The sequence below is a fragment of the Pseudomonas sp. DTU12.1 genome (assembly GCF_009873475.1).
Lineage (GTDB): Bacteria > Pseudomonadota > Gammaproteobacteria > Pseudomonadales > Pseudomonadaceae > Aquipseudomonas > Aquipseudomonas proteolytica.
In genome coordinates, this window is record NZ_CP045254.1 from 2,227,991 (window position 1) to 2,315,000 (window position 87,010).

75 protein-coding genes and 1 pseudogene are annotated in these 87,010 nt (G+C 61.9%); 30 read left to right on the forward strand and 46 right to left on the reverse strand.

Translation table 11 applies throughout. The annotated features are described in order from the left end of the window. Window positions 1–78: 78 nt before the first annotated feature. On the reverse strand, window positions 79–846 hold the full coding sequence (locus GDV60_RS09980; protein WP_159907009.1) for a class III extradiol ring-cleavage dioxygenase: 768 nt from the start codon (window positions 844–846) through the stop codon (window positions 79–81). A 103-nt stretch (window positions 847–949) separates the two neighbouring features. Here GDV60_RS09980 and GDV60_RS09985 point away from each other — a divergent pair, with 103 nt between their 5' ends. Beyond that, window positions 950–1,606: a thiopurine S-methyltransferase gene (locus GDV60_RS09985; protein WP_159907011.1), complete on the forward strand. Its 657-nt coding sequence runs from the start codon at window positions 950–952 to the stop codon at window positions 1,604–1,606. A 55-nt stretch (window positions 1,607–1,661) separates the two neighbouring features. Here GDV60_RS09985 and htpX read toward each other — a convergent pair whose 3' ends face one another. Both htpX and GDV60_RS09995 read right to left on the reverse strand, forming a co-directional pair. Next, complete coding sequence (gene htpX / locus GDV60_RS09990; RefSeq protein ID WP_159907013.1) at window positions 1,662–2,549, reverse strand: protease HtpX; 888 nt, start codon at window positions 2,547–2,549, stop codon at window positions 1,662–1,664. A gap of 313 nt (window positions 2,550–2,862) precedes the next feature. Beyond that, complete coding sequence (locus GDV60_RS09995; RefSeq protein ID WP_029298044.1) at window positions 2,863–4,074, reverse strand: pyridoxal phosphate-dependent aminotransferase; 1,212 nt, start codon at window positions 4,072–4,074, stop codon at window positions 2,863–2,865. A 203-nt stretch (window positions 4,075–4,277) separates the two neighbouring features. Here GDV60_RS09995 and msrB point away from each other — a divergent pair, with 203 nt between their 5' ends. The 3 genes from msrB to GDV60_RS10010 all read left to right on the forward strand — a co-directional run bounded on the left by msrB (window position 4,278) and on the right by GDV60_RS10010 (window position 5,789). Beyond that, a complete protein-coding gene (msrB, locus tag GDV60_RS10000; RefSeq protein WP_104911992.1) occupies window positions 4,278–4,679 on the forward strand; it encodes a peptide-methionine (R)-S-oxide reductase MsrB in 402 nt (133 codons plus the stop codon). Window positions 4,680–4,845: 166 nt separating this feature from the next. Next, window positions 4,846–5,331: a glutathione peroxidase gene (locus GDV60_RS10005; RefSeq protein ID WP_029298051.1), complete on the forward strand. Its 486-nt coding sequence runs from the start codon at window positions 4,846–4,848 to the stop codon at window positions 5,329–5,331. Beyond that, a complete protein-coding gene (locus GDV60_RS10010; RefSeq protein ID WP_104911994.1) occupies window positions 5,328–5,789 on the forward strand; it encodes a MarR family winged helix-turn-helix transcriptional regulator in 462 nt (153 codons plus the stop codon). Before GDV60_RS10005 ends, GDV60_RS10010 begins: the two co-directional genes overlap by 4 nt. Here the strand turns inward: GDV60_RS10010 and GDV60_RS10015 are convergent. Continuing rightward, window positions 5,773–8,097 (reverse strand): response regulator, encoded by a 2,325-nt coding sequence (locus GDV60_RS10015; protein WP_104911995.1) that lies wholly within the window; start codon window positions 8,095–8,097, stop codon window positions 5,773–5,775. The two genes, GDV60_RS10010 and GDV60_RS10015, sit on opposite strands and share 17 nt — an antisense overlap. A 165-nt stretch (window positions 8,098–8,262) precedes the next feature. On the opposite strand from GDV60_RS10015, the gene GDV60_RS10020 reads away from it, so the two are divergent. After that, on the forward strand, window positions 8,263–9,153 hold the full coding sequence (locus GDV60_RS10020; protein WP_029298058.1) for an ATP-binding protein: 891 nt from the start codon (window positions 8,263–8,265) through the stop codon (window positions 9,151–9,153). Beyond that, complete coding sequence (locus tag GDV60_RS10025; RefSeq protein WP_092235263.1) at window positions 9,150–9,632, forward strand: GAF domain-containing protein; 483 nt, start codon at window positions 9,150–9,152, stop codon at window positions 9,630–9,632. Before GDV60_RS10020 ends, GDV60_RS10025 begins: the two co-directional genes overlap by 4 nt. Window positions 9,633–9,734: 102 nt before the next feature. Here the strand turns inward: GDV60_RS10025 and GDV60_RS10030 are convergent, their stop codons facing one another. The 8 genes from GDV60_RS10030 to GDV60_RS10065 all read right to left on the reverse strand — a co-directional run bounded on the left by GDV60_RS10030 (window position 9,735) and on the right by GDV60_RS10065 (window position 18,701). Next, window positions 9,735–13,361: a transporter substrate-binding domain-containing protein gene (locus GDV60_RS10030; RefSeq protein ID WP_092235268.1), complete on the reverse strand. Its 3,627-nt coding sequence runs from the start codon at window positions 13,359–13,361 to the stop codon at window positions 9,735–9,737. Between the two features lie 8 nt (window positions 13,362–13,369). Then, on the reverse strand, window positions 13,370–13,996 hold the full coding sequence (locus GDV60_RS10035) for a response regulator transcription factor (protein WP_104911997.1): 627 nt from the start codon (window positions 13,994–13,996) through the stop codon (window positions 13,370–13,372). 353 nt (window positions 13,997–14,349) lie between these two features. Then, on the reverse strand, window positions 14,350–14,751 hold the full coding sequence (locus tag GDV60_RS10040) for a response regulator (RefSeq protein ID WP_029298066.1): 402 nt from the start codon (window positions 14,749–14,751) through the stop codon (window positions 14,350–14,352). 246 nt (window positions 14,752–14,997) lie between these two features. Further along, window positions 14,998–16,329: a deoxyguanosinetriphosphate triphosphohydrolase gene (locus GDV60_RS10045; RefSeq protein ID WP_070995463.1), complete on the reverse strand. Its 1,332-nt coding sequence runs from the start codon at window positions 16,327–16,329 to the stop codon at window positions 14,998–15,000. A 72-nt stretch (window positions 16,330–16,401) separates the two neighbouring features. Then, window positions 16,402–17,565 carry an EAL domain-containing protein gene (locus tag GDV60_RS10050; protein WP_133715854.1) on the reverse strand — a complete coding sequence of 388 codons (1,164 nt, stop codon included), beginning with the start codon at window positions 17,563–17,565 and terminating at the stop codon, window positions 16,402–16,404. A gap of 94 nt (window positions 17,566–17,659) precedes the next feature. Beyond that, window positions 17,660–18,001: a hypothetical protein gene (locus GDV60_RS10055; RefSeq protein ID WP_029298074.1), complete on the reverse strand. Its 342-nt coding sequence runs from the start codon at window positions 17,999–18,001 to the stop codon at window positions 17,660–17,662. Then, complete coding sequence (locus GDV60_RS10060) at window positions 17,998–18,384, reverse strand: phage holin family protein (RefSeq protein WP_029298076.1); 387 nt, start codon at window positions 18,382–18,384, stop codon at window positions 17,998–18,000. Before GDV60_RS10060 ends, GDV60_RS10055 begins: the two co-directional genes overlap by 4 nt. A gap of 2 nt (window positions 18,385–18,386) precedes the next feature. After that, window positions 18,387–18,701: a YqjD family protein gene (locus GDV60_RS10065; protein WP_029298079.1), complete on the reverse strand. Its 315-nt coding sequence runs from the start codon at window positions 18,699–18,701 to the stop codon at window positions 18,387–18,389. 354 nt (window positions 18,702–19,055) lie between these two features. Between GDV60_RS10065 and GDV60_RS10070 the strand changes: the two genes are divergently transcribed. Next, window positions 19,056–20,264, forward strand: a complete 1,209-nt coding sequence (locus tag GDV60_RS10070) for an ammonium transporter (RefSeq protein ID WP_159907015.1) — start codon at window positions 19,056–19,058, stop codon at window positions 20,262–20,264. On the opposite strand, the gene GDV60_RS10075 is transcribed toward GDV60_RS10070, so the two are convergent. Then, on the reverse strand, window positions 20,251–21,981 hold the full coding sequence (locus tag GDV60_RS10075; protein ID WP_029298083.1) for a monovalent cation:proton antiporter-2 (CPA2) family protein: 1,731 nt from the start codon (window positions 21,979–21,981) through the stop codon (window positions 20,251–20,253). The genes GDV60_RS10070 and GDV60_RS10075 overlap by 14 nt on opposite strands. 154 nt (window positions 21,982–22,135) lie before the next feature. On the opposite strand from GDV60_RS10075, the gene GDV60_RS10080 reads away from it, so the two are divergent. The 3 genes from GDV60_RS10080 (at window position 22,136) to GDV60_RS10090 (ending at window position 23,723) form a co-directional block, all read left to right on the forward strand. Next, window positions 22,136–22,372, forward strand: coding sequence for a glutaredoxin family protein (locus tag GDV60_RS10080; RefSeq protein WP_029298085.1), 237 nt, complete (start codon window positions 22,136–22,138; stop codon window positions 22,370–22,372). A gap of 74 nt (window positions 22,373–22,446) precedes the next feature. After that, entirely contained in the window at window positions 22,447–22,782 is a 336-nt protein-coding gene (locus GDV60_RS10085) for a hypothetical protein (protein WP_029298086.1), read from the forward strand. Window positions 22,783–22,832: 50 nt separating this feature from the next. Beyond that, window positions 22,833–23,723, forward strand: coding sequence for a pseudouridine synthase (locus GDV60_RS10090; RefSeq protein WP_092235281.1), 891 nt, complete (start codon window positions 22,833–22,835; stop codon window positions 23,721–23,723). A 68-nt stretch (window positions 23,724–23,791) separates the two neighbouring features. Here the strand turns inward: GDV60_RS10090 and GDV60_RS10095 are convergent, their stop codons facing one another. Continuing rightward, a complete protein-coding gene (locus tag GDV60_RS10095) occupies window positions 23,792–24,013 on the reverse strand; it encodes a YgdI/YgdR family lipoprotein (protein WP_029298091.1) in 222 nt (73 codons plus the stop codon). An 80-nt stretch (window positions 24,014–24,093) separates the two neighbouring features. Further along, window positions 24,094–24,696: a molybdenum cofactor guanylyltransferase MobA gene (gene mobA / locus GDV60_RS10100; RefSeq protein WP_029298093.1), complete on the reverse strand. Its 603-nt coding sequence runs from the start codon at window positions 24,694–24,696 to the stop codon at window positions 24,094–24,096. A 76-nt stretch (window positions 24,697–24,772) separates the two neighbouring features. On the opposite strand from mobA, the gene moaB reads away from it, so the two are divergent. From moaB to yegS, 3 genes and pseudogenes are all read left to right on the forward strand, one after another. After that, complete coding sequence (moaB, locus tag GDV60_RS10105; protein ID WP_029298095.1) at window positions 24,773–25,312, forward strand: molybdenum cofactor biosynthesis protein B; 540 nt, start codon at window positions 24,773–24,775, stop codon at window positions 25,310–25,312. Continuing rightward, window positions 25,296–26,522, forward strand: a complete 1,227-nt coding sequence (gene glp / locus GDV60_RS10110) for a gephyrin-like molybdotransferase Glp (RefSeq protein WP_092235283.1) — start codon at window positions 25,296–25,298, stop codon at window positions 26,520–26,522. The genes moaB and glp overlap by 17 nt, the downstream gene beginning before the upstream one ends. Before the next feature lie 87 nt (window positions 26,523–26,609). After that, window positions 26,610–27,534, forward strand: a pseudogene (gene yegS / locus GDV60_RS10115) (lipid kinase YegS); the annotation flags it as partial. Here the strand turns inward: yegS and GDV60_RS10120 are convergent. The 3 genes from GDV60_RS10120 to GDV60_RS10130 form a co-directional block, all read right to left on the reverse strand. After that, a complete protein-coding gene (locus tag GDV60_RS10120; protein WP_092237382.1) occupies window positions 27,496–28,155 on the reverse strand; it encodes a response regulator transcription factor in 660 nt (219 codons plus the stop codon). The pseudogene yegS and the gene GDV60_RS10120 overlap by 39 nt on opposite strands. Beyond that, entirely contained in the window at window positions 28,152–29,045 is an 894-nt protein-coding gene (locus GDV60_RS10125; RefSeq protein WP_029298101.1) for a sensor histidine kinase, read from the reverse strand. The genes GDV60_RS10120 and GDV60_RS10125 overlap by 4 nt, the downstream gene beginning before the upstream one ends. Window positions 29,046–29,380: 335 nt before the next feature. Continuing rightward, complete coding sequence (locus GDV60_RS10130; protein ID WP_104912002.1) at window positions 29,381–29,830, reverse strand: hypothetical protein; 450 nt, start codon at window positions 29,828–29,830, stop codon at window positions 29,381–29,383. 553 nt (window positions 29,831–30,383) lie between these two features. Between GDV60_RS10130 and GDV60_RS10135 the strand changes: the two genes are divergently transcribed. Both GDV60_RS10135 and GDV60_RS10140 read left to right on the forward strand, forming a co-directional pair. Then, window positions 30,384–31,319, forward strand: a complete 936-nt coding sequence (locus GDV60_RS10135; protein ID WP_029298105.1) for a chemotaxis protein CheV — start codon at window positions 30,384–30,386, stop codon at window positions 31,317–31,319. Between the two features lie 111 nt (window positions 31,320–31,430). Then, complete coding sequence (locus GDV60_RS10140) at window positions 31,431–32,237, forward strand: MOSC domain-containing protein (RefSeq protein WP_070995468.1); 807 nt, start codon at window positions 31,431–31,433, stop codon at window positions 32,235–32,237. A 63-nt stretch (window positions 32,238–32,300) separates the two neighbouring features. Here GDV60_RS10140 and GDV60_RS10145 read toward each other — a convergent pair whose 3' ends face one another. The 8 genes from GDV60_RS10145 to GDV60_RS10180 form a co-directional block, all read right to left on the reverse strand. Continuing rightward, on the reverse strand, window positions 32,301–32,585 hold the full coding sequence (locus tag GDV60_RS10145; RefSeq protein ID WP_029298108.1) for a pyrimidine/purine nucleoside phosphorylase: 285 nt from the start codon (window positions 32,583–32,585) through the stop codon (window positions 32,301–32,303). Between the two features lie 48 nt (window positions 32,586–32,633). Continuing rightward, entirely contained in the window at window positions 32,634–33,176 is a 543-nt protein-coding gene (locus GDV60_RS10150) for an exonuclease domain-containing protein (RefSeq protein WP_029298111.1), read from the reverse strand. A gap of 70 nt (window positions 33,177–33,246) precedes the next feature. Further along, the gene (locus GDV60_RS10155) at window positions 33,247–35,181 is read right to left on the reverse strand and encodes an acetyl/propionyl/methylcrotonyl-CoA carboxylase subunit alpha (RefSeq protein ID WP_159907017.1); all 1,935 of its coding nucleotides are present in this window, start codon (window positions 35,179–35,181) and stop codon (window positions 33,247–33,249) included. Window positions 35,182–35,572: 391 nt separating this feature from the next. Further along, window positions 35,573–36,355 (reverse strand): enoyl-CoA hydratase/isomerase family protein, encoded by a 783-nt coding sequence (locus tag GDV60_RS10160; protein ID WP_159907019.1) that lies wholly within the window; start codon window positions 36,353–36,355, stop codon window positions 35,573–35,575. Then, a complete protein-coding gene (atuD, locus tag GDV60_RS10165) occupies window positions 36,352–37,509 on the reverse strand; it encodes a citronellyl-CoA dehydrogenase (protein ID WP_133715863.1) in 1,158 nt (385 codons plus the stop codon). The genes GDV60_RS10160 and atuD overlap by 4 nt, the downstream gene beginning before the upstream one ends. A 20-nt stretch (window positions 37,510–37,529) precedes the next feature. Continuing rightward, window positions 37,530–39,146, reverse strand: coding sequence for a geranyl-CoA carboxylase subunit beta (gene atuC, locus GDV60_RS10170; protein ID WP_070995951.1), 1,617 nt, complete (start codon window positions 39,144–39,146; stop codon window positions 37,530–37,532). Between the two features lie 3 nt (window positions 39,147–39,149). Continuing rightward, window positions 39,150–40,022 carry an SDR family oxidoreductase gene (locus GDV60_RS10175; protein WP_159907021.1) on the reverse strand — a complete coding sequence of 291 codons (873 nt, stop codon included), beginning with the start codon at window positions 40,020–40,022 and terminating at the stop codon, window positions 39,150–39,152. A gap of 12 nt (window positions 40,023–40,034) precedes the next feature. Next, on the reverse strand, window positions 40,035–41,813 hold the full coding sequence (locus GDV60_RS10180) for an acyclic terpene utilization AtuA family protein (protein ID WP_159907023.1): 1,779 nt from the start codon (window positions 41,811–41,813) through the stop codon (window positions 40,035–40,037). 157 nt (window positions 41,814–41,970) lie between these two features. Between GDV60_RS10180 and GDV60_RS10185 the strand changes: the two genes are divergently transcribed. From GDV60_RS10185 to GDV60_RS10195, 3 genes are all read left to right on the forward strand, one after another. Further along, window positions 41,971–42,594, forward strand: a complete 624-nt coding sequence (locus GDV60_RS10185; RefSeq protein WP_070995948.1) for a TetR/AcrR family transcriptional regulator — start codon at window positions 41,971–41,973, stop codon at window positions 42,592–42,594. Between the two features lie 98 nt (window positions 42,595–42,692). Further along, window positions 42,693–43,490, forward strand: coding sequence for an ABC transporter substrate-binding protein (locus tag GDV60_RS10190; protein ID WP_092235307.1), 798 nt, complete (start codon window positions 42,693–42,695; stop codon window positions 43,488–43,490). An 81-nt stretch (window positions 43,491–43,571) separates the two neighbouring features. Then, window positions 43,572–44,585 carry a GNAT family N-acetyltransferase gene (locus tag GDV60_RS10195; RefSeq protein ID WP_092235309.1) on the forward strand — a complete coding sequence of 338 codons (1,014 nt, stop codon included), beginning with the start codon at window positions 43,572–43,574 and terminating at the stop codon, window positions 44,583–44,585. Between the two features lie 88 nt (window positions 44,586–44,673). On the opposite strand, the gene GDV60_RS10200 is transcribed toward GDV60_RS10195, so the two are convergent. After that, window positions 44,674–45,225, reverse strand: a complete 552-nt coding sequence (locus GDV60_RS10200) for an RNA polymerase factor sigma-70 (RefSeq protein ID WP_029298131.1) — start codon at window positions 45,223–45,225, stop codon at window positions 44,674–44,676. A gap of 311 nt (window positions 45,226–45,536) precedes the next feature. On the opposite strand from GDV60_RS10200, the gene GDV60_RS10205 reads away from it, so the two are divergent. Both GDV60_RS10205 and GDV60_RS10210 read left to right on the forward strand, forming a co-directional pair. Continuing rightward, window positions 45,537–46,295: a thioesterase II family protein gene (locus tag GDV60_RS10205; protein WP_104912009.1), complete on the forward strand. Its 759-nt coding sequence runs from the start codon at window positions 45,537–45,539 to the stop codon at window positions 46,293–46,295. A 70-nt stretch (window positions 46,296–46,365) separates the two neighbouring features. Continuing rightward, a complete protein-coding gene (locus GDV60_RS10210) occupies window positions 46,366–59,310 on the forward strand; it encodes a non-ribosomal peptide synthetase (protein ID WP_159907025.1) in 12,945 nt (4,314 codons plus the stop codon). A 165-nt stretch (window positions 59,311–59,475) separates the two neighbouring features. On the opposite strand, the gene dsbG is transcribed toward GDV60_RS10210, so the two are convergent. The 3 genes from dsbG to dsbD are packed head-to-tail and all read right to left on the reverse strand — an operon-like array spanning window position 59,476 to window position 62,812. Continuing rightward, window positions 59,476–60,237, reverse strand: coding sequence for a thiol:disulfide interchange protein DsbG (dsbG, locus tag GDV60_RS10215; RefSeq protein ID WP_159907027.1), 762 nt, complete (start codon window positions 60,235–60,237; stop codon window positions 59,476–59,478). Beyond that, window positions 60,213–61,082 (reverse strand): TlpA disulfide reductase family protein, encoded by an 870-nt coding sequence (locus GDV60_RS10220; protein WP_029298147.1) that lies wholly within the window; start codon window positions 61,080–61,082, stop codon window positions 60,213–60,215. The genes dsbG and GDV60_RS10220 overlap by 25 nt, the downstream gene beginning before the upstream one ends. After that, complete coding sequence (gene dsbD / locus GDV60_RS10225; RefSeq protein WP_029298149.1) at window positions 61,082–62,812, reverse strand: protein-disulfide reductase DsbD; 1,731 nt, start codon at window positions 62,810–62,812, stop codon at window positions 61,082–61,084. Before dsbD ends, GDV60_RS10220 begins: the two co-directional genes overlap by 1 nt. Before the next feature lie 171 nt (window positions 62,813–62,983). Between dsbD and GDV60_RS10230 the strand changes: the two genes are divergently transcribed. From GDV60_RS10230 to GDV60_RS10250, 5 genes are all read left to right on the forward strand, one after another. After that, window positions 62,984–63,664: a response regulator gene (locus GDV60_RS10230; protein WP_029298151.1), complete on the forward strand. Its 681-nt coding sequence runs from the start codon at window positions 62,984–62,986 to the stop codon at window positions 63,662–63,664. Beyond that, window positions 63,664–64,983 carry an ATP-binding protein gene (locus GDV60_RS10235; protein ID WP_159907029.1) on the forward strand — a complete coding sequence of 440 codons (1,320 nt, stop codon included), beginning with the start codon at window positions 63,664–63,666 and terminating at the stop codon, window positions 64,981–64,983. Before GDV60_RS10230 ends, GDV60_RS10235 begins: the two co-directional genes overlap by 1 nt. 123 nt (window positions 64,984–65,106) lie before the next feature. Beyond that, complete coding sequence (locus GDV60_RS10240; RefSeq protein ID WP_029298154.1) at window positions 65,107–65,880, forward strand: N-acetylmuramoyl-L-alanine amidase; 774 nt, start codon at window positions 65,107–65,109, stop codon at window positions 65,878–65,880. Window positions 65,881–66,035: 155 nt separating this feature from the next. Continuing rightward, entirely contained in the window at window positions 66,036–67,448 is a 1,413-nt protein-coding gene (locus GDV60_RS10245) for an aspartate aminotransferase family protein (protein ID WP_159907031.1), read from the forward strand. 79 nt (window positions 67,449–67,527) lie between these two features. After that, on the forward strand, window positions 67,528–67,752 hold the full coding sequence (locus GDV60_RS10250; RefSeq protein WP_029298158.1) for an MbtH family protein: 225 nt from the start codon (window positions 67,528–67,530) through the stop codon (window positions 67,750–67,752). A 1,061-nt stretch (window positions 67,753–68,813) separates the two neighbouring features. Here GDV60_RS10250 and GDV60_RS10255 read toward each other — a convergent pair. The 9 genes from GDV60_RS10255 to GDV60_RS10295 all read right to left on the reverse strand — a co-directional run bounded on the left by GDV60_RS10255 (window position 68,814) and on the right by GDV60_RS10295 (window position 75,700). Then, window positions 68,814–69,737, reverse strand: coding sequence for a metal ABC transporter solute-binding protein, Zn/Mn family (locus GDV60_RS10255; protein ID WP_029300630.1), 924 nt, complete (start codon window positions 69,735–69,737; stop codon window positions 68,814–68,816). Further along, window positions 69,737–70,636 (reverse strand): metal ABC transporter permease, encoded by a 900-nt coding sequence (locus tag GDV60_RS10260; RefSeq protein WP_029300631.1) that lies wholly within the window; start codon window positions 70,634–70,636, stop codon window positions 69,737–69,739. The genes GDV60_RS10255 and GDV60_RS10260 overlap by 1 nt, the downstream gene beginning before the upstream one ends. Further along, window positions 70,633–71,379 carry a metal ABC transporter ATP-binding protein gene (locus GDV60_RS10265; RefSeq protein ID WP_159907033.1) on the reverse strand — a complete coding sequence of 249 codons (747 nt, stop codon included), beginning with the start codon at window positions 71,377–71,379 and terminating at the stop codon, window positions 70,633–70,635. The genes GDV60_RS10260 and GDV60_RS10265 overlap by 4 nt, the downstream gene beginning before the upstream one ends. Continuing rightward, a complete protein-coding gene (locus GDV60_RS10270; protein ID WP_092235330.1) occupies window positions 71,376–72,296 on the reverse strand; it encodes a metal ABC transporter substrate-binding protein in 921 nt (306 codons plus the stop codon). The genes GDV60_RS10265 and GDV60_RS10270 overlap by 4 nt, the downstream gene beginning before the upstream one ends. 34 nt (window positions 72,297–72,330) lie before the next feature. Next, complete coding sequence (locus GDV60_RS10275; RefSeq protein WP_104912015.1) at window positions 72,331–72,906, reverse strand: DUF6162 family protein; 576 nt, start codon at window positions 72,904–72,906, stop codon at window positions 72,331–72,333. Then, window positions 72,903–73,232 (reverse strand): hypothetical protein, encoded by a 330-nt coding sequence (locus tag GDV60_RS10280; protein WP_159907035.1) that lies wholly within the window; start codon window positions 73,230–73,232, stop codon window positions 72,903–72,905. Before GDV60_RS10280 ends, GDV60_RS10275 begins: the two co-directional genes overlap by 4 nt. Beyond that, entirely contained in the window at window positions 73,229–73,768 is a 540-nt protein-coding gene (locus tag GDV60_RS10285; protein WP_029300641.1) for a hypothetical protein, read from the reverse strand. The genes GDV60_RS10280 and GDV60_RS10285 overlap by 4 nt, the downstream gene beginning before the upstream one ends. Next, window positions 73,768–74,976 (reverse strand): PepSY domain-containing protein, encoded by a 1,209-nt coding sequence (locus tag GDV60_RS10290; protein ID WP_159907037.1) that lies wholly within the window; start codon window positions 74,974–74,976, stop codon window positions 73,768–73,770. Before GDV60_RS10290 ends, GDV60_RS10285 begins: the two co-directional genes overlap by 1 nt. Before the next feature lie 268 nt (window positions 74,977–75,244). Further along, the gene (locus tag GDV60_RS10295; RefSeq protein WP_029300644.1) at window positions 75,245–75,700 is read right to left on the reverse strand and encodes a VOC family protein; all 456 of its coding nucleotides are present in this window, start codon (window positions 75,698–75,700) and stop codon (window positions 75,245–75,247) included. Window positions 75,701–75,894: 194 nt separating this feature from the next. On the opposite strand from GDV60_RS10295, the gene GDV60_RS10300 reads away from it, so the two are divergent. Beyond that, window positions 75,895–76,260, forward strand: a complete 366-nt coding sequence (locus tag GDV60_RS10300; RefSeq protein ID WP_029300646.1) for an antibiotic biosynthesis monooxygenase — start codon at window positions 75,895–75,897, stop codon at window positions 76,258–76,260. Here GDV60_RS10300 and GDV60_RS10305 read toward each other — a convergent pair. The 3 genes from GDV60_RS10305 to ssuD form a co-directional block, all read right to left on the reverse strand. Further along, the gene (locus tag GDV60_RS10305; protein ID WP_159907039.1) at window positions 76,249–77,352 is read right to left on the reverse strand and encodes a sigma-54-dependent Fis family transcriptional regulator; all 1,104 of its coding nucleotides are present in this window, start codon (window positions 77,350–77,352) and stop codon (window positions 76,249–76,251) included. The genes GDV60_RS10300 and GDV60_RS10305 overlap by 12 nt on opposite strands. Window positions 77,353–77,360: 8 nt before the next feature. Continuing rightward, complete coding sequence (locus tag GDV60_RS10310) at window positions 77,361–78,548, reverse strand: acyl-CoA dehydrogenase family protein (RefSeq protein ID WP_029300649.1); 1,188 nt, start codon at window positions 78,546–78,548, stop codon at window positions 77,361–77,363. 64 nt (window positions 78,549–78,612) lie between these two features. Continuing rightward, a complete protein-coding gene (ssuD, locus tag GDV60_RS10315; RefSeq protein ID WP_029300651.1) occupies window positions 78,613–79,758 on the reverse strand; it encodes an FMNH2-dependent alkanesulfonate monooxygenase in 1,146 nt (381 codons plus the stop codon). A 254-nt stretch (window positions 79,759–80,012) separates the two neighbouring features. On the opposite strand from ssuD, the gene GDV60_RS10320 reads away from it, so the two are divergent. The 3 genes from GDV60_RS10320 (at window position 80,013) to GDV60_RS10330 (ending at window position 83,511) form a co-directional block, all read left to right on the forward strand. Continuing rightward, entirely contained in the window at window positions 80,013–80,282 is a 270-nt protein-coding gene (locus GDV60_RS10320) for a hypothetical protein (protein ID WP_029300653.1), read from the forward strand. Window positions 80,283–80,504: 222 nt separating this feature from the next. After that, on the forward strand, window positions 80,505–81,665 hold the full coding sequence (locus GDV60_RS10325; protein WP_159907041.1) for a cysteine desulfurase family protein: 1,161 nt from the start codon (window positions 80,505–80,507) through the stop codon (window positions 81,663–81,665). Between the two features lie 37 nt (window positions 81,666–81,702). Continuing rightward, window positions 81,703–83,511 (forward strand): aminopeptidase P family protein, encoded by a 1,809-nt coding sequence (locus GDV60_RS10330; RefSeq protein WP_159907043.1) that lies wholly within the window; start codon window positions 81,703–81,705, stop codon window positions 83,509–83,511. A gap of 45 nt (window positions 83,512–83,556) precedes the next feature. On the opposite strand, the gene GDV60_RS10335 is transcribed toward GDV60_RS10330, so the two are convergent. Beyond that, entirely contained in the window at window positions 83,557–84,147 is a 591-nt protein-coding gene (locus GDV60_RS10335; RefSeq protein WP_159907045.1) for a 2-hydroxychromene-2-carboxylate isomerase, read from the reverse strand. Window positions 84,148–84,183: 36 nt separating this feature from the next. Then, on the reverse strand, window positions 84,184–84,915 hold the full coding sequence (locus tag GDV60_RS10340; RefSeq protein ID WP_092235356.1) for an SDR family oxidoreductase: 732 nt from the start codon (window positions 84,913–84,915) through the stop codon (window positions 84,184–84,186). Between the two features lie 90 nt (window positions 84,916–85,005). On the opposite strand from GDV60_RS10340, the gene GDV60_RS10345 reads away from it, so the two are divergent. Beyond that, window positions 85,006–85,566 (forward strand): TetR/AcrR family transcriptional regulator, encoded by a 561-nt coding sequence (locus GDV60_RS10345; RefSeq protein WP_070996203.1) that lies wholly within the window; start codon window positions 85,006–85,008, stop codon window positions 85,564–85,566. Window positions 85,567–85,570: 4 nt separating this feature from the next. On the opposite strand, the gene GDV60_RS10350 is transcribed toward GDV60_RS10345, so the two are convergent. After that, window positions 85,571–85,852 (reverse strand): hypothetical protein, encoded by a 282-nt coding sequence (locus GDV60_RS10350; protein ID WP_029300660.1) that lies wholly within the window; start codon window positions 85,850–85,852, stop codon window positions 85,571–85,573. Window positions 85,853–86,021: 169 nt separating this feature from the next. After that, window positions 86,022–86,909 carry a threonine/homoserine exporter RhtA gene (gene rhtA / locus GDV60_RS10355; protein WP_029300661.1) on the reverse strand — a complete coding sequence of 296 codons (888 nt, stop codon included), beginning with the start codon at window positions 86,907–86,909 and terminating at the stop codon, window positions 86,022–86,024. Window positions 86,910–87,010: the final 101 nt, after the last annotated feature.

The window sequence follows — 87,010 nt, forward strand, 5'->3', positions numbered from 1 at the left end:
CGCTATCTGCCTGGATCTAGGCGTTGCGGCAAAGTTGTGTAGATACCTATGATGGGGAAGGGGGGCAAGCCAGCGCTGTTAGTCAAATCGATAGATATCCATCCCCAAGGCGCCCAGGGTGAACCCCTGGTGCGCCACACTGAACTGCCCACCCGCGCCGCGTGCGAAGTACAACGGCAGCAAGTGCTCATCGCTGGGATGGCTGCGTACCGCATAAGGCGCTTGCTGGCGGTAGTCGTGCAACGCGGCCTCATCCTGTGTGGACAGTTTGTCGACCACCCAGTCGCGAAATTCCCGCGCCCAGGGCTCAATGCTTTCCGGGCCGGCGCGCCAGTCCAGCTCACCGAGGTTATGGGTAATGCTGCCGGAACCGATCAGTAGAACGCCTTCTGTGCGTAAGCTCGCGAGAGCCTGCCCGATCCGGGTTTGCAGCGCGGGCCCCATATGGCTGGGCAAGGACACCTGCACCACGGGGATATCGGCCGCCGGATACATCAACGACAGCGGCACCCAAGTGCCATGGTCAAATGGGCGCTGGTTGTCGAGGCGGGCCTGTAGGCCATCGGCGGCGAGCAACTCGACGATCTGCTGCGCGAGTGCCGGGTTGCCGAGCGCTGGATACTGCACCGCGAACAGTTCGCGGGGGAAGCCGCCGAAGTCGTGCCAGGTTTCTGGGGCGGGACTGCCACTGACCAGTAACTCATGGCTTTCCCAGTGCGCGGACATCACCACGATTGCCTTGGGCCGGGGCAGGGCGCCAGCCAGTCGCTCAAGGGCCGGCCCGCTGGCGCCGGGTTGCAGGGCCAGCATGGGCGAGCCGTGGGAAATAAACAGGCTGGGGAGCATGGGCGGGGTCCTCAAGGTTAAGATGGGACCATCTTCAATCAGATCATTGATCTAAATCTAATATAAGTTTTAGCGCTATTTGATCGAATTTTCAGGACTACTCATGGACTCCACCTTTTGGCATGACCGCTGGGCAAGCAATCAGATCGGTTTTCACCTGCCCGAGGTCAACCCCTACCTGCTGCGGCACTGGCCGGGCCTCGGGTTGGCCAATCAGGCACGGGTACTGGTGCCGCTGTGTGGCAAAAGCCTGGACCTGATGTGGCTGGTGCAGCAGGGGTATGGGGTGCTGGGTGTGGAGCTCTCGGAAAAGGCCGTCCAAGAGTTCTTCCAGGAGCATTGCCTGGTTGCGCAAGTCAGCCAGCGGGGAAGCTTCAAGGTTTATCAGGCGGGCGCTATCGAGTTGTGGTGCGGCGATTTTTTTGAGTTGAGGCGCGAGGATGCAGCGGGCTGCACGGCCCTCTATGACCGGGCGGCGCTGATTGCCTTGCCGCCGTTGATGCGCGAGCGTTATGCCGCGCATTTGCAGGTGATTACGCCGCAGGTGGGTAGTGGCCTGCTGATCAGCCTGGACTATCAGCAGGCCCAGAAAGCAGGCCCGCCATTTGCGGTCAGCGACGATGAGGTCCATAGGCTGCTGGGAGCGCACTGGCGGCTGAGCACCCTGGAGCAGCGGGATATCCTGGCCGAGAGTCCGAAGTTCGCCCAGGCTGGCGTCACGCGGCTGGAGGAGCGGGTTTACCAACTGGCGGGGTGTTAAACCTGCACCCACAAAAAAGGGGCGATTGAATCGCCCCTTTTTTACTTGCTGGCTGTCAGCCGCGACGACGCAGTGCGTCGATCCGCTCTTCCAGCGGCGGGTGGCTCATGAACATCCGTGCCAGGCCTTGCTTGACGCCGCCGTTGATGCCGAAGGCATTCAGGGTGTCAGGCATATTCACCGGCAGGCCCTGTTCGGAGCGCAGGCGTTGCAGGGCGCCGATCATGGCGGCAGTACCGGCCAGTTGGGCACCGGCTTCGTCGGCGCGGAATTCGCGTTTGCGCGAGAACCACATCACGATGGAGCTGGCGAGGAAGCCCAGTACCAGTTCGGCAAAGATGGTCGCCACGTAGTAGGCGATACCCTGGCCGCCTTCGTTCTTGAAAATCACCTTGTCGACAAAGTTGCCGATGATCCGCGCGAAGAACATCACAAAGGTGTTCACCACGCCCTGGACCAGTGCCAGGGTCACCATGTCGCCGTTGGCGACGTGGCCGATCTCGTGGGCCAGCACGGCCTTCACTTCGTCGGGCGAGAAACGCTCCAGCAAACCCTGGCTGACGGCAACAAGAGCATCGTTCTTGTTCCAGCCGGTGGCGAAGGCGTTGGCCTCGTAGGCCGGGAAGATCCCGACTTCCGGCATCTTGATCCCGGCTTCGCGGGACAGTTGCTCGACGGTCTGCAGCAGCCATTGCTCATGCCGGGTGCGCGGCTGGGTGATGATCTGGGTGCTGGTGCTCATCTTCGCCATCCACTTGGAGATGAACAGCGAGAAGATCGAGCCGGCAAAACCAAAGACGGCACAGAAAACCAGCAGCTGATTGAGGTTCAGATCAACCCCGTTGGCCGCCATGAACCCGTTGAAGCCGAAAAGGCTCAGGGTGATGCTGGCAATCAGCACGACCGCCAGGTTAGTGGCCAAGAACAGCAGGATGCGCATCATGGTTGTAGAATTCTCCTCATGCTTAATATGTCGCTTACTGCGGGGTATATAAGGTGCGGCACTGGGCTATTCAACCGGGCGACTATTTCAAACTGTGTCCTACAGCGTGAATGTAGAGCCTTGAAGGGAATTTCTGACTCTGGATGCAGCTGGAAATTCCCGTTCGGCAGCCTTTGGGCCCCGTGATTGTTGGGACGTACAGAGTAGAGGGGAAGCGGGGCAGGGCAGAAGGTGTTTCTACGCGAGGCGGGCACAGATGTGTTGCCAGATACTCGCTGTACGACCTGTAGCGGGTCGTACAGCGAAAGCACAGTTACTGGCGATAGGACTTCAGGAAGTTGCCGATGCGCCCGATGGCCATGTCCAAGTCATCCACGCGCGGCAGGGTCACTACGCGGAAGTGATCAGGCCACGGCCAGTTGAACGCCGTGCCCTGGACCACCAGCAGCTTTTCCGACAGCAGCAGGTCGAGGACGAACTTCTCGTCGTTGTGGATCGGGCACACTTTCGGGTCGATCCGTGGGAAGGCATACAGGGCGCCCATGGGTTTGACGCAACTGACGCCGGGAATGTCGTTGAGCAGCTCCCAGGTACGGTTGCGCTGCTCCAGCAGACGGCCAGCGGGCAGCACCAGGTCGTTGATGCTCTGGTAACCCCCCAGTGCCGTCTGGATCGCGTGTTGGCTCGGCACGTTGGCGCACAGGCGCATATTGGCCAGCATATCGATGCCTTCGATATAGCTCTGGGCATTGTGCTTGGGCCCGGAGATGGCGACCCAACCGGAGCGGAAGCCCGCCACCCGGTAGGACTTGGACAGGCCGTTGAAGGTCAGGCACAACAGGTCCGGGGCGAGCGAGGCCGTGCAGATGTGCACAGCGTCGTCATAGAGGATCTTGTCGTAGATCTCGTCGGAGAACACCACCAGGTTGTGCTGACGCGCCAGTTCCAGCATGCCCAGCAGGACTTCCTTGGAATACACCGCGCCGGTCGGGTTGTTGGGGTTGATGATGACCAGTGCCTTGGTGTTGGGCGTGATCTTGGCCTTGATGTCGGCCAGGTCCGGCCACCAGTTGGCTTGCTCGTCGCACAGGTAATGCACCGGATGGCCACCGGCCAGGGTCACGGCGGCCGTCCACAGCGGGTAGTCCGGCGCGGGCACCAGCACTTCGTCGCCATTGTTGAGCAAGGCTTGCATGGCCATCACGATCAGCTCGGAGACGCCATTGCCCAGGTAGATATCTTCGATACCCACCCCTTCCACCTGCTTTTGCTGGTAGTACTGCATCACCGCCTTGCGCGCGCTGAACAGACCTTTGGAGTCGCTGTAGCCTTGGGCGGTGGGCAGGTTGCGGATCACATCCTGGAGAATTTCATCCGGCGCTTCGAAACCAAAGGGCGCCGGGTTGCCAATGTTCAGCTTGAGGATGCGATGGCCTTCCTCTTCCAGGCGTTTGGCGTGCTTGAGCACTGGGCCGCGAATGTCGTAGCAGACGTTGGCGAGCTTGTTCGATTTGCTGACCTGCATGGCGATGTGATCCCGAAAATGAACGATCCAGACGATGTGAAGACTACCGTGCTGGGAATCCTGCGTGTGGCCTGACCCATAAATACGTTTGAATGCCGATAACGCGGGTGCCAGACTGGTGTTTTGAAGAGGCGCAATCATACGTGCCGCCTGATCCATGGAAAAGACACAGATCAGGCTTTTTCAGTTGTCGAGGTGTATTGATGGAAAAGTTGGATAAGACCCTGGATGAATGGCGGGAAATGCTCGATCCGGCGCAGTACCAGGTGTGCCGCCTCAAGGGCACCGAACGGCCGTTTTCCGGTAAGTACAACGCCACCACCACCGATGGTGTGTATCACTGTATTTGCTGCAATGAGCCGCTATTCGATTCCAAGACCAAGTTCGATGCCGGTTGTGGCTGGCCCAGTTTTTATGAGCCGATTGCCGACAGCGCGATGATCGAGATTCGCGATGTCAGCCACGGGATGATTCGCACCGAAGTGACCTGTGCCAAGTGCGATGCGCATTTGGGGCACGTGTTCCCTGATGGACCGCCGCCTACTGGCTTGCGTTACTGCATCAACTCGGTGTGCCTGGACCTGGTTCCCCGCGAAGATCGTTAACGGTGACGCGGGCTGCCTGGGTGAACGCGGCGTCTGGGCGTTTTTCGCGGGCAAGCCCGCTCCTACAAGGGGAGAATGTCGGGATATCGGTTTGGCTAATCATATTGTGTGCAATTGAATTGCTCGCTATGTTTATCTTGTCTTCTTTACTTCTTGAGGCCTTGTCATGAGCGACAACCTGCTGACCATTCCCTGCACCACCATCAAGGGCGAGCAAAAGACCCTGGCGGACTTCGCCGGTAAGGCGATCCTCGTGGTCAACACCGCCAGCAAGTGCGGGTTTACCCCCCAGTACAAAGGCCTTGAGCAGCTCTGGCAGCAGTACAAGGACCAGGGGTTGGTGGTGTTGGGGTTTCCGTGCAACCAGTTCGGCAAGCAGGAGCCGGGCAACGAGGGGGCGATTTCTGAATTCTGTGAGTTGAACTTCGGTGTCAGTTTCCCGCTGTTCAAGAAGGTCGATGTCAATGGGGGTGAGGCCCATCCGCTGTTTGTGCAGTTGAAGCAGCGTGCGCCAGGCCTGCTGGGTTCCAAGGGCATCAAGTGGAACTTCACCAAGTTCCTGATCGGCCGCGATGGCCAGGTGGTCAAGCGTTTTGCCCCGACCACCAAGCCCCAGGAACTGACCCAAGAGATCGAAGCGTTGCTTAAATGACAGACTTGCCTAGCGTATCCCTGGCCTTGGATGACCAGTTGTGCTTCAAGCTGTACGCCGCCTCCCGGGCGGTGACACGGGCTTATAAGCCGATGCTTGACCAGTTGGGCCTGACGTATCCGCAATACCTGGTCATGTTAGTGCTGTGGGAATGGCACGCCTGCGCGCCGCACCTGCCGACGGTCAAGGCGCTTGGGGAGCGCTTGTTGCTCGACTCCGGCACTTTGACGCCGCTGCTCAAGCGCCTGGAACAGCTGGCGCTGATCAAACGTCGCCGTAGCGCGGCCGATGAGCGTGAAGTGCACCTCAGTCTTAGCGAAGCAGGCCAGGCGCTGCGTGATCGCGTCCAGCCGCTGAAGGCCCGCCTGTTGTGTGACAGCGGCGTGGACCTGAGCCACGCCGACGCCCTGCGCCAGGGGCTGGACCAGCTGTTGCGGCAAATCAAAGCGTTGTCGTAGTCGGCACCCAGAGGTCGAGCAGGGCGTTGAGTTCTTCGCGGCGAAAGGGCTTGGCCAGGTAGTCGTTCATCCCGGCGGCCCTGCACCGTTCGCGCTCCTCGGCCAGGGCATTGGCGGTCAGTGCGACAATCGGCAGCTCTGGCCAGCGCCCGCTGCGGCGAATCTGCCGGCTTGCCTCGTAGCCGTCCATGACCGGCATGTTGCAGTCCATCAGCACCATATCGAAACGTTGTTCCTCCAACTGTTTCAACGCCTCGCCGCCGTGGGCGGCGACCACCACCTCGCAGCCAAGCTTGCTGAGCATGCCTTTGGCTACCAACTGATTGACCGGGTTGTCTTCCACCAACAGGATGCGCGCCCGGTGGGCGACCGGGCTGGTTTCCAATTGGGCCAGGTCGAGGACGATTTCACTGTCGGCGCGCAGGGTGCGGTGCAAAACCTGATACAACGCCGCGCGGCTCAGCGGGCGTGCCTGCTGTTGCAGGGGCGCCAGCGCGGCCACTTCCTCGCTGGGCATGAAGCTGCCGTAGGCGGTGACCAGCAGGATCGGTGCGCGGATGCTCGGGCGCAGGCGGAATAGGCATTCGGGGCAGTCGGTGATGAGGATGTCCGGTGCCAGGCCGCTCAAGTCATCGTCGATCGTATAGCTGTGCGGAGTCAGTCCCCAGTGCGGCAGCAGGGTCTGCAGCAGTTCCGCCAAGCCGCTGCTGGCCCCGGTAATGACTGCAACTTCGCCGCTCAACGGCCCGAACCGCACGGCCGGTGTGTGGGCGGGGAGTGGCAGTTCGGCACAGAACTGGCTGCCGAAGCCGGTTTCTGAACTGATGGTCAGCCGGCCTTGCATGGCCTCGCAAAGATTATGGGTCAGGGCCAGGCCCAGGCCAGTTCCGCCGAACTGTCGGGTAATACCAGCGCCCGCCTGGGTGAAGGGTTTGAAGATCCGCGCCTGGGCCTCCTGGGCAATGCCGATACCGGTGTCGCACACTTCTATGCGCACGCCATCGGGTTGCGCATTGAGTCGTACATCGACGCGGCCAAAGCGGGTGAACTTCAAGGCATTGGACAGCAGGTTACTGACAATCTGCCGGACCCGGGTCGGATCACCCACGACTTGGGCGGGAAACTGTGGGTCGATCAGGCAGGTCAATTCCACGCTGGGCGCAGCGTTTTGTGACAGCAGGTTGGCGGTGTCTTCCACCAGGGACCCGAGGTCGAAGGGGATGCTCTCCAGTTCCAGTTGCCCGGCATCGAACTTGGACAGGTCGAGAATATCGTTGAGCAGCTCAACCAGGACTTTGCCGGAGTCATGGGCAATCGACAGTTGTTGGCGTTGCTCGGCATTCAGCGCGCTGTCCAGGGATAGCGCGATCATGCCCAGCAAGCCATTGAGCGGGGTGCGGATCTCATGGCTCATGTTGGCGAGGAAGGCCGCCCGTGCCTGGGCCATGCCCAGGGCGGTCATTTTCGAGGCCTCCAGTTCTTCGTTGGATTGGCTCAGCCGCTGGTTGATCGCCTTGAGCTCGGTGGTACGCGCCGAAACAATGTCTTCCAACTGGCCAAGGTACTCGGTCAGGCGGTCTTCGGCGTGGCGTCGTTGCTGGATTTCGGTCTCCATATTCTCGAACTGTTGGTTGGCGACGTTGACCAGCACGCCGATCTCATCGTGTTCGTGCCCGGGCGGGCAATCCAGGCGGGCCTGGGGTGCACTGCCGGGGCTGCGTGTACTCAGTTCGTGGATGATGCGCACCAATGGCTGGGTCAGCATCACGTAGAACAGGCCCAGGAGGATGCCGGTCAGGATCAGGCTGCGGGCAAAGCCATTGAGCAGGGTGATCTCGGCGCGGCGTAGGAAATGGCTGCCAAATGCATAGGTATCGACGTTAAGACGCAGCACACCTAGAGATTCGCCGGGCATATGGGTAAGGTACAGGCGGTCTTCGAACTGGCGGTTGGCGCCGAACAGGAAGTCGCTGATGGGGCGGTAGCGGCTCTCCTTGCGCGGCCGATCAACATCAGCCAGCACCAGGCCATTGTTATCGACCAGTTGCGCCCGGGTAATTGCGGGGGAGTGCAGCAGGCCCAGGGTCAGTTCCTGGGCCAGTTCGGCGTCGATGTTGTAGGCGATGCGTGAGGCCGGGTTGTGACTGATCTCCAGCAACGCATGTATTTCACGGTTGATGGAAGCATCTTCGCTGGCATAATCAATGCCGATTTGGATCAGGCTGAGCAAGGTTCCCAATACGAAACCGACCAGCACAGTCAGTCTGGCTTGTTTATAAGACAAGCGGTGGGCGAACTTGATATCCATTGGGTGCTGAGCCACTTTACGTTTCCCTTCGCCCGGCAAGCATAGCTGAACATCCTCAACGCCAGCCTTGCCCGGTATGAATCGTTTTTCAGGTGCAACCGTCTGGCAGCTGCGTCAGGGTTGCCAATACGCCATCTTTTACAAAAACTTGCCACAGGAATAGTCATGGATTCTCGATTGAATGCCTTTCTTGAGCGGGCCGATGCGGTGCTTGCTCGTCTGGAACCCCTGTTGCCAGCCCCTCGCGCGGTGATTGACTGGAATCACTGCCTGGCAGCCCGCTGGCAGCGCGAGGGCCGCAGCGGCTTTCTGTTGCCACTGGAAGTCAGCCTGGATATGCGCCTGTCCGACCTGATCGGCGTCGACAAGCAGCGCGAGCAATTGGCGCGCAATACCCAACAGTTTCTCGACGGCCTGCCTGCCAACCATGCGTTGCTCTGGGGCTCGCGTGGTACTGGCAAATCGTCCATGGTCCGCGCGTTGCTGGCCCAGCATGCCAAGGCCGGCTTGCGCTTGATCGAAATCGAGCGTGATCACCTGGCTGACCTGCCGCGTGTGGTCGAACAACTACTCAAGCTGCCACAGCGTTTTATCCTGTTCTGCGACGACCTGTCGTTTGAGGCTGGCGAAGGCGATTATCGTGTGCTCAAGAGCGTGCTCGACGGCTCGCTGGAGCAGGCCCCGGAAAACGTGTTGCTGTACGCTACCTCGAACCGTCGTCACTTGGTGCCGGAAAACCAGAGCGACAACGACAACTGGAAGCGCGTGGACGGTGAGCTGCATCCCAGTGAGGCCGTGGAAGACAAGATTGCCTTGTCCGACCGTTTTGGCTTGTGGTTGTCGTTCTACCCGTTCACCCAGGAGCATTTCCTGGACGTGGTGGAGCACTGGATTGGTGAGTTGGCGAACAAGGCCGGTTTGCAGTGGCAGCGTGATGAAGCACTCGACATCCTTGCGGTGCGCTGGGCGACGGGCCGTGGCAATCGCAACGGCCGCTGTGCCTACCAATTTGCCCGCTACTGGGTTGGCCTTAAACTGCTGGAGCGCCAGCCATGATCGACTTGCAAGAGGCCGGCAGCGGCCTTGATGGATACGCGATGCTTTGTGCACAGCTGGAATCGCTGCTGGCCGATGAGCGGGACTTTATCGCCAACGCGGCGCAGTTTTCCGCGTTCCTGTACAACCAGCTCGATGACTTGAACTGGGCTGGCTTTTATCTCAACCGTGATGAAGAACTGGTGCTCGGGCCTTTCCAGGGGCAGATCGCCTGCGTGCGGATTCCGTTCGGCCGGGGCGTGTGTGGTGCCGCGGCGGCTTCGCGACAAACCCAGCGGGTGGAAGATGTGCATGCGTTTGCCGGGCACATTGCCTGCGACAGTGCCTCCAACAGTGAACTGGTGGTGCCGTTGATCAAGGATGGGACGTTGATTGGGGTGCTGGATCTGGATAGTCCGAAACTGGCGCGTTTCAGTGCTGAGGATCAGGTGGGGATTGAGCGGCTGGCAGCGATCTTCCTGCGGTTGACTGCCTGCTGAGTAAGCTGGGAGCTGGCTTGCCTGCGATGGTGCCCGTAAGAGTACATGGGGGTGTCAGGAACCCCACGTCTTCGTTAGCGACCATCGCCGGCAAGCCGGCTCCTACAGTGGAGCGAGGGTGTCCAACTGCTCCTGCAGTACGTGCTCGAGGTCGAGCATGGCTTTTTCGATGGCCTTGACCCAGGTCTCGAATTGCGCCAGGTCGGCATCTTCGCCAGCCTGTTCCAGCAGCTCACATTGTTCGGCCAATACGCCGGCCTGGGCGATCCTGGCGGCGCCCTTGATCTTGTGGGCCTGGTCGATCAGGCCCTGGCGGGCACCTTGCAGGAGCAATGCCATGAGTTCCTCGCGATCGCACCGGCTGCTGCTCAACAGTTCTTCCAGCAGACGCTGGCTCAGCAGTGGATCACCGCCGGTAAGGGCGTTCAGGCCGTCGAGGTCAAAGATCCGCGATGGCGCGTATGGGGTGATTTCGGCCAGTTGGCGCTCCAGTGCCGTGAGGCTGATGGGCTTGAACAGGCAGTCATTCATGCCCGCGTCCCGGCAGCGCTGTTTTTCCTCCGGTTGGGCATTGGCGGTGAAGCCCAGAATGACACAGGGCGTGATGCTCTCCCGTCGCTCATGCTCACGGATTGAACGGGTCAGTTCATAACCGTTCATTACCGGCATATTGCAGTCGGCAATGATCAGGTCGAAGTGTTCCTGGCGCCAGGCCTGGAAGCCCGCCGCACCATTGTGGACTGCGGTGAAGCGATGCCCGAGGAAGCCCAGTTGCTGGCACATGAGCAGGCGGTTGGCCGGATGGTCGTCCACCACCAGTACATTCAGCACGGCTGCGGCATTCTGGGCCGCGGGCTTGAGTTCGATCAGCGGGTAGGCAGGAGGCAGGCTGGTCAGTTGCAGCGAGACAAACACCTGGGTGCCCACGCTGGGGACGCTGCTCAGGGCCAGCTCTCCGCCCATCATCTCGCACAGGCTGCGACAGATCACCAGGCCAAGACCGGCGCCGCTCCTGGCCAGGTGCCCGGAATTGTCGGCTTGGGAAAAAGGTTCGAACAGGCGTTGCTGGTCATCCCGGCTGATACCGATACCGGTGTCCTCGACCACCAGTTTCATCTGGATCTGTTGTGGCTGTCCGGTGGCCTGGATATCCACCTTGATCTTCACGTCTCCCTGCTCGGTGAACTTGATGGCGTTGCTCACCAGGTTCGACAGGATCTGTTTGAAGCGCAGGGGATCGATCTGCACGTCACGTTCTTCGACGCCGGGATTGAACTCCAGCAGCAGGTTGAGGTTTTTCTGGCGTGCCAGGCCATCGAACACCCGCACGACGGACTCGATCAACTCCCGCAGGTCGACGCGCTCCGGCGCCAGGCTCAAGCGGCCCGACTCAATGCGCGCGATGTCGAGGATATCGCCAATCAACTCCAGCAAGTCCTTGGCCGAGTTGTAGGCCACCTCGATCGCCGGACGGTCCAGGTGCCCCTGGTCGGCCCGTTTCAGGGTCAATTCCAACATGCCGATCACCGCGTTCATGGGCGTGCGGATCTCATGGCTCATGGTCGCCAGGAACGTGCTTTTTGCGCGATTGGCTTCATCTGCGCGGTCCTTGGCGGCGCGCAGGTCATCGAATAATTGGCGACGTTCGCTGATATCGATCCAGCCGCCGATGATGCCCTGCACCTTACCGACCGAATCCCGGTAAGGCAGGATCCAGTGATAGATCGTCAGGTGCTGCCCGCCAATGTCCAGGGAGCGGTCAAGGATCAGTGGCGTGCCTTCGGCCACCACTCGCAGATAGTCGGCATGGTACTGGTTGGCCTGGGCCGCATCCGCCAGGCTGATTTGCATGACACTCTTGCCAATGACCTCTTCACGCCTGACGCCGAAGACCTGCAGGTAACTGTCATTGCACGTCTGCAGCAAACCATTACGATCGCGCACGTAGATGGGGTGAGGAGTTTCATTGACCAGGGCACGCATGAATTCGTATTGGTCGCTCAAGGCCCGCTCTGCCATCTGCCGGTGCTTGATCTGCCTGCGCATGTAGCCGTTCCAGGCCAGTGAAGTGAGCAGCAGCAGCCCGGCAGCGCTGATGATCTGGATAATCAGGCGGTGGTAGTTGCGCCAATAGCTGTCGGATGCCGCCGTGTAGCCACGCCAGCGGTTGTTGATAACCCCCAGTTCATCCGGCGCGATGCTGAGCAGGGCCTTGTCCAGAATGGAGGCCAGTTCGGTGGCGCTGCGTGATGTTGCCAGGGAAAAAGAGGCCAGTTGCGTACCGATACTTGAACTGATCTGCAATCGGTCCTGAAAGAACTGGGACGAAAGGAAGTAGTTGGCGACCACCAAAGAATTGACGGCCCCATCCACTTGCCCCTGTGCGAGCATTTCCGAGGCCTTGAACGTATCGTCGGCCTGTACCAGGGTGATCTGTGCAAATTCCCGATGCAGATAATCCACCAGGGGGTTGCCTTGGGTGATAGCCAGTTTTTTTCCTGCCAGTTGCTCAAGGCTGGAAGGGGCGCCGGGCTCCTTGCGTGTGAGCAGGACGTAGGAGTTCTGCAGGTAGGGACGGCTGAAGTTGAGCCTGGCTTCACGTTCGCGGGTTGGGCTGATGGCGGCAATGATGTCGGCGCTGCCGTTCTCGACCTGCTCGATCATCTGGTTGACGTTGCGGGTGTGCTGGAACTCCAGGCGCAAGCCCGTGCGCAGGCGGATCAGCTCCAGCAGGTCGGCGGTCATGCCCCGCAATTGGCCGTCTGAATCGACGAACGTCAGTGGCGCGAAGGTTTCGTTGATGACCACTTTCACCACCGGATGGTCCTTGAGCCAGCGTTCTTCACGCCGGCTCAACTGCAGCTTGTGGTCGCTCAGCAGGATATCGCTGCCTGCGCTCCAGCGTTTGGCGATGCTTTCGCGCTCGTGGGATTCGACGCTGGCGAGGACCGCATCGACGATGCCCAGCAGGGTTTGCTGGCCGCGATGTACGGCAAAACTGAAGCCGTAGGCTTCGTGCTTGCCGAAATTGGCCATGCGGATGTTCTTCAGGTAGCCCTTGTTGATCATGTAGTGGGTGGAAATGGTATCGCCGAGAAATACATCGGCCTGGTCGAACGCCACGGCGTTCAGCGCATTCAAATAAGACGGATAGACCTGGATGATCGCGTTGGGGTACAGCGCTTCGACTTCCTTGAGCGGCAGGTAGTGGTAGACGAGGCTCAGGCGCATGCCCGCCAGCCCCTCGTCGAGCGGGCGGGTTTCTGCATCACGGGTGACCAGCACTGGCTGGTCGACCGCGTAGGGTGTTGATAGGACAATGTCGGCGTTGTTCGCTTCAAAGCCGTTGGCGCTACCCAGCAAATCGATTTTCCCGTCTTCCAGCGCCTGCATTGCCGCTTCCCGCGACGGGTAGCGCATCACGCTGACGGGCACTGCCAGGGCTTTGGCGAGGATGCCTGCGTAATCGGCAGTAATACCTTCGTAGTCATGCCCGCTGGCGGTGATGTCGAAAGGCGGGTAATCGGGTATCGAGGTGCCTAGCACCAGTTCGCGCTTGTTTTGTAGCCATTGGCGCTGGGTAGGGTCCAGTTGAACGTCCAACTGAGCGATACCGGCACGACTGAGCAGAGAGTAGCGTTCTGGAGCGGTTTGAGTGGCTGGCACGGCTGTACTCAAGCACAGCCCGATACTCAAAATGATTAGATAGTCCTTTAAACGCCTTGGCATCCTGTTTCTCACACTAACGCGTTGCGTTTTGCCATCTCGATAAGTTCTACCAAAGACTTGGCTTTGAGTTTTTGCATTAATCGTTTTTTATATGTGCTGACAGTTTTATTGCTGAGGAACATGCCTTTGGCAATTTCCTTGTTTGTGCGACCTTGCGCAAAAAGTTGTAAGACCATAAGTTCTCGGTCATTGACCGATTTGAAAAGTATCAATTCTTCGTTTTCGCCCAGTTCGGAGTCCGTGGTATTCAAGGCCTGGCTTGGGAAATAGTTGTAACCTGAAAGTACAGCCCTGATTGCACTTAGCAGTTCGCTTAGGTCACCTTTTTTGCAGACATAACCGTCGGCACCTGAACGCATGCAGCGTGTAGCAAAAAGTGTCGGGGATTGGGCCGTTAGAATCAGGGTTTTCATTGGCGTGCTCATGGCGTTGAACCTGCAAAGGACCTCCAGGCCGTCGAGCTTGGGAATACTGATATCAAGTATGATGAGGTCTGGAAGGCATTCGCGGACCATTTGTATCGCGTCGCAACCGTTATCTGTTTCACCGACTACTTTGTAACCTTCATGTTCCAGCAACATTCGGATTGCAAGTCGAATAACCGGATGGTCGTCAATAATAAAAACTGTATTCATGAGGCAATTCCATACTAGTGCAAATTAGCGCGCACATTAGCTCAGAAGGTAGGTCAGGAGCATGAAGGCAAGGCTGAGTAGGTATAAAACAGGAAAAATCCTACGTATAAAAAGGTATTGGACTACGATGCGCTAAGGCTTTCTTGGTCGTATTGTAAGAGTTTCTTAGGTGGAACGCTTTAAAGTTGTGCGGTGTTATTGATAGGTTGGAGAAGGGCGATATTTCATTTGCAGAAGTGTTTAATGTCCTACGTAGAAATTTGAAAAGTTACCTTGGGAATAACAGAGTGCGGGTGCGGCAGCGTGCTTCAGGTTTGACCCACGGTTTTAGCTCAAGTCCAGGGCCACACTCTTTAGTCCTGGCCGAGTCCTGATTGGCTGATCAACTCGATCCAGGCTTCTTTGTTCAAGGGCTTGGGCAAATACCCAAGCAGACGCAAGTCGCGTTGTATGGCGAGGGTTTTCAGATATTCCAGTTCAACGGCCGGTAGGCTACTTAGCAATACCGCACTTTTGACAAAACCTGCATGGCTGGCGATCTCCACCAGCTCCAAGCCGGTGAGGTCGGGCAGGCATTGATCACATAACATGACATCGAAGGGGGCCTCGGTCGTTCTCATCAACTTGATCGCCTGTTCGGCATTTTCAGCGGGGGTCAGTTGGCTGAAACCGAAACTCTTGAGTAGGCATTGGATGGCCAGGAGTTGGAACGGATGATCTTCCACCAACAGGATGCGCAATTGTCGTTCTGGCATAGGAAGTTCCGTGGAAGTAGCTGCAGGCGCAAAGTGCAAGCCATTGCCTGTGTTGAATTGCCCAATGAACCAGGCGCTGGGCGATCGTGGGTTGGCGTGAATGTAGGAGCTGATCGCTGGGTTGGATCAGAGAGGGGTGATTATTCATCGGGTGTTGGGGCGAATTCGATCAGGCCGCTCTGGTGCCAGCGTAGGTCGATTCTTCGAGGTAAGTGCCCAGGCAGGAAAGCCTGCCCGGGCCACGGTTCATTGAGGGTGCGAACGCCCAGTCATCTCGCGGGCCATTTCGCTGGCGTAGCTGTCGGTCATGCCGGCGATGAAGTCGATCATGCGCAGGAATGAACGGTGCAGCGACCAATCAGGATGGGGTGCGCTATTACCCAGTAAATCGAGGACGCGTCGATTCTTGAAAGACGGGGTACGGCCGCCATGTTGTTCCAGGGCTGCACCACAAAAGGTGTTCAGGAGGATCTCCAGGGTGGTGTAGGCGCCGATCTCATGCAGTGTCTTGCGCTTGTCCTGGAAGATTTTCTTGCGCGCCATGTCCTTGGCATTCAGTACACAACGTTTGGCCGGGCCATGCATATGCTCCACCAGGTCGCCTTGCAGGGTCCCGGCCAGCAGCGCCGACTGTTGTTCGACGAACGCCCGTGCGGCGGCGTTGGTCAGGTGCTCGATCGCCTTGCCACGCAGAATCGCGAGTTTGCGGCGCCGGGAGTCCTGGGGCCCCAGTTGCCGGTAGGTTTGCGGCAAGTCATCGCCCACCAGGTTCAACAGCAGTGATTCGACCTCGGCATACTCCAGCAAGTCCATTTCCAGGCCGTCTTCCAGATCGATCAAGGCGTAGCAGATGTCGTCGGCCGCCTCCATCAGGTAGACCAGTGGGTGGCGCGCCCAGCGTTGTTCCTCCAGTTGAGGCAAGCCGAGTTTCTGGGCGATCTGTTCAAGGATCGGCAGCTCGCTCTGGTAGCAGCCGAACTTGTGTTTCTTGTAGCCCAGGGAGTCGGCATGACGGGCGGTCCAGGGGTACTTGAGGTAAGTGCCCAGGGTTGCATAGGTCAGGCGTGTGCCGCCGTCGAACTGGTGGTACTCCAATTGCGTCAGCACGCGGAACCCTTGCGCATTGCCTTCGAAGTTGAGGAAGTCGTTGCGCTCGGCGCCGCTCATGTCATCCAACCAGCCACGGCCTGCCGCTTGCTGGAACCAGTGGCGAATCGCATCTTCGCCAGAATGGCCGAACGGCGGGTTGCCGATGTCATGGGCCAGGCAGGCCGATTGCACCACCATCCCCAGGTCACTGGGGTCGCACCAGTCGGGCAGGGCGCTGCGAATGGTCTCGCCGACGCGCATACCCAGGGAGCGCCCCACGCAGCTGACTTCCAGCGAGTGGGTGAGCCGCGTGTGGATATGATCGTTGCTCGTCACCGGATGAACCTGGGTCTTGCGGCCCAAGCGGCGAAAGGCCCCGGAGAAGATGATCCGGTCATGGTCTTTGTGAAACGGGCTGCGGCCCAACTCTTCCGGGCTGTGCAGGGATTTTCCGAGGCGTTCGCGGGTAAGCAGGGTAGGCCAATCCAAGGCGGGGGCTCTCCGTGGGATGAATGTCGAGCTCCAGCTTCCCGGTTCGGCGTGCCCGGAGCAAGCGAAAAACTACAGGCCGGCAGCGTCAATATCGATTAACAGCAAGCGCTGACCGTTATCGAAGAATTGTCCTGCTGTCAGGCAGTATTGATTGGTCGTGGCATCGCGGTAAGTGCTGGACAGAATCAAGCGGCGTTCCTCCCAGCCCTCGGCCAGCAGATGATAGAAATAAGGCCGCCATGACCAGTTGTGGCCCAGGTAGCGGCTGTCGGCTTGCCAGGCATCCTGGCGCCATTCGAAGTTTGGCGTCAGTTGGGTGCCGTGGCGATCGCACTGATAAAACCGCAATAACCTGGGAAACCCCGGCAGCCATGGCAGCCGGCTGAGTGGCGCCTGGGCCAGGGCCCAGCCTTGCAGGATCTGCATCAGTTCGATCAGTTGCTGGCGCAGCAGCATGATGCGCCCGCGCTCGGCCAGTTTCTGCTGCACGTAAGCCTGGCGTAGTACGGCGAAACGCGGGACGAATGCATCGGCAGCGAACCAGTCCAGTTGCGCCTGGGCAAACAGGTAGCCCTGGACATAACGTGCCCCGCATTCAAGGGCAAAACTGAGTTGCGCCTCGGTTTCCACGCCTTCGGCAATGATCCAGCAGCCGGTTTTTTCCGCCATTTGCGCCAGGGCGCGCACCACCTCACCGCTCGGGCCGCCCAACGCGGCGGCCTGGAACAGGCGCATATCCAGCTTGAGGATGTCCGGGCGCAAGGCCAGGACCCGATCCAGTTGTGAATACCCGGCACCAAAATCATCAATGGCAATTCGTGCGCCGGCTTCACGGTAGCGGGATACGACTTCTGCCAGACGCCGGCTATCACCTCCCAGTTCGGTAATCTCAAACACGATGCGCCTTGGATCGACGTCATGGGCTTGCAACTGCTTCAGGCTGGGCAGAGCTTGGCCCGGTCGCAGCAGGGAGATCCAGCGCGGCGAGATATTAAGGCTCAGGAACCAGTCTTCAGGCGCTTCGTGCAGGCGGCTCAGGGCGTTGTCGCGGATCTTGCGGTCCAGGCGCCGCAACGCCGAGGTGGGCGTGCGAGCGTCGGCGAACAACGGGCCGACCGAGTGCAGTTGGCCATCTGCCTGCAGCAGGCGGCCCAATGCTTCCACCCCGGCGATGCGGCCGGTAGCGGTGTCGATAAAGGGTTGGAAACAGGCGAGCGGTTGCCCGTCAATCACAGAGCCTCCTTAAAATGCTTGGGCATGAAAAAGGCCCGGCCCCTACAGGGAGGGAACCGGGCCTGATCCGTTTGCAAGAATGCAGCCAGTTACCTCAGGGCTTGCGGGAGGCACCCTGCATGGCCAGCTTGATCAAGGGGATCAGGCCTGCGCCGAGCCGTACCAGGCGGGTCATGGTGCCGATACTGCCACCTTTGGCGCCTTTCCCGGTGAAGAATCCCAGGAGGGTCACCGCCGCGACGCCCCACAGCGGCGCATGCTTGATGCCAAACCCGTCTTGCCAGCTCTGGCCCATGTTGCGCACCTTTTGCAGGGGCAGCAGCAATTGCTGTGACTCGTGGCGAATTTCCTGGCGGTGCATTTCCATGCGCAGGCGGATCAAGGCCTTGCGCATCTCCCGCCGGGAGTTGGTTTGCGGCAGTTCAGTCAGGCTCATGGCAGCAGGCGCTCCCGGTCGTTGGCCAGCTCTTCGAGGGTGGCATGGAAAGGCGTGGATTCATCAAACACCGCCGCCTTCAACCGCAGCCCGCAGAACGCTGCGGCCAGTACGTAGAACACGCAAAGGCTGATGATCCCGGTCAGGCGGTAGGTGTCCCAGACGAGGATCATGACCAGCGCCGATAACCCCACCAGCAGCAACAGGGCAAATACCAGCGCTAGGCCGGCAAACAGCAGCAGGCTGACGGTGCGTGCCTTCTGTTCCTGTAACTCGATGCCGAACAGCTCGACATGGCTGTGCAGCAAGCCCAGGACTGCTGCGCCGAGGCGCCGCGATGTGGAGCTTGGGCCCGAGGACGAGCCGGTTTCGCCGATAGACATGATTAGCGCCTTGTAGCCAGCAGGCCGATCAGAAAGCCCACGCCGGCAGCGATGCCAACGGATTGCCACGGGTTGGCCTGGACGTAGTCTTCGGTGGCGGTGACTGCCGCCTTGCCGCGTTCGCGCAGGGAATCTTCGGTCAACTTCAAGGTTTCACGAGCCTGTAGCAGGCTGTCGTGGATCTTTGAACGCAGCTCATCAGCCTGGTCACCGGCGAGAATCGCGGTGTCGTCCAGCAGCTTTTCAGTGTCACTGACCAAGGTCTGGAAATCTTCCATCAGTATCTCTTGAGCAGTCTTTGCCGTTTTTCTGGCCATGGTTATCTCCGTGAGTGGCTGTCTGATGCTTTTGCAAGGTTTTGGTTGAGAGTCGCCGGCATCGGTGAAGGTTCACTGCAATTGTCTGGTACAGCTTTTGCTTTGCCTTGGTGCGCCAGCCGCAAGGCTTGCGCGCAATGTGGGCGGTTTCGGCCAAAGCCTTGAAAAACCTTACCCTAAATCACTAAAACCCGTGGAAAAACCCGCAAGTCACTGCCTTATTCAATCGTCATTGCGCCAAAGCGGCTCATACCCTCTGAGAAGGGTAGGGTGCGCAGTGCCAATTTAGTGCGCGATCATCCGGCAATGACCTGCTTTGGTGCTTTTTCCTGAACTGCAGGCCTGCCAATCTCCATGGAAAATGTGCAAAGCGCGGTGGACACCCTGGTCCACAGCTCCAATACGCTGTTTATTCTGATCGGCGCTGTGATGGTCCTGGCGATGCATGCCGGCTTCGCGTTCCTGGAAGTCGGGACGGTGCGACAGAAAAACCAAGTCAACGCGTTGTCGAAAATCCTCAGTGATTTTGCAGTGTCGACCCTGGCCTATTTCTTTATAGGCTATTGGATCTCCTATGGGGTCAGCTTTATGCAGCCGGCCGCTGTGCTCAGTGCCGACCACGGTTATGGGCTGGTGAAGTTCTTTTTCCTGCTGACCTTCGCCGCAGCCATCCCGGCGATCATCTCCGGCGGCATTGCCGAGCGTGCACGTTTTGTTCCTCAGTTGTGCGCCACGGCGTTGATCGTGGCGTTTATCTACCCGTTTTTCGAGGGCATGGTGTGGAATGGCAACTTCGGTCTGCAAGCCTGGTTGCTGGCGACTTTTGGCGCAGCATTCCATGACTTTGCCGGCTCCGTGGTGGTCCATGCCATGGGCGGCTGGCTGGCGCTGGCGGCGGTGTTGCTGCTGGGCCCGCGCCAGGGCCGTTATCGCGATGGGCGCCTGGTGGCGTTCGCACCTTCGAGCATTCCGTTCCTGGCGCTGGGCTCGTGGATATTGATCGTCGGCTGGTTCGGCTTCAACGTGATGAGCGCGCAGACCCTGTCCGGGGTGAGCGGCCTGGTGGCGGTCAACTCGCTGATGGCCATGGTCGGCGGTACGGTGGCGGCGCTGGTGATTGGGCGTAACGACCCGGGCTTCTTGCACAATGGTCCGCTGGCCGGGCTGGTGGCGATTTGCGCGGGTTCCGACCTGATGCACCCGGTCGGCGCATTGGTTACCGGTGTGGTGGCCGGTGGCTTGTTCGTCTGGTGCTTTATCGCCGCCCAGGCTCGTTGGAAGATCGATGATGTGCTGGGTGTGTGGCCGCTGCATGGCCTGTGCGGTGTGTGGGGCGGGATTGCCTGCGGGATCTTCGGCCAGAGTGCCTTGGGTGGGCTGGGCGGTGTGAGCCTGATCAGCCAGTTGATCGGTACCGCCCTGGGGGTGGTGGTGGCCCTGGCTGGCGGGTTGTTGGTGTACGGGGTGCTCAAGCGCCTTTTCGGCCTGCGCTTGAGCCAGGAAGAGGAGTACTACGGTGCGGACTTGTCGATCCATAAGATCGGCGCAGTCAGTCAGGATTGATCGGGGCTTCACGGGTGTCGTCCGTGTGCGGGTAGAAACCGTGGAGCAAGCGGTAGCGATTGCGCCGCACCTCGTCGACTCGGTCGCGTACCTGCTGGTCTGGCAGGCCGAGCATGATCATTGCGTGCGACGCGAGCATCAGGCTCGACTCCAGCAGCTCCGGCACCACTTCACTGGCGCCGGCGGCTTTCAGTTCAGTCAACTGGCTGTCGTCGCGGGTGCGCACCAGGATCGGCACTTTATGGTTGATTCGCCGTGCCTCCTTGAGCACTGTCAGGGCCACGTCGCTGTTGTCCACGGCAATCACCACCAGGCGCGCGCGTTCCAGGCCAACGGCGCTGAGCAGGGCGCCGCGCCGGCAATCACCATAATGCACGCTGCTGTCCTCGGTAGCGGCTTCCTGCACGCGCTCGGGGTTATCGTCCAAGGCAATGAACGCCTGTTGTTCACGGCGCAGGAAGCGCCCGATGGATTGACCGACCCGGCCATAGCCGCAGATCACTACATGCCCGCGTAACTCTGCGTTAAGCGCGGTGATAGCTTCCAGTTGCACTTGCTGGTTGGGTTTGCGATGCAAGCGCAGCGCGATAGCGGGTGCAGCCCGCAATAGCAGGGGCGTGAGCAGCATGGAGCAGAAAGTGGCTGCCAGCAGCAGGCTGCTGATTTCGCCTGGCAGCATATTGCTCAGTTGCATCTGTGCCATCAGTGCAAAGCAGAACTCGCCGCCCTGGGCCAGGGCCAGGCCGCTGCGCCAGGCGGTTTCGCTATCGCTGCCGCGCAGCTTGACCAGGGCGGCTACGACGCAGCCCTTGATCAACATCAGCGCCAGGGTCAGCCCGAGGATCTGCAAGCTGTGACTGACGAACAACTGCAGGTCGATCAGCATGCCGATACTGACAAAAAACAGCCCCAGCAGGATGTCGCGAAATGGTCGGATATCGGCTTCGATCTGGTGCCGGTAGTGGCTTTCACCTAGCAGCATCCCCGCCAGGAACGCGCCGAGGGCCGGCGACAGGCCCAGCAAGTGCGTGAGCCAGGCGGTGAGCAAGACGATCACCAGGGCCAGGAGCACGAACAGCTCCGCCGAATGGGAGGCGGCCACTTCGTGGAACAGGCGCGGCAGCAGCCAGCGGCTGGCGAGCAGCAGGCCGAGGAACAACACCACGGTCTTGCCCAGGGTCAGGGGCAGGGCCCAGTACCAGGCCTGCTCGCTGCTGCCGGCAAATACCGGGACCAGGGTCAGCAGCAGCACCGCGACCACATCCTGGAACAACAGCACGCCAATCGCGTTCTGCCCATGGCTGCTGAAAATCTCCCCCAGGCTGGTCAACTCCTTGCTCACAATGGCGGTGGATGACAGTGCCAGCCCAGCCCCCAGCAGCAACGCGGCGACTGGCGACATGCCCATCAGTAGCAGCAAGGCCCCCAGCAATACTCCGCAGCACAACACTTGCAAACTGCCAAGACCAAACACTACCCGACGCAGGGTGAGCATCTTGGACAGGGAAAACTCCAGGCCCAGGGAAAACAGCAGGAACACCACTCCCAGTTCGGCGAGGTCGGGCAGGTCTTCGCTGTCATTGACCCAATCCAGGGCCGTTGGCCCCACGGCCAGGCCCACGCACAGGTAGCCGAGCACCGGCGGCAGTTGCAGGCGGCGGAACAGTGCAATGACGACCAGGGATGAGGCAAGAATGATCAGCAGGTTGGCAAACACAGACATCTCCGTCGGGGTGTTGCAGGAAAAAAGCCGCGAGAATCGCTGAATCAGTTATAGGCCATGGTGATCTGGATCAGGTCTTTGTCATGACTCGACGAGGTTTTTCGTGGGGCCTAGAATGAGTACCTGTTTCTTATCGGGTCTGTAAGTCATGCCTCCTGAATGCCAGTTGTTCGGCACCCTGGGCTGCCATCTGTGTGAGCTTGCCGAAGCTGAAATCATGCCGTTGGTCGAACACGGGCTGTTGGTCGAGTTGGTGGATATCGCTGATTCGCAAGCGCTGTTCGAAGCCTATGGCCTAAGCATTCCGGTGCTGCGCCGGGTTGATACCGGCGCGGAACTGGGCTGGCCGTTCGACACTGAACAGGTGGTTGCCTTTCTAATCTAGCGCCAACCCATGGCAGGTTGCTGATTATTCGGTTACTGTATGTTTGTACAGCGATTGAGTGAGAGGGAACACCCGTGGTGAATGTTGAACAATTGAAAAGCAGCGTCAACCGCATGTCCGTCGATATCGTGCGTGATGCTGTGAATGAGCTGCGGCTCGATGGCCTGGTCACGGAAGGCAAGACGCCGTTCAACAAAGTGCATTTCAATACCTGCTTTGCCGAAATCGAAGCGTTGTTCCAGCGCGCCGGTTATCACAAGCAGTTGGACGTGGTGGGATACCAGGGCCTGTTGTATGCGTTGTACGACCCTGGCCGCTGGGAGGCGGTGGACGTACTGCGCTGGCTCAAGGAGTTCACCGAGGCTGCCAGTGCCTCGCCGGTGCTGCGGGCCGAATTGGTCAGGGCTTGAGCTTCTGGGGGATAATGCCCCCTTAGTCTTTCCAGGCCTTGAGCGTACGCATGTCCGATACCGGTTTTTCCGCTGCCCAGAACCAAGCCAGTACGCTGTACCTGCCGCCTGGCACCTGGGCGACGGTGCTCGATTGCCTGTGCGAGCACTTTCGCGCCATTGGCCGCGAGCAGTGGCTGGACCGTATCGCCCGTGGCCGGGTGCTGGATGGCAATGGCCAGCCCATCGGCGTGGACCTGGCCTACAAGGAAGGTTTGCGCATCCACTACTTTCGCGAAGTGCCGGATGAAAAACCGATTCCGGTGCATGAGACCATCCTGTACGCCGATGAGCATCTGGTGGTGGCCGACAAGCCGCACTTCCTGCCAGTGACCCCTGCCGGCGAGTATGTCGAGCAGACATTGCTGCGCCGCCTGATCCGCCGCCTGGACAACCCGTCCCTGGTGCCGCTGCATCGTATTGATCGCCACACCGCTGGGCTGGTGCTGTTCTCTGCCAACCCGCAAAGCCGCTCGGCGTATCAACAACTGTTCCCCACCCGCCGGATCGATAAATTCTACGAAGCCATTGCGCCGGCCTTGCCTGCACTGACATTTCCGCTGGTGCACAAGAGCCGCCTGGTGGAGGGCGAACCGTTCTTTCGCATGCAGGAAGGACCTGGTGTGAGCAACACGGAAACCGCAGTGCAGGTTCGCGAAAAAAACGGCGACCTGTGGCGTTATGGCCTGTTTCCGGTGACGGGCAAGAAGCATCAACTGCGCGTGCATATGACGGCGTTGGGCGCGAGCATCTGTAATGACCCGTTTTACCCCGAGGTCATCAAGGATGCCGTGGATGATTATGCCAACCCGCTCAAGTTGCTGGCCCAGGGCGTACGGTTTATCGACCCGGTGACGGGCGAGGAGCGCAGTTTCAGCAGTAGGATCGTGCTTGAGTGGTGATGTTTCCCACACCCCAGATACAACAAAGCCCGCTCAAAAGCGGGCTTCGTCGTATCTGGCGTTAAGACTTACAGGTCTTTAACGGTGCGAACCTGATCCTTGTTGATGCGGGTACGCTTGCCATCCAGTTGTTCGAATTCGTAGAAGCCCGAATCCTGATCGAATTTAGGGGTGTCGACAGCCTGGATTTCGCGACCGTCATTCAGGGTGATCACTGTTGGCGAGGCGCAACCGGCGAGGGTAGCAAGGCCCAGTGCAAGCATGAGAGCGGCGATGGTCCGTTGGGTCATGAGTCTTCTCCGAGAGTAATGCTGTGTTGAGTTCTGACCTTGTGACGTATGCAACGTCGGCAAAGTTCCTTGTATAGCGCTCATTCTGACACGCCGGGGCGTGGGTGCAACAACTCTGGTGTATTGAGGTTGGCCAGGCGCGGGTCATTTTCTGCGCAGTCGAGCGCCTGGGCCCCCAATTTCAGGAGGATCTGGCGCGGGCTGCGCTCTGCAGCCCGCCAGGCATCTTCCACTGCGTCGCGCAGGCGCGTCGGTATGACGCAGAGCAGAGGTTCCCAGAATGCGCCATGACGGATCATCACCGGCACCTGTGGGTGTTGGCGGGCGGTTTCGAGTAGGTCTGCCAGCAACTGCCCGTCGATGTGCGGCACATCACAGGGCAATACCAATAGGTGTTCATGGCGCGCGGCGGCCAGCCCGGCACGGATGCCGGCCAAGGGGCCCGGGAAGTCCGGACTGTCGTCGCTAACCAACTGGTCGCCATAGGTGGCGTACTGCGCCTGGTTGCGGTTGCAGGAGATGATCAGGTCGTCGGTCAACGCTCGCACCCGCTGATGCAGGTGGGCAATCAGCGGTTGTCCGTGCCAGTCGAGCAGGCCCTTGTCCAGCCCGCCCATGCGCTGGCCGCGACCGCCGGCCAGCAATAGGATGGAGCAGGGCAGGGGCGAAGAATTGAGTGGCATGACGGCTCCGCAGCGGCAGTGAAATAGGGGGCTGTGATATAACATCGGGCTGTTCCTTCGACAACCGGACCGAGCCATGAAAGCCAAGGCTGATGCGCCTTTCGTACCTCTTAACATCGCTGTACTGACCGTCAGCGACACCCGTACCCTGGAGACCGACACCTCCGGGCAGGTATTCGTTGACCGCCTGCTTGCGGCCGGCCATCGCCTGGCCGAACGGGTACTGCTCAAAGATGACCTCTACAAAATCCGTGCGCAAGTGGCGCACTGGATCGCCGAGGACGTGGTGCAAGTGGTGCTGATTACCGGTGGGACCGGCTTCACTGGCCGCGACAGCACCCCGGAAGCTGTCAGTTGCCTGCTGGACAAGCAAGTGGACGGGTTTGGCGAGCTGTTCCGGCAGATTTCGGTCGCCGATATCGGCACTTCCACTGTGCAGTCCCGCGCCTTGGCCGGCCTGGCCAATGGCACCCTGGTGTGTTGCCTGCCGGGTTCCACCAATGCAGTGCGTACCGGTTGGGATGGGATCCTTGCTGAGCAATTGGATGCCCGTCACCGCCCGTGCAATTTCGTGCCGCACCTCAAGCTGGCCGAACCGTGTGAATCCCGTGGGTAAGCCGGGTAAAACCGGTGCGTTGATGCCGGTAGAAGAAGCACTCGAGCGCCTGTTGAGCATGGCTGAGGCCGCACCAATCCGTGAGCAGGAACACCTGCCATTGGCCGAGTGCGACGGCCGCGTGTTGGCCGAGGCGCTGGTGTCCACCCTCGACCTGCCGCCCTGGCCCAACAGTGCCATGGATGGCTACGCCTTGCGTACGGCCGACTGGACGGGTGAGCCGCTGGTGGTGAGCCAGCGCATTTTCGCCGGCCAGGCCCCCGAGCCTTTGACGGCGGGAACCTGTGCGCGGATCTTCACCGGTGCCCCGGTACCTGAAGGCGCCGACTGCGTCGAAATGCAGGAAAATGCCGAGGTGCAATCCGATCAGCGCGTGAGCTTTACCCAGGCGCTGCACGTAGGGCAAAACATTCGGCCCAAGGGTCAGGAAACCACGGTCGGCGAAGAAGTCCTGGCAGCCGGTACGCGGCTCGGCCCGATTGAGCTGGGCCTGGCGGCCTCGCTGGGGCGCGATCGCCTGGAGGTGGTGCGGCGCGTGCGTGTGGCAGTGCTGTCCACCGGCGACGAGTTGATCGAACCGGGCCTGCCCCTGGGGCCGGGGCAAATCTACAACAGCAACCGGCGGGTGTTGTGCAGTTGGTTGCAACGCCTGGGCTGCGAGGTAATCGACGCCGGTATCTTGCCCGATGACCTGGAATTGACCCGTAGCCGCCTGGGGGCACTGGGTTCGGTGGACCTGATCCTGTCCACCGGTGGTGTTTCGGTGGGGGAAGCCGACTTCCTCGGGATCGCACTACGTGAGGAGGGCGAGCTGGCCTTGTGGAAGCTGGCGATCAAGCCTGGCAAACCCCTGACATTCGGCCACTTCCGTGGGGTGCCGGTGATCGGCCTACCGGGGAATCCGGCGTCCACCCTGGTCACGTTCGCCCTGCTGGCACGGCCCTACCTGCTGCGCCGCCAAGGTGTCGAAGCGGTGCAGCCCCTGCGTTTCGAGGTCCCGGTGGGGTTCGTCTGGGCCAAGCCTGGCAACCGCCGCGAATACCTGCGCGGGCGCCTGGAGCACGGGCGGGCGGTGATTTACCAGAATCAAAGCTCCGGCGTATTGCGCAGTGCCGCCTGGGCCGAGGGCTTGGTGGAAGTCCTGGAGGGCACCACCCTGGCGATCGGCGACCGGGTGAACTTCATTGCGTTGAGTGAACTGTTGGGCTGAAGAATTAATTTACAGCCCAATGGCTTTTTTCTGACTGCCGAAGGTCAACATCCCTCAGGTACCCTCCAACGATAGGAGCTTCACTCCATGAGCAAACCCAAGGCACTGCTGATTCTGCACGGCAAGCAAGCCCTCAACGAAGACGTGCGGGCAGCAGTGCAAGGCAAGCGCGAGCAGGGGTGGGAGTTGGCGGTGCGCGTCACCTGGGAGGGCGGCGATGCCCAGCGCCTGGTGGGTGAGGCCCTGGAGGCCGGCTACACACGCCTGATTGCGGGCGGCGGCGATGGTACCTTGCGCGACGTGGCAGAGGCCATGGCCCGGTCGAACACCGATGCCAGCCTGGTGCTGATGCCCCTGGGTACCGCCAATGACTTCGCCCGTGCAGCCGGTGTACCGCTGGAGCCGCGTCTGGCCCTGGAGCTGTTGGATACTGCGCCGCGGGCCATCGATCTGGGGGAGGTTGGCGGGCAGGTTTTCCTCAATATGGCCACTGGTGGTTTTGGCAGCCAGGTCACGGCCAATACTTCCGAAGACCTGAAAAAGGTGTTGGGCGGCGCTGCCTATCTGTTCACCGGCCTGTCGCGGTTCAGCGAACTGCGGGCGGCCTATGGGGAGCTGGTGGGCCCGGACTTTCACTGGCGTGGCGAGTTGCTGGCCTTGGGCATTGGCAACGGTCGCCAGGCTGGGGGCGGGCATGAGCTGTGTCCGGGCGCCCTGGCCGATGATGGCCTGCTGGATATCAGCATCTTGCCCGCGCCCCAGGAAGTGGTCGGTACCCTGCGTAGCCTGATGACCGACGGCTGGGGCCTGGACAACATGTTTGTGCGGGCGCGCCTGCCGTGGGTGGAGATCAAGGTGGCCGAAGGGCTGGCGATCAACCTCGATGGCGAGCCGCTCAAGGGCGATGACTTGCGTTTTTGCGCGTTGCCCAAGGCTTTGCAGGTGCACTTGCCGGTGGATTCGCCGTTACTGGCTAATCGTCCAGGCTGATGATCTGCTCGCGCACCGCAAACAGCACCAGGCCGGCGACATCGAAAATCTGCAGGCGCTTCATGATTTGCGAGCGGTGAGCTTCCACGGTCTTGATGCTCAGGCCCAGGCCATGGGCGATCTCCCGGGTCGATTTGCCGCGCACGATCAGGCGCAGGATTTCCAGTTGGCGTGCCGTCAGGTTGTGGCGTTGCGCCGGCGGGGCCGGGTGGGACTGGCTGTGGATCAGGGCCTGGTTGATCACCGTGTGGGCGATGGCCGGGCTCAGGTAGCGTTCGTTGTTGCGCAGCGCCAGCAACGCATGTTCCAGCTCATTGGCGGTGGTGTCCTTGAGCAGGTAGCCGTGGGCACCTGCCTCCAGGGCACGCATGATCAATTGCGGATCGGTGTGCATCGACAGGATCAGCACTTTGCTCTTGGGGTAGGCGTGCTTGAGCTGTTGCAATGCATCCAGGCCGCTGGTGTGCTTCATCGACAGGTCCAGCAGGACGATGTCGGGCTGCAGGGCGGTAAATTGTGTCAGCACTTGCGCGCCATCGGTGGCTTCCCCAATCACGGCATAGCCGGGGATATCCAGGATCAGTGCGCGTACGCCGGCGCGGATCAATGCGTGGTCATCTACCAGGAGTAAATTGCAGGTCACTCTAGAACCTTAGGGGGACTGGCCCGTTCGAGGGTGCGGGGCGCCCAGGGGAACAGCGCTTCGATCCGCGTGCCGAGGCCCGGTTGGCTCCTGACGGACAACCTACCGCCCAATTGATCAATGCGTTCGGACATACCAGCCATGCCCCGTTGGCCTTCCAGGCCCGGGTCGGTGGCGGGCAGGAATCCCTGGCCGTCATCGCTGATATACAGGGATAGCCCCTGAGGCAAGCGTTGCAGGCGTACCAGCAGGTTGCGCGCCTGGGCATGACGCAACATGTTGGTCACGGCCTCCTGGGTGATACGAAAGGCCGCGACCGCCATCTCTTCCGGAATCCCGGTCAGGCGTTGCTGGCATTCCAGGCTCCAGTGCACCGGGGTGTTTTCCAGGGTCTTGAGCAGGTGCGCACGCAGGCTCGCTTCCAGGCCCAGGCTGGTCAGTTGCCGGGGGTTGAGAATGGCCGATACGTCGCGCACCTTGGCCAGGGTTTCGTTGAGGGTGTTGCACAGTACGTTGCATTGCTCCTGCAAGTCGGCCGGCAGGCGGCGCTGCAGCCAGTCGCTTTGCAGTTTGGCGGCGGTCAGCAATTGGCCGATATCGTCGTGCAGTTCGCGGCTGAGGCGATGACGCTCGTTTTCCTGGACCTGCAGCAGGCGGTCGGCCAATTCCTGGGGTTGGAACTTGATGGACTTGCGCGAGCGCCAACGCTGCAGGCCCGCAGCGGCGAGGGCGGCGAGGTTGAGCACGAGCAAAAAGATCGGCAGCGGCGCTTCGTGGGCATACACCCAAAGGCTGACCAGCGTCGCGCACAGGCACAGGCCAAGCGTGACCCAACGGGTATTGCCCGGGGAGACGAACCTGGTGATAAGTGACTTGGGGCTGGCGTACATAGCAGATGGAGCCGATGGAGGTTCGCTGCGGGTAGACCGGTCATGACCGCCGACCGGGCTCTGTTTGGAAAACGATTGGGTTTGGTGTTGGTTCGAGGTGCTTCTCGGGTGTTATTACATCATCACGGTCAGCCACTTCGAACGTGCTAATGGTACCACCAACAATTACCGTTGGTCGCCTGGTGCAGTGCTTAGTTCAGCGGGTCTAGTTGTACTGTTAATCAAGTTTTGCATCGTTATTACCAATACTGGCTTATTGATAGTTGGCTGGCTAAATACCTGCCGGGGTATTAGTTGGGCGCGCGTCCGTGGCTTGGATTAACCGAGCGCCAGGTTCAGGAGGCGTGGGGCATGGAGTGGCGATAATGAGCGCCAGCATCCTTCTGTGGGATCTGCTGGGCAACGGTTTCAATCAACGTGGTTTGCTCAGCGTCATCCAGGCTGAGTTTGCCGGTCTTGATATCGATCAGTTCCAGTTGCCAGGCCAGCAGCGTCAGGCAGTCGTGCAGGGCGGCGAGTGCCGCATCGTGGAGTTGCATCGGGCTTTGGGCGTTGCAGATCAGGTCCTGGATATGCCGGGAAAAGTTGCCAATGGCGGGCAGTGCCATGGCGTCGGCCTTTTCGGCCAGTTTGACCAGGCTGTTTTTCATGCAGTCGATGGCATCGTTATCGTTGCGGATCAAATGCAGGTGAGTCAGGCATTCCTCCGACTTGGCCAGCAGCATTTCTGCCTCCAGGAGGAACTCGGGAAGTGCGTCTTGCCACTCTTTACCGTCGTTCATCATGAAAGTCTCCACAACATACGGTCAGATAATGAGACGCCCCACCGGGGCAACGGCTTCAAACTAGCGCCGAAATATGACCGAAGTCTGTAGTTCGTTTCTGAATTTTGAGTAGTACTTTTATTTGAATGATCAGCGTCGCGACTGCTGGTGCTGCTTGCAGTGGAAACAACCAGAGGCGTTCGCATTACTTCGATTGCCCAGGTGTTAATGCCTGGAAGGCCCTTGGGCCGTGGGCTTGCGATAGCAAACAAAAGCCTGACTCCATTCATGCAATGAGAATGGCGTCACATTAATGGCTATTGGATATCGCGAATATCAGGTTGGACCTGATTGCGACTAGGGGAATCCCTTACATGGCTGAACCTTGTGACCGTTTGAGGGTCCCGGCGCGTTGCCAGACCACCGGACAGTAAGGTGAAACCAGTAAAGCATGATGTCAGTGTGACATCAATGCATTTGCGTGGCATTTTAGCGAGGGTCAAGGTCTGGCGCGAGCTGCCGATAACCTTCTCCAGTAAGCAGCGATTCTTTTCAGCACACCCAGGAGTCTTCAATGGCTGGCATTCTCGACACGGTAGATCAACGCACGCAATTGGTGGGTGAGAATCGCCTGGAGATCCTCATGTTTCGCCTGGCCGGGCGCCAGTTGTTCGCGATCAACGTGTTCAAGGTGCAAGAAGTCCTGCAGTTGCCCAAGCTGACCCTGATGCCCCAGCGCCACCCGTTTGTGTGTGGCGTGGTCAACCTGCGCGGCCAGACCCTGCCGGTGATCGACCTGTCCCAGGCCATCGGCATGCGTCCGCTGGTACCGGGGCCCAACAGCACCATTATCGTTACCGAGTACAACCGTTCGGTACAGGCCTTCCTCGTGGGGGGTGTCGACCGCATCGTCAACATGACCTGGGAGTCGATCCTGCCGCCGCCGGCCAGCGCCGGCCGCCAGCACTACCTCACGGCCATCAGCAAGGTGGATGAGCAGTTGGTCGAAATCATCGACGTGGAAAAAGTCCTCGCCGAGATCGTGCCCTACAACGCCAAGGTCTCCCGGGAAAAACTCGAGGACCCGGTCCTCGAGCGTGCCCGTGGCCGCGAAGTGTTGCTGGTAGATGACTCCAATGTAGCCTTGTCGCAATTGCGCGACACCCTGGGGCAACTGGGGGTGAAGATGCATATCGCCAGTGACGGCCTCAAGGCCTTGAACATGCTCAAGGCCTGGGCGGACACCGGCGTGGTGATGACCGACAAGCTGTTGATGATCTTCACCGATGCCGAAATGCCCGAGATGGACGGCTACCGCCTGACCACCGAGATCCGCAACGACCCACGCCTGCGTGACCTCTATGTGGTGCTGCACACTTCGTTGTCCGGCAGCTTCAACGATTCGATGGTGAAAAAGGTCGGTTGCGACAACTTCCTTTCCAAATTCCAGCCCGACAAATTGGTGGACGTGGTGCGCCAGCGCCTGATGCTGGACGAAGTCCCGGCCTGATCCCCAGCCCCGTAGGAGCCGGCAAGCTGGCTCCTACAATGCATAGGGATATTTTGATTCTGGCCGCGCGCTCGTATAGGGTGACGTTTTTGTTCACAGGAACCCAGGCTCATGCTTCGTCTCAGCGCGTTGTATCGGTACCCCTTGAAGTCGGGCAAGGCAGAGACCTTGACCCATATCGGCCTGGACAAACTCGGGCTGGACGGGGATCGACGCTGGATGTTGGTGGATGAAGCCAGCGGGCGTTTCCTGACCCAGCGGGCGGTGGCGCAGATGAGTCAGCTGTCGGCACTCTGGAATGCCACCGGTGGCCTGACCTTGAGCGGTGCCGGCCGACCCACCCTGGACGTGGCGTTGCCCGGCGCTGACGCTGAGTTGCGCGGTGTCACCATTTGGCGCGACACCTTGCGGGTTCCCGATGCCGGCGATGAAGCTGCGCGCTGGGTCAGCGACTTTATCGGCAAGCCGACCCGGCTGGTGCAAGTGCCCCTGGAGCGTGCGCGTACCACGGCGGCCGGCTATGGCAAGGATGATGATCAGGTTGCGTTCGCTGACGGTTTCCCTTTGTTGCTGATCGGCCAGGCGTCCCTCGACGACCTGTCGCAGCGCATCGGCCGGCCCATGGAAATGCTGCGCTTTCGCCCCAATTTGGTGATTGAAGGCAGCGAGGCGTTTGCCGAGGATGGCTGGAAGCGCCTGCGCATTGGTGATGTGGAGTTTCGGGTGGTCAAGTCCTGCTCCCGCTGCATCCTCACCACCATCGACCCGGCGACCGGTGAGCGCAGCGCCGACCGCCAGCCGCTGGCGACCTTGGAAACCTACCGTAAAGAACCCGATGGCGTAATGTTCGGCCAGAACCTGGTCAATGACGGGGTTGGGCGCCTGGAAGTCGGCATGCCAGTGACAATCCTGGAGTAAACCAGGCGCCACAAAAAATGCCCGTCTCACAGAGACGGGCATTTTTTTGCGCGGGGTAAAGGCTTAGCCGCGGTATTCGCACAGGTAGGCAGTGTCCACGGCCACCTTGAGTTGGAACTTGCTGTCGGCAGGCACATGGAACTGGCTGCCCGCAGCGAAGGTTTCCCAGCTGTCGCTGCCTGGCAGCTTGACGGTCAGTGCGCCCGAGACCACGTGCATGATTTCACGCTGGGCCGTGCCGAACTCGTATTCACCCGGGGCCATGACGCCGATGGTCGCTGGACCTTCAGTGGTACCGAAGGCGATCGACTTGACGGTGCCGTCGAAGTACTCATTGACTTTGAACATGGGTGAATCCTCGGAAAAAGGGCTAGGAAAGGTCGGCCAGTATGCCTTCTACACGGGCAAAATCAACGGCAGCAAACGCGCCGTATTACGCGCATCCTCCAGGGCCCGATGTTGCTGGCCGTTGAACTGCATGCCCGCCAGTTGCAACGCGCCATTGAGCCCCAGGGGCTTGTCCAGGCGCCGGGCCTTGGCGAAGCGCTGCTTGAGGTTCACATGGGGCGTCTGGCCCAGCACGCTGGCCAAGCCATGGCGCTGCCACTCCAGTTCCAGTTGCTGGCGGTCGTAGTCGCCCCAACTGGCCCAGCCTTCCAGGCGCGGATGGTGCTGGCCGAGCCAGCGTTCGAACAGCGGCCAGACCTCGGTCAAAGGCGCCGCGCTGTCGATACTGGCCTGGCTGATGTGTGTCAACTGGCGGCAGAACGGCGTCAGCAACGGCCGGCGCAAAGGCCGCACGAAGCGCTGGAAGTGGTCCAGTTCGCGGCCCTGGCGGTTGACCAGGGTCACGCCGATTTCGATGATTTCCATCTCCGACACGGGCCAGCCGCCCTCATCCGTTGTGGCTTCAAGATCAATAATCAGCCAATGAGGCATCGCAGGTTCCCGTACTCATCCCTTTCTGATGGGGATAGAGCGTAGCCAAGCCTGGTAGTTCCGCCCAGGGCTATTCGATCTGCAGCAATACCTGGCGATTGCGTACTTGATCGCCTGCGCTGACTTGAATGGCCTTGACCACCCCGTCGATACCCGCCTTGAGCGGGTGCTCCATTTTCATCGCTTCGAGCACCAGCAGCAGTTGGCCCTTGCGCACCTCATCGCCTTCGCTCACCTGCACCAGGGTAATCGCGCCGTCCATTGGCGCCTTGACCGTGCCACTGCTGGCCGGCGCCTCACGACTGGCTACGGTTTGCGTCTGGTTGTTCACGCACAGGCTGCTACCGGCGTCTAACAGCCAGAGCTGGGTGCCTTGCAGGTGATAGGCAAGCCGGCGCCGAACACCGTTGATGACCAGGCTGGCCCAGCGCCCGTCACTGCCTTGCAGGTGTATCGCGATGTCGCCGATTTTCAGGTGATCGTCCGCCGCCACCCGCGCGCTGACCTCATGACACTGCTCCCCAACGCTCAGGCGATAGGTCCAGGGCACGCTGGCATTGTTGCGCCAGCTCGCCAGAGCCGGGCGATGCAGTGCCGCGCTGTGTCGATAGAACAGGGCGGCGGCCACTGCCAGTTGTTCATCGCTGATGGGAGGGCGGGCAATATCACTGAAGTGTTCGGCGATAAACCCGGTACTGAAATCCGCCGCGACAAACTGCGGGTGCCCGAGCAAGTCCACCAATAACCGCTGGTTACTGGGAACTCCCAGCAGCACACAGTCCTGCACCGCGCGCAGGAGCTTGCGCCGCGCCTCTTCGCGGGTAGCGCCATGGGCGATGATTTTGCCCAGCATTGGGTCGTAGAACGGGCTGATCCGCTGCGGGGCTTGCAAGCCATGGTCGACCCGCACCCCAGCGGCCGGCTCCCAGCGCAGCACCTCGCCGGTCTGGGGCAAGAAGCCCTGGGCCGGGTCTTCGGCGTACAGGCGCACCTCCATGGCATGCCCGGTCAGTGTCACTTGCTCCTGGCGCAACGGCAGGGGCTGGCCGGCGGCGATTTGCAGTTGCCAATCCACCAGGTCCAGGCCGGTGATCAGTTCGGTGACCGGGTGTTCCACCTGCAGGCGGGTGTTCATTTCCAGGAAGTAGAAACGCCCGCTCTGGTCCAGCAGGAACTCCACGGTGCCGGCGCCGACATACGCCACCGCGCGCCCGGCCTTGAGCGCCGCTTCGCCCATGGCCTGGCGCAACTCGGCGGTCATGACCGGGCAGGGCGCTTCTTCGATGACCTTCTGATGGCGGCGCTGCACCGAGCAATCACGTTCGCCCAGGTAGATCAGGTTGCCGTGGGCATCGCCGAACAGTTGGATCTCCACATGGCGCGGCGCGATAAGTGCCTGCTCCAGGATCAGTTCGTCACTGCCAAAGGCGTTCAGCGCCTCGGAGCGTGCGGTATGCAAGTGTTCGAGCAACTGCCCGGGCGCGTGCACCAGGCGCATGCCGCGTCCGCCACCGCCGGCACTGGCCTTGATCATCAGCGGGTAGCCGATGCGCTCGGCTTCGCGTTGCAGGGTAGCGTCGTCTTGTGCGCTGCCCTGATAGCCGGCAATGCACGGCACACCGGCGGCGAGCATGGCGATTTTCGACAGGCGCTTGCTGCCCATCAATTCGATGGCGTCGGCGCTGGGGCCGATAAACACCAGGCCGGCGGCGATGCAGGCCTTGGCGAACTCAGGGTTTTCCGAGAGAAAGCCATAACCGGGGTGGACCGCATCGGCACCGGTGAGGCGCGCGGCGTCGAGGATGGCCGGGATGTTCAGGTACGACTGCTGCACCGGGGCAGGGCCGATGTTCACCGCTTCGTCGGCCATTTGCACGTGCAAGGCGTTGGCGTCGGCTTCGCTATAGACGGCCACGGTGCGGTAGCCCAGGGCTTGGGCGGTGCGCTGGATACGGCAGGCGATTTCGCCACGGTTGGCGATCAGTATTTTATTGAAGCTGGGCATTGTGGGTCCCTGTCTGATTGGTTGCGCAGGTGTGGGCTTGTGTGGGAGCCGGCTTGCCTGCGATGGCGGTGTATCAGTCAATATATTTATCGACTGATACACCGCCAGCGCAGCATAGGTATCTACACAACTTTCAGAAACTGACGAACTCTCCCGTGGCGAGCGGGCTTGCCCCGCGCTGGGCTGCGAAGCAGCCCCAAAACCAGCCGCTGCGGTGTATCTGGTACAACGCATTCGGCTTATTGGGGCTACTTCGCAGCCCAGCGCGGGGCAAGCCCGCTCGCCACAACTGCGCTATCTGCCTGGATTTAGGCGTTGCGGCAAAGTTGTGTAGATACCTATGGCCATCGCAGGCAAGCCAGCTCCTACAGGGAGTGGGGCGTTTTCAAGATCAAATTACCCACCTGGCCTTGCGCTTCTCGACAAACGCTCGCGTTCCTTCAATCCCTTCTTCCCCGGTCACTGCTTCGGCAAACCAACCGGCAGCCTGATCCAGCAGCAGTTCCAATGGCTGATCCAGGCTCTGGAGCAACAACGCCTTGGTCCGGGCATTGGCGCGCGGGGCACAGCGAAGCACCTGGCCCAACACCTCATTCAGGCGCTGCGCCAATCCCTGGGGATCATGCTCGACAAAATGCACCACCCCCAGGCGCTGCGCCTCGATCCCGTCAAACCGCGCCGCGGTCAACGCCAGGCGCCGGGCTTGGGTCAGGCCGATACGCCGCACTACAAACGGCGCGATCTGCGCCGGCAGCACGCCCAGGCTGGTTTCCGGCAAGCCGAACTGTGCCTGGTGATCGGCAATCGCGATGTCGCTGACACACGCCAGGCCAAACCCACCGCCCAACACCGCGCCCTGCAGCACCACGATCACCACCTGCGGCAGGGCTTCGACTTCCTGCAGCAGCGCACCAAACACCCGGTTCAAATCACGCAAGCCCTCGCGGCTGCCCGCGCGGCTCATGTCCTTCACATCGCCGCCCGCACAGAAGTGCCCGCCAGCGCCACTGATCACCAATGCCCGCACGTGTTCGTCACGCGCCACATCTGCCAGCACCGTGCGCAGTTCGCTGACCATCTGCAAGCTCATGGCATTGCGGTTCTGTGGGCGATTGAGGGTGATGTGCAGCACGCCGTTGTGCGGTTCCAGCAGCAGGGTTTCGCAGGCGCTCACGACCTTTTCCCCGGCAGCGTGCCCATCAATTTGCAGATGATCCCCAGCATGATCTCGTCGGCGCCGCCGCCAATCGACACCAGGCGCACATCGCGATAGGCGCGGGCCACCGGGTTGTCCCACATAAAGCCCATGCCACCCCAGTATTGCAGGCAACTGTCGCTGACTTCGCGGCCCAGGCGCCCGGCCTTGAGCTTGGCCATCGAGGCCAGTCGCGTCACGTCCTGGCCCTTGATGTATTGCTCGGTGGCCTGGTAGACCAGCGCGCGCAGGCATTCGATCTCCGTGGCCAGTTCGGCCAGGCGGAAGTGGATCACCTGGTTGTCGATCAAGGCCTTGCCGAAGGTCTGGCGCTCCTTGCAGTAGGCGATGGTGCTGTCGATGCACGATTCCAGGCCCTTGATCATATTGGCCGCGCCAAACAGCCGTTCTTCCTGGAATTGCAGCATCTGCATCATGAACCCCGCGCCTTCATGGCCAATGCGGTTGCGCTGGGGCACGCGCACATCATCGAAAAACACCTGGGCGGTTTCCGAGCTATGCATGCCGAGTTTTTCCAGGGGCGGGCTGACGCTGATGCCGGGAGTGTTCATCGGCACCATGATCAGTGATTTGTTGATATGGGGCTTGCCGTCCGAGGTGTTGGCCAGCAGGCAGATAAAGTCGGCACTGGGGGAGTTGGTGATCCACATTTTGCTGCCGTTGATCACGTAGTCGTCGCCATCCTTGCGTGCGTGGGTTTTCAAGCCGGCCACGTCGGAGCCGGCGCCGGTTTCCGAGACGCCGATGCAGCCTACTTGTTCGCCGCTGATAGCCGGGCGCAGGAACTCCTCGCGCAGCTCATCGGAGCCAAAACGCGCCAGGGCCGGGGTGCACATATCGGTCTGCACGCCGATGGACATCGGGATGCCGCCGCAGCGGATGGTGCCGAACTCTTCGGCGGCGACTATCGAGTAGCTGTAGTCCAGGCCCATGCCGCCGAACTTCTCCGGCTTGGAAATGCCCAGCAGGCCCAGGTCGCCGGCCTTGCGGAAAATTTCGTGGATGGGGAAGCGCCCGGCTTTTTCCCATGCGTCGACATGGGGATTGATCTCGCGGTCGACAAAAGCCCGTACGGTACGACGCAGCTCTTCGTGTTCCTGGGTGAAGATCATTTTTATTGTTCTCCTGATCGTTAAAAGCGCGCGGCGCCGAAGCTGTTGGGTTGCAATTGGCGCACCTGAGCTTCTTGGCAGATATCCAGCAGGTAACCCAGCAAAGTGCGGGTGTGCCGTGGGTCAATCAGCCCGTCATCCCACAGGTTGGCGCTGCCATACAGGGCCGTGGACTGGCTATCGAGTTTCTGTGCGGTGACCTGTTCGAGCATGTCGAGCACCTTGGGGTCGGGCACCAGGCCGTCTTTCAATTGCTTGGCCTCGGTGACAATGCGCAGCACTTTACCGGCCTGGGCGCCGCCCATCACGGCGGTGCGGCTGTTGGGCCAGGCGAAGATAAAGCGCGGGTCCAGGCCCCGGCCGCACATCGCATAGTTACCGGCACCATAGGAACCGCCGACCACCACAGTCAGCTTGGGCACGCGGGCATTGGCCACCGCCTGGATCATCTTCGCGCCGTGCTTGATCACCCCTTGTTGTTCGGATTCGGTACCGACCATAAAACCGGTGGTGTTGTGAAAGAACAGCAGCGGCGTCTGGCTCTGGTCGCACAACTGGATAAATTGCGCGGCCTTGCTCGCGCCCTTGGGGGTGATCGGGCCGTTGTTGCCGATAAACCCGCAGGCGCGGCCCTGGATCTGCAAGTGGCCGCAGACGGTGTGGGGATCGTACTCGCCCTTGAATTCGAGGAAGTTGGAGCCGTCGGCGATGCGCGCGATGATTTCCCGTGCGTCGTAGGGTTTTTTCGGGTCGTCGGGGATCAACCCCAGCAGCTCTTCAATCGGGTACAGCGGCTCGGCGTAGGCTCGCGCCGGTGCAGGCGGCAACCGGTCATCCCACGGCAATAGGCTGACAATCTCGCGCACGATGCGCACGCCATCGGCGTCATTTTCGGCAAGGTATTCGGCGGTGCCGGCAGTTTGCGCATGCATCTGGGCGCCGCCCAGTTCTTCATCTGTCGCCACTTCGCCGGTGGCGGCCTTGAGCAGCGGTGGGCCGGCCAGAAACAGCTTGGCCTTGCCGCGCACCACCACCACGTAATCCGAAAGTCCCGGTTGATAGGCACCGCCAGCGGTGGCCGAGCCGTGGACTACGGTGATCTGTGGCAGGCCCATGGCCGACATCCGCGCCTGGTTGGCAAAGCTGCGTGCGCCTTCGACGAAAATCTCTGCTGCGTAATTCAGGTTGGCGCCGCCGCTTTCGGCCAGGGTCACCACCGGCAGTTTGTTCTCCATGGCGATCTGTTGCAGGCGCAGGGATTTTTTCAGGCCGGACGGCGAGATCGTCCCGCCCTTGATCGCACTGTTATTGGCCACCACCAGCATGCGCACGCCGCTGACGTAACCGATACCGGCAATCAAGCCGCCACCGGCCGCGCTGCCGTCCTTGTCATCGTGCAATTTGTAGCCGGCCAGGCTCGCCAGTTCGAGGAAGGGCGCACCGGGGTCGAGCAACAGGTTCAGGCGTTCGCGGGGCAGCAGTTGGCCGCGCTTGTCGAACTTGCCCTTGGCCTCGGCGGCCTTGTCCAACAGGTTCTGTTCCAGTTGGCGCAGGTGGTTGATGGCCGTGAGCATGGCCTCGCGATTCTGCGCGAACTGCGGGCTGTGGGCGTCGAGTTGGGAGTCGATGACCGGCATGGTTTATTGGCCCTCCTTGAGTACATCCGGCAGGTAGGCGCGGTGAAAACCATTGAAGGACGGGCTCGGCGCCTGTGCCTTGTGCAGCGGCCAGGCGCGGCTGCCCAGGCTGGCGGCGCCGTCGATGCGCAGGGTGCTGCCGCTGACGAACGCGGCGGCGGGGCTGAGCAGGAACACAATCGCCGCACTGACTTCCGATTCAGTGCCGATGCGCTTGAGCGGCACATGCTCGCGCAGGGTCGGGATCACCGCCTTGAACGCACCTTCGTAGGTGTCCATGCCACTGGAGGCGATCCAGCCTGGCGCCACGGCATTGACCCGCACCCCGGCGTAGCCCCACTCGAACGCGGCGGTCTTGGTGAAGTTGTCCATCCCCGAGCGCGCTGCGCCGGAGTGGCCCATGCCGGGCATGCCGCCCCACATATCGGCGAGCATGTTGACGATAGCGCCGCCGTGCTTGTTCATGGATTGGTTGAACACTTCCCGCGCCACCAGGAAACCGCCCACCAGGTTGGTGCGCAGTACGGTTTCAAAACCTTTTTGATTGATCGACGCCAGGGGCGAGGGGTATTGGCCGCCAGCGTTGTTCACCAGGCCGTGGATCGGGCCGTGCGCCTGAATAATCTGGCTGACCAGCGCCTTGACCGCTTCTTCATCGCGAATATCGCAGGCCTGCCAGCTGGCGCGGCCGCCGTCATCGCTGATTTCCTGGGCGACACCTTGCAGTTTTTCCGGCTTGCGCCCCACCAGCACCACATGGGCGCCGAGGGCTGCCAGTTCATGGGCGGTGCAGCGGCCGATGCCACTGCCGCCGCCGGTGACGATTATGGTCTGCCCCTGGAACAGGTCGGCTTTGAAGATCGAGTCGAAGGCCACGGCGAGAGTCCCTTAGTTGAGTTGATCAGCGAGGTGGCGGGGCACGGCAATCGGTATTTCCAGCAACTGCTGGGCGAAGGCCTTGCCCTGGGGGTCGATGCGCAGGCTGGCGATACCGCCGCCGCCCAGGGCATTCTCCAGGAGGAAGTTAAGGCTGTGGCTGCCGGGCAGATACCAGCGCTCAACGCGCCCGTGCAGTGGGTCGAGGACGTGGCTCATCCAGTCGACGATCACCTCGGGCGTCAACGCTTCGGCGATCCACGGCAAGTAGTCGGGCCGGCGCGCGATCACGCCGATATTGCTGTGATTGCCCTTGTCACCGGAGCGCGCCACGGCCAGTTTGACCAGCGGCACGCTGGCATCGGCGCGGCCTTCGGGCCGGGGTGGGTCGAGGGGGGCGTGGGGTGTGCCTAAGGCGGCCGTTGCAGGCAGTTCGCAGGGGTAGGACTGCCCTTGGAAGTCGACGCTCAGGCTGCAGGCGCGCTTATCGATCAGGAATGAAAACAGGCGGATCAGCGGATATACGGTGGGCCGGCCACCGACAATGCCAGTCAGCCCCGGCGCCATGCCGGTGGCGGCCTGGGCGATCTCCCGGGCGAACAGCACCAGTGCCTGTTTGCTCGGGTGACGCACCGCCAGTTTGAGCACCACTTCGCGGCAGTCCTGGCGTCGGGCGTGGGCGCCGTAGGTGGCTTCGCTGCCGAGCAATTCAATATTGACCTCGGTGTAGGGCGCCCAGCCGCGCTGGCTGAACAGCTCGGCAGTCTTGTTGATGATCGCCTGGCTGACCCGTTCGGCCTTGGCCCGCGCATCGATGCCGGCCAGCAGGCAACTGGCGGTGCAGCGAAAACCGTCGGGGTAGGTGGCACTGACTTTGTACTGGTCGGTCGGTGCCTGCCCTTTGGCGCCGTGCAGGCGCACGCGGTTTTCGCCTTGCTGCTGCAGCGTGACCTGGCTGAAGTCGCAAATCACATCCGGCAGCAGATAGGCCCGTGGGTCGCCGATTTCGTACAGCAGTTGTTCGGCGACGCTCAGTTCGCTGATCAGGCCGCCTGTGCCCGGTGCTTTGCTCACGGTGAACTGGCCGTCGGCGCTGACTTCGACAATCGGGAAGCCGATGTGCTCGTAGTCCGGTACCTCGCGCCAATCGGTGAAATTGCCACCGGTGCACTGCGCGCCACATTCGATGATATGCCCGGCCAGTGCGGCCTGGGCCAGGCGGTCGTAGTCCTGCCACGACCAGTTGAACTCATGCACCAGGGCCGCGCTGACCACTGCGCTGTCCACCACGCGCCCGGTGATGACGATATCGGCGCCCAGTTGCAGGGCCTGGACGATGCCCGGCGCGCCGAGGTAGGCATTGGTGGACACGCACATCGCCGGCAAAGGCGCGCCGCTGAACATATCGCTGATGCCCTGCAGTTGCTTGAACTGCGGTTGCAGGTCATCGCCCAGCACCACGGCGATTTTCAATGGCACCCGGGCCTGGTCGCAGGCAGCCTGCAATGCCGCGGCGCAGGCCTGGGGGTGGATGCCGCCGGCGTTGCTGATCACGCGGATGCCCTGGCGCTGGATATCGCCGAGCAACGGTGCCAGCACTTCGACAAAGTCCGTGGCGTAGCCGGCCTGGGGATCTTTCATTCGCGCGCCGGCGAGGATCGACATGGTGACTTCCGCCAGGTAGTCGAACACCAGGTAATCCAGCGCGCCGCCTTGCACCAACTGCGCGGCGGCGGTGCAGGTGTCGCCCCAGAATGCACTGGCGCAGCCGATACGAACGGTCTTGTCCATGGGAAGTCCTTCTCTGGAAAATCGCTGGGTCGAGACTACCAAGCAAGCGCTTGGTTTGTAAACTCTGGTCATAACTTTTGCCCAAGCGCTTGCTTGGGTGGCTGCCACGGCCTAAATTGCCGGCCATGACGCAATCAAAGTAGTTGAGGAGAGCAGCATGGATGAGCAAAAAGCCCTGGAGGTGATGCGCACCATGGTGGACGGCGGGCAACTGACCGACCCCGATAGCGCCCGGGGCAAGCTGCTGCAGACCGCGGCTCACTTGTTTCGCAACAAGGGCTTTGAACGCACCACCGTGCGTGACCTGGCCAGTGCCGTGGGGATTCAGTCCGGCAGCATCTTTCACCACTTCAAGAGCAAGGACGAAATCCTGCGGGCGGTGATGGAAGAAACCATCCACTACAACACCGCGATGATGCGTGCCTCCCTGGCCGAGGCGAGCAATGTGCGCGAACGGGTGCTGGCCCTGATTCGCTGCGAGTTGCAGTCGATCATGGGCGGCAGCGGCGAAGCCATGGCGGTGCTGGTGTATGAATGGCGCTCGCTGTCGGCAGAAGGCCAGGCCCAGGTGCTGGCGCTGCGGGATGTGTATGAGGAGATCTGGCTGCAGGTGCTGGGCGAAGCCAAGCAGGCCGGTTATATCAAGGGCGATGTGTTTATCACCCGGCGTTTCCTGACCGGGGCGTTGTCCTGGACCACGACGTGGTTCCGCGCCCAGGGCAGCATGACCCTCGAGCAATTGGCCGATGAAGCGTTGCTGCTGGTACTCAAGGCCGATTAGACGTGGCGCACAGGCCATTTATTGTCGGGTAGAAAGTTGTCTCCCCAGACAAAAACGCCTAGCTTAGCGAGATCCAGATTTTGAACGGTGCACGCCTGATGTTTTCGCCATTGCAGCTGGCTGCAGGACTTACAGTATTGGCAATGGGCACCTTGTGGCAGGCGCAGGTTTCGGCGGCCCAATTGGTCCGGATCGGTGCCGCGCATTTTCCACCGTACACCGTGCGCCCGGAGCAGGGTGCCGACACCGGTTTGCTACCGCAACTGCTGGAGGCGCTGAACCGTACGCAGACCGAGTACCAGTTCGTGCTGGTACCAACCTCCATCCCCCGACGTTTTCGCGATTTCGAGCAGGGCCGGATCGACATGGCCATTTTCGAGAACCCGCAATGGGGCTGGCAGGATATTCCCCATACCAGCGTCGACATGGGCCTGGAGGACGCCGAGATTTTCGTCGCCCAGCGCCAGCCCGGTCGCGACCAGGCATATTTCGCCGACCTCAAGGGCAAGCGCCTGGCGGTGTTCAGCGGTTATCACTACGCCTTTGCCAACTTCAACCCCGACCCCAAGTACATGGCTGCGCAGTTCAACGCCACGTTGACCTATTCCCATGACAGTAACTTGCTGATGGTGACGCGTGGCCGGGCGGATATCGCCCTGGTGACGCGTTCCTACCTCAGTGACTTCATGGTGCGCAATGCGGACACGGCCGGGCAGTTCCTGGTGTCGGAGCGCATCGATCAGGTCTACCACCACTACGCGTTGCTGCGGCCCAAGGCTGCGATCAGTGGCCCAGCGTTTGCCGCATTGCTCAAGGGCCTGCGCGACAGCGGCGAGCTGTTGAAGATCTTCGAGCCGTACCGCATTGAGGTGCTGGCGGTGCCCGACGCGCGGTGATCCGGGAACTGCCGGCTTAAATTTTTGTGGCTGGTTCACGTCACTTCGACTAACTGTCGACGATTATCGTGAGCGCCCTCTATGCCCAATCCCCAAGACTTGTCAGTCCTGCCACTTCCGGCAGGGCCAGCCCTTAACGCAGACGAAAGCGATGGCCGCCTGACCCTGACCGTCGCCGGCCAACCCCTGGTGCGCCTGCGCCTGGAGCGTGGCGAAACATTGCATCTGCACTTGCAAAGCCCCGGTGAGGTGCCGTCAGTGCAGGCGTTGTGGGCTGCAGGTTACTGGCTGTTTGCCCGCGAGCCCGAACGCCAGCACCTGGCCTGGCACCTTGAACACGCCCCGGACGAGGCCCTGCGCAGCGGTCTGCTGCTGGCCACGGAGGTGGCGGGGCAATTTCGTTGCGAACGCACCCTGTTCTGGCAATTGCCGCAGCCGTGGCTGGGCCAGGCGTCGAGCGGTGTTTACCCGCAGCAGATGGTCATCAGCACGGGCAAGCGCCATCCCCTGCGTGCGCCCAAGCCGTGCGGCGAAGTCTATCGACGTTTCGATGCGCGCCTGGGCGCCTGGATCTCACTGCGCACGCTGGAGATCGATGTGGACCTGGCGCGCTTCAATCGCTGGCAGAACAGCGCGCGGGTCGCCAACTTCTGGCAGGAAAGCGGCAGCCTGGAGCAGCATCGTGACTATCTGCACAAGCTTGCAGCCGACCCGCATACCTTGACGTTGATCGGCTGTATCGACGATGAGCCCTTTGCCTATTTCGAGGCGTATTGGGCCAAGGAGGATCGTATCGCGCCGTTCTATGAGGTGGACGATTACGATCGCGGTATCCATATGCTGGTGGGGGAGGAGCATCACCGTGGGCCGCACAAGGTCGCCAGTTGGCTGTCGGCGTTGGTGCACTACTTGTTCCTCGACGACCCGCGCACCCAGCGGGTGGTGGCGGAGCCGCGGGCTGACAACGCGAGGATGATCGGCCATATGCACAACCAGTGTTTCCACTGCGAGAAGGAATTCGATTTCCCCCACAAGCGTGCGGCGCTGATGATCCTGGGGCGGGAGCGGTTTTTTGAGCGGTGTGGGTTGGTCTGAGGGCTACAGGGCAACGAATATCAAATGTTGTGGGAACGGGCTTGCTCGCTCCCACACAAGCTCACCCGTGATTGCAATTGCGTGGTGCTCAGACACGTCGGGCAAAGGTATCGCTATGGGTCCCCGAAACCTTGCGGCAGTGCACCAGCGCGTCGCGGATCATAAAGTTGACCAGGGTCGGCGACACGCCCAGTTCCTTGGCAATGTCCTTTTGCGGCACGCCATGCAGGCGGTACATCTCGAAGGCGTAGCGCGTGCGCTGGGGCAGTTCGGTCAGGGCGTCGGCGATGTTTTCCAGGGTGGAAAAATTGATGTGCGAGGTTTCCGGTGAAGCGCCATGAATAACCACATTCAAGCCTTCCTCTTCCGTCCCGGAGTACTTCAGTTCCAGGGCCTGTTTACGGTAGTGGTCGATAGCCAGGTTGCGCACGATCTGGAACAGGTAGCTCAGTTGCGCCTTGAACGATGAGGTGATCTGCGGTGCCGATTGCAGTCTGAAGTAGGCGTCCTGCACCACGTCTTCGGCGCGGGAACGGCAGCCGGTAATGCGCGCCGCGATCTTGACCAGGATCAGTCGATTATCGACAAACGCCTGGAGTAACGGTGAATCGCACCTGCTTGTGGATACTTGTTCCGTCATGGAAATCACCTTGCTGCAATAAGGTTAGTGGAGGGCATCCCTGCTGAGGCCTCCTACACATCGGGCAACAAATTATTCTTAATGATAATGATTGTCAAATGAGAAGTGGAACTAATCTTATACCGAAATGCAAACTGTGAGGTGCATCTCTTTGTGCGCGGGCCCTGGCCTGGCGACTAATTATTTTGCCGTGCCATCCGTTCTCATTGGTGACAGGCCAGCCAACACGCCGGCCGTGGATTTGCACCCGGAGGAGGACGACATGCGTTTGTATCGCGAGAACCCAGCGTTCCAGGCAGGGGTGGTCTGAGATGAGCACGTCGACCCGCTTGCGCCTGTTTTGCCTGCCCTATTCGGGCGCCAGCGCCATGTTCTACAGCCGCTGGCGTCGGGCGTTACCCGAGTGGTTGCAGGTGCGCCCACTGGAGCTACCGGGGCGAGGCATGCGCATGGACGAACCCTTGCAGCGCGATATCAAGGTGCTCGCCGCGCAATTGGCTGGCGAGATCAGTGCCGAACTCGACGGCCCCTACGCCTTGTTTGGCCACAGCCTCGGTGGCTTGCTGGCGTTCGAGCTGGCCCATGCCCTGCGTGAGCGCGGGCTGCCTGCGCCCCTGGCGCTGTTTGCCTCGGCCACCGCCGGCCCGGCGCGGCGCGACGTCAGCGAGTACGCCGTGGAAAAAGACGACACCCAGTTGATCGACCGCCTGCGCACGCTCAAGGGCACTCCCGAAGACGCTCTGGCCAACCGTGAATTGATGCAGTTGGCGCTGCCGATCCTGCGCGCCGACTTCCTCTTGTGCGGCAGCTTCCACTACGGCGAGCGCGAGCCGCTGTCGATGCCGATCCATGTGTTCGGCGGCAAACAGGACGACGTGCGCGCCGACGAGTTGCTCGACTGGCAGGAAGACACTGCCAGCGGTTTCTCCCTGGACATGTTCGAGGGGCATCACTTCTACCTGGTGCAGCAGCAAAGCTCGCTGTTGCGCTGCGTGCGGCGCTATGCCGACGAACATTTGACCCGCTGGCGCCATGGTGCTGCCCGGCGGGCGGCCCTGGCGACCGGCTGAACCCGCCGCCGCGCGCCCACGCCCTCTATCCCCGATTTCCCCGTAAGCCGATTTCAGGCAGGAACCCCCCATGATGGACGCCTTCGAACTTCCCCGCACCCTGGTCCAGTCCCTCCAACGCCGTGCCACGCAGACCCCGGACCAGGTGGCCCTGCGCTTCCTGGCCGAGTCTGCCGACGACACCGTGGTGCTCAGCTACCGTGATCTGGACCTGCGCGCCCGCACCATCGCCGCGGCCTTGCAGGCCTCGGCCGGGCTGGGCGAACGTGCGGTGCTGCTGTTCCCCAGCGGCCCGGATTACGTCGCGGCGTTTTTTGGCTGCCTGTATGCCGGGGTCATTGCGGTGCCGGCGTATCCGCCAGAGTCGACCCGTCGCCATCATCAGGAGCGGTTGCTGTCGATCATCGCCGATGCCGAGCCAAGGCTGTTGCTGACCAGCAGTGGTTTGCGCGACTCCCTGGGGCAAATCCAGGAAGCGCCGCCCTTGCTCTGCGTGGATGAGTTGCACAGCGAAAGTGCTGCCGGCTGGGTCGCACCAGACCTGCAGGACGACGACATTGCCTTCCTGCAATACACCTCCGGCTCCACGGCCTTGCCCAAGGGTGTGCAAGTCACCCACGGCAACCTGGTGGCCAACGAACTGCTGATCCGCCGTGGCTTTGGCATCGACCTCAACCCCGATGACGTGATCGTCAGCTGGTTGCCGCTGTACCACGACATGGGCCTGATTGGCGGCCTGTTGCAACCGATCTTCAGTGGTGTGCCGTGCGTGTTGATGTCGCCGGCGTACTTCCTCGGCCGGCCCTTGCGCTGGCTGGAAGCGATCAGCCAATACCGCGGCACCATCAGCGGCGGCCCCGACTTCGCCTACCGCCTGTGCAGCGAGCGGGTCAGCGAGTCGGCCCTGGAGCGCCTCGACCTGAGCCATTGGCGCGTGGCTTATTCCGGCTCCGAGCCAATCCGCCTGGACACCCTGGAACGTTTCGCCGAGAAATTCGCCCGCTGCGGCTTCACCCCGAACAACTTCTTTGCCTCCTACGGCCTGGCCGAAGCGACCTTGTTTGTCGCTGGCGGCACCCGTGGCCAGGGCATCCCGGCCTTGCGCCTGGACGAACAGGCGCTGGCCGCCAATCGCGCGGAGCCGGGGCAGGGCAGCGCGATCATGAGCTGCGGCACCAGCCAGCCCGAGCATGGGGTGCTGATCGTCGAGCCCCATACCCTGGCGGAACTGGCCGACAACTGCGTCGGCGAAATCTGGGCCACCGGCCCGAGCATTGCCCACGGCTACTGGCGCAACCCCGAAGCCACCGCCAAGACCTTCGTGCAGCATGCCGGTCGCACATGGCTGCGCACTGGAGACCTGGGCTTTATGCGTGACGGCGAGGTATTTATCACCGGGCGCCTGAAAGACCTGCTGATCGTGCGTGGCCACAACCTGTACCCGCAAGACATCGAGCAAACCGTCGAGCGCGAAGTGGAAGTGGTGCGCAAGGGCCGTGTCGCGGCGTTTGCGGTGAATGACCAAGGCCTGGAAGGGATTGGCATTGCTGCAGAAATCAGCCGCAGCGTGCAGAAGATCCTGCCGCCCGAAGCCCTGATCAAAGCCATCCGCCAGGCGGTGGCCGAGGCCTATCAAGAGGCGCCGTGCGTGGTGGTGCTGCTCAATCCCGGCGAGCTGCCGAAAACCTCCAGTGGCAAGGTCCAGCGTTCGGCCTGCCGCACTCGCCTGGCCGATGGCAGCCTCGACAGCTACGCGCAGTTCCCCGATCAGGCCGTGCAGGCCGGTGAGGGCGCCTTGGCGTCGGCGCTGCAACAGCAGATCGCCGCGATCTGGTGTGAGCAGTTGCAAGTGCCACAGGTGGCTGCCGATGATCACTTCTTCTTGCTCGGCGGCAACTCCATCAGCGCCACCCAGGTGGTCGCCCGCCTGCGCGAGAGCCTGGGCCTGGAGCTTAACTTGCGCCTGTTGTTCGAAGCGCCGGTGCTGGCTGATTTTGCCGCCAGTGTCGGGCAACTGCAGCAGGACGGTGGCGTGGCCCAGGGCGCAATCAACGCCTTGTCACGCCAGCAGGATATGCCGCAATCCCTGGCGCAGAACCGCCTGTGGATCACCTGGCAACTGGACCCTCACAGCAGCGCCTACACCATCCCCGGCGCCTTGCGCCTGCGCGGCGAGCTGGATGAAGACGCGCTGCAGGCAAGCTTCGCGCAACTGATCCAGCGCCACGAAGCGCTGCGCACGCGTTTTTATGAGCGCGATGGCCAGGGCTACCAGCGTGTCGATGCCCAGCGCGAGTTTGCCGTGCAAGTCATCGACCTGCGCGACTTGCCCGTGGCCGAGCGTGAAGCCCGCGCCGCACAGATCCGCGAGGACGAGGCGCGCACCCAGTTCGACCTGGAGCAGGGCCCGCTGCTGTGGGTCACGCTAGTGCGTCTGGACGATGAGGATCACCAGTTGCTGGTGACGATGCACCACATCATTGCTGACGGCTGGTCGCTGAATGTATTGATCGATGAGTTCTCGCGCCTCTACGCCGCCGCGTCCCAAGGCCAGCCCCTCGCGTTGCCAGCCCTGGCCGTGCAGTACGCCGACTACGGCAGTTGGCAGCGCCAATGGCTGGCCGAAGGCGAAGGCCAGCGCCAATTGGCCTACTGGCAGCGGCAACTGGGTGACGAACATCCCACCCTGAACCTGGCCACCGATCACCCGCGCTCGGCCCAGCAACGGCACAGCGCTTCGCGCTACAGCGTGCGCCTGGATGCGGACCTCGGCGCAGCCATCCGCCAGACTGCCCAGGCCCACCAGGCCACGCCATTCGTGCTGTTGCTGGCGGCATTCCAGAGCCTGCTGCACCGCTACAGCGGCCAGCGCGAAATCCGTATCGGCGTGCCCAACGCCAACCGCGGGCGTCACGAAACCCAGGGCCTGATCGGCTTCTTCATCAACACCCTGGTGCTGCGCGCCGAGGTGGATGCGCGCCTGCCGTTCAGCGAGCTGCTGGCGGCGACACGCCTGGCGGCCACCGAGGCCCAGGCCCATCAGGACTTGCCGTTCGAACAACTGCTGGAAGCTTTCCCACAGGCCCGGGAACAGGGGCTGTTCCAGGTCATGTTCAACCACCAGCAGCGCGACCTCAGCGCCTTGCGCCGCCTGCCGGGCCTGCTCGCGCAAGAGTTGCCATGGCATAGCCGCGAAGCCAAGTTCGACCTGCAACTGCATAGCGAAGAAGACCGCAGTGGGCGCCTGAGCCTGTCATTCGACTACGCCGACGAACTGTTCGACGCCAGCACTATCCAGCGTCTGGCCGCGCATTTGGTCAGCCTGTTGCAGGCTGTCTGCGCGCAACCGCAACAAGCGCTGGGCGACATCCCGCTGCTGAACGCCAACGAACACGCCCAGCAACGCACCTGGAGCGAGGCGCCGTGCGCACCGGCGCAGCACCTGGTGCCGGAGCAGCTCAACCAACATAGCGACGAGCGCACCGCCCTGGTCTGGCAGGACGCCAGCCTGACCTTTGGCCAACTGCACACCCAGGCCAACCGCCTGGCCCATTACCTGCGTGACAAAGGCGTCGGCCCGGACGTGTGCGTGGCGATTGCCGCCGAGCGCTCGCCACAACTGCTGATCGGCTTGCTGGCGATCCTCAAGGCCGGTGGCGCCTATGTGCCGCTGGACCCAGACTACCCGGCCGACCGGCTGGCCTACATGCTGGCCGACAGCGGCGTGCAATTGCTGCTGACCCAGACCCATCTGCTGCAACAGTTGCCGGTAGCCGAGGGCGTATCGGTGATCGCCATGGACAGCCTCAAGCTCGACAGCTGGCCGACCCAGGCGCCGGGCCTGCACCTTGATCCCGACAACCTCGCCTATGTGATCTACACCTCCGGTTCCACCGGCCAGCCCAAGGGCGTGGGCAATACCCATGGCGCCCTGGCGGAGCGCTTGCAATGGATGCAGGCCACCTACCAATTGGATGAAAGCGATGTACTGATGCAAAAAGCACCGATCAGTTTTGACGTGTCGGTGTGGGAATGCTTCTGGCCGCTGATCACCGGTTGCCGCCTGGTTCTGGCCGGCCCCGGCGAGCATCGCGACCCCCATCGCATTGCGCAGCTGGTGCAGGAGCACGGGGTGACCACCCTGCATTTTGTGCCGCCCCTGTTGCAGCTGTTTGTCGATGAGCCCCTGGCGGCCGAGTGCACCAGCCTGCGCCGAGTGTTCTCCGGTGGTGAAGCCTTGCCCGCCGAATTGCGCAATCGGGTCCTGGCGCAATGGCCAGCGGTGCAGTTGCACAACCGCTATGGGCCGACCGAAACCGCCATCAACGTCACTCATTGGCATTGCCAGGATGCCGATGGTGAACGCTCGCCGATCGGCCGGCCACTGGGCAATGTGATTTGCCGGGTACTGGACGCGCAATTCAACCTGCTGCCGGCGGGTGTGCCGGGCGAGCTGTGCATCGGCGGGATTGGCCTGGCCCGCGGTTATCTGGGGCGTGCGGGGCTGACGGCTGAACGTTTTGTGGCCGACCCACTGGGCGCGGCGGGCGCACGCCTGTACCGCACCGGCGACCGCGTGCGCTGGGCTGCCGATGGCGTGCTGGAGTACCTTGGGCGCCTGGACCAGCAGGTCAAGCTGCGCGGGTTTCGCGTCGAACCGGAAGAAATCGAGGCGCGGCTGCTGGCCCAACACGGTATCGCCCAAGCGGTGGTGCTGATCCGCGACACCGCCGGCGGTGCGCAGTTGATCGGTTACTACACCGCCAGCGGCGAGCTGGCTGAGCAGGACGTGAAAGCCGCCCTGGCCGCCGAGTTGCCGGAGTACATGGTGCCGGCGCAACTGATACGCCTCGACGCCATGCCGCTGAGCCCCAGCGGCAAGGTGGATCGTCGTGCCTTGCCGGAACCGGTGTGGCAGGTGCGTGAGCACGTGGAGCCGCAAACCGCGCTGGAACAACAAATCGCCGGGATCTGGCGCACGGTGTTGGGCCTGCCGCGTATCGGCCTGCGCGACGACTTCTTCGCCCTTGGCGGCCACTCGCTGCTGGCCACGCAAATCATCTCCCGTACACGCCAGGCCTGTGATGTGGAGCTACCGCTGCGCACCTTGTTTGAAGCCAGCGAGTTGGGGGATTTTGCCGAGCAGGTCCGCTTGATCCAGGCCAGCGGCCAGCGCAACCAACAGACCGCGATTGGCAAGGTCGATCGCAGCCAGCCGGTGCCGCTGTCCTATTCTCAACAGCGCATGTGGTTCCTCTGGCAAATGGAGCCGGACAGCCCGGCCTATAACGTCGGCGGCATGGCGCGCTTGCGCGGGGTGCTGGATGTGGGGCGTTTCGAGGCGGCGTTGCAAGCCTTGATCATGCGCCACGAAACCCTGCGCACCACCTTCCCGAGCATCGATGGCGTGGCCCGGCAGAAAGTCGCCGCGCAAAGCAGCGTGCGCATGAGCTGGCAGGACTTCTCGGGCCTGACCGAGGCCGAGCGCCAACTGCGCTTGCAGCAACTGGCCGACCAGGAAGCCCACAGCCCGTTCAACCTGGAGACTGGGCCGTTGCTGCGCGCCTGCCTGGTCAAGGCTGGCGATCAGGAGCACTACCTGGTGCTGACCCTGCACCATATCGTCACCGAAGGCTGGGCCATGGACATCTTCGCCCGTGAACTCAGCGCGCTGTACGAAGCCTTTATCGATGAGCGCGAGTCGCCCCTCGAACCGCTGCCGGTGCAGTACCTGGACTACAGCGTGTGGCAGCGCCAATGGCTGGAAGCCGGTGAGCGCCAGCGCCAGCTCGACTACTGGACCACGCAACTGGGCAACGAGCATCCCTTGCTGGAACTGCCCAGCGATCGGCCACGCCCGGCGGTGCAAAGTCATCAGGGCGAGTTGTACCGTTTTGACCTCAGCGCCGACCTGGCCGCGAGGGTTCGCGCCTTCAATGCCGAGCATGGCCTGACCCTGTTCATGACCATGACCGCAACCCTGGCGACGCTGCTCTACCGCTACAGCGGCCAGACCGACCTGCGCATCGGCGCGCCAGTGGCCAACCGGATCCGCCCGGAAAGCGAAGGGCTGATCGGTGCCTTCCTCAACACCCAGGTCGTGCGTTGCCAGCTCGACGGGCAGATGCGCGTTGGCGAGCTGTTTGAGCATGTGCGCCACACCGTGATCGAGGGCCAGTCCCACCAGGACCTGCCATTCGACCATCTGGTGGAAGCCCTGCAACCGCCGCGCAGTGCCGCGTATAACCCGCTGTTCCAAGTGATGTGCAATGTGCAGCGCTGGGAGTTCCAGCAAAGCCGGCAACTGGCTGGAATGACCGTCGAATACCTGGCCAACGACGCGCGTGCCACCAAGTTCGACCTCAACCTGGAAGTCACCGACCTCGACCATCGCCTGGGTTGCTGCCTGACCTACAGCACCGACCTGTTCGACGAGCCGCGCATTGCGCGGATGGCCGTCCATTGGTGCAACTTGCTGGAGGCGCTGATCGCCGATCCGCAACAGCGCTTGAGTGAGCTGCCGTTGCTGCAGGCTGATGAACAGCGCGCCCTGCAAGGCAGCCTCGGTGTGGAGGCAGGCGAGCATCGTCTCGACCAGTGCATCCATCATCTGTTCAGCGCACAGGTGCAAGCCCGTCCGGACGCGCCCGCGCTGACCTTCGCCGGGCAAACCCTGAGCTACCGCGAGCTGGACAGCCGCGCCAATCGCCTGGCCTGGATGCTGCGCGAGCGCGGGGTTGGCCCGCAGGTGCGGGTCGGCCTGGCGCTGCCGCGCTCCCTGGAAATGGTCATCGGCCTGCTGGCGATCCTCAAGGCCGGTGGCGCCTATGTGCCGCTGGACCCGGAATACCCGCTGGACCGCCTGCACTACATGATCGAAGACAGCGGCATCGGCCTGTTGCTCAGCGATGCGGCGATGTTCGACGCCCTGGGCACGCTGCCTGCCAGCGTCAGTTGCTGGTGCCTGGAAGATGACCTGCCGGTGCTCGCCAATTATCCAGCCGGCGACCTGCCAGCGATCAGCCTGGCGCAACATCAGGCGTACCTGATCTACACCTCCGGTTCCACTGGCAAGCCCAAGGGCGTGGTGGTGTCCCACGGTGAAATCGCCATGCATTGCCAGGCCGTGATCGAGCGCTTTGGCATGCGCGCCGACGATTGCGAACTGCATTTTTATTCGATCAACTTCGACGCCGCCACCGAGCGCTTGCTGGTGCCGCTGCTCAGCGGTGCGCAGGTGGTGTTGCGCGCCCAGGGCCAATGGGATGCCGAAGAAATCTGCGGGCTGATCCGTGAGCATCGCATCACTATCCTCGGCTTTACCCCAAGCTATGGCAGCCAGTTGGCGCAATGGCTCGCCACCCAAAACCAAACCTTGCCGGTGCGCATGTGCATCACTGGCGGCGAAGCCCTGACCGGCGAGCATTTGGCGCGTATCCGTGCGGCGTTCCAGCCGGCGCTGTTCTTCAATGCCTACGGGCCGACCGAAACGGTGGTCATGCCCCTGGCCAGCCTGGCCCCCGAGGTGCTGGAGGAGGGCGCTGGCAGCGTGCCGATCGGTAGCATCATCGGCGCGCGGGTTGCCTATATCCTGGACGCCGACTTGGCATTGGTGCCCCAAGGTGCCACTGGCGAGCTATTCGTCGGCGGTGCCGGCCTGGCCCAGGGTTATCACCAGCGTCCGGGCATGACCGCCGAGCGTTTTGTGGCTGACCCGTATGCCGATGGCGGGCGGCTCTATCGCACCGGCGATCTGGTGCGCCAACGCGCCGATGGCCTGGTGGAGTACTTGGGGCGGATCGACCATCAGGTGAAAATCCGTGGTTTTCGCATCGAACTGGGCGAGATCGAAACCCGCCTGCTTGAGCATGAGGCGGTGCGTGAGGCGGTGGTCCTGGCCCTGGACGCGCCGAGTGGCAAGCAACTGGCGGCGTATCTGGTCAGCGATGCCAGCGATCACGCCGCCTTGCGCGAGGCGCTCAAAGTGCACCTCAAGGCGCAACTGCCGGACTACATGGTGCCCACGCACCTGATGGTGCTGGACAGCATGCCGCTGACCGCCAACGGCAAGCTCGACCGCCGCGCCTTGCCGCAACCGGACGCCGAGGCCAATCGGCAAGCGTACGTGGCGCCGAGCAATGAGCTGGAGCTTAGCCTCGCCGCGATCTGGTGTGCGGTGCTTAACGTGCAGCGGGTCGGGCTGCACGACAACTTCTTCGAACTGGGCGGTGATTCGATCCTGTCGATCCAGGTGGTCAGCCGGGCGCGGCAGGCGGGGATTCACTTCAGCCCGCGCGACCTGTTCCAGCACCAGACTGTGCAGGCCCTGGCGACGGTGGCTACGCGCAGTGAGCAGATCACGGCCGAGCAGGGTGTATTGACTGGCCCTTCGGGCATGACGCCGATCCAGCATTGGTTCTTCGACAGCCCGATCCCGGCGCGTCACCACTGGAACCAGGCGCTGCTACTGGCGCCGGTGCAGGCCCTCGACCCGCGCCGCCTGGAGCAGGCGCTGCTGGCGGTGCTGGAACATCACGACGCCTTGCGCCTGAGCTTCACCCAGCGCGATGCGCAATGGCATGCCGAGCATCTGGCGGTGCCGGAAGGCGGAGTGTTGTGGCTGGCCCAGGTGACGGATATGCAGCAGTGCGAGGCGCTGTTCGCCGATGCCCAGCGCAGCCTCGACCTGGAGCACGGCCCGCTGCTGCGCGCCTTGCTGGTGGACGGGCCGATGGGGCAGCAACGCTTGCTGATCGCGATCCATCACCTGGTGGTGGACGGCGTGTCCTGGCGTGTATTGCTCGAAGACCTGCAAAACGTCTATCGCCAGTTGAGCGACGGCCAGGCAGTCAGCCTGCCGGCCAAGACCAGCGCATTGCGTGACTGGGCCGCGCGTTTGCAGGCCTATGCCAGCAGTGAATCCCTGCGTGAAGAACTGCGCCTGTGGCAGCAACAGTTGGCCGGCCCGGCGGTTGAACTGCCGGTGGACCGCGCGCACGGTAGCCTGCGCAATCGCGACGCGCAGACCGTCAGCGTGCGCCTGGATGCCGAGCGCACCCGCCAATTGCTGCAGCAGGCGCCGAGCGCCTATCGCACCCAGGTCAACGACCTGCTGCTGACCGCACTGGCCCGCGTGCTGTGCCGCTGGAGCGGGCACGAGTCGACGCTGATCCAATTGGAAGGCCACGGCCGCGAAACCCTGTTCGATGAGATCGACCTGACCCGCAGTGTCGGTTGGTTCACCAGCGCGTACCCGCTGCGCCTGACCCCGCTGGATATCGAGGAGGCCAGCGGGCAGGGCGCATCGATCAAGGCGATCAAGGAGCAACTGCGCGCGGTGCCCCACAAGGGCCTGGGCTATGGCGTGCTGCGGTACCTGGCCGACAGCACCTGTCGCCAGGCCATGGCCACGTTGCCGAGCGCTTCGATTACCTTCAATTACCTGGGGCAGTTCGACCAGAGTTTTGATAGCCAGGCGCTGTTCCACCCACTGGAAGCGTCTGCCGGCCCGGCCCATGATCCGGATGCGCCGCTGCCCAACGCCTTGAGTGTGGACAGCCAGGTGTATGGCGGCGAATTGGTGCTGCGCTGGACCTTCAGTCGCGAGCGCCACGACCAGCAGACCATCAGCGAACTGGCCGATGCCTACCTGGGCGAGTTGCAAAGCCTGATCGCCCACTGCCTGCGCGACGACGCCGGTGGCCTGACGCCGTCCGATTTCCCCCTGGCGCACCTGACCCAGGCACAGTTGGATGCGTTGCCGGTGCCGGCCAGCGCCATCGAGGACGTGTACCCGCTGACACCGATGCAGGAGGGGTTGCTGTTGCATACCCTGCTGGAGCCGGGCACTGGGCTTTACTACATGCAGGACCGCTACCGCATCAACAGCAAGCTCAACCCCGAGCGCTTTGCCCTGGCCTGGAAAGCCGTGATCGCCCGGCACGAGGCCTTGCGTGCGTCGTTCTGCTGGAATGTCGGCGAAGACATGTTGCAGGTGATCCACAAGCCCGGCAGCACGCCCATCGAATACCTGGATTGGACCGGTACCCCGGCCGAACAACAGGAGCCACGCCTGCAAGCCCTGCTCAAAAGCGAGCGCGAGGCCGGTTTCGATCTGCTCAACCAGGCACCGTTCCACCTGCGCCTGATCCGCGTCGGCGAAGCCCGCTACTGGTTCATGATGAGCAACCACCACATCCTGATCGATGCCTGGTGCCGCTCGTTGTTGATGAATGACTTCTTCGATATCTACATGGCCCTGGGTGAAGGCCGCGAGGCGCAGTTGGCAGCGCCGCCACGCTATCGCGACTATATCGCCTGGCTGCAACGCCAGAACCTGGCCGAGGCGCGGCAGTGGTGGCAACAGAACCTGCAAGGCTTTGAGCGCACCACGCCCATTCCGAGCGACCGGCCATTCATGCGCGAACACGCCGGCCATAGCGGCGGCATGGTGGTGGGTGATTGCTACACCCGCCTGGATGTAAGCGACGGTGCGCAATTGCGCGAGCTGGCCCAGGCTCATCAGTTGACCGTGAACACCTTCGCCCAGGCGGCGTGGGCCTTGGTGCTGCGGCGCTTGAGCGGCGAGCGTGACGTGTTGTTCGGCGTCACCGTGGCCGGGCGCCCGGTGGACATGCCGCAGATGCAGCGCACGGTCGGCCTGTTTATCAACAGCATCGCCCTGCGGGTCAAGGTGCCCGAGGACGATCAGCCGTGCAGCGTGCGCCAGTGGTTGAGCACCTTGCTCGACAGCAATATGCAACTGCGCGAATACGAGTACCTGCCGCTGGTGACGATCCAGGAGCACAGCGAACTGCCCAAGGGCCAGCCGCTGTTCGACAGCCTGTTTGTATTTGAAAACGCCCCGGTGGAAGTCTCGGTACTGGACCGCGCACAAAGCCTGAATGCCACCTCGGACTCGGGCCGCACCCACACCAACTTCCCGCTGACGGCCGTGTGCTACCCGGGTGATGACCTGGGGCTGCACCTGTCCTACGACCAGCGTTATTTCGATGAAACCACCGTGCAAGGCATGCTCGCTGAGTTCAAGCGCCTGCTGCTGGCGCTGGTGCAGGGCTTCCATGGCGACATGGCCGACCTGCCGCTGATCGGCGAGCAGGAGCGTGAATTCCTGGTGGACGGTTGCAACCAAAGCGCTCATGACTACCCGCTGGAGCGCAGCTACGTCGAACTGTTCGAAGAGCAAGTGGCGCAGCATCCGCAGCGCATTGCCGCCAGTTGCCAGGACCTGCGATGGACCTATGCCGAGCTCAACCAGCACAGCAACCGCCTGGGCCATGCGCTGGTCGCGGCGGGTGTCGGCCTGGATCAGCCGGTGGCACTGCTGGCCGAGCGTGGCCTGGATCTGCTGGGCATGATCATCGGCAGCTTCAAGGCCGGAGCGGGTTACCTGCCGCTGGATCCTGGCCTGCCGACCCAGCGTTTGAGCCGGATCATCGACTTGAGCCGCACGCCATTGCTGGTGTGCACCCAGGCCTGCCATGAACAGGCGCAGGCCCTGCTCGAAGATTTTGCCTGTGGCGCGCGGCCCAAGTTGCTGGTGTGGGAAGACGTGGTGGGCGCGGATACCAACCCGGGCATCTATAGCAACGGGGACAACCTCGCCTATGTGATCTACACGTCCGGCTCCACCGGGCTGCCCAAGGGCGTGATGGTCGAACAGCGCGGCATGCTCAACAACCAACTGAGCAAGGTGCCGTACCTACAACTGAGCGAGCAGGATGTGATCGCCCAGACGGCCTCGCAGAGTTTTGATATTTCTGTGTGGCAGTTCCTCGCTGCGCCGCTGTTCGGCGCGCGGGTGGACATCGTGCCCAACACCATTGCCCATGACCCGCAGGGTTTGCTGGCCCATGTCCAGGCCCAGGGCATCACGGTTCTGGAAAGCGTGCCGTCGCTGATCCAGGGCATGCTCGCCCAGGACCACATCAGCCTGGATGGCCTGCGCTGGATGTTGCCGACCGGCGAAGCGATGTTGCCTGCGTTGGCGCACCAATGGCTGTTGCGCTACCCGGATATCGGCCTGGTCAACGCCTACGGCCCGGCGGAGTGCTCGGATGACGTGGCGTTCTTCCGCGTGGACCTGGCCTCGACCCGTGGCACCTACCTGCCGATTGGTACACCGACGGATAACAACCGTTTGTACTTGCTCGATGGCGCGCTGGAGCTGGTGCCGCAAGGTGCGGTCGGTGAGTTGTGCGTGGCCGGCACCGGTGTGGGCCGTGGTTATGTCAGCGACCCGCTGCGCACCGCCCAGGTGTTTGTGCCGGATCCGTTTGGCGCACCGGGGGAGCGGGTGTACCGCACCGGCGACCTGGCGCGTCGGCGCAGTGACGGCGTGCTGGAGTACGTCGGGCGTATCGATCATCAGGTGAAGATTCGCGGTTATCGCATTGAACTGGGTGAAATCGAAGCGCGCCTGCACGAACAGCCCGAGGTGCGCGACGCTGCGGTGGGTGTGCAGGAAGGCGTGAATGGCAAGCACCTGGTCGGCTACCTGGTGGCGAGCGAGGCCAGCCTCAACCCCGGTGAGCGCCTGGACCGCATCAAGCAACGCCTGCGTGCCGAACTGCCGGAGTACATGGTGCCTTTGCATTGGCTATGGCTGGAGCGCCTGCCGTTGAACGCCAACGGTAAACTCGACCGCAAGGCCTTGCCGGCCCTGGAAATCGGCCAACTGCACAGCCAGGACTACTTGGCCCCGCGCAGCGAGCTGGAGCAAACCCTGGCCACGATCTGGGCCGAGGTGTTGAAGGTCGAGCAGGTGGGCGTGCTGGACAACTTCTTCGAACTGGGTGGGCACTCGTTGCTGGCCACGCAAATCGCCTCGCGCGTGCAGAAAACCCTGCAGCAGGATGTACCGCTGCGGGCGATGTTCGAATGCAGCACGGTGGCGGAACTGGCGACCTATATCGAAGGCTTGGCGGCCAAGCAAATCAGTGCCGGGACGGTGGATCGGTTGAGTGATTTGATGGCGGAGCTGGAGGGGCTTTAAGGCTGGTGGTGGTTCCCCTGGAGCGCTTCGGGGGGCGACGTCGCTGGTCGGTTGGATAGGGTTTTTCGTGGGTTCTGTAAGGACTAATGGCGTAAGGAAAACGTTGTAAGCGTGAAAAATAATGCTCCCTCGCTACGAGGGAGCATTTTTTATAGGCCGTCGTAGCTATTTGGGGCCTAAGATTTTCCCCAACTTATCCGGCGACGGCGCCCCTTGCTGTTGCTGCAGCTGCCCCTTGTCATCCAGATAGAAAATCGCCGGGGTGGCCGACAACTCCAATTCATCCATCAACTTCATGTTGGCATCGAGCTTGGCCTGGATCTCGGCCGGGATCTTGGCCAACGCCTTGAGCTTGCTGGCTTTACCCGCAGACTCATGTTCTTGCAGGGCCTGGGCTGTGTCTTTGCTCGCCAGTAGCGCCGCGGACTTGCCGGGGCTGTCCTCGCGGATGATTCCAACCATGATGTGCCGCAACTGCACCTTGCCGGCCTTGACCCAGGGCCGTGCCTGTTCCCAGAACATGTTGCAGTACGGGCAGTTGGGATCGCTGAACAGGTAGACGGTGCGCGGTGCGTTTTTATCGCCGTCCTGGATCCAGCTGCTCTGTTCCATCTTGGCCCAGATTTCCTTGGCCATTGGCGCGTAGACTAGTTTTTCCAGGGGCGCGGTGCTCAGGTCGTTGCCCTTGGCGTCGTACAGGTTGCCGGCGAGCACGTGTTGGCCATCGGCGGTCAGGTACAGCGCCATGCCGCGGTTCTGGTACTGCGCGGCATACCCCTTGAGGCCGCCTGGTGCGTCGAAGCTGCCGATGATCTTGGCGCCTTTGGCTTCGATCTGTTTGATCGGTGCGGGCCATTCTTCAGCGTGTACGAGGCTGGCGGCGAGGGTCAGGGGCAACAGGGTCAGCAGGTGGCGGAGGCGGGGCATAGGGGTTTCCTTGTTGGGGCCGGCTGGGCGGCGGTCGAGTCCGTGGGGGCGAAAGATTCCATGGCGCGGGCCAGGCTGGCCTGGGACAACTCACCCAGGTGGCTGTTGATAAGACGCCCGTCGGGTTGATAGAACAGGGTAGTGGGCAGGGCCATGGAACCCACGGCCTGGCCGAGACGACCACTGGCATCGAACAGTACGTTGTCCAGGTTCAGGCCCTGGGTGGCCAGGTAGGTGCTGACGCTCTGCATGCTTTCGGCCTGGTTGACGAACAGGAAGGTCACGTCAGGTCGCTGCTTCTGGGCGTTTTCCAGGACTGGCATTTCTCGCCGGCAGGGCGGGCACCAGGTGGCCCACAGGTTGATGACCAGCGGGCCGCCCTGATAGTCGGCCAGTTGCACGGTTTCGCCATCGGCATTGCGCAGGGCGATGTCGGGCAGGCGGGTGCCTTTTTCGTAGATGTTCAAGGAGAAACTGGCCAGCGCCCAGAACGCCAGGCCGGTGATGACCCCGGCGCTCAACGGCTTGCGCAGGGCCGGGCGCCGCCAGCCCCAGAGCAGGGCGCCGAGCAACAGGGCGATTACGCCGGGCCAGGCGAGAAAGCCGCCGTCGCGCAGGTCGACGATTTGCAGGGGATCGTCGCGGTAATAGGCCCAATACATCAGGACAAAGCTGACCCGCGCGCTGAGCATGCCCAGCAGGAACAGGCTGAACAGCACCGATTCGGGGTTCTCGCCGCCACGCTTGGCCACGCGCCAGCCCACCAGCGTGGCGAGGATCAGCGCACTGATCAGCAGCAGGTGGTTGAGGGCAATGGCGAAGGTGCCGATGGTCAAGGTCAGCATCAGCGCGCGTCCCGGGTCTGGGTCCAGCGTTGCAGGAAGGCTGCGGCATCCACTTCGCCGGTGATGCGCTGGGCGCGGCGCTCTTCACCCTCGGGGCCGATCCACACAAAACTGGGTGGCCCGGGGACTTTGTAGCGGCCCAGCAGTTCGCGGCTGGCGGCGTTGTCGGCAGTCACGTCCAGGCGCAGCAGGCGCACGTCCTTGAGTGCAGCCATCACTTCGGGTTTGCCGAACACCTGTTTTTCCATGATCTTGCACGACACGCACCAGTCGGCGTAATAGTCCAGCAGCACCCATTGGCCCTGGGCCTTGGCGCTGTCTAGCTGGGCTTGCAGGGCCGCCGGGTCGTTGATCGTGGTGAAAGCGTCATGGGCCGTCGGCGCGCTGGCGGCCGGCGAACCGCCGAAGACCTTCAGCGGCTGCCACAGGTCATCGCTGCCTCCAGCGGCGCCTACGACCAGGATCGCGCCCCACAGCCCCAGGACCAGGGAACCTGCGCCCAGTACCTTGGCCGCCAACCCATATTCGCGGGCCAGGCTCCAGCCGCAGTAGGCCATGACCAGCGCCAGCACGCCCCACAGACCCAGCCACAGGCTTTCGTCGATCACCGGGCGAATCATCAAGACGGCGGTGGCAAGGAACAGGAAGCCGAAGATCCCCTTGAGCACATTCATCCACGTACCCGGCTTGGGCAGGAAGCGGTTGCCCACGGTCACCAGCAGCAGCAATGGCACGCCGATACCGATGCCCATGGCAAACAGGATCAGGCCACCGTGCAGGGCGTTGCCGCTTTGTGCGATGTACAGCAGGGCGCCGGCCAGGGGCGCGGTCATGCACGGGCCCACCAGCAGGCCGGACAAGGCGCCGAGCACGCCGGCCCCGACCAGGCTGCCGCCGCTTTGCTTGCGGGTGACGTTGTCCAGGCGGTCGCGCAGGAAGGCCGGCAATTGCAGTTCGAAGAAACCGAACATCGGCAGGGCCAGGATCACGAACAATGCGGCGAAGCTGCCCAGAATCCAGGGGGTTTGCAGCAGGGCGGCGAGGTTGCTGCCGGCCAGCGCGGCCATTACGCCGAGTGCGGCATAGACCAAGGCCATGCACACCACATAACTGCTGGCCAAGGCAAAACCACGGCGTGGGCTGGCGCCGCTGCCCACCACCAGGCCGGCGAGGATTGGCAGCATCGGCAGCGAGCAAGGGGCAAATGCCAGCAACAGGCCCAAGCCGAAGAACACCAGCAGGCTCCAACCCAGGCTGCGTTGTTGCAGGCCACTGGCCAGGCTCTGATCCTGGGCCTCGGCGGTGGCCGCCACGGCGGGGTTGCCGCCCAGGTCCACGGTGATCGATTGTGGCGGGTAGCACAGGCCGGCATCGGCACAGCCCTGCCAGCCCAGCTTGACCTGGCCGGTGGCGTCGGCCGGGAGCTTCACTTCCAGGCCCTGGCGATACACTTGCTGTTCGCCAAAGAACTCATCGCTATGGGCTTCGCCTTGCGGCAGCACCGGCTGTTGGGCCAGGCCGTCGAACTTCATGCGTTGCTGGTAAAGGTAATAACCGTCGGCAATCTGCCAATACAGCTGGGTTTCACCGGAAGCCAGGCGCTCGGAAGTAAAGGTGAAGGCCTTGCCCACCGGGAGGAATTCAGGTTGGGTCTCGAATGGATTGTTGCCAGGCGCGGCCTGGGCCAATCCAGTGAACAACACCAGCAGGAAGATAAACAGATGCCGCATGGTCAAGCCTTAGTTCGATGCAAGTGGGGCACACAATGTGTGGCGCTGATTAACCGATGATTAACCGGGCTATTCTAGAGTGTAGGGATTATCTGAGCGTGCATCTTTTAGCGGCATAATGCGCGCTTAATCCGCCATCCTTTAAATCAGCACTTTTGCAAAGGGCTCACCATGCACGTACTGGTCTGTGAAGACGATGAACTGATCGCCAGTGGCATCGTTGCCGGTCTTGGTGCCCAGGGCTTTACCGTCGAGCGCGTGGGCACGGCAGCTGCCGCCCGGGCGATGCTCAAGGCAGCGCAGTTCGACATCATGGTGCTGGACCTCGGCCTGCCCGATGAGGACGGCCTCAAACTGTTGCAGCAACAGCGCAGTGCAGGCCTGGAAATTCCGGTGCTGATCCTCACCGCACGGGATTCGGTGACCAACCGCGTCGACGGCCTGCAAGCCGGCGCCGACGATTATCTGCTCAAGCCTTTCGACCTGCGCGAATTGGCCGCCCGCCTGCAGACCCTGCTGCGCCGGGTGGCTGGGCGTAGCGTCGACCTGATCGAACATGGCCGCCTGAGTTACAGCCCCAGCAGTCGGGAAACGCTGCTGGGCGGCAAGCCGGTGGACCTTTCCCGTCGCGAACAGGCGTTGCTGCAGGCACTGCTGCACAACCGTGGCCGCGTGCTGTCCAGCGAGCAACTCAAAGACAGCGTCTATGGCTTCAACGATGAGCTGGAAAGCAACGCCTTGAACGTGCATATCCACCACCTGCGCCGTAAGTTGGGCAACGGCATTGTCGAGACCGTGCGCGGCCTGGGCTATCGCCTGGGCCCGGCGGATGCTGGAGATGACGCCTCGTGATGAGCCTGCGCCTGCGCCTGACATTCAAGCTGGGCGCCGCTTTTGTGTTGATCTGGGTGCTGGCGGCGGCCTGGATGCTCAACGACCTGCGTAACCAGATGATGTTTTCCCTGGACCAGCGGCTGGTGGCCTCGGCGCGCATGGTGGCCGGGCTGATGGAGCAGATGCCGGGCCTGGCCAGCGTCGGCGAGGGCAAGCGCTTTGGTGCTGAGCAATTGAATGTGCCCGGTGGCATGGCGTGCCAGGTCAGTTCGTTGCGTGGCGAAGTCCTGGCCCGTAGCCATACCACCCCGGATCAGGGGTTGGAGTCGCGGCAGAGCGGTTTTCACGACCAGATCATCGACGGTGCCGCCTGGCGCACCTTTACCCTGGCCCGGGGCGATCTGTTTATCACCACCGCCGACCGCCAGGTAGAGCGCGAGGCGCTGAATATGTCGATCCTGTTGGCGGCCTCGGTACCGGTGGGCGTGGCCCTGTTGGGCTGCCTGTGCCTGTTGTGGCTGGGGATCGGCCAAAGCCTGGTGCCGCTCAACCGCATGCGCGATGCCTTGATGCGGCGCAGCGCCGACTCCCTTGAGCCGTTGCAGATTCATCCGTTGCCCAGCGAGCTCAAGCCGTTGCTCGACACCCAGAACCAACTGCTGCAACGCATCGCCAAGACCATCGAGCGTGAGCGCCGGCTGACCGGCGATGCCGCCCATGAGTTGCGCAGCCCCCTCACGGCGATCAAGACCCATCTACAAGTGGCGCGCATGACCGAAGGCGCCGCCCGCGACCGGTCCCTGGCCCACGCCGAGGAGGGCGCCGACCGCCTGCATCGCACCCTTGAGCAATTGCTGCTGCTGGCGCGGGTCGAGGGCAGCCTGTCGTTTGATGACGGCTTGCAGTCCAGCGCCGAGCAAGTGGCACGCCTGGCGATCCAGGACGCCAATGCCGGGGATAATCGGCGTATCGACCTGATCCTGCCCGACAACCTGCCCCAGGACCCGGTGGAAATGCCCGTGGGCCTGGCGGTTGCCGCGTTGCGCAATTTGTTGGATAACGCCCTGCGCCATACCCCGGCCGATACACGGGTGGAGCTGAGCGTGTTCACCCAGGGCAATCAAGTCGTGTTCCGCGTGCGCGACCATGGCGCGCCGATCTCCAGCGAAGACCTGCAACACCTGACCCAGCGTTTCTGGCGCAATGGCAACAGCGGCGGTTGTGGCCTGGGCCTGGCCATCGTGCAGGCGATTGTCCAGCGCTGTTCCTGTTCCCTGGCCTTCGATAGCCAGCCCGACGGCCTGCGCGTCGAACTCGGTATGCCATTGCGGCGCTGATCCTTCCTTGCATACACGTAACTACCGCCATCCTCAGGCCCGACGCTTCAGGATGGCGGTAATTTTTGTGTTTGTAGGTTTGCCGGCTGAATGACTCAGCCTGTATTGAAAAGGACAGCGCCTATGTTGGTCATCGATTCCACTTATCCCGCCCAGGATTTTAATCAGCGCAATGGCGAAGCCGTGCGCCAGTTGGTTGTGCATTACACCGCCGCGCCCTTTGCCTGCTCCCTGCGTACCCTGACCCAGCAGGGTGTCAGTGCCCATTACCTGTTGCCCGATCCCCACGAGGCCAGCTATCGCAACGCCGGCTACGACGAGCTGCGGGTGTTCCAGCTGGTGGGTGAGCACCAGCGCGCCTGGCATGCGGGAGCCAGTCATTGGGCGGGCCGCGATAACGTCAATAGTCGCTCGATCGGCATCGAGATCGTTAACCTGGCCCGCGATGATGAGGGGGTATTTACCTTCCCTGCCTATGATCCGGAGCAAGTCGAGGTACTGATCGCGCTGATCCACGACATTTGCGCGCGTCATCCGCAGATAGGCGCCACCGATATCGTCGGCCATGCGGATGTGGCGTTCTGGCGCAAAAGTGACCCAGGGCCACAGTTGCCCTGGCAGGGTTTGTTCAAGGCGGGTATTGGCGCCTGGTTTGATGAAGGCGCCAAGGGGGCCTATGAGCGGCGCTTTCGCATGGGGTTGCCGCAGGAAGTGGAGATCGAACGGGCCTTCCAGCGCTACGGCTACGCCCCGGCGAAAAACCGCCTGGCGTTCCAGCAGCGGGTGCGCGCCTTCCAGATGCACTTTCGGCCCGCCGACTATCGCGGGCAACTGGATATCGAGACCTGCGCGATTCTTTATGCGCTGAATGAAAAGTACACCAGTGCCGGTGAGTGACCGGTCATTTGCCGGTTTTTCGCAGGCATTGGTGTAAATCCCCACGCCGCTGATGCGTTTCCAGAACAGGAAATCCGTGCGCACGCCCTTTGGGGGCCAGACGTCAACGGGTTGGCAGTTTGGTCACCATCATCAGCGTATTGAGGGATCTAGAGATGTCAGTCGCTACCAGTCGCATTGAGGATTCGCTGGCATCGGCCAGCCCGACTCCAGCAGAAACGCTTTACCAGTTCGATGAATCACCGCTGCTGGCCCGCCAGCGCCAGCAGGAGTCCAATGCGCGCAGCTACCCCCGGCGCATTCCCCTGGCGCTCAAGCGGGCCAAGGGTATTTATGTCGAGGATGTTGAAGGCCGCAGCTTTATCGACTGCCTGGCCGGGGCCGGTACATTGGCGCTGGGCCATAACCATCCGGTGGTGATCGAGGCGATCCAACAGGTGCTGCTGGACGAGTTGCCCCTGCATACCCTGGACTTGACCACGCCGGTCAAGGATCAGTTTGTGCAAGACCTGTTCGGCCTGCTACCCGCTGAACTGGCGCGTGAGGCAAAGATCCAGTTTTGCGGCCCCACCGGCACCGATGCGGTGGAGGCCGCGCTGAAACTGGTGCGTACCGCCACGGGGCGCAGCACGGTGTTGTCGTTCCAGGGCGGTTATCACGGTATGAGCCAGGGCGCGTTGAGCCTGATGGGCAGCCTGGGGCCGAAAAAACCGTTGGGTGCCTTGCTGTCCAACGGTGTGCAGTTTTTGCCATTCCCCTATGACTACCGCTGCCCGTTCGGCCTGGGCGGGGCAGAAGGGGTCAAGGTCAACCTGCATTACCTGGAAAACCTGCTCACCGATCCGGAGGCGGGCGTATTGCTGCCGGCGGCAGTGATCGTCGAAGTGGTGCAGGGCGAGGGCGGTGTGATTCCGGCCGACCTCGACTGGCTGCGCGGCCTGCGGCGGATTACCGAGCAGGCCGGTGTGGCGCTGATTGTCGATGAGATCCAGAGCGGTTTCGGCCGTACCGGCAAGATGTTTGCCTTTGAGCATGCGGGCATTGTCCCGGATGTGGTGGTGCTGTCCAAAGCCATTGGTGGCAGTCTGCCGCTGGCGGTGGTGGTGTATCGCGAGTGGCTCGACACCTGGCTGCCGGGCGCCCATGCCGGCACCTTCCGTGGTAATCAGATGGCCATGGCGGCGGGTTCGGCAGTGATGCGCTACCTCAAGGAGCACAACGTCGCTGATCATGCGGCGGCCATGGGGGAGCGCCTGGCTGAGCACTTGCGCATCCTGCAGCGCGACTTCCCGCAACTGGGGGACATTCGCGGGCGTGGCCTGATGCTCGGGGTGGAACTGGTCAACCCGAACGGCACGCCCGACGTCCAGGGCCACCCGCCGGTCCATCGGCAATTGGCGCCGCTGGTGCAGCGTGAATGCCTCAAGCGTGGGTTGATCCTGGAGCTGGGCGGGCGCCATGGCAGCGTGGTGCGTTTCCTTCCCCCTCTGGTCATCACCGCAGCACAAATCGACCGGGTGGCAGAGATCTTTGGGCGGGCGCTGGCGGCAGCCGTGGCGAGTCTCTAATTTTCCGCTGCTGTCGTACGTTCCTACATACATCAGCCACGCGCAGTGCGTGGCAGCCTTTGAGTGACGGAGAACCGCAATGACCTCAGTATTTGACCGCGAAGACATCCTGTTCCAGGTGGTGGTCAACCATGAAGAACAGTATTCCATCTGGCCCGACTACAAAGCCGTGCCAGAAGGCTGGCGCACCGTGGGTAAAAGCGGGATGAAGAAAGAGTGCCTGGCCTACATCGAAGAGGTGTGGACTGATATGCGGCCGTTGAGCCTGCGCCAGAAGATGGATGCCCAGGCAATCGCTGGCTGAACGCAAAAAAATGTGGGGGCGGGCTTGCCCGCGATGGCCATGAGTATCTACACAACTCTCTGATACTTCTGGGCTCTGGGTTTTGCGCTGATGTAGGGGGCATATCCATTGCTGCGGTAACGGCGGCCATGGGTTCCGCCCTTACGGCGGCTCACTTTTGAACAGCGCAAAAGTAAGCAAAACGCTCTTGCCCCACCACTCGGCACCTCGCCTAGGCTCGGTGTGCCCGTAATCCGACATTGATTTGGGGGGCCCCAAATCAATATCGGATTACGGCCAGCGTGGTTTAACGGGGCGCCTAAGATCAAAATCACAAGCAGAGCGAGGCGGCCTGACAGCCGACCTGATCGTCGAAGCGTGCGCGTCCCCCTTGTGGGAGCGGGCTTGCTCGCGAATGCGGTGGGTCAGTGATGGATATATTGACTGATACACCGCATTCGCGAGCAAGTCGCACCGCCGCTCCCACAGGGGAATGCAGCTTCGCGCTCTGGCGTTGCTGTTGCTCTGTTTTTGATCTGGCTTTTGATCTTAGGCGCCCCGTCAAACCACGATGGCCGCAGGCAGGTATTGCGTAGTGGGCACCCCGGCAGGATGCCGGGGTAGCCGCGACACGGCCATGGATGGCCGATCGCGGCGGGCCCACGGAGCAATGCCTGACTGCGGGCATGCCGAGCCTAGGCGAGGCACCGAGTGGTGGGGCAAGAGCGTTTTGCTTACTTTTGCGCTGTTCAAAAGTGAGCCGCCGTAAGGGCGGAACCCATACCCGCCGCGACCGCGGCAACGGATATGTACACATACTCAGAAGAGCGAGTTGTGTAGATACTCATGCCGCGATGGCCATAGGTATCTACACAACTTTCAGAAACTGACGAACTCCCCGTGGCGATGCGGCGTCCCGACAAGCCCGCTCGCCACAACTGCGCTATCTGCCTGGATTTAGGCGTTGCGGCGTAGTTGTGTAGATACCTATGCCGCGATGGCAAAGTGTCAGTCGATACATTAGTTGACTGATACACCGCCATCGCGGGCAAGCCCGCTCCCACATAGGTATTGCAGTGCTTTCAGGGCGCCAATGCCTTGATCACCTGATCCACATTCCCTTCCAGTTCCGCCACCGGGTCTGCGCCGTCAGTGCTCAGCACCAGCAGCTTCGATCCCCCCGCGCTGATGGCCGTTTTCACTGCCTCAGTCGGTTGACGATGGTGCAGTACCAGTGCCACGTCGTTGTCCTTCAGGCTGGTCGTCAATGTTTGCAACGCCTCGGCGGACCATTCGGTATCCGGTCGCGGATCGGTGCTGACCAACTCCAGATTCAACCCACTCACCAGATAAGCAAAATGATCGCTCAGGCTGACCACGCTCAGGTTGTCGGCCTGGGCCAGGCGTGCCTCGCTGTCGGCAGTGAGCTTGAGCAGGCGTTGCTTGAGGCTGGCCAGGTTGCTGTCGATTTGTGCCTTGGCGCCAGGCGCAAGGCGGCTCAGGTCGGCGGCCATGACATCGGCCATGCGCCCCAGGTTGTTGCTCGATTGCCACGGCTGGCTGTTGAGGCCATCCACCGTCCCTGGTTGCAGGGCCACGCCCGGCAAACCACCGTCTACCGGGCGCGCGGCGTCCACTTCGACGATGCGGATATTGCTGCGTCGGGCCACGGGGTACAGCGGGTCATCCGGCCACAGCGAACGCAGGCCGATCGCGGCGTCGGCGTCCAGCGCCAGGGTGTGCAGGGCCGGCGCACCGCGGCCGGTAAAGTAGGAGGTCTGGCGCGAACCCGGCAGGTTGGCCGGGGCCGCGCGTTCAAGCTTGACCTGGGTGCCCTTGAGCAGGGTTTCGGCCAGGCCGTAGGTTACGGGCAAGGCCGCCAGGACCTTGACCGGTTTGGCCGATTGGGCGGCGGCCGGCAGTGGTTTGGCAGGGGCGGCTGCCAGCAGCGCAGGGCTGATCAGGCAAGCGATGGCCAGGGCCAGGGGGCGTAGAACAGGGCGCATTATCCAAGATTCCCTTTCAGGCTGGGGACCGTGCCGCGCGCAATGGCGGCCAGGGCGAAGGCGATGCCGGCGACAAGGATGATCGCGGCACCGGACGGGATGGGCAGGTCGAAGATGATCGGCAGCAGAATCCCGCACAGGGTGCTGACCGTGGCAATCACCACCGAGATCCAGAAGAACCCCTTGAGCGACTGGCTCAACAGGCGCGCCGCAGCGGCCGGAATCACCAGCAGCGCACCCACCAGGATCGCGCCGATGACCTTGACTGCCGCCACGGTGATCAGGGTCACGAGGATCACGAACAGGTAGTCCAGGGTCTTCACGGCCACACCACGCACGGCGGCCAGCTGTGGGTTGAAGCTGGCGAGCATGATGCGGTTGTACAGCGGCAGCGCCAGGGCCATCACCAGTGACCCGACAATCGCCAGCACCAGCAGGTCATTGCCGTTGACGGTCAGGACCGAACCAAACAGCACGTTCTCCAGGATGTGCACGTTGATCTTGCCCGCCAGGATCAGCAACAGGCTTGCGCCCAGCGCCAGGGACACCGAGAGGAACACGCCGATCAGCGTATCGGGGGCCAGGCCGGTGCGGTTGCGCAGGTAGTTGAGCAGGATGCCGAACAACAGGCAGTAACCGAACAGGCTGCCGTAAGGCCCGGTGTAGGGTTCCCCCAGCAGAATGCCCACGGCCACGCCGGTGAGTGCGGCGTGGCCGACAGCTTCGGAGAAGAACGCAAAGCGCTTGACCACCACCAGCGTGCCCAGGCCACCCAGCACCGGGCCGATCAGCAGGCCGGCGAGCAGGGCGTTGACCACAAACCCATAGGCCAGGGCTTCCGGCAGGTAGCCGGACGAGGCCCAGCCTTGGACCATCAAGCGAAAGGCTTCGTAGCTCATTGGGCTGCGCTCCGTGGGTGAGTGGAAAACAGCGTCAGCAGGCGCTCCGGGGTCAGTGCCTCTTTGGGCGTGGCGTCGAACAGCAAGCGGCGGTTCAGGCCGGTGACACGGTCCGCCAGGCGACCGACGGCCTCCAGGTCGTGTTCGATCCACAGCACGGTGATCCCGGCCTGGCGCCAGTCGCCCAGCAGGCGTTCGAACACCTGGATCCCGGCTTCGTCGAGGGCCGACATCGGTTCATCGAGCACCAACAGTTGCGGCGCCGGGATCAAGCCCTGGGCCAGCAACACACGCTGGCGCTCACCGCCGGACAGCGCGCCCATGCGGCGCTTGCGCTTGTCTTGCATGCCCACGCGCTCCAGCGCCTCGCCAATTGCGCCGGCGTAATGCCGGGACAGGCCGAGAAAGGCCGGGCGCCGCTGGCACATCGCGGCCATGAAGTCATCGACGGTCATCGGCAGGCCCCGGTCGAATTCCAAGGCCTGGGGCACGTAGCCGATGGTGCCGGGAGTCCCCGGCCAATGTAGGCTCAGTTGGCCCTGGTGCGGGGTCTGCCCCAGCAGCGTCTTGATCAGCGAGCTCTTGCCGCCGCCGTTGGGGCCGACCAGGGCGTGGATACTGCCCGGTTGCACCTTGAAGCTGACGTTATCGAGGATCGCGGTACGGCCCAGGGTCAGCGAGACGTTATCGAACTCAATCGTTGGGCCGATGCTGGCCACGCTCAGGTGTTCAGCCGCCGTCATGCCCCCGACTCCTGAATGGCGCGGACCACGGTATTGAGGTTGCCGGTCATTTCCACTTCATACTTCTCGGCGCTGTATTCACCGTAGGAAATATGCGACAGCGGGTACAGCTTGACCCCCGACTCGCGCTGGATCGTATCGACGTAGGAGGACGGGAAATCCATCTCCGAGAAGATCACCTTCACGTCCAGCTCGCGCAGTTGGTCGATGGTTTTTTTCAGTTGGCTCGGGCTTGGCTCGATGCCATGGGCCGGTTCCACTACGGCGGTCACTTCCAGGCCGAACTCGCGCAACAGGTAGTCGTAGGCAGCATGCACCGTGGCCACGCGCAGGTCGGCGTTGGGCGCGCTGGTGAGTTTGGCCAGGGCATCGGCGCGCATCTGGCGCAGGCGCTTGCCATAGGCGCGGGCATTCTGGGTGTAGGCCTTGGCGTTGTCCGGGTCGAGCTTGCCCAGTTCCCGGGCGATGTTGTTGACCTGGGCAATGGAGGCGCTGATGGACAGGAAGGTGTGCGGGTTGACCACCTTGCCGGCGCCACGGGCCGCGTTGCCGGTGGCCGCCAGCAACGGCACATTGGCGTTGGCTTCTATTACCGGGATGTCCGGGCGCTCGCTGGTGGCGATCATGCGGTCGGCAAAGTCATCATGGCCAACGCCATTGAGCACGATCACGTCCAGGGTGCCAATGCGCTTGATATCTTCGGCGCGCGGCTCGTAGGCATGGGGGTTGAAGCCGGCCGGAATCAGCGGCACCACTTCGGCCTTGTCGCCGACGATGTTCGCCACGTAGCTGTAGTAAGGGTGCAGGGTGATACCGATACGCAGGCGCTTGGCCGCCTCGGCATTGGCCAGTGGGGTCAGCAAGACGCTGAACAGGCCCACCAGCAGCAGGCGGAGCAAGGGAGATGACATAGACATGGGTAATCGATCTTCTCTCGTAGACAGCGTGAATTCAGTGGCGATGCTGGCGGGTGACGCCAGCGTCGAATTGCGCAACGACCTGCTGCCAGCCAGCGGCGATCAGCCCCTGGTCGCTCAGGTCGGTGGGGGCAGCCAGATTGGCGCTGCGGTTGAGCCAGATATCCGGCTCGCTACCGTTCACGCGCATCAGCAGTGAACCGCTGGTGTCATTGGCCTGGCTCAAGCCCAGGTACGCAGAAGGCGCCAACAACTGCCAGCGGTGGTCGCCACGGCTGACCGAACTGGCGTCCTGGGCGAAGGGCGCGAAGCCTTCTTCGGCCAGTTGCGCGGGCGTCGGCAGCGCGCTTTGTTCCTGCGCCAGCAACTGGATTTCATCCAGGGTCACCCGCAGGTCGGCGTAGATGCCTTGCTCGGCGGCGCTCAAGTCGCGACGGGCGTCCAGTTGGTGGCTGGGCACGGCCGCGACTTCCTGGGTTTCGCCATGCAGCGACACCACGGTGCCGGCGACGGCCAGGATGATCAGGCACAGCAACAGGACGTAGAGGGTCTCGTGGCCGGCACCGGCCGGCCGGACAACCTGGGTGTTGCCTGGGCTCACGCGGGTCATGGTGCCTGGATATCCGCTTGGTCGATCTCGACAACGTGGCCGGGACCGGCGTCAAACAGCACGTAGAACTCGCTGGCAGGTTTCTTGAAGGTCAACGTCGAGTCGGCCCCCAGCTTGCCGGGCACCAGGATGGTTTCGTCGTAGCCGATCACATCCAGGGTCACGCCGGGCGCGCCGCTGCCATCGGAGAAGCCGCCCGTGCACTGGATCTGCTCGCCGGTGATTTCCTTGCATTCGCACATCGGGTTGTGGGCCAGGGCGTAGTTGCTCGCACCCAGGCTGAGGGCCAGCACGGCGCAGGTGCGGGTCAGGCGCAGTAGGTTCATGGTTTGACTCCTTGCTTGTTCAACCAGGCGACAGTGGCAGGCGAAGCCTGACTCAAGGGAATGGAAGCTTGTTGCATGCTGCCGTCCCAGCCTTCCATGGTGATCCACAGTTCGGCGTCGGGCGGGGTGCGTTCGGGGATTGGCAGGGCGGCGCCCATGCGGTACGGGGTACCGAAGAAAATCACTCCGGCGGCCCGCAGGCTGCGGGGTTTGCCGATGCGCAGGTAAGTGGCCTTGACCTGATCGCCACAGGTGGCGCACAGGGCGGCATTGAAGGATTTCATCGGCCCGGCCGGATTGGGGCGGGGCGCTTCATTGCGTAGCTCAGCCAGGGTGATGCTCCATGGGCCGACCTGCACCTCGCCTATCTCGCGCTCGCCCAGGCCGGCGTCGCCGCGAAACAGCGCAGCGTCGGCAAAGTACTTGGGCATAAAGCCCAGGGGTACCAGCAACAACAGGATATTGATGTGGAACCGCCATTTGAGCCAGAAGGCACGCAGCGGCGAGGGCGCTTGTACGGTGGTGGCCTTGCTCATTACTTGCCCTCCGAAGTTTCAGCCTGCAGGGCGCCGATGGGGTTGGCTGGCGCAGGGTTGCGCGTAGCCTTGCTGCTGCGCTTGAGAGCGTGCAGCGTAGCCAGGGCGGTGCGCTTGCTCCAGATCAACAGACCGCTGAGCACCATCATGCTCAGCAACAGGCCGAAGAAGAACCAGACCAGCTTGATCCAGATCCCGCCAAAGTCGCCGGTGTGCAACGGGCGCATGGACTCGGTGACGAACTCCAGGCCCGAGCGGTCGGACAGCAGGTGTGTGGCGGCAATTTCACCGTTGTAGGGGTTGATGTCGGCGGTCTGGAACATCAGCGGGTACCAGCCGCGGCCGCCGATACTCAGGTGGCTGTAGGCATTGCTCGGCAGGCCGACGAAGCTGACGTCGAACCCCGGGATGCGCTGGCTGGCGATGTTGATGGCATCGTCCAGCGCAATCGTCGGTGGCGGTACGCCAGGCGCCGACAACGGCACTTTGTCCCGGGCGATCACCGGCACGACGGCCTCGCTGGAGATGGTGATCTGGTTGTCCGAGAGAATCGCCTGGATCAAGAACCAGGTGCCGGTGATGGAGATCACCGCGATAAACCAGATCGACCAGATGCCGCTCAGACGGTGGAAATCCCCCCAGAAAATCCGCGCGCCGTGCTTGAAACGCAGGGTGGGCTTGAAGAAACCTTTCCAGAACCGCTTGTACACCACCAGGCCAGTGACCAGCGACGCGAGCATCGGCAACCCGAGGAATGACACCAGGTACCAGCCCCAGCTGAAGCCATTGGTGAACGGCACCAGCCACCAGCCATGCAGGGCGCGGGTGAACTGGCGGAAGTTGAACGATGGGCTGATGCCCTGGATGACCCCCGTATACGGGTTGACGTAGACCGCCACGGAGCGGCCATCGGGGTAGCTGATGTCGACGTCGAGGGTAAAGTGCGACTCGTCCGGACGGACGATGGACTCGACAATGGCCTTGGGCTCGGCCTGCTTGATCGCAGCCAGGATTTGGTCGTAAGTGAGCAGTTCGGCATCGTCCGACGGCTTGCTGGCGCGCATTTCCGGGTTGGCCAGCCACACGATTTCCTGGCTGACCACCGCCAGGGTCCCGGTGACGCAGACGATCAGTACGAAGAACCAGATGGGCAATGCCAGCCAGCTGTGTACGAGAAACCAGAGTTTGGAGCGTGACTTCTTCGACATGTCTAGGAGGGTCTTGATCGGAGGGGGGGCAGAAAAGGCCCGGGAAAGGCCGGTCGTAGCTTTTGCTTACGCGACGGGCTGTATCTAAGTTAAGACGGATGAGAATCGCAAAACCCTAAGGCGGAAATGAAAGCAAATGTTTCCAGTGCGCAACAAACACCTGTATGAGCTGGCTTGCCAGCGAAAATCTCCAACGATTACGCGGGTTACCTGTTGCTATTGTTCTCGGGTTTTTCGCCGGCAAGCCGGCTCCTACAGGTGATTGGGTTTAGGCGAACAGCTCCTTGGCGCGCTGGCGGATCTGTTCCTCGGTCAGTTCTTCGGTATGGGTGGCAAGGAACCAGACATGCCCGAAGGGATCTTTCACTGTGCCCGAGCGATCACCGTAGAACCGATCCTCAGGTTCGCAAATGCCTGTACCGCCGGCCGCGATCGCTTGTTTGTACTGCGCGTCGACGTCCGCCACATAGAGGTGCAAGCCAACACTGGCAGGATGCTCTCCAGGGGTGCCAAGCGGCATTTCGGCACAAGGTGACGCCAGCATGATCGGCGAGTCGCCAATGCGCAGCTCGGCATGGCCGACCTTGCCATCGGGCATATCCAGGCGCATGACAACGGTGGCACCGAAGGCCTTCTTGTAGAACTCGATGGCTTCAGCGGCCTTGTCGATACCCAAGTAGGGCGTGATGCTGTGATAGCCCTCGGGGATAGGTTTGACGCTCATTTCGCTCTCCTTGATGGTTGTTCAGGGGCCCGGTTTTTCCGGTTTCCTCACTATAGGCCAAGTTTTTCGTCGCCTCCTGGCAGCCGACGACCGTGCTGTAAGGGCGTCCTGAACATTTTCTCGAACAGAGGCTTGACCTTGACTTAACTAGAGGTCTTACCCTGCACGGCACCTACAACTAAAGGGGATTTGTCATGCAGACTTGCGCGAAAAGTCATGGGTTTACCCAATTAATCGAGTTTCAGATCGAGCCTCGCCAGCAGTCCGCCCTGGTGTCGGCGCTGTCTGAGCAGACCGAGCGCCTGGCCCAAGGCCATGAGGGTTTTTTGAGTGCCAGTGTGCAGGTCAGTGATGATGGACGGCGCGTGCTCAACTACCTGCAATGGCAGACCCGCGAAGATGGCGATGCGGCGTTCAATCGCCTGGAGTGCGAGGGCGGGGACTTCTGGACCTTGATTTGCGCCCACCAGGCCACGGCCGTGACCTTCGGTTCATTCCAAGTGCTGCGCAGTATCGAGCGCAGCGCCGACAATGCACTGGCGTGCAACTTATATCGATAGATGCAACATGCGTTCGCCTTGCAGGTTTTCCCCGGCGCGGCGCTTGTTGACCGCCAGTTCGCCGATCTTGATCAGGCGTGTGCGCGTGACATTGCGGCTCAGGCCCAGCAGGTTGGCGGTGTGCACCTGGTTGTAGTGGCTGAAACGGTAGGCGGCGCGTAGCAGCGCGTCTTCGACCTTCTCATGGAGCGCGCCGGCCTGTTCGTCAAACAGCTTCTGGAAGGCCCGCTCCATCAAGGCTTCGGCACTATTGTCGACCCCGTGCTGGCTGTCGTCCTGGCGCTCGATGCGCAGATTCGAGAGGCGCAGGTCGTCGCGCTCGATCACACCGTTGCGGCAAATCAGCAAGGTGTGATGAATGACGTTTTCCAACTCGCGGATATTGCCCGGCCAACTGTAGCTCCTGAGCTTTTGCTCGGCCTCGGGGCTGATGGTGATGGGGCCGTAGCCCAGGCGCTGGCTGTAGGCGTCGATAAAGTGGCGGGTCAGGGGCAGGATGTCGCCGGGGCGTTCGCGCAACGGGCTCAGTTCCAGGCTGACCACGTCCAGGCGGTAATACAGGTCTTCACGGAAATGCCCGGCGTTGATGGCCTTTTCCAGTTGCACATTGGTCGCCGCCAGTACCCGCACGTCAATGGCAATGCTCTTGCGTGAGCCCAGGCGCACCACTTCGCGCTCCTGCAGGACGCGCAGCAGCTTGACCTGGATGGCCATGGGCAGATCACCGATCTCATCGAGGAACAAGGTGCCGCCGTCGGCCTCTTCGAACCAGCCGGCCTTGGCGCTGAGGGCGCCAGTGAACGCGCCTTTTTCATGGCCGAACAACTCCGCTTCCACCAGGGATTCGGAAAAGGCCCCACAATTGACCGCCACGAAGGGCCGGTTGCGCCGGGCGCTGAGGTTGTGGATGTGGCGGGCCACCAGCTCTTTACCGGTGCCGGTTTCGCCGATGATCAGCACGCTGGCTTCGCTGGGGGCCACTTGCTGGATATGCGCGAGCAGGGCCTGGGACTTGGGGTCTTCGAAGACTTGCGCGGTGGCGCGAATCGACGTGGCGAGGGCGGGCGAGGGCGGTAGGGTCAAAAGCTGCATGGGCACCTCTAGGAATAGAACGTTGGCGTCGGCAGGGACTGGTTCAAGGCCCAGTCGCCCAATTCGTGGAGTTTGTAGTCCACCGGGTCGTGCAGGCTTTGGGTGCGCAGGTTGCGCCAGTGGCGGTCCAGGCGCAGCGAGGCGTGGGTGGAGCGGGCGCCGGTGACCTCAAACAGGCGGCTGCACAGCTCCAGGCCGTTGCGGGTGGCGGCGACCTTGGCCGTGGCGATGGCAATCGCCAGTTGCCCACGCTCGTGTTCGCTCAAGGCAGGGCCCTTGGCCCAGGCCTGGTCCAGCAGCTCGGCGGCCCGTTGTACCAGTAGGCGCACGCCTTCGAGTGCGACCCAGAATTCGCCGTAGTGGCTGAGCACATAAGGGTCCTGACGCACATCCTGGACGCTGGATTTATGCCAGGGCCGTGTTTCGGCGAGGGTGTAGTTACGCGCTTCCTCAAACGCGCCTTCGGCAATGCCGAGGAACATTTGGGTGAACGTCAGTTGGGCAATCAGCGGACGCAGGCAGGCGAACGGCGTGCTCAGGGGGCCGGGGTCCAGCAACAGTTCCGACTCTTCGACCCTGACGCGCTCGAAGCTGGTGCTGCCGCTGTCGGTCTGGCGTTGGCCGATACTGTTCCAATCGTTGTGCACGGTGATGCCGCTGCGTGCGCTGGGGATAGCGGCGATCAGCAGCTTGCCGCCGGCGCTTTCATCGACTGCCGAGGCGATCAGCATCTGTGAGTCGCTGGCGCCGGAGCAGAAGCTCTTTTTTCCGGAGAATTCGCGCCAGCCGCCAAAGTCCTTGACCACCGTGCGCGTATCCAGGGGGTTGAGGGCATTGCCCCAGAACCAGTGCTTGCGGGCGGTCTGTTCGAACCAGGGCTGCCATTGCTCCGGGCGGGAAAACAGGCGCACGGTGGCCAGCATCAGATGATGGAAGCCGAACACGTGGGCGATGGAGCTGTCGACCTTGGCGAACTCGCGCACGACCTCCAGGGTTTCGCTCCAACGTGCGCCAAGGCCGCCGTACTGGGTGGGAATGCTCAGTGCCAGCAGGCCACTGTGGCGCAGGGCATCGCGCTCGGCCTTGGGCGTGCCGCCGCGCTCGTCACGCTCTACGGCGCTGAGGGCGAACTCGGCGGCCAGCAGCTTGGCGGTTTGCAAAGGGGATGGCAGGACGCTATGGGGTTTGGCTGGCACGCGGTGCTCCAGAAAAAATCACATGCGCTGTAGGCACCGGCATGCCGGCTCCTACAAAGGTGGGTCAGGCTTTTGCGGTGGCAGGCAGCACATCGTTGGCGATCATTTCGCCGAACGGCCCGGTAAGGTTGGTGATGCCGCGTCCGGCCAGGCTGGCGTAGGGTTCGGGCAGCAGCGGGAATACCAGCTCGGCAAAGCGATAGGCTTCTTCCAGGTGCGGGTAGCCGGAGAAGATGAAGCTCTCGATGCCCAGGTCGGCGTATTCCTTGATCCGCTCGGCCACTTGTTGTGGGTTGCCTACCAGCGCGGTGCCGGCGCCTCCGCGTACCAGGCCGACGCCGGCCCACAGGTTGGGGGCGATTTCCAGGTTGTCGCGCCGCCCATCGTGCAGGGCGGCCATGCGGCGCTGGCCTTCGGAGTCAAAGCGCGAGAAGGATTTTTGCGCGGCGGCAATGGTCTCGTCGCTGATGTGTTCGATCAACTTGGCGGCTGCCTGCCAGGCTTCGTCTTCGGTTTCGCGCACAATCACATGCAGGCGGATGCCGAACTTGACGGTGCGACCATGGCGCGCCGCACGTTCGCGTACATCGGCGAGTTTCTCGGCGACGGCTGCGGGCGGTTCGCCCCAGGTCAGGTACACGTCGACCTGTTCGGCGGCGAGATCGTGGGCCGCATCGGACGAGCCGCCGAAGTATAGCGGTGGGTAAGGTTTCTGAACCGGCGGATAAAGGGCCTTGGCGTTCTGCACCTTCAGGTGTTTACCTTCAAAGTCGACGGACTCGCCTTGCAATACTCGGCGCCATATCTTGAGGAATTCATCGGTCACCTCATAACGTTCACTGTGGTCGAGGAAGCTGCCGTCACCACGGTTTTCATCGGGATCGCCGCCGGTCACCACGTTGATCAGCAGGCGGCCGTTGGACAGGCGGTCGAGGGTGGCGGCCATGCGCGCGGACACGGTGGGCGAGATGATCCCCGGGCGGATTGCCACCAGGTAGCGCAGGCGTTCGGTCAAGGGCACCAGTGCCGAGGCAATCACCCAGGAGTCTTCGCAGGAGCGGCCGGTGGGAATCAGCACGCCGTGGTAGCCGAGGTTATCGGCGGCCTGGGCTACTTGCTTCAGATAGTTGAGGGTGACTGGGCGCGCACCCTGGGTAGTCCCCAGGAAATGGCCGTCGCCATGGGTCGGAAGAAACCAGAAAACATCCATGACAAGTCCTTGAGCGATGTTCAACAGAGAGTGTTGCCCGGCCAACAGTTGTGGAAACAACAGTTGCGGCGTTGGGGGACCGTTATAGAACGTCTGGTTTATTCCGTAAACGAACGTATTTCTCTATTTATAGATCCATAAGGAATATGTCGGATTGGCTGATAGCGACTATCACAGCGGATGATTTTTCCCTGCAAAGGCGTGGGAGTAGCCTGTGTTCATTGCCTTGACGCCCGATTCGCAGGACCTTCGCCATGAACCACTACCTCACTGTTGCCTTGTTGCTGGTTGCCTCTTTGCTTGCCGGTTGCGCCTCCCCTCCGGCACCCGAGTTGCGGCCCTACACCGCCGAGGAGGCCAGGCAGTTGGCGATGGAAGGGCTTAACCGCCGTGGCTTGTCGTTTGACGAATATCAACAGAAGAAAGCCGAGCTGTCTGCCCAGCCACAGACACCTTTTGGCTTTGATCGCCAGGGTGAAATGAATGCAGAGCGCAACGTGATGTTGCATGACCGTCCCAGCTAAAAGCGTTGGCGGTGGTCCCGAGCCCGAAGTTCTTCGCAGGAACTTCGGGCTTTTTGTTTTCCATCCTTTTCATCGAGCCTGTTAAGCTCAATTTCAGGAGCGTTCCTACGCACTTTTCAATTCTTTAACGGCATCCGATCGGGTTAACCTGACGATCTCTGTACTGGTCGCTGCCCCTGGGACGCTGATCTCGGGAACATGCTCTGCGGGTCTTTAAACGTCATGAATAAACGTCCTTTGTATTTCGACTACGCCGCCACCACACCGGTGGATGAGCGGGTCATCCAGGTCATGGTCGAGTGCCTGGGTTTCAACGCCAATTTCGGTAACCCCGCATCCAGCTCCCATGCGTTTGGCCAACAGGCCCGGCACACGGTCGAGCAGGCGCGTCGGCAGGTGGCGGAGCTGGTCGGCGCCCAGCCCGAACAGATCGTCTGGACCTCGGGCGCCACCGAATCCAACAACCTGGCGCTCAAGGGCGTGGCCCAGGCGCGGGGCGTGGCCGGTGGTCATATCATCACCAGCCAGATCGAGCATAAGGCGACGCTGGACACCGCGCGCCAACTGCAGGAGGCCGGGGTTGCCGTGACCTACCTGGTGCCGGACGCCGATGGCCTGATCACCGCCGAGGCGGTCAGCCAGGCACTGCGTGAAGACACGTTCCTGGTGTCGTTGATGCTGGTCAACAACGAACTGGGTACGCTCAACGACATCCCGGCCATTGGCGCGCGAGTGCGTGAGCATGGCGCACTGCTGCATGTGGATGCGGCGCAAGGGGCGGGCAAGGTCGAGATCGACCTGGCGCGCTGGCCGGTCGACCTTATGTCGTTTTCTGCACACAAGCTGTATGGCCCCAAAGGCATCGGTGCGTTGTATGTCGGGCCGCGGGCGCAGCAGAACGTCACCGCACAGATCCACGGGGGTGGTCATGAAGGTGGGCTGCGCTCGGGTACCCTGGCGACCCACCAGATTGCAGGCATGGGCAGTGCCTTTGCGTTGGCCGGGCAATTTTTTGCTGAAGAGTCGGCGGGGATTGTCGCCCTGCGCCAGCGTCTGCTGGAGCAAGTGCTGGCTATCCCCGGCGTGCGCCTGAACGGCAGTGCCACCCAGCGCATTCCCCACACCTTGAGCCTGACGTTCAGCGAGGGTGAGTTCAATTCGGCGGCCTTGAGCGCCGGTATCGCGTTTTCGGCCACCTCTGCCTGTAATTCGGCAAGCAATGCGCCGTCCCATGTATTGCTTGCCCTGGGGCATGATGCGCGCAGCGCCGGTCGCACCATTCGCCTGAGCTTGGGGCGCTTCACCACCGAGCAGGATATCGATCAGGCGTTGCAATTGATCAAGAGCTCGCTGGCCAGCGCACCGGCCTTCTGGGCGGTTTGAAACATATAAAAATTATTAGTGGTTAGCAGGAGACAAGATGAGTACGCAGCCTTTGACCCATGGAACGGTTCCCCAGCGCCTGGCGCATACCCGCGAGTTGATGCAGCGCGAGGGCATCGATGCCCTGCTGGTGCCATCGGCCGATCCGCACCTGTCCGAATACCTGCCGGGTTACTGGCAGGGGCGGCAGTGGTTGTCGGGGTTTCATGGGTCGGTAGGCACGCTGATTGTCACCGCTGATTTTGCCGGTGTCTGGGCTGACAGCCGGTACTGGGAGCAGGCGAGCAAGGAGCTGGGCGGCAGCGGTATTGAGTTGGTGAAGCTGCAACCGGGGCAGCCCGGCCCGTTGGAATGGCTGGGTGAGAACACTCCTGAAGGTGGGGTAGTGGCAGTGGACGGCGCGGTGATGGCCGTTGCATCGGCCCGCACCCTGGGCAGCAAGTTGGCGGAGCGTGGCGCTCGCCTGCGTACTGATATCGATTTGTTGAGTGAGGTCTGGACTGACCGTCCCGAGCTGCCAAACCAGCCGATCTACCAGCACCTGCCGCCCCAGGCCACCGTCAGCCGAGGGGAAAAGCTCGCGGCACTGCGCGCCAGCCTGAAGGACAAAGGCGCGGATTGGCATTTCATTGCCACCCTGGATGACATTGCCTGGCTGTTCAACCTGCGCGGTGCAGATGTTTCGTTCAACCCGGTGTTTGTGTCGTTCGCCCTGATCAACCAGCAGCAGGCAACGCTATTTGTTGCCCTCGGCAAGGTCGATGCCTCGTTGCGTGGGGTGCTGGAACAGGATGGCGTGACACTGCGTGACTACAGTGAAGTGGCGGCGGCCCTGGCTGAAGTGCCGGACGGTGCCAGCCTGCAGGTGGATCCAGCACGCGTGACTGCCGGGTTGCTGGATAACCTGGGCAGTGGCGTCAAGCTGGTGGAAGGGCTCAACCCGACCACGCTGGCCAAGTCCCGCAAAAGCCTGGCGGATGCCGAGCATATTCGCCGGGCGATGGAACAGGATGGCGCGGCCTTGTGCGAGTTTTTCGCCTGGCTGGACTCGGCCCTGGGGCGCGAGCGCATCACTGAGCTGACGATCGATGAACACCTGACTGCCGCACGAACCCGGCGCCCCGATTATGTGTCGCTGAGTTTCAATACCATCGCCGCGTTCAACGGCAATGGCGCGATGCCCCATTACCACGCCACGGAAGAAGAGCACGCGGTGATCGAGGGTGATGGCCTGCTGTTGATCGACTCAGGTGGCCAGTACCTGGGTGGCACCACTGATATCACGCGCATGGTGCCAATTGGCACGCCGAGCGAAGAGCAGAAGCGCGATTGCACCCGTGTGCTCAAGGGCGTGATTGCCTTGTCGCGCGCGCAATTTCCCAAGGGCATTCTCTCTCCGTTGCTGGACGCCATCGCCCGTGCGCCGATCTGGGCCGAAGGTGTGGATTACGGTCATGGCACCGGTCACGGGGTTGGCTACTTTCTCAATGTCCATGAAGGCCCGCAGGTGATTGCCTACCAGGCTGCGGCCGCGCCGCAAACCGCGATGCAGCCGGGAATGATCACCTCCATTGAACCGGGCACTTATCGTCCGGGGCGTTGGGGGGTGCGTATCGAGAACCTGGTGTTGAACCGGGAGGCGGGTAAGACCGAGTTCGGTGAGTTCCTCAAGTTCGAAACCCTGACTCTGTGCCCGATCGATACCCGTTGCCTGGTACCGTCATTGTTGACGATCGAGGAGCGGCAGTGGTTCAACGACTATCACGCTGAGGTGCGTCAACGCTTGAGCCCGTTGCTCAGTGGCGCCGCGCTTGAGTGGTTGCAAGTGCGTACGGCCGCGATATAAGGGCTGACTGCTCGCAGGTCTGGGCCTGCGAGCAGGATGCTGGTGTTAACTCAAGGCTTCGCGGACAAAATCCAGGCGATCCTGGCCGAAGAACAGTTGTTGACCGACAAACAGGCTAGGCGCACCAAACACGCCACGGGCAATCGCTTCTTCGGTCTTGTGCTTGAGGGCGTCCTTTACTGCCTCATCCTGGGCCAGTTCCAGTACCTGGGCAGGGTCGAAGCCGTGTTCTGCCAAGACCGCTGCTACCACTGCCGGATCCCCCAGGTTGCGTCCATCCACCCATAACGCTCGGAACAGGCAGTCGATGAAGTCGATAAAACGCTCTGGCTGGCGTAGTTGAATGCCGGTAACGGCGCGCATCAGTGTCAGGGTGTTGATGGGGAAGTGCGGGTTGAACTTGAGGGGCACACCGTAACGCTTGGCGTAACGTGCCAAGTCTTGCAGCATGTAGCGGCCCTTGGCCGCAATGGTGATGGGCGAGGCATTGCCGGTGGCTTTGAAGATGCCACCCAGCAGGATGGGTTGGTACACCAGCTGGCTGCCGGTTTCGGCACAGATTCCAGGTAGTTGGGTGTAGGCCAGGTAGGTGGTGGGGCTGCCGAGGTCGAAGAAAAATTCCAGGGTTTTGTTCATGTCGGATGCTCGCTGCTTATTGTTATGTAGGCGTGCTTACCAGGTTTCATTCCAGGGGCGCAGGTCCAGTTCGAAGGTCCAGGCGTCCCGTGGCTGGCTGTGCAGGTGCCAATAGTTGTCGGCGATATGCTCGGGATCAAGGATGCCATCCTGGTCCTTGAGTGCGTATTTGGTTGGGAAGTTGTCGCGGATGAAGTCGGTGTCGATGGCGCCATCTACTACCACGTGAGCTACATGGATGTTCATCGGGCCAAGCTCGCGCGCCATGCTTTGAGCGAGGGCGCGAATGCCGTGCTTGGCGCCGGCGAAGGCAGCGAAGCCGGCGGCGCCGCGTAACCCGGCTGTGGCACCGGTAAACAGGATAGTCCCGCGCTGGCGGGTCACCATGCGCTTGGCCACTTCCCGGGCATTCAGGAAGCCAGAGAAGCAAGCCATCTCCCAGATCTTGAAATATTTGCGTGCGGTTTCTTCGAGGATGCTGCAAGGCACATTGGCGCCGATGTTGAACACGAAGGCTTCAATCGGACCCAGCTCGCTTTCGATCTGCTCGATCAGCGCGATCACCTCATCCTCCTTGCGTGCATCACAGGCAAAGCCGTGGGCCTCGCCACCGGCCGCTTGAATACTCTCCACCAGAGGCTGCAGTTTGTCGGCACTGCGTCGGGTGACGCAGGCCACATAACCTTCACGGGCAAAACGCTTGGCGATGGCGCCGCCTGTAGCGTCGCCTGCGCCGACGACCAGCACGATTTTCTTATTTTCAGTCATGGGAAGCCCTTTAGTAAACGGTCGTTAACTAAACGCACGTTATGCTACGCTTCGGCAGGCGTCAAGGTGGTGAATTCATGGGGAGAAGCGATGCGCTATTCAGTCAGTCACAAGCAGCAAACCAGAGATAAGCTCCTGCAGAGCAGCGCGGCCCTGGCTAAAAAAGAAGGGTTTGCCAGTGTTGGCGTGGATGGTTTGATGAAGGCCATTGGCTTGAGTGGAGGGGCGTTCTATAGCCATTTTTCCTCCAAGGACGCGTTGTTCAGCTCAATCGTCGAGCACGAGTTGAGCCAAAGCCTTGCGCGTTTGGGGGAAGGGGAGGTGCAGAGTCGAGAGCGCCTGGACCGCTGCCTCAAGATCTATTTGAGCATGGCCCACGTGGAGCAGGTGCAAGACGGGTGCGCATTGCCGAGCATGGGGGCGGAGATTGCTCGTGCTGATATAGCTGTACGCCAGCAGGCGCAAGAGTGGATTTGTCGGTTGCAGGCCAACTGGGCACGGACTTTGGAGAGTGACAGCTTGGCCTGGGCGATGTTGTCCCAGTGCGTGGGGGCACTGGTGGTGGCTAGAATGATGGTTGACCCGGACGTTCAGGCGCGGGTGCTTTCATCGAGCTATAAAGAGCTCAGCCAGAGGATCGCCCAGCCATGACTACTTACTTGCAGAGCACGATCATGCTGCGGCTGGTATAGCCGGCAGGGTTGATACCGAAAGGGTAGTCACCTGGCTCTTCGGTGTTGTCGCCGGACTTGGCGATCACCCGATAGCCCTTCTTGCCGCACGAGTTGGCTGCGCTGGTGTAGCACTGATCCCAGGAGGAGGACAGGCCAGAGCAGTTGATATGCAGCCCTTTCTTTCCGCGTTTGACTTCGGTCTTGGTGGTTGCGGCACATCCCGCCAGGGCGATGACGACAAGCACTATCAAAATTCGCTTCATTACCATCCTTAATAGCCGCGCCGTTGGAATGCCCGATGCTGGCTTTGCTCGCTCTCAAGTCTAGCGTTCGTGGATGTCCTTATTCGAAAATCTCCATGACTGACACTGAGTTACGGCCTAAACATGGCCTAATTGAGCGGCAAATGCCAGAGCTTCGTTAAATCCTGTCTCAATCTGCCGGGACGATTGGCTTTGACTGGCTGCGCATGGTCAGCGTTGCACCCACGGAAGCCAGGATAATGCAGGCGATCGCGAGCCATTGGGCCAGGGACAGGTATTCCTGAAGGAAAAACAGTCCGGAAAGCGCGCCGAATGCGGGCTCGATACTCATCAAGGTGCCGAAGGTGCGTGCGGGCAGTCGGGTCAGAGCGACCATCTCCAGGGTATAGGGAAGGGCAGTTGAAAGAATCGCCACGCCAATGGCGATGGGAATCAGCGCGGGTGTCAGCAGGGCGCTACCGGCATGGACGATACCGATAGGGGCCACGAACAGTGCGGCGATCATTACGCCAAGGGCGGCTGTTTGGACGCCGTTGTCCGCGCCAGCTTTTTGCCCGAACAGAATATAGAGTGCCCAGCAGATACCCGCCCCCAAAGCGTAGGCCGCCCCGGTCAAGTCGATGCCTTGACTGGCTTCACCAACCGGTATCAAGAGCAGTAGGCCGATGATGGCCAAGGCGATCCACAGGAAGTCAACGGCGCGCCGCGAGGCATAGATGGCTACGGCCAGTGGCCCGGTGAACTCCAGAGCCACTGCAATTCCCAAGGGCACGGTGCGTAATGACATATAGAAGAGGAAGTTCATGCCGCCAAGCGCCATCCCGTAGACGATGACGGTGCGCAGTGACTTGGCGGTGAGTTTTGCGCGCCAGGGACGAAGCAACAGCAGCATGATGATGCTGGCGAAAACCAGGCGCAGCGTAGTGGTGCCTTGGGCGCCGACAATCGGGAACATGCTTTTGGCCAGCGACGCACCTGACTGGATCGAGGCCATGGCGATGAGCAGCAGCCCGACAGGAAAAAGTGCGGAGCCCAGGCTGCGGGATGAGGTGGTCATTGGGGGTGTTTGTCCAGGTCATATAAAGGCAGAAGCCACTATGATGATCAACTGGTTCGGAATGGGCAATATATTGCTCAAATTTGTGCGTGCTATCTGTA

Excerpts from the sequence above, each read along its gene's own strand:
- GDV60_RS09980 (WP_159907009.1), bottom strand. The coding sequence starts at position 846 with ATGCTCCCCAGCCTGTTTATTTCCCACGGCTCGCCCATGCTGGCCCTG.
- GDV60_RS09985 (WP_159907011.1), top strand. The coding sequence starts at position 950 with ATGGACTCCACCTTTTGGCATGACCGCTGGGCAAGCAATCAGATCGGT.
- htpX (WP_159907013.1), bottom strand. The coding sequence starts at position 2,549 with ATGATGCGCATCCTGCTGTTCTTGGCCACTAACCTGGCGGTCGTGCTG.
- GDV60_RS09995 (WP_029298044.1), bottom strand. The coding sequence starts at position 4,074 with ATGCAGGTCAGCAAATCGAACAAGCTCGCCAACGTCTGCTACGACATT.
- msrB (WP_104911992.1), top strand. The coding sequence starts at position 4,278 with ATGGAAAAGTTGGATAAGACCCTGGATGAATGGCGGGAAATGCTCGAT.
- GDV60_RS10005 (WP_029298051.1), top strand. The coding sequence starts at position 4,846 with ATGAGCGACAACCTGCTGACCATTCCCTGCACCACCATCAAGGGCGAG.
- GDV60_RS10010 (WP_104911994.1), top strand. The coding sequence starts at position 5,328 with ATGACAGACTTGCCTAGCGTATCCCTGGCCTTGGATGACCAGTTGTGC.
- GDV60_RS10015 (WP_104911995.1), bottom strand. The coding sequence starts at position 8,097 with ATGGATATCAAGTTCGCCCACCGCTTGTCTTATAAACAAGCCAGACTG.
- GDV60_RS10020 (WP_029298058.1), top strand. The coding sequence starts at position 8,263 with ATGGATTCTCGATTGAATGCCTTTCTTGAGCGGGCCGATGCGGTGCTT.
- GDV60_RS10025 (WP_092235263.1), top strand. The coding sequence starts at position 9,150 with ATGATCGACTTGCAAGAGGCCGGCAGCGGCCTTGATGGATACGCGATG.
- GDV60_RS10030 (WP_092235268.1), bottom strand. The coding sequence starts at position 13,361 with ATGCCAAGGCGTTTAAAGGACTATCTAATCATTTTGAGTATCGGGCTG.
- GDV60_RS10035 (WP_104911997.1), bottom strand. The coding sequence starts at position 13,996 with ATGAATACAGTTTTTATTATTGACGACCATCCGGTTATTCGACTTGCA.
- GDV60_RS10040 (WP_029298066.1), bottom strand. The coding sequence starts at position 14,751 with ATGCCAGAACGACAATTGCGCATCCTGTTGGTGGAAGATCATCCGTTC.
- GDV60_RS10055 (WP_029298074.1), bottom strand. The coding sequence starts at position 18,001 with ATGAGCCTGACTGAACTGCCGCAAACCAACTCCCGGCGGGAGATGCGC.
- GDV60_RS10060 (WP_029298076.1), bottom strand. The coding sequence starts at position 18,384 with ATGTCTATCGGCGAAACCGGCTCGTCCTCGGGCCCAAGCTCCACATCG.
- GDV60_RS10065 (WP_029298079.1), bottom strand. The coding sequence starts at position 18,701 with ATGGCCAGAAAAACGGCAAAGACTGCTCAAGAGATACTGATGGAAGAT.
- GDV60_RS10070 (WP_159907015.1), top strand. The coding sequence starts at position 19,056 with ATGGAAAATGTGCAAAGCGCGGTGGACACCCTGGTCCACAGCTCCAAT.
- GDV60_RS10080 (WP_029298085.1), top strand. The coding sequence starts at position 22,136 with ATGCCTCCTGAATGCCAGTTGTTCGGCACCCTGGGCTGCCATCTGTGT.
- GDV60_RS10090 (WP_092235281.1), top strand. The coding sequence starts at position 22,833 with ATGTCCGATACCGGTTTTTCCGCTGCCCAGAACCAAGCCAGTACGCTG.
- GDV60_RS10095 (WP_029298091.1), bottom strand. The coding sequence starts at position 24,013 with ATGACCCAACGGACCATCGCCGCTCTCATGCTTGCACTGGGCCTTGCT.
- mobA (WP_029298093.1), bottom strand. The coding sequence starts at position 24,696 with ATGCCACTCAATTCTTCGCCCCTGCCCTGCTCCATCCTATTGCTGGCC.
- moaB (WP_029298095.1), top strand. The coding sequence starts at position 24,773 with ATGAAAGCCAAGGCTGATGCGCCTTTCGTACCTCTTAACATCGCTGTA.
- GDV60_RS10125 (WP_029298101.1), bottom strand. The coding sequence starts at position 29,045 with ATGTACGCCAGCCCCAAGTCACTTATCACCAGGTTCGTCTCCCCGGGC.
- GDV60_RS10130 (WP_104912002.1), bottom strand. The coding sequence starts at position 29,830 with ATGATGAACGACGGTAAAGAGTGGCAAGACGCACTTCCCGAGTTCCTC.
- GDV60_RS10135 (WP_029298105.1), top strand. The coding sequence starts at position 30,384 with ATGGCTGGCATTCTCGACACGGTAGATCAACGCACGCAATTGGTGGGT.
- GDV60_RS10140 (WP_070995468.1), top strand. The coding sequence starts at position 31,431 with ATGCTTCGTCTCAGCGCGTTGTATCGGTACCCCTTGAAGTCGGGCAAG.
- GDV60_RS10145 (WP_029298108.1), bottom strand. The coding sequence starts at position 32,585 with ATGTTCAAAGTCAATGAGTACTTCGACGGCACCGTCAAGTCGATCGCC.
- GDV60_RS10150 (WP_029298111.1), bottom strand. The coding sequence starts at position 33,176 with ATGCCTCATTGGCTGATTATTGATCTTGAAGCCACAACGGATGAGGGC.
- GDV60_RS10155 (WP_159907017.1), bottom strand. The coding sequence starts at position 35,181 with ATGCCCAGCTTCAATAAAATACTGATCGCCAACCGTGGCGAAATCGCC.
- atuD (WP_133715863.1), bottom strand. The coding sequence starts at position 37,509 with ATGATCTTCACCCAGGAACACGAAGAGCTGCGTCGTACCGTACGGGCT.
- atuC (WP_070995951.1), bottom strand. The coding sequence starts at position 39,146 with ATGCCGGTCATCGACTCCCAACTCGACGCCCACAGCCCGCAGTTCGCG.
- GDV60_RS10180 (WP_159907023.1), bottom strand. The coding sequence starts at position 41,813 with ATGGACAAGACCGTTCGTATCGGCTGCGCCAGTGCATTCTGGGGCGAC.
- GDV60_RS10185 (WP_070995948.1), top strand. The coding sequence starts at position 41,971 with ATGGATGAGCAAAAAGCCCTGGAGGTGATGCGCACCATGGTGGACGGC.
- GDV60_RS10190 (WP_092235307.1), top strand. The coding sequence starts at position 42,693 with ATGTTTTCGCCATTGCAGCTGGCTGCAGGACTTACAGTATTGGCAATG.
- GDV60_RS10195 (WP_092235309.1), top strand. The coding sequence starts at position 43,572 with ATGCCCAATCCCCAAGACTTGTCAGTCCTGCCACTTCCGGCAGGGCCA.
- GDV60_RS10200 (WP_029298131.1), bottom strand. The coding sequence starts at position 45,225 with ATGACGGAACAAGTATCCACAAGCAGGTGCGATTCACCGTTACTCCAG.
- GDV60_RS10205 (WP_104912009.1), top strand. The coding sequence starts at position 45,537 with ATGAGCACGTCGACCCGCTTGCGCCTGTTTTGCCTGCCCTATTCGGGC.
- GDV60_RS10210 (WP_159907025.1), top strand. The coding sequence starts at position 46,366 with ATGATGGACGCCTTCGAACTTCCCCGCACCCTGGTCCAGTCCCTCCAA.
- dsbG (WP_159907027.1), bottom strand. The coding sequence starts at position 60,237 with ATGCCCCGCCTCCGCCACCTGCTGACCCTGTTGCCCCTGACCCTCGCC.
- GDV60_RS10220 (WP_029298147.1), bottom strand. The coding sequence starts at position 61,082 with ATGCTGACCTTGACCATCGGCACCTTCGCCATTGCCCTCAACCACCTG.
- dsbD (WP_029298149.1), bottom strand. The coding sequence starts at position 62,812 with ATGCGGCATCTGTTTATCTTCCTGCTGGTGTTGTTCACTGGATTGGCC.
- GDV60_RS10230 (WP_029298151.1), top strand. The coding sequence starts at position 62,984 with ATGCACGTACTGGTCTGTGAAGACGATGAACTGATCGCCAGTGGCATC.
- GDV60_RS10235 (WP_159907029.1), top strand. The coding sequence starts at position 63,664 with ATGAGCCTGCGCCTGCGCCTGACATTCAAGCTGGGCGCCGCTTTTGTG.
- GDV60_RS10240 (WP_029298154.1), top strand. The coding sequence starts at position 65,107 with ATGTTGGTCATCGATTCCACTTATCCCGCCCAGGATTTTAATCAGCGC.
- GDV60_RS10245 (WP_159907031.1), top strand. The coding sequence starts at position 66,036 with ATGTCAGTCGCTACCAGTCGCATTGAGGATTCGCTGGCATCGGCCAGC.
- GDV60_RS10250 (WP_029298158.1), top strand. The coding sequence starts at position 67,528 with ATGACCTCAGTATTTGACCGCGAAGACATCCTGTTCCAGGTGGTGGTC.
- GDV60_RS10255 (WP_029300630.1), bottom strand. The coding sequence starts at position 69,737 with ATGCGCCCTGTTCTACGCCCCCTGGCCCTGGCCATCGCTTGCCTGATC.
- GDV60_RS10260 (WP_029300631.1), bottom strand. The coding sequence starts at position 70,636 with ATGAGCTACGAAGCCTTTCGCTTGATGGTCCAAGGCTGGGCCTCGTCC.
- GDV60_RS10265 (WP_159907033.1), bottom strand. The coding sequence starts at position 71,379 with ATGACGGCGGCTGAACACCTGAGCGTGGCCAGCATCGGCCCAACGATT.
- GDV60_RS10270 (WP_092235330.1), bottom strand. The coding sequence starts at position 72,296 with ATGTCTATGTCATCTCCCTTGCTCCGCCTGCTGCTGGTGGGCCTGTTC.
- GDV60_RS10275 (WP_104912015.1), bottom strand. The coding sequence starts at position 72,906 with ATGACCCGCGTGAGCCCAGGCAACACCCAGGTTGTCCGGCCGGCCGGT.
- GDV60_RS10280 (WP_159907035.1), bottom strand. The coding sequence starts at position 73,232 with ATGAACCTACTGCGCCTGACCCGCACCTGCGCCGTGCTGGCCCTCAGC.
- GDV60_RS10285 (WP_029300641.1), bottom strand. The coding sequence starts at position 73,768 with ATGAGCAAGGCCACCACCGTACAAGCGCCCTCGCCGCTGCGTGCCTTC.
- GDV60_RS10290 (WP_159907037.1), bottom strand. The coding sequence starts at position 74,976 with ATGTCGAAGAAGTCACGCTCCAAACTCTGGTTTCTCGTACACAGCTGG.
- GDV60_RS10295 (WP_029300644.1), bottom strand. The coding sequence starts at position 75,700 with ATGAGCGTCAAACCTATCCCCGAGGGCTATCACAGCATCACGCCCTAC.
- GDV60_RS10300 (WP_029300646.1), top strand. The coding sequence starts at position 75,895 with ATGCAGACTTGCGCGAAAAGTCATGGGTTTACCCAATTAATCGAGTTT.
- GDV60_RS10305 (WP_159907039.1), bottom strand. The coding sequence starts at position 77,352 with ATGCAGCTTTTGACCCTACCGCCCTCGCCCGCCCTCGCCACGTCGATT.
- ssuD (WP_029300651.1), bottom strand. The coding sequence starts at position 79,758 with ATGGATGTTTTCTGGTTTCTTCCGACCCATGGCGACGGCCATTTCCTG.
- GDV60_RS10320 (WP_029300653.1), top strand. The coding sequence starts at position 80,013 with ATGAACCACTACCTCACTGTTGCCTTGTTGCTGGTTGCCTCTTTGCTT.
- GDV60_RS10325 (WP_159907041.1), top strand. The coding sequence starts at position 80,505 with ATGAATAAACGTCCTTTGTATTTCGACTACGCCGCCACCACACCGGTG.
- GDV60_RS10330 (WP_159907043.1), top strand. The coding sequence starts at position 81,703 with ATGAGTACGCAGCCTTTGACCCATGGAACGGTTCCCCAGCGCCTGGCG.
- GDV60_RS10335 (WP_159907045.1), bottom strand. The coding sequence starts at position 84,147 with ATGAACAAAACCCTGGAATTTTTCTTCGACCTCGGCAGCCCCACCACC.
- GDV60_RS10340 (WP_092235356.1), bottom strand. The coding sequence starts at position 84,915 with ATGACTGAAAATAAGAAAATCGTGCTGGTCGTCGGCGCAGGCGACGCT.
- GDV60_RS10345 (WP_070996203.1), top strand. The coding sequence starts at position 85,006 with ATGCGCTATTCAGTCAGTCACAAGCAGCAAACCAGAGATAAGCTCCTG.
- GDV60_RS10350 (WP_029300660.1), bottom strand. The coding sequence starts at position 85,852 with ATGAAGCGAATTTTGATAGTGCTTGTCGTCATCGCCCTGGCGGGATGT.
- rhtA (WP_029300661.1), bottom strand. The coding sequence starts at position 86,909 with ATGACCACCTCATCCCGCAGCCTGGGCTCCGCACTTTTTCCTGTCGGG.